Consider the following 115,343-nt stretch of genomic DNA (forward strand, 5'->3'; position numbering starts at 1 on the left):
ATTAGTGGGAGAGTAGGTCGTTGCCTTTTTTGGAGGCCCTTCATAGAAATATGAGGGGCCTTTTTGTTTGTGTTAAAATCCTTGATTTTTTTTGATAATTGTTAGAATACTTTTGATGGTACTAGGAGAGGTTCAACAAAATATAAGGCAAAAGGGTTTTATAAAGGATGGTTTTGAATCAAAAACAAAAAATCCCGTAAACATGGATGTTTCGGGATTTTTTCGTGGTACCTCCAGGAATCGAACCAGGGACACAAGGATTTTCAGTCCTTTGCTCTACCAACTGAGCTAAGGTACCTCGCTAAAGCGGTTGCAAATATAAATTCATTTTTGTTATTCGCCAAATGAAAGTTGTAAAAAATAGGATATAATGTCTTATTTATTTTAAATAGCTTGATTATAAATGGTTATTAACATAAAGTTAAATAGGAATGTAATTTAATGTTGGTTTTGTAGATTTACCTTTTCAATAATATTATGAATTTAATTATAGACATAGGGAACTCTCTTGCTAAAATAGCTCTTTTTAAAGACGGAAAACTTAAGAGAAAAGAGATAGTTGGTATTCAGGATATTTTTGATTTTGTGACTGATATAAAAAATAAATATCCTAGCATTAAAAATGCTATTATTTCATCTGTTGGTAAATTAAAAAAGAGTGATTTTGTTAAATTGAATGACTTATTTTATTTACTTGTTTTGGGTTCTGAGACACATCTGCCTTTTAATAATTTATATGATACACCAAAAACATTGGGAGTAGATAGGATGGCTTTGGTCTCAGCCTCAGTCTATAAATTTCCTAAAAACAATGTTCTTATAATTGATGCGGGTACTTGCGTTACCTATGATTTTATTACATCGAACAACGATTATATTGGTGGTGCTATTTCCCCAGGGTTACAAATGCGTTATAAATCTTTACACGCTTTTACCGCAAATTTACCGTTATTAGAAGCTGAGAAACCAAATCATATCATTGGTAAGTCAACTAAAGGTTCTATCCATTCTGGAGTTGTTTTTGGTATTTTAAATGAAATAGATGGTGTTATTGATACTTATAAACTTAAATATCCAGATTTAACAGTTATTTTAACAGGTGGAGATGCTATATTCTTGTCTAAACAATTAAAAAGTAGCATATTTGCCCTTCCTAATTTTCTTTTAGAGGGATTAAACTATATTTTACAATATAATACACACGAATGATAAAAAAACTTCTGATAGTTTTTATTGCATTAATTGCAATTTACGGTCATGCACAAGAAGGTACAGCTTCACCCTATTCATTTTATGGTTTAGGTAACTTAAAATTTAAAGGAACTGTAGAGAATAGAAGCATGGGTGGGTTGAGCATTTATACGGACAGTATTCATGTAAATTTACGAAATCCAGCTTCCTATTCGGGAGATAATTTAGAGATTTGGGGCAATGAAAGTAGACCAGTTAAATTTACAGTTGGAGGGAGTTACTCGAGTATCGATTTAAAGAGCGATTCTGGTAGTGATAATGCTTCTTCTACAACGTTTGATTATTTAGCTATAACGATTCCAGTTGGTAAATTTGGTTTCGGTTTTGGGCTTTTACCTTACACATCTGTTGGGTATAAGCTAGAATCTTTAAATAGCGATGGTGATATAGAAAATAGATTTAGAGGTGAAGGAGGCTTAAATAAAGTGTTTTTTGGCATAGGATATCAAATTGCTCAAGGATTAACTGTTGGGGCGGATATTCAGTATAATTTTGGAAACATTCAAAACAACGTTATTGAATATCAATACGACAATGGTGTGCCTATACAGTTTCAATCCAGAGAGATTAATAGATCTGATTTGAGTGGGTTAAATTTGAATTTAGGGATTTCTTATAAAACCATGCTAAACGATAAGCTTGAGGTGGTTTCAGGCGTTACTTACAGCCCTGAAAGTTTATTGGCATCGCAAAACCAGCAATCGTTTTCAATAATTACGATTAACTCAAGTACGGGTCAAGAATTCGAATTAAATACTGTTGAAGTAGATTTAGAATCGATGGGATTGCTGAAAACCGATGTGATTTTGCCGTCAAAATTTTCAGCAGGTTTTGGTATTGGTGAACCTAGAAAATGGTTTGTAGGAGCTGAATATTTTTTTCAAAATACTAGCAATTTAAGAAATGCTATACCCAATAGTAGTAATGATACAAATTATGAAGATGCTACAAGCATTTCAATAGGTGGATTTTTTATACCTCAATACAATTCCTTTACAAGTTTTATTAAAAGAACTGTTTATAGAGCGGGAGTGCGCTTTGAAAATACAGGTTTAATTATTAATAATCAATCCATAAAAGAGTTTGGCATATCTTTTGGTTTAGGATTACCAGTGGGAGACGCTAGATTGCTATCAAATGCAAACTTAGGCTTTGAAATTGGAAAAAGAGGTACAACAAACAGTAATTTAATACAAGAGAATTTTATTAATTTCCAATTAAGTTTATCTTTGAATGATAGATGGTTTCAAAAAAGAAAATATGACTAACAGCATAAAATTATTATCATGAAGAAAAAAATTACATTATTATTAGCAGTACTATTTATAGGGCTTAGTTTTGGTTTTGCACAGCAAGATGAAGAGTGTATGACAAAACTATCTATATTTCATGAGTATGTAAAAGCAAAAAACTTTGATGCAGCTTATGAACCATGGATGGATGTTAGAAAAAAATGCCCGAAATTTAATAATGCCATTTACGTTGATGGTGAGAAAATTTTAGAACATAAAATTGAAAATTCTGCTGGAGCAGAAAAAGAAGCTTTTATTAACGACCTAATAAAATTATGGGAAGAAAGAGGTGTGCATTTTGCTAGTAAAACGCCCAAAGGTGAATATGCAGCTCAATCCTGTCAACTTCTTTACGATAATAAAGATATCATGCACAAAAGCACTGAGGAGCTTTATGCGTGTTTTGATGCTGCTTACAAATTAGATAAGGAAACATTTACAAACCCAAAAAGTTTATATACTTACTTCTCTTTAATGGTTGATTTGTATGATGCCAAGAAAAAATCCGCTTCAGATTTATTTAATAAATATGATGATGTAGTAGAAAAAGTTGAGGATGAAGTGAAAAACTACTCAGAGAAATTAAATAAACTTATAGAAAAAGATTCAACGGGAGCGTCATTCACAAAAAAAGAAACACAATACCAAAAATTTTATAATAGCTATTTGAATGCCTATGAACAAATTTCTGAAGGGATTGATAAAAAATTAGGTGATAGAGCCAATTGTGAAAACTTAATTCCATTGTATCAAAAGGATTTTGAAGAAAACAAAACAAATGCTGTTTGGTTACAAAGAGCTGCTGGAAAAATGTCTGAAAAAGAATGTACTGACGATCCTTTGTTCTTCAAGTTAGTAAATGCATACCATGAGTTAAGTCCTTCTGCAAATTCAGCTTATTACTTAGGTATATTAAAAGATAAAGAAGGTAAATCAAACGAAGCTATTGAGTTTTACAAACAAGCTATTTCTTTAGAAACTGATAATTTTAAAAAGGCCAAACTTAATAAAAGAATTGGATTAAAATTGAAAGCAAAAGGAAGTTATGGTCAGGCTAGAAACTTTTTTAGACAAGCTCTAAGGTTGAATCCTTCAGATAGCAGCCCTTATTTATCTATAGCTTCTATGTATGCTTCTAGTGCCAATAGTTGTGGTGATACCCAATTTAACAAAAGAGCGGTGTATTGGTTAGCTGCCGAAGAAGCAAGAAAAGCTGGAAGTGCAGGTTCCCAGTCTGTTGAAAGATACATGGCTTTGGCTCCATCAAAAGCAGATATTTTTAGTTGCGCCTGTTCAGGAGAGGTAATTAAAATAGGTTGTTGGATTGGTGCTTCTGTTACAGTGCCGAAAATTTAATGACAAAGAAAATAACATATAATATTTTAAACATAGTCACCATAATTATGGTGACTATGTTTTTTTCATGTAAAGACAACTTCAAGGAAGTTCAAAAAATTGGTATTTCAGAAAATGAACCTGTAGGGATTGATTACAACATCAATTTAAAATATACCGATTCGGGTAGGGTAACTGCAAATTTAATTAGTACTAAAACACTGGATTATTCGAACAGGGATTTTCCATTTCGTGAATTTACGGATGGTGTAACTCTGTATATTTTCGATAAAGACAATAATAAAAGTACCATTGTAGCAGACTATGCTATTATTTATAATGACACAGATTTAATAGACATGCAAAACAACGTGGTTATCACAACCCACGACAATAAGGTTTTAAAAACAGATCAGTTGTTTTACGATCAAAAAAAAGAGTGGCTTTATACCAATAAACCTGTATCCTTTAAAACGGAATCCGATGTTATTAATGGTAATGGTTTCGACTCTAATTCAAAATTCACGAATGCCGAAGTGTTGGAAGTAACAGGAATAATTACGTTAGAAGACTAATTTAAATATCCTCATAAACTAAAAGAACTTCTTATCCAATTTTAAGTATCTTTACACTTTATAAAATTCAAAAATTTCAAATGAAATATGATAAAATTTTTCAATATGCTTACTTGGTATTTGCTGTCTTGTTTTTATATGATGGTATATCAAAATGGAATGATGGAACAAATGGTGCCTACATTTCATTAGGACTGGCAGCCTTGGCTGTATTTATGTTTTTCTTCAGAAGAAAGTTCAGTAATAAATTTGAAGATAGAAATAATTCCAAATAAATGAGCATTTATGTAATTATCATAATTGTTTCTTTAATTCTATCAGCCTTTTTCTCGGGTATGGAGATTGCTTATGTGTCTTCAAACAAAATACATATTGAAATTGAAAAGAAACAGGATGGTATATTGGCTATTATTTTGAGTAAACTTACTGCTAAACCCTCAAAATTTATTGCAACCATGCTTATTGGTAACAATATAGCCCTAGTTATATATGGTTTTTTCATGGGCGATTTATTGGTCAATTGGTTTCAATCCATGCTACCAACATCTAATGGTGTTTTAAACTACCTTTTAACAGATTTAAGTTTATTATCCCAAACGGTATTATCAACCTTATTGATTTTAATAACTGCCGAATTTTTACCAAAAGTATTTTTTCAAATATATTCCAATACCTTAATCAAGGCTTTGGCTATACCAGCTTATTTGTTTTATGTGCTATTTACATGGATATCCAATTTTGTCATATGGATTTCAGATTTTGTGCTTAAATATTTATTCAAAACAGAGGGCGATCAAATTCAATTGGCGTTCACAAAAGTAGAATTAGGAAATTATATTAGTGAGCAAATGGAATCTGTCCAAGAACATGATAATGTAGATACCGAAATACAAATTTTCCAAAATGCTTTAGAGTTTTCCGAAGTTAAGGCACGCGAAGTCATGGTACCGCGAACCGAAATTATTGCTGTTGAAGTTAATGATTCCACAAAATCTCTAAACAATCTTTTTACAGAAACAGGCTGCACAAAAATATTAGTTTACAAAGAAACCATTGATGATATTTTGGGTTATGTGCACTCTTTTGAGTTGTTTAAAAAACCCAAAAGCATAAAATCGATGATGTTACCTGTAGAGTTTGTTCCAGAAACGGTTCTTATAAAAGACGTTTTAGGCGTACTGACTAAAAAACGAAAAAGTATCGCTGTTATTTTAGATGAATATGGAGGAACATCTGGTATAATGACGGTTGAAGATATTGTTGAGGAATTATTTGGCGAAATAGAAGATGAACATGATTCCATAGATTTAATTGAAGATAAATTAGATGATGAAACATTTAAGTTTTCTGCAAGACTAGAAGTTGATTATGTAAACGAAACTTATAAAATGGATCTGCCTGAAAGTGAAAACTATGAAACCCTTGGAGGGCTTATTGTGCATCATACGGAAGAGATTCCAGATCAAAATGAAATCGTTAAAATTGATAGCTTTCAATTTACCATTTTAGAAGTCTCCAATACTAAAATTGATCTGGTAGAACTTAAAGTGTTACGCGAAGATTAAAATACTTGGTTCTTCTTTTATTATTGAACAGAAAATGGTATTTTCGCGCACGATATTTTTGTCAGCAAATAATAAAATTTACCAACTTAACAAGTAATCCCAAAAACGGATTTATTAAAAATTTAATTTACAAATGGCAGTTTTAAATAAGATAAGACAACGTTCACTATTCTTAATATTAATCATCGCATTAGCGCTATTCTCTTTTGTTTTAGCAGATTTATTTAAAAACAGTGATGCATTAACCTCAAAATCCCAAAATATTGTCGCCACCATTAATGGTAAAGACATAACACGTGAAGACTTTTTACAAAAAGTTGAAGCCTTGCAAAGGCAAATGGGACCAAATGCTACTAATACCCAAGTTATGAACCGCGTTTGGGAGCAAGAGGTAAGACAAGCTGTTATGGAAACCCAATACGAGGAATTAGGAATTTCTGTTGAGAAAGACCAAATGAGAGATTTATTAAAAACATCCTTGGCAACGAGCCCTGAGTTTTTAAATGAAGCTGGTGTTTTTGATGAAAATAAATTAAACGAATATATTGCTAATTTAAAAGAAACCTCGGCTGCAGCTTATGAAAGTTGGGTTAATTATGAAAAGCAAGTAGCTGCTAATGCATTACAGCAAAATTATTTCAATCTGGTCAAAGCAGGTTTAACAGGAACCTTAGCAGAAGGAGAATTAGAGCATAAATTAGAAGGCAATAAAGTAGATATTAAATACGTGCAGGTTGCTTTTTCATCCATTCCAGATAGTACGGTAACCGTATCAAAATCAGATATTTCAAACTATATCAAGGAGCACAAAAAACAATATGAAGTTGAAGCTTCTAGAGATATAAGATTTGTTCAGTTTAATGAAGTGGCTTCAATTGAAGATGAAAATGCCATAAAAACAGAGCTTGAAACTTACTTAAATGGAAGATTTGTTGATGAAACTGGTAGAAAAGATACTATTGTTGCGTTTTCTAAGGTAAAGAATAATGAAGATTATATAAACCACACAGCTACTTCAGATTTGAAATTTGATGAACGTTTTATTTTCAAATCAGAATTACCAACTGCTGCAGCTGATAGCATCTACAATTTAGAAGAAGGAGAAGTTTATGGTCCATATAAAGACAATGGATACTTTAAAATTTCTAAGCTAATTGCTGCAAAACAAATTCCAGATTCTGCTAAAGTCAGACACATTTTGATCCCTTTTAGAGGAGCCCAAAGTGCTGCTCCTGATGTTACCCAAACAGAAGCTGAAGCTAAAACCACAGCAGATAGTTTGTTAATCATATTAAAATCTAATCGCTCTAAATTTCCAGAATTTGTAACCCAATTTTCATCAGATCAAGGAAGTGTTGAAAATGAAGGACGTTACGATTGGCACCCATATAATACCATGGTTCCAGAATTTAATGATTTTGAGTTTAATGGAAATGTTGGTGATTTAGGAGTTGTTAAAACAATTTTTGGTTTCCACATTATCGAAATAGAAGGGCAGAAAGATAAAAGTAAAGCAGTTAAAGTTGGTACTATTGCAAGAAAAATTGAGCCTTCAGAAGCTACTAGCGACAAAGTATTTAGAGATGCTTCCAATTTTGAAATCAATGCCGGAAAAGGCGATTTTGAAGCATTGGCCCAAGAAAACAGTTATGTAGTACGCCCTGTTAATGGTATTAAAATTTTAGACGAATCCATACCAGGAGTTGGGAATCAAAGACCTATTGTGCGTTGGGCTTTTGAAGAGGAGGCAGAAGTAGGTGATATTAAGCGTTTCAGTATCCCAGGAGGTTATGTGATAGCCCAATTAGTAGCGAAACATAAGGAAGGTTTAATGTCTGTTGAAGATGCTACTGTTACGGTGTTACCAATTATAAGAAAAGAGAAAAAAGCCAAAATAATAAGAGATAGAGTTTCTGCTTCATCGTTAGATGATTTAGCTGCTGCTGAAAATACTTCGGTAAGATCTGCTACTGGAATTAATATGAAAAACCCAACCATTTCAGGAGCTGGTAGAGAACCATTAGTGGTTGGTGCGGCATTTGGATTAAATGAAGGCGAAACCTCAAGATTAATTGATGGCGCAAATGGTGTTTACATGGTTCAAGTAACCAAGGTAACTCCAGCTGTTGAGCTAGATAATTATCAAGCGGCAGCAAATAGAGTAGAACAACAAAAGGCAAGTGTAGTAAACACTAAATTATACAATGCCCTAAAAGAAGCTGCAAATATTGAAGATAATAGAGCTAAAACTCAAATTCAATAATATTTTAATAGATATTTAAAGGAGCCTCGTTTATCGAGGCTTTTTTTATCATTTTTGGCTATTATTTAATAAGAACTGTTGATAACTTAACGGTAAGTTTTCTTCCAAAAACCCTACTTTTGTAAAGATAAAAAGATAAAAGATTATGTCTGATACCATAGAAAAAGTAAAATGCTTGATAATAGGTTCTGGTCCTGCAGGGTATACAGCAGCTATTTATGCGGCAAGAGCTAATATGAAACCTGTTTTATATCAGGGAACACAACCGGGTGGACAATTAACAACGACAAACGAGGTTGAAAATTTCCCTGGTTATCCTGAAGGTATTACGGGCCCGGAAATGATGATGGAATTGCAGAGGCAGGCTGAACGTTTTGAAACGGATGTGCGTGATGGATGGATTACAAAAGTTGATTTCTCAGGTGATGTGCATAAAGTTTGGGTTAACGATACTAAAGAAATTCATTGTGATACTGTAATTATTTCAACAGGTGCTTCTGCAAAATATTTGGGTTTGGATTCCGAACAAAAGTATTTAAAATTAGGTGGTGGTGTTTCAGCATGTGCTGTGTGTGACGGCTTTTTTTATAGAAATCAAGAAGTGGTTATAGTAGGGGCAGGAGATTCTGCTTGTGAGGAAGCACACTATTTATCAAAGCTTTGTAAAAAAGTAACTATGTTAGTCAGAAGAGATGAGTTTAGAGCATCAAAAATCATGGCTGCTAGGGTTAAAAACACTGAAAATATTGAGATTTTATTCAATACAGAAACAGATGAAGTTTTAGGTGATGGTCAAGTAGTAACTGGGGTTCGTGTTTTTAACAATAAAACTAAGGAGAAAAAAGAAATTCCAGCAACAGGTTTTTTTGTAGCTATAGGGCATAAACCAAATACAGATATTTTTAAGGACTATTTAAACTTAGATGAAACAGGTTACATTAAAAATATTCCAGGAACCTCTAAAACCAACATCGAAGGTGTTTTTGTATCAGGTGATGCTGCTGACCATGTTTACAGACAAGCTGTTACAGCTGCTGGTACAGGTTGTATGGCGGCTTTAGATGCAGAACGTTATTTGGCGGCAAAAGATTCTACTTTTGAAGTTTCGACTTCAACTTATAATTAAATGAAATTAAAAAAAGGAAAAGTCAAAGTTTAAATGCTTTGGCTTTTGTATTTATATAAAAATATGTTTTCTTTGAAAACTATTTTTTAAACGGGATGTGGCGCAGTCCGGTTAGCGTACACGGCTGGGGGCCGTGTGGTCGCAGGTTCAAATCCTGTCATCCCGACAATATGTTTTATGTAAATTCAAACAGTTTTTTATTGTGCTAAAGTTGCCTTTAGCTATTATAAAATCCTGTTTTAGATAAAATGGCTTATTTAGCTTAATATCAAAATATTATTGATTAATCGTTTTTTTTGATATTTTTAATCACGTAATTGCTTCTTAGTCTATTTTTATTTCTTCAATCAAGCTTTATGAGTTTTCGAACAAAAGTCATAAAGTTATATTAGATTTTATTTTTTTTGATATTAATGGGGTGATTTTTACCTGATAGTACAGGATAGGCTTTTTTTTTAATATCCTTTAATTTATAAAGTTAGATAATTTTGTTTTTTTTAATATTCTAATTCGATATTTAATGAAAGTCTATCAATTTTCAATAAATAAACACTCACTATGATAATCTTTTTATCGAAATGATTAATGGCACTTTGAAAATAAAAAATATTGGTGGTAACGATATTCCGTTATACAAAAAAATATTTAATGCTTTTAGAGAATCTATAGAAACTAATTCTCTTAAATCAGGTGATAGTATTCCTTCTATAAATGAGTTTAGCAAAGACTACAAAATTTCAAGAGATACAGTTTTTAAGGCCTATACCCTCTTGAAAAATGAAGGTTTTATAAAATCTACGCCTAATAAAGGATATTATATAACCGATAGCAAAATTAAAGTGCTATTATTGATAAGTACCTTCAAGTCGTATAAGGAGGTGTTGTATCATTCGTTTATGCAAAATTTACCAAATAACGTTATCGTTGATTTACAATTTCATCATTATAGTGTCAAAAACTTTAAATCAATGTTGGACATTCAAAATGGTAAATATTACAAGTATATTGTAATGGGTTTTGATCATCCAGAAGTTAAGAAGGCTCTTAGCAAAATTGATGAACGAAGACTCTTATTAATAGATTGGGATTTACATTCTAAAAAAGTAAGTAATTTTATATTTCAAGATTTTGGTCAGGGGTTTTACAATTGTCTAGTGGAAGCGTTGCCTTTATTTAAAAAATATAAAGCCATTAATTTTATTTATCCAGAATTTACATATCATCCTTGGGAGAGCGTTATTTATTTCAAAAAATTCTGCCAAACACATAACCTTACGTTTGATGTTATAAAAAGCTCTAAAAACTTTATTGTTAACAAAGATACCGCATACATAACGGTAAACGATAGAATGCTGTATGAGTTACTAGATCAGTGTTTAAATTATAATTTTGAATTAGGTAAAGATGTTGGTGTTTTATCATATAATGAAACTCCAATTAAGAGATTTACTTATAAAGGTATTTCAGTTGTTTCGGTTGATTTTAAAGATTTTGGAGTAAAAGCCGCTGAGTTTGTTACTTCGGACAGTAAAATACAAACATATTTACCAACACAACTTATTTTAAGAGAGTCTTTGTAATATTTGTTTGTTAATGTCTTTACTAATACTATACTTTCAAATTTATAGTACAAACTATTAAGACAAATAAAGATAATTTAATTCATATCATAAAAAGTTTATTTATTTAATCAACTCTAAGGTAATAATCATTATTTTTAGCAAAAATAAGCAGGACAGGGCAGGACGGTTGATTTTTGGTTCTTCCCTAATTTTGTTTGTATTCTGCTTATAAATTTCAATTATCAAATTGTAAATAATAATAGGTGATGACTGAGTTTATGAATTTTTAAAACCTAACCAATAACTAAAAAATACATGAGTAAAACAATCGTTTTAACAGGTGCGGGAGGCGTACTTTGTGGAACAATAGCTAAGGCTCTTGCCAAGGAGGGGCACAATATAGCTGTTTTAGATTTGAGAAAGGAAGCGGCAGATAAAATTGCTGATGAAATAAAAGCAGCAGGAGGTAATGCTATAGGTGTTTCTGCAAATGTGCTCGAAAAGGAATCTTTGGAAAAGGCCAAACAAGAAGTGAACAACGCGTTTGGAACTTGTGATATTTTAATAAATGGCGCTGGAGGGAACCATCCTTTGGGTACAACATCTAATCCATTTTTTTTAGAAAGTGATCTTGATAATGCAACAGAAGGATTTAAAACATTTTTTGATTTAGATCCAACTGGGATTAAATTTGTATTCGATTTGAATTTTATAGGAACTTTATTGCCTACTCAAATATTTGCCAAGGACATGATTGGAAAACAGGGATGTAGTATTTTAAATATTTCATCCATGAATGCTTTTACACCATTAACAAAAATACCAGCTTATAGCGGCGCTAAAGCAGCTGTTTCTAATTTCACACAGTGGCTAGCAGTACATTTTTCAAAAGTAGGTATACGCGTTAATGCCCTTGCTCCCGGATTTTTTTTAACAGACCAAAACAGAACGTTATTAACCCAAAGTGATGGTAGTTTAACAGCTCGTGGAAACCAAATCATTGAACAAACACCTATGGGCAAATTTGGAGAACCGGAAGATTTGGTTGGTACAACTTTATGGTTGTGTGGCGAAGGATCTTCTTTTGTTACAGGGGTAGTTGTGCCAATTGATGGAGGATTTAGTGCTTACAGTGGTGTTTAAAACAATATTCATTTTAGAGGTATTTGGGTCTTTTGCTATTCCTAAATACTTAGCAGACGATTATTAGACTACATTTGTTACAAAGGGTATAAAATCAATTTAGTTTTACTAAGAAACACTTGGATTAGAAACAAAAACTAAAAAAGAAGTTTTGAGTTTTCAAAATAAATAGAATATGAATCAGACTTTGATACAGGAAACAGTTAACTATTTTTTAGGTGAAAGAAATGATTATGCCCCTTTAGAAGATGGTGCTTTGGTGGTATCAATTATTTAGGATGTTACAAAAAAATAATTAAAATATAATGGAACAAACATGGAGATGGTACGGGCCAAATGATCCCGTTTCGTTGTCAGATATAAACCAAGCAGGTGCAACAGGTGTTGTTTCTGCTTTACATCATGTGCCAAATGGCCAGATATGGAGTATTGAAGAAATAAATAAAAGAAAAAGTCAAATTGAAAAGGCCGGACTTACTTGGAGTGTAGTCGAAAGTATTCCAGTGCATGAAAATATAAAAACACGGTCCGGTAATTATCAATTGTATACAGATAATTATAAAAAAAGTATAGAAAATTTGGCTAAATGCGGTATCAACATTGTATGCTATAATTTTATGCCTGTTTTAGATTGGACAAGAACAGATTTAGAATATCAAGTAGAAGATGGTTCTAAGGCCTTACGTTTTGACATAGTTGCTTTTGCTGCATTTGAGTTGTTTTTATTGAAACGACCGGGAGCTGAAAAGAGTTATACTGAGCAGCAACAAAAAGCAGCTAAAGCATATGTTGAAAATATTTCTGAAGACCAAAAAAATAAATTAATAAATAATATTATTGCAGGTTTACCAGGAGCCGAAGAAGGTTACACTTTAGAGCAATTTCAGACCATACTGGACACATACAAACATATAAATGCTAAAGCCTTGAGAGATAATTTAGTGTTATTTTTAAAAGAAATAATACCAATAGCTTCCCAAAATAACGTGCTTATGTGCATTCATCCAGACGATCCACCGTATCCAATATTAGGGTTACCAAGAGTAGTGAGTACTGAAGAAGATTATGCTTATTTATTTAATAATGTTCCAGATAGAGCTAATGGCATCACTTTTTGCACGGGATCATTAGGTGTTAGAGCTGATAACCATTTAATTAAGATTTTTAAGCGTTTTGCTGATAGAGTACATTTTTTACATTTAAGAAGTACAAAAAGAGACGAATATGGTAATTTTTATGAAGCTAATCATTTAGAAGGCGATGTAGACATGTATGGTGTTGTTCAGGCTATATTAACGGAAGAAAAAAGAAGAAAAGAGGAAGGAAGCACTGATTTTAATATCCCCATGAGGCCAGACCATGGGCATCAAATGCTTGACGATTTAAATAAAAAAACAAACCCAGGGTACTCGGGTATTGGCCGGCTACGCGGATTAGCGGAATTAAGAGGATTGGAATTTGGTCTAAAACACACTATATAACATAAAATCATTACAAGATGAAAACCTATTACGAAACACGATATGCATCAAGTCCACAAGGCGTAAAAAGTTATGATACACAGCAATTGAGAGATGAGTTTTTAATTGAGAATTTAATGCAACAAGATCAAATTGTTTTAGTGTATTCACATTATGATAGATTTATATCTGGCAGTGCGGTACCTACAGTGAATCCTCTGAAATTAGAAGCTATAGATCCTTTAAAAGCCGACTATTTTTTAGAAAGAAGAGAATTGGGCATTATTAATATAGGAGCGGAAGGAATTGTTAAAGTTGGTGATTTGGAATATGTTTTGCAGCATAGAGAGGCATTATATGTAGGCCAAGGAAATAAGGAGATCACTTTTTCTAGTAAATTGGCTACAAATCCTGCATTATTCTATATAAATTCAACGCCAGCACATAAGACATATCCTAATAAAAAAATTGGTATTAATGATGTTGAGGTTATTGAGCTTGGTGCTCCTGAAACGGCAAATGCACGTACTTTAAGGAAGTATATAGTAAACAGCGTTGTGGATGTTTGTCAATTACAAATGGGAATGACAACTTTAAAATCGGGTAGTTCTTGGAATACAATGCCTGCACACGTACATGATAGAAGAATGGAAGTCTATTTTTATTTTGAAATTTTAGAAGACCAAGCCGTATGCCATTTTATGGGACAGCCACAAGAAACTAGGCATATTTGGGTAGCAAATAATCAAGCAGTAATATCACCGCCTTGGTCTATTCATTCAGGTTCAGGAACCAGTAATTACTCATTTATATGGGGTATGGCCGGAGAGAATCTTGATTATGGAGATATGGATCATTGTAAAATAAACGAATTAAAATAAAATATAAAGTATGTCAATAAACTTATTTGATTTAACAGGGAAAGTAGCATTAGTAACAGGTGCTGTACACGGATTAGGAATGGCTATGGCCAAAGGATTAGGTAATGCTGGAGCGACTATAGTTGTAAATAACAATTCAACTGATAAGTTAGAGGAAGCTGTTGCTGAATATAAAGCATCTGGTCTTAATGCTTTTGGATATGTTTTTGACGTAACCGATGAAAAGGCAGTTCAAGAATCAATTTCAAAAATAGAAAAGGAAGTAGGCCCTATAGATATCTTGGTCAACAATGCAGGTATTATAAAAAGAACACCCATTATTGATATGGAAGTTTCAGATTTCAATGCCGTAATTCAGGTAGATTTAGTAGCACCCTTTATTGTGTCAAAGTCTGTGGCAAAAGGAATGATTCAAAGAGGAGGTGGAAAAATTATAAATATCTGTTCTATGATGAGTGAATTAGGAAGAGATTCTGTTAGTGCCTATGCATCTGCAAAAGGAGGTTTAAAAATGTTAACGAGAAGTATGGCCACCGAGTGGGCTAAATATAATATTCAAACCAATGGTATAGGTCCTGGTTATTTCGCAACCTCGCAAACTGCACCTATCCGTGTTGACGGCCATCCATTCAACGAATTTATTATAAGCAGAACTCCGGCTGGTCGTTGGGGAGATCCAAATGATTTAGCGGGTGCCGCAATATTTTTGTCATCCAAAGCTAGTGATTTTGTAAACGGTCATGTACTTTATGTAGATGGCGGCATACTTGCGACCATAGGTAAACCCTCAAATGAGAATTAATATGAAAAATATAATATTTTGCCTGTTTTTAACTGTTTTTGCATTTATGTTTAGTTGTAAACAATCGGCCTATGTTATTACAGTTACCAATACATTAAATACTCCAAGATCTTTTGAAACCGTTGAGATTAGCAAATCTAATATAAACTTAAAAGAGAACGATAGTTTTGAAAATTTAATGGTGAGAGATTCTGAAACAAATGAAATTTTAGTGTCTCAATTTGTAGATAATAATCAAGATGGTAAAGCAGATGTGCTTTTGTTTCAACCAGAAATAGATGCCAATACTAGCAAACAGTTTCAACTTGTTATTTTAGGAGAGGAATCTAAACCTGAAACCATAGAATATTGTTATTCAAGGTTTGTTCCTGAAAGAACAGACGATTATGCTTGGGAAAACAACAAAGTGGCTTTTAGAACTTTTGGGCCAGTTGCCCAAAAAATGATTGAAGATAATATAAAAGGAGGTACTTTATCGAGTGGTATAGATGCATGGTTAAAGCGAGTTGATTATCCCATCATCAATAAATGGTACAAAAGAAATGACGAAAAGTTGGGAGCTTATCACTATGATGAAGGTGAGGGTTTAGATAATTTTCACGTAGGTATTAGTAGAGGTGTGGGAGGTATTGCCGTAAAGATTGATACCTCGTATTATATTTCTAAAAATTTTACCTCATGGAAAACCATTACCACAGGCCCTATTAGAACCAGTTTTATTCTTGAATATGCAGATTGGGATGCCAATGGACAAAAAATTTCTGAGGTTAAACATATTTCATTAGATTATGGAAGTAACTTATCAAAATTTGAAGTTGAATTATCTGGGGCCACATCCATTCATGCAGGTTTAACATTACACGAAAAAGATGGCATACCTGCACAAAATGATGATGCAGGATGGATATCTTATTGGCAACCACATGGTGATTCCGAGTTGGGAACAGCCATTGTAGTTCCTAATGGCCAATTGATCTCAAGCGAATTATTCGATACGCCAATTAAAGATTGGAGTAATTTATATGCACAAATCAGATTGAACCAAGGAAAAGCAATTTATTATGCGGGATTTACTTGGAAAGAGTCAAAACAGTTTAATTCAAAATCAGAATGGGAGAAGTATTTAACAGAATTTTCAAATAGAGTGAATAATCCCTTATTAGTGAACTACAACTAATTTTCGTTCATGAATTCAATAAATGTTATAACTGATAATTTTATTTTACAATCACAAGTTGCAGAGCTCCTCTATCATAATTTCGCTAAAGATTTACCCATTATAGATTACCACAACCACTTATCTGCTAAACAGATTGCTGAAAATAAACCAATTAAAAATATTACTGACGCATGGTTACAAGGCGACCACTATAAATGGAGAGCCATGCGAGCAAATGGTATTAATGAAATTTTCATAACAGGTTCTACAACCTCCAAGAAAGAAAAGTTTTTAAAATGGGCAGAAACGGTGCCTTATACCTTAAGGAACCCATTGTTTCATTGGACACATTTAGAACTTAAAAGATATTTCAATATAGGTGAGTTGTTACAACCTAGTTCCGCTGAGTCTATATACGAAAGAGCGAATGCTGTTTTAGAAAACAAAACCCCAGCCCAATTATTAGAAGATTTAAAAGTGGAAGTAGTTTGCACCACTGATGATCCCATAGATGATTTAAAATACCACAAGGAAATTGCACAAAAAGAGTTTTATACAAAAGTTTTACCCACATTCAGGCCAGATGCGTTATTACTTATAGAAAAAGAAAGTTTCAAAAATTATATTGATAAGCTATCAAATGTTGTTGGGTTTTCTATAAATTCTCTAAATGATTTATTAAAAGCCATAAAAAGTAGAATCGACTTTTTTGATGAAGTTGGATGTCGTTTGTCCGATTATGGTTTGGAAGAAATATTTGCTTCAGATTACAATGAAGAAGACGTAAATTCGATATTTAAGAAGCGTTTGTTGGATAGTAAATTATCAAAAGAAGAAAGTAATGTTTACGCATCTTGCATACTTGATAAGCTTTGTAGAATGTATCATTCCAAGGGTTGGACCCAACAATTTCATATTGGTGCTCTTAGAAATAATAATAGCAGATTATTAGACGAAATTGGTTTGGATGCTGGTGTAGATTCGATTGGAGAATTTCCTTCGGCTAAAGCAATGTCTAAATTATTTAACAATTTAGATAGGTCTAATCAACTCACCAAAACAATTACTTATAATTTAAACCCCTCACAAAACGAAGTATTTGCTACCATGATGGGGAATTATAGTGAAGCAGGCATTCCTGGAAAAATGCAATGGGGCTCTGGTTGGTGGTTCTTAGACCAAAAGGATGGTATGGAAAAGCAATTAAATTGTTTGTCTAATATGGGGCTTTTGAGTCGTTTTGTTGGTATGCTTACTGATAGCCGAAGCTTTTTGTCTTTTCCACGACATGAATACTTCAGACGTATCTTATGCAATCTGTTGGCTGAAGATGTCAAAAAAGGACTAATACCAAACGATATCGAATTTTTAGGAAAAATGGTACAGGATATATCTTATTACAATGCTAAAAATTATTTTGGCTTTAACACATAAAAAAATGAAACAGATCGTTTTAGTTTGTTTTTTGGCTTTCGCGCTTAGCTCTTGTAAAAAACAAGGCAGTGTACAAACACTTTATTTGGCGCACACGCTACCTCAAACACATCCAGTACATAAAGGTATTTTGGAGTTTAAAAAAGCTTTAAATGAAAAATCTAATGGTAAAATGGATGTAAGAATATTTCCTGATGGGCAGTTAGGTTCAGAGCGTGAAGTACTTGAGCTATTACAAATTGGGAGTGTAGCAGTCACTAAGGTTAGCGCTGCGACCTTATCTAATTTTGTGCCAGAATATCATGTTTTAGGGGTCCCTTATTTATTTCGCGATAAGCAACATCAATTTGAGGTATTAGAGGGTGAAGTCGGTAAGTCTATTTTGGAAAAAGGAAGTAAATTTTGGTTAAGAGGACTTTGTTATTACGATGCGGGCAGCCGGAGTTTTTATACGGCCAATAAAGCCATAAGAACCCCTGAGGATTTAAAGGGATTAAAAATTAGGGTTATGAACAATCAAATGGCTATAAATATGGTTAATGCTCTGGGAGGCTCACCAACACCAATGGCTTATGGTGAGTTGTATACAGCCATTCAGCAAGGAGTAGTGGATGGTGCAGAGAACAATCCACCGTCATTTGTATCGTCAAATCATCATGAAATCAGTAAATATTTTACCATAGATGAACACTCGTCTGTGCCGGATGTACTATTAATAGGAACCAAATTTTGGGATAAATTATCTAATCAAGAAAGACAATGGGTTCAAGAGGCTGCAGACGAATCTGCTAAGGCACAAAAAATATTTTGGCAAGAGTCTGTTGAAGAATCTATGGAAATTGCTAAGAAATTTGGTGTTGAGATTATTATACCAGAAAAATCGTTATTTCAAGATAAATCTAAATCGGTATTGGAAGATTTTTTAAAAGATTTTCCAGAAATGACCGATATTGTAACTAAGATAAATAAACAATAATTATGAAAATTGCTAATATTTTTTTTAATAAAGCCTGCAAAATCATGGAGATTTTCTTGGTTGTTATTTTCGGGTTATTAGTTGTCGATGTTCTAAGTCAGGTATTTTCAAGGTATCTTCTAAATACATCATTTGCTTTTACTGAAGAGGTAGCCAGATTTTCACTTATTTGGCTATCAATTCTTGGGGCTGCCTATTTGAATGCCAAACGGTTGCATTTAACAATGGATTTTTTGTACCAAAAATTCTCAGAAAAGAATAAAAAAAGAGCATTACTATTTACAGAGGTATGCATTTTTACTTTTGCTTTAATAGTTATGGTGATAGGGGGTTTTAATTTAGTTTACATTTGTTTAAATCTAAATCAGCTTTCTGGAACTTTAGAAATACCCCTTGGCTATATTTATGCCATTCTTCCCATTAGTGGTTTACTAATTATGTGGTTTTCTGTTTACCATTTTTTTAAAATTAAAGCTAACCAAATAAACGAATAATCATGAGTATAGAAGTAATAAGTATTATTGTTTTATTTGCTAGCTTTTTTATTTTATTGTTGCTTAAAGTACCTGTTGCATATAGTATTGGTATTTCCACAACGCTTAGTTTATTATTAAACATTGACAGATTACCAGGGTTAACTACTATTGCCCAACGCATGACAACGGGAATAGATAGTTTTGCGCTTTTAGCCATACCCTTTTTTGTATTAGCCGGAGAGATAATGAAACGAGGCGGAATCGCCAATAGACTCATTAATTTTGCTAAATCATTAGTTGCTAGTTTGCCAGGAGGTTTGGCTTATGTAAATGTTCTAGCTTCTATGTTGTTTGGAGCTATTTCTGGTTCAGCTATCGCTGCAACCTCTGCCATAGGTAGTATCATGACAGATAGAATGGAGGAAGAAGGTTATCCAAGAGAATTTAGTGCTTCTGTAAATATTACATCCTCGACAACCGGTTTGTTGATACCACCTAGCAATATACTTATAGTTTACGCTTTAGCCAGTGGTGGAACGGCATCAGTTGCTGCTTTATTTGTAGCAGGTTATTTACCCGGTATTTTATTAGGTTTTGCCATTATGGGGTATATTGCCTTTGTAGCGATTACTAGGGGATTTGTTAAGGGCGAACGTGCACCTTTATCACTTATTTGGAAATATTTTAGGAAAGCCTTTTTTAGTCTTTTAATGTTAGTAATAGTCGTAGGTGGTATTGTTGCTGGAATTTTCACAGCTACTGAGGCATCTGCGATTGCCGTTTTATATGCGGCAATTTTAGCACTTATTTATGGCGATATTTCTACAAAAGATTTTCCTGAAATATTATTGACGAGTGCAAAAACAACAGCAGTAGTTATGTTCTTAATTTGTACATCTATGGCCATGTCTTGGTTGTTTTCTTTTGAGGGTATACCAGAGCTAATTAGTAGTTTTTTATTAGAGCAATTCAGTAATAAAATCGTAATATTTCTAGTGATTAATTTAGTGTTACTAATTATTGGCACGTTTATGGATATGACGCCAGCGGTACTCATTTTCACACCCATATTTTTACCAGTTGTGGTTGCTTTGGGCATGGATCCTGTACATTTTGGGATTGTGTTAGTACTTAATTTGTGTATTGGCTTATGTACACCTCCTGTGGGTACCATCCTTTTTGTTGGTAGTGGTGTAGCGAACGTTTCTGTATCTCAAGTTGTAAAACCATTAATACCGTTTTTGTTAATAATGGTATTAGTCCTTTTAATAATAACTTACATTCCCCAAATATCTATGTGGTTGCCTGGGTTATTTGATTTGTAGTAAACCCTTATTTTATCTATTTTAACCAAGGTGGCCATGTTTATATGAATATGGCATGATATTTAATTTGGGAATATTTTGTTTTCCCCCTAGTTTTATACATACTATTGTATCATTATATAGCGCAAAAAATAAATATGAATAAAAATGGGCGCAATCTACAAAACAACTCAATATCTTAGGAAGATACTTTAAATCATAGTACCTGGCAAAAAATTAAAATTGCAAACTTTCTTTACATTTTTCATGTTAAATTTAATAGTTGCGTATTTGTTAAGTTATTCTTAAATTTTTTTTATCAAATTACAACAAAATTTAAGTTTAACAGGATAGCACAGGATACAGTTGCTTCACCTTATTTGTAAAATTGTTAAAATATTGTGAAGATTTTTATGTTTTCTGCTTATCCTAGCAATATTTAATGTTACTAAATAAAACGTTAAAACTTAGAATCAATTATGAAACAAAAATTTAACAGAAAATTTTCTGTCTTTGGCTGGTTACTGTTATTTGTACTAGTATGCTCCAGCTTTACTAGTGGTGGTTTGCATGCACAAGAAAAGATTTCAGGTACTGTTACTGGGCCTGGTGGTATTCCAATACCGGGGGTAAACGTTGTACAAAAAGCTACTAACAATGGTGCGGTAACCGATTTTGATGGAAACTATACCATAACTTTAAGGGCAGGGGATAAAACCCTATCCTTTTCTTACATTGGTTATGTAACTAAAGAAATTGATGTGAGCGGCAAGAGCCAAGTAAATGTTGAACTGGTAGAAGATGTTCAAAGTTTAAGCGAAGTAGTCGTAATAGGTTATGGAGCTCAGAAGAAAGAAAGTGTTGTAGGCGCCATAGGTCAAATAAAGGGCGAGGACTTGCAAGAATTAACCATGGGTATTACTAATGTACAGGAAGCGCTTCAAGGGCAATTGCCAGGTGTTACGACCATTCAAGCTAGTGGTGTTCCAGGACGTGACGATGTACAGATTTTTATTCGTGGTCAGGCCTCTTGGAATGGTTCTGGACAACCGTTAATACTTGTAGATGGTGTGGAAAGAAGTATTACTAATATTGATTTTAATGATATTGAGAATCTTTCGGTTCTTAAAGATGCCTCTGCTACAGCAGTTTTTGGTGTGCAAGGTGCAAATGGAGTTATTTTAATTACCACAAAACGAGGGCAAAAAGGTAAAGCTCAATTGTCATTACAGGCCAATACAACTTTTAAGTTTGTTTCCAAATTGCCTGAAAAGCTAGATACCTATGATGCTATACTAGAAGCAAACTCATCCATTATGCGCGAACTAGCTCAATTTGAAGATTCTTGGAACAGGATTCGTCCTTTAGCTATTGCCGATAGATATCGCAACCCAGCAAACGAGCAGGAAAGATTAATATATCCTAATGTGAACTGGAGGGATGTGCTGTTAAAAGATTTTGCTCAAGACTATCGTGTTAACTTAAGCGTAAGAGGGGGAAATAATAAATCTAAATATTTTGCCAGTTTAGCATACCAAAAAGAAACGGATATTTTTGATGGTAAAAGTTTCGATAATGGAAAAGGATATGAAAGTGAGTTTAGCTACGACAGATTTAACTTCCGTAGTAATATCGATTTTGATCTTACAAACACAACAGAACTTTCTGTAAATCTAGGTGGTTTTTATGCTATTCAGGTAACGCCAGGTAACTTAAATTTGGTTACAAACGCCATTTATGAGCTAGCTCCAAATGCCTACAACCCCATTTTTCCAGATGGTTTCTATGGTAGAGATAATGGTGATGTTTTCGCAAATACCAACCCTTTAGTAACTTTAACTAATACAGGTTACACAACTGATAGAAATTTCACAATTAATAGCGATTTTATTTTAAAACAAAATTTAGATTTTATAACTAAAGGTCTAAAATTACAAGCACGATTTTCATTGGATAATTACTCTTCAAGTCGCCAGCAGTTAAGTGATCCAGGGGGTGGAGGTCAAGAAAATGTTTTTTACCGGGTGTATAACGAATTTTTCGAAGAGCGTATTGAGTCCCCGGATGGTGTCAATGATTTTGCTTTTAGACCAACTCCATGGACCCTTGGTGCAGAAAGTATTCAAAACGGTTCAATTCGTTCTAATTTATTATATGATTTTTCGCTTAATTACGCTAATACCTTTGCAGAGAAACATTCGGTTACAGGATTGGCATTGGTTAGACGTCAAGAACGTGGTGTGGCTAATGATTTTTCTATCTTCCGTGAAGATTGGGTAGGTAGGGTAACTTACGACTACGATAAAAGGTATTTCTTGGATATCAGTGGTGCTTACAATGGTTCTGAGAAGTATGGTCCTGGGTACCGTTTTGATCTTTTCCCTGCCGCAGCAGCGGGTTGGACGGTCTCTAACGAGTCATTTATGAGTAACGTGGATTGGGTGAATCTACTTAAATTTAGAGGTTCCTACGGAAAAATTGGTGACGATCAAGGAGGAAATAGATTTGAATATCAACCCATCTGGAACATTGGTGGTGGGGCATTTATAAACCCTAATAACTCTGGTGAGCGCTCAGGATATGTGTTTTATAGTGAGGGGAATGTAGGTAATGCCGATTTGCGCTGGGAAACGGCCATAAAATATAATATTGGTGCAGAAATTGGCTTGTTTAAGAATGCCATTTCTGCAGAACTAGACTTTTTTGGAGAAGATCGTAGCGATATTTTAATACCGAGTACTCAAAGAGCGGTACCAGATTGGTTTGGTGCTAGCCCTCCTGCATTTAATAGAGGTAAAGTTGAGGTACGAGGCTTTGAGATAGTTTTAAGTGCTAATCATACCTTTGGTAATGGGTTGAATATTTTTGGTAATTTTAATTATACACAAGCTAAAGATCTTGTCATAGACAGAGAGGATCCAGAACTTCGTCCGTTTTACCAAAAAGCGGCTGGTTATCCTATTGGTCAACCAAGATCAGCTATTCCTGCAGGTATTAATGGTAGTTTGGATGATTTGTATAGTTCAACACCATTGGTTAATGGGCAAGATTTTATACGAACTGGATATTATAATTTGGTAGATTTTGACGGAGACGGTGTTTATAATGGTGCTTTTGATAATGTGCCCTTTGGTTATCCAGTGCGTCCTCAAAGAACTTGGGGGGCTACCGTAGGTGCCAGATATAAAGGATGGAATTTATCTGTACAGTTCTATGGTACCCAAAATGTAAATAGAAGTTATGCTAGTAGAACTTTTAGTAATCAAATTGATACGTTTTTTACGCATGAGTTAGGCTACTGGACTGTAGACAACCCTTCTGGTACAAGAACACAGCCAACTTACTCTTTTACACAAGGTGCTACGGATCCTAGATCAAACTTTTGGGATGGGTCATTAACAAGATTGAGAACGGTAGCTTTGAGTTATAAAGTGCCGAAAGAAACCTGTGAAAAATTAGGTCTTAAAGCGTTAACTTTTTTAGCTAATGGTAACAACTTGTTCTTATGGACAGATTTGCCAGATGATAGGGAATTTAATGGTAGTCTAACTGCAGATTCTAGTTTTAGAGGAGATTATCCTAATTTGGCAAGATTTAACTTCGGTTTCAATATAGATTTTTAAAAAAAATGAGAATTATGAAAAATTTAAGAATAAAAATGGTTTTACTTCTAGGTATGCTATTGGCATTTGCCTGCGAAGATTATCTGGATATAGCCCCAGAAGCTGAAATTGATATAAACGATGTGTTTGCCACTTTTGAAACTTCCCAGGGCTTTGTGGAGGAAATGTATAATTTGGTGGTAGATTATGGTACAAATGGTTGGAGTTTTCAGGACTATATATACGGTGATGACGGTTACAATACGCAAGCCTTTAAATTTAGCACTCAGTTAGATCGTGGTGAATTAAATCGTTGGATTGGTAATAGCTTAAGTTACTTGCATCAAAATAATAGGTTTCAAACCGGTTCAAATAATGGAACTCTAGGGAGCACTAATGAAGAACAAGGTCGAGGTAGACCAAAAGTATGGAATGCTAGTATGCGTGGTATTCGTAAAGCAAATGTAGTGATTGCCAACGAAGATTTAATGGTAGGATTAACTCAACAAGAAAAGAATGTTATTTTAGGGCAGGCTTACTTTTTTAGAGCGTTCTTTCATAATGAGGTTATGAAATTTTGGGGACGTTTCCCCCACATTACTGAAGTTTTCACGGGTGCAATTACTACGCCCCGTCCAGAAACCTATAAAGAAGTGGCGTTGGCTGTAAACGAGGATTACAAAAAAGCTATTGAATTATTACCGGTAGATTGGGATGATGAACCTTATGGACAAAGAACACTAGGCGATAATGCTGGTAGAGTCACAAAAGGTGCTGCTTATGCATTTCAAGGCAAAAACTTACTGTTAGCAGCAAGTCCGTTAATGTTTTTTAACAATGCGCCCGGCATTGATACCTATACTTATGATACAGAACTGGCTGCCATGGCCGTTGATGCTTTTGCAGAAGTATTAAAACTTGATGAAGCTGGTGAATATGAATTGGCAGCAAACATGGAAGATTATAAGAAGGTATTATGGAATACTCCTAGAAATACTTGGCCAGCTTTAGTTCCAGAAGCTAAAGAATTAATTTTTGCTGGTTCAGCAGGCTCCCATGTAGGCTCTACCTCTAGCTTTATGGCTACAGGTATGCCAAGGCCTATTGCTGCTACAGGTACACAATGTACTAGTGCCACCCATAATTTCATACATCAAAATTTTGGAATGGCCAATGGGTTATCTATTGAAGATGACTTAAGTGGAGTTTATGGTACACCATTGTACGACCCGAATAGACCGTTCGACAATAGAGACCCTCGCTTTTATGCATGGATTTTTGCAGATCGTGATGTTCTTGGAACTAGAGCAGGTATACCTGCAGTTAATAGAATAATGCAGTTATATTCTGATGATGGCACTGGATCGAGTGGTGCACATCGCGACAGGAATAATTATTCATTTACTGGATATATGTTCAAGAAGTTTTATCCAGAAATTAATGGTGAATATCATTCCCAAAGAGGTAATAATATTATTGGAAGGTTTACAGGAATACGTTTACACATGAGGTTAACAGATGTATATTTGATGTATGCAGAGGCACTACATGTTTCTAGAGGAGCAACTACAGCTCCAAGTTCTTATCCTTTAACCGCAGAACAAGCTATCAATAAATTTAGAGATAGAGCTGGGATACCTGGGGTACATCCTGCCATTGTTGCAGACAATAAAAAATTTATGGACGAGCTAAGACGAGAAAGATCTGTAGAATTATCTTATGAAGCACACAGATGGGTTGATATACGCCGTTGGGGAGTGGCCCACGAGGATAAATACAGAATTAAGACAGCATTAAATTTTGATAAGGATTGGACCTTTTTTCAGGAAGCAGTACTTGTAGATAGGGTGTGTGAATACCCTAAGCACTATTGGTTACCTTTTGAACAAAACCAAACACAGTTTTATGAAGGTTTCCCTCAAAATCCAGGATGGTAAATTTTGTGCAAATTTGTTTTAACTAATACTAAAAATTAAATAATTAAAAATGAAGATATTTAAAATATATAGGTTGTATGCCCTCCTGTGCTTCACTATGCTGTGCTTTTGTGTTATGGCTACAGCACAATCTAAAGTTACAGAGATATCAGCAACCGTGGTTGATGAACAAGGCAACCCTTTAAGTGGGGTTAAAATTTACGGTCCAAGTGGGTCTCGAGCATCTACCAATGTGAATGGGGTATTTAATATTAGCCTACCTAACGATGAAACGGTAATTATTGAGAAAAAAGGATACGAGTCACAATTTTTTAGTTTGTCTACTTTGGCAGGTAATATTACTATTTCTCTTGTGAAGTCTAATTTTCTTGCTTCAGAAGATGATGAAATAAAAATGGGCATATTAACTAGGGATCGACGTGATATCGTAGGTTCTGCTTCATCGGTTAACACTAAAGATCGTTTAACTTACGATAATACACAATTTGTTCGAGATTATATTACTGGTTTAATACCAGGAGTAAGAGGTTCATCCAGTATAAGAGGTATTGGCAATGCGCTTTTTGTGATTGATGGTGTTTTTGGGCGTGATCCAAACGTATTAAATATGGAAGAGGTCGAGCAAATAACCGTTCTTAAAGATGCCAATGCAGTGGCACTGTATGGCAGTCAAGGACAAAATGGGGTTATTATTATAAACACGAAACGTGGTAAAATAAATAAGAAAGAAGTAAACGTGAATGTGCGTTCTGGTATTAGAACACCTTTAGCTTTGCCTAATTATTTAGATGGTGCTACTTACATGGAATTATTTAATGAAGCTCAACTTAACGACGGTACTGATCCATCATTATTGCGTTTTTCTTCAGATCAAATTCAAAATACAAGAAGTGGATTAGATCCGATTTCTTTTCCAGATACTGACCTGCTTGATTTTATGCAGCCTTTTATTAGTACCCATAATGTTATTGCAGAATTTTCTGGAGGTAATGATAAATCTCAATATTATGTAAATACGGGATGGCTTTATAACGAGGATTGGATAAACATAAACGAAGATATTAATGCCGGGACCAATCGCTTTAATGTACGAGGTAACATAGATTTTAAGGTTAACGACTGGATTACTAGTAGTATTGATGCTGTGGTGATTATAAGCACCGACAAAAGTGCTAGATCTAATTTATTAAGTGCAAATACTACATTTCTACCTTTTGAATATTCGCCATTAATACCTGTAAGTGCTTTAGACATAGAAAATAATCCAGATCTTGCAACCTTGTTTGCTGGTGCTACTGTTTTTGATGGTAATTTATTAGGTACAGCACAACAAGTTGGAGTGAATGCTCCTGTGGCACGTGCTATAGCAGGGGGGTATCAAGATCAAGTCTTTCGTATAACACAGTTTAACAACGCCATAAATTTCGATCTTTCTGGAATTACCAAAGGCTTATCAGCTAAAACTTACATAAGTTTCGATTTTGCGGAATCCTACACGACATCCATACAAAATCAGTATAGAACTTATGCTATTACAGGTATTCAAGATGGTAAAATAACAGGCTTGCAAGATTTTGGACAAGACAGAAGAGATTTACGTGAGAGTAATTCGTCTAATGGATTTGTATCACGCATTGGTACCTATGCATTGGTTAATTATCAAAAAAGCTTTGGAAACCATTCTATAAATACCACTGCTTTAGGATATTACAATTCAGAAAGAAGAGCTGGTTCTATTCAAACAGATAGAGATACCCACTTAGGTTTTCAGATGACCTATGATTTTAAGAAAAAATTATTTGTTGATTTTTCTAGTGCATATGCACACTCTATTAAATTACCAGAAGGTAATAGAGGAGGGTTTTCACCAACAGTTGGATTGGGATATATCATAAGTGAAGAACCCTTTTTAAAAGATAACGATTTTATAAATTACCTGAAACTTAAAGCTTCTGGAGGCGTAATTAAAACGGATAGAGGCATTGATGGTTACTATTTATATCAAGAAAACTATAATGACGGAGCTTCCTTTACTTGGGCAGATGGGTTATTCTCTAATAGAAGACAAAACATTACCCAAAGTGAAAATCTCGATTTAGGATTTGAAGAACGAATAGATTTAAATATTGGATTTGAAAGTTATTTAATGAATTCATTATGGTTGGAAGCCAATTATTTTAGAACTGAATTGGATAAGCAAGTAGGCTTTTTATTTGATATATATCCTTCATACTTCAATACGTTTAGACCGCGTAATAATTTTAGTGCCAATTTATATACTGGTTTTGAATTGGGTTTAAATTTTAACAAAACCTTTAATGACCTTTCAATTGGTATAGGAGCCAACGTATTGTATAGCCAAACAGAGGCTTCAAAACGCTCAGAAATTAATGAGTTTGCTTACCAAAATAGACAGGGACTTGAGTTATCCACAATATTTGGATATGAAGATTTAGGGTTCTACTCTCAATCAGATTTTGTGGTTGATGGTAACGGTGATTTAGTTAGAGATTTCGAGGGGAATTTTATTTTAAATAATTTACCTATACCTAATTTTGGTGGCGTACAACCTGGAGATCTTAAATATGCTGATCAAAATGGGGATAATGTTATTGATCAAGATGACCAGATAGCTCTAGGTCAAGGTTCAAGCCCCTGGACGTATGGTATTAACTTAAATTTAAAATATAAAAGATTCAATTTGTTTGTGTTAGGTACTGGTCAAACAGGAGCGCTTGGTAATAAACTAACGGGTTTTAGTAATTACTTCAGCCCTAATGGAAATGATAAATACTCAGAAGTGGTATTAGGACGTTGGACACCGCAAACAGCTAGTTCAGCAACTTTCCCAAGATTATCAGCAGGAGAAAATCAAAACAACTTCAGAACGTCTACGTTTTGGTTGTATGATAATAGCTTCTTTGAAATCAGCCGTGCGCAGTTAACGTATGAGTTCACGGATGCCCTATGTGACAAAATAGGCGTTAAAGATTTTAGTTTAAATCTTCAAGGCACTAATCTTTTTGAGGTTGCAAAAAATAAAGATATCCGTCAGTTAAATGTTGGAACCAATCCTCAGGCTAGGACTTATACTTTAGGTATAAGAGCGTCATTTTAATTAAATAAAAATTAGATATATAAAATGAAAAATTTAATAAAATATATTGTAATCATGTCCGTATTTACGGGTATGGTTAGCTGTGATACCATGTTAGAGCCTGTCGATGAAAACAGGTTGGACTTTGAGTTTGTAAGTACCGATCCTGCTTCTGCAGAAGGGATATTATTAAATGGTTATTCACGGTTAATTGATCAGTTTACATTTATTGAAGCTGCCACAGATGATGCTGTTAATAATCAATTAAACAACGGTTTTAAGCTTATGGCACTGGGCGGGTTAAATGCACAAAATAATCCTACTTCACGTTGGAATAACTTTGAAAGTGTGCTATGGCTAAACAAATTTTTGGAGATTATTGATGCTGGAGAAATTGTATGGTCTTTAGATGAGGATATAAACGAAATGTTTTACCTTCGAATGGAAGGAGAAGCTCTGGCTTTGAGAGGGTTGCATCATTTTTACGTGTTACAGGCACATGCCGGTATTGGTACTTCTGGACAGTTATTGGGAGTGCCTTACATAACAGAGTTTATACAGCCTGATGGCAATTTTAATTTACCGCGTTTATCTTTCGAGGCTACCGTACAAGCTATAATGGCAGATTTTGATGCTGCACTCGCTTTACTACCAACGGATTATTCCGATAGTCAGGCGGATTTAGACCCATTATATCAACAATATGATTTTAATAAATATAAAGTTGTCAATGGTTCTCCTTACAATTTACGAATGTCTGGTAGAATAGTAAAAGCTCTAAAGGCACGTTTGGCCCTTTTTGCTGCTAGCCCATCGTTTTTAAATGATCAGGCTTACTACACTATGGCTGCGGAATTTGCAAGTGAAGTATTAAATACTATTGGTGGCGTTTCTGGTTTATCTCCAAACGGAGTTGATTATTTCACAACTTACAATGTATCTACTACCGATGAAATGATATGGAGAGGTACCATACCTACAGGTGTAAGTTCTGGAATTGAAAGACGAATGTTTCCTCCTTCTGTAAATGGTAGAGGAGAAATTAATCCTACTCAAAATTTTGTAAATGCTTTTCCTATGCAAAATGGATTTCCTGCAACTGCAGCTAATGGTTATGACCCACAAAATCCTTATGCTAATAGAGACCCTAGATTGGCTCAGTTTGTTGTTAGCAATGGAGATAATTTTGGAGGAGGAACTATTAATACTGGAGTTGGAGGAGGAATTGATAGATTGGATTCTATTCCTCAATTTTCAACAAAAACAGGTTATTATCTTAAAAAGCTTTTACATCCGGGTGTAAGACTCAATGATGATGGTTCAGCCGTTGGTCAAAGAACCTATGATGTTTATTTTAGATACACAGAATTATTCTTAATTTTTGCTGAAGCCGCCAATGAGATTGGAGGTCCAGACCAACAAATTAATGGCATGACTCCCCGCGAAGTTATCGGAGCTATCCGTCAGAGAGCGGGTCTTGCTCAACCTGATAATTATTTGGCTTCTATAACGACAACCGAAGCTATGCGACAACTAATCAGAAATGAGCGCCGTTTAGAGCTTAGTTTTGAAGGTCACAGATTTTGGGATTTAAGACGTTGGGGCTTACCCTTAAACGAAGCAGCACAGGGTATTTTCTTTAATGGAACGGATTACATTGAAATACCATCTGTAGAGATTAGAAATTTCCCATCATTTGCTACTTATATGCCAATACCCAATGATGAAACTTTAAAGTTTCCGGAACTTGAACAAAATGCAGGATGGTAATTGCTTAATTTTAAAAAAAATTAAAAATATTTAACATGAAAATAAAATTAGTTTTAATAATCGCTTTAGTCTTTAGCTTATTGGCCTGCGAAAATGAAGAGTTTGCAGTATCTGATTTCGGCACCACTTCAGTATATTTTCCATTTCAAACTCCTGCTCGAACTTTAGTTTTGGGTAAATACGATTTGGGTTTTAATGATAATGACAATAATGGTCGATTCGAAATAGGGGTAGTTATGTCGGGAGTATTTGAAAATCGAATAGATAGAAGAGTGTTTTTTGAATTAGCTCCAGAATTAATAGACCCGAATGTATTGGGGGTAGATTCTGTAAATGTACAGATTTTACCTTCTTCCTATTACACTATAGAACAAGAGAGTCCTGTTACAATTCCTGCTGGTTCTATTAATGGTCGTATTCCTATTCAACTTGAGGATGCCTTTTTTGATGATCCACTTTCTTTCGCTGGGGAAAACGAAACGCATTATGTAATTCCTTTACGAATTACCGATTTTGAACAACTAGATTCTCTTTTAACTGGAATACCTATAGTTGATAATCCTATCAAGATACTGAGTGAACACTGGAACCCTGCACCTAAGGATTATACGCTTTTTGGTATTAAATTTATGAATAAATATCAGGGGGTTTATTTACGTCGTGGAACAGATAAAATTGTTGGGACCTCTGAAAAAGTTACTATTGCAACAGGTGCAACAGAAACAACCAACATTGATACTACGTCTGTTTACAAAGCAGAATTTATTGAGCAGGATGAAGTTGTTCCAGTATTAACATCTGGGAGGAATAGTAATACAGTTACTAATCGAGTTAGAAGAGGACTTATTCCTAGTTCAGATAATGTTTCTCTGAATATTACGTTCGATGACAATGGAAATATTGCCATAACAAATGTCGAGGGGGATCAATATACGGTAACAGGAACAGGAACTTTTGTAGAAGAAGGAGATGAATGGGGTGGAAAAAAACGTGATGTAATTTATTTAGAGTATCAATACAGTGACACCCAAGTTGTACAGGAAGTTCGTTTTGGTCAAGTGATTTCTGAAACAACAGTTGATTTATTGCATACAGTTAATGACACTTTAGTAATGAGGAATAGAGATGTTAAATTTGAGCAATTTACGGTGCAATTAATAACAAACTAGAATTAAAACTCACACTTAGTTTAAAACTTTTTGTAAATACAATATTAAGGCGGGGTTTTATTCCCCGCTTTTTTTATATTCTAAGTTAGAACTAACAGAATTATTGTTTAAAGCCAGTTCCTTAATATAAAAATAGTTAATTCAGGACAGAACAGGATACTTAGGATTTTATAATGACTTATATTTCAGACATTAATTATAATGAGTTTAGTTTAATTATAAGTGTTTTGAGTTAGTCAATACTTCCCATCATTTGTTTATATTTATGATGGGAAGTTTTTTAATCTTAAGAGATATATTATGAAAATAGGTAAGACAGATTTAATAGGTTTAATAATAATTATAATTACCACAAGTTTTTTTTCTTGTGCGCAAAAAGAACCCGAAATACCCTGGGTTAATTTAATAAAAGGCGAAACACTTGAAGGTTGGAATATTAAAGGAGGGAATGCAACCTATCAAAATGTTGATGGCGTTATTATAGGAACAACCGCTGCTGATACGCCAAATACTTTTTTAACCACAGATTCTATTTATGGAGATTTTATTTTTGAAATTGATTTCAAGGTAGATTCAACCATGAATTCTGGTATTCAAATACGAAGCAACAGTTTACCATATTACAGGGATGGCATGGTGCATGGGTATCAGGTAGAAATAGACCCTTCTAAAAGAGCTTGGAGTGGCGGAATCTATGATGAAAAAAGACGCCGATGGTTAAATCCATTAGAAAATAATACAGAGGCACAAAAAGCATTTAAACAGAATGAATGGAATCATTATCGTGTTGAAGCTATTGCAGATACTATAAAAACTTGGGTTAATGGTGTACCTGCAGCTTATCTGATTGATGATAAAACGGCATCAGGGTTTATTGGTTTACAGGTGCATTCTATTGGAAAGGATAAGGAAAAATTGGGTAAACAAATCATGTGGAAAAATGCTAAAATTTTAACCGAAAATTTAGAAAAGTACACGGCCTCATCATCTTTAGAGCCAATTATTACCAAAAACAACCTCACTTTTGATGAGAAACGAGCTGGTTGGGAAATGCTTTGGGATGGTAAAACAACGAATGGATGGCGTGGAGCAAAACTTGATAAATTTCCTGAAAATGGTTGGGTTATTGAAGATGGAGAACTTATCGTTTTGTCCTCTGGAGGTGGAGAATCTGAAGCCGGTGGCGATATCGTTACAACTGAAGATTACAGCAATTTTGAATTGTTGGTAGATTTTAAATTAACTCCAGGAGCCAATAGTGGTATTAAATATTATGTGGATACTGAAATTAATAAAGGCCCGGGGTCTTCAATTGGTTTAGAATACCAAATTCTTGATGATGCAATACATCCAGATGCAAAGTTGGGTTCTCATGAAGGTAGTAGAACGGTTTGTTCGTTATACGATTTAATTAAAGCAGATCCAATCAAACCTGTAAAGCCAATTGGTGAATGGAATACGGCTTACATTAAGTCTGTTAATAACCATGTTGAACATTGGATTAATGATGTTAAGGTTTTGGAATACGAACGAGGAAGTGATGAGTTTTTAAAATTGGTTTCAGAAAGTAAGTATGCAAAATGGCCTAATTTTGGTCTTCTAGATAAAGGACAAATTTTGCTCCAAGATCATGGAGATAGAGTCGCATTCAGAAACATTAAAATTAAAGTGCATAAGCCTAAAAATGACAATAATGGATAATAAACGAAGAACCTTCATAAAAAAGACGGCATTGGCAGGAGTTGGTGTAAGTTTAGCAGGCAGCGTAAATGCTATGACCGCCAAAAGCTATAATAATATTATTGGATCAAACGACCGAATTAATCTGGCAATACAAGGTTTAGGTAGACGATATGGCGCATTCATTCCTGCCATAGCCCTAAAAGATAGCAATGTACGGTTAAAATATTTGTGTGATGTGCTTCCTAGTCAGATGAGTAAGGCAGCAAATAAGATTGCTGAAAAAATTGACTATAAAGTCGCATTAGAAGCTGACATCAGAATAATACTGGATGATAAAGATGTTGATGCTATTTTTATGGCTACACCAGATCATTGGCATACACCAGGCGCCATAATGGCTATGAAGGCTGGGAAACACGTATATTTAGAAAAACCTTGTAGTCATAATCCAAGAGAAAACGAATTAGTTGTTGAGGCACAAAAAAAATTCAATAAAGTGGTACAAATGGGGAATCAACAACGCTCTTCACCTCAAAGTATTGAAATAATTAATGATATTCATAACGGTATTATTGGAGATGCCTATAAAGCTATAGCCTTTTATACGAATAGGCGAGGCGAAGTTCCACATCCCGTAAAATCAGACCCTCCAAAAGGCTTAAACTGGGAATTGTTTCAAGGGCCAGCTCCTAGAAAGGAATACATGCACGACACTTGGGACTATAATTGGCATTGGTATGGTTGGGATTATGGTACTGCTGAAATGGGAAATAATGCCACCCATGAGTTGGATATTGCTCGATGGGCTTTAAATGTGAATTATCCGCAGTATGTTGATGTTATTGCAGGAAAACATCAATTTGTAGATGATGGCTGGGAAATGTATGATACCATGGAGGCCATTTACAAGTTTTCTGATAATCGTGTTATTCAATGGGATGGCAGTAGTAGAAATGGTTATTCTAAATATGGTCGAGGTCGAGGTACCATCATCTATGGATCTAAAGGATCTGTAATGGTTGACAGACAAGGTTATGAACTTTACGATTTAAAAGGAGCGCTTATCAAAGAAAATAAATCTGGAGATAGTGAAGGTGGTGTGGCTCTTGGAGGAGGCGGAGATTTATCTACAAGACATGCTGTTAATTTTTTCAACACTATAAGAGGTAAGGAACAACTCACTTCTCCCATTGATATAGGAGCCATGTCACAAATGTTAACACACTATGCTAATATATCTTACAGAATCAATAAAGGTTTTGATGTTGATGAGGAATCTGGAAGGATTTTTGATAGAGAAGCTATGAAACTTTGGTCTCGAACATACGAACCAGGTTGGGAACCAAAACTTTAATTTTTGGAAAGACGTTCGTTCATAAAAAAAACAAGCATGGCAACATTGGGTGTTGCAAGTATGGGGCACTTATACGGCACCTCATCATCCTATCTTGGAGCTAATAACACTATAAATATTGGGGTTATTGGAGCAGGAGATAGAGGTGGTGGCCTAACATCAATAATTAATTCTATTGAAGGCATAAATGTTATTGGTCTATGCGACGTATTACCTTTTAGGTTAGAAAAAGCTATGGCCAAATCAAATTCAAAACCAAAGGGATATGATAATTATTACAGGCTTCTAGAGAATAAAGATATTGATGCTGTAATTATATCGACTCCCTTTCATTCCCACTCTAAAATAGCTATTGATGCGCTTGATGCAGGAAAACATGTGTATTGTGAAAAAACTTTGGCTAAAGGTTATGATGGTATCAAAGCTCTAACAATAAAAGCAGAAAATTCTAACCGCATTTTTCAAACAGGACATCAATATCATAGTTCCAGGTTGTACACTCATGTAGTTGATTTAATTAAGAATGGAAAAGTTGGTAAAATAAGTGCTTTTGAATGTCAGTGGAATAGACATGGGAACTGGAGAAGAAGTGTACCAGACCCAAAGTTTGAAAAAGCCATCAATTGGAGAATGTATAGAGAATTCTCTGGTGGGCTTCTTGCGGAATTATGTTCACATCAAATAGATTTTGCCAATTGGGTGCTTGACGAAACACCGGAAAAAGTCATGGGAGTTGGTGGTATAGATTATTGGAAAGATGGACGAGAGACTTATGACAACATTCATCTGATTTACAGTTATGAAAGTGGCGTTAAGGCAACTTTTACCTGCCTAACTAGTAATGCAAAAGATGGCTATCAAATAAAAGTGATTGGAGATAAAGGAACCATTATTATTGATACTAAACACGCATGGTTTTACCCAGAGGGTAAGAGGGAAAATAGAATAATTGAAGATGTAGATGGTGTTAGTGGAGCTACCTCACAATGGGATGCCGAAAAAGGTATGCGTATTAATGTGGAGCATCTAGATCCTAGTAAACAAGCACTTTTAGATTTTAGAACGGCCATTTATAATAACAGAAAACCAGCATCTAACATTATTACTGGTGCCAAATCGGCAATTTGTGTACAGATGGGCTTGGATGCTATGTATAATGATGAAATTGTTGTTTGGAATAATAAGATTCTAAAGTAATCATGCCGTTTAAAATAGAATCAGGCTTACCTGTTTATGTCTTTGTTACTGATAATTGATAGCTGTTAAAACACTACTTTTTTTAATTTCAGGACACAACAGGACAGAATTATTTGAATCATATTTTATTTTTAATTCCATTGTTTTAATAGCAATAAATCTAATCCAAAAAATCAGATTTTAACACACACACATATATATTCATTCTTATGCAAAGACAAAACTTTTTAATCTTCATCATTAGTATTTTATACAATTTTACACCTATACATGCCCAGCAAAACAATACTTCTGAAAAACCAAACATCATTTTTATTCTCACAGACGATCAACGTTTTGACGCTATTGGTTATGCAGGGAATCAATTTGTTGAGACTCCAGAGATGGATAATCTAGCCAAATCTGGAACTTATTTTCATTCGGCAATTGTTACAACACCCATTTGTGCTGCTAGTAGAGCTAGTATATTAACTGGTTTGCATGAGCGTACCCATAATTATAATTTTCAAACAGGTAATATTAGGGAGGAATATATGACAAATTCCTATCCAAAACTCCTAAAAGACAATGGATACTATACTGGTTTTTTTGGTAAGTATGGTGTGAATTACGGCGGTTTGGATAAACAATTTGATGAATATGATGAGTATGATCGAAACAATCGATTTAAAGATAGAAGAGGTTATTTTTATAAAACCATAGATAATGACACGGTACACTTAACAAGATATACAGGGCAACAAGCACTCGATTTTATTGAAAAGAATGCAACAAATGACAAACCCTTCTGTTTATCTTTAAGTTTCAGTGCTCCACATGCCCATGATGGGGCTCCAGAACAATATTTTTGGCAAACCGAAACCGACGGTTTACTGCAAAACACTACCATTCCAGAGCCCGCCCTTAGTGATGACAAATACTTTTTAGCACAACCAAAAATGGTTAGAGAAGGGTTTAATAGATTACGTTGGACTTGGCGTTATGATACTCCTGAAAAGTACCAGCATAGTTTAAAAGGCTATTACAGAATGATATCTGGAATAGATTTTGAGATAAAAAAAATTCGAGAAAAACTCAAGGAAAAGGGTGTAGATAAAAATACCGTAATTATCCTAATGGGAGATAATGGTTATTTCTTGGGAGAGCGCCAATTTGCTGGGAAATGGTTAATGTACGACAATTCCATACGTGTGCCTCTCATTGTTTTTGATCCAAGAGTAGATAAACATCAAGATATCAATGATATGGCACTTAATATTGATGTGCCACAAACCATTGCAGATTTAGCCGGTGTTAAAGCGCCTGATACTTGGCAAGGAAAAAGTTTAATGCCTATAGTTAAGCAAGAAACTAAAAGTATTGGTAGAGACACTATTCTTATTGAACATCTTTGGGATTTTGAGCCCATTCCACCTAGTGAAGGGGTGCGTACTAAAAAATGGAAGTATTTCAGATATGTAAATGATAAATCTTTAGAAGAGTTATACGATTTAGAGAAAGATCCACAAGAGGTTAAAAATTTAATAGGAAAGAAAAAATATAAGGAAGTAGCCGATAAGTTGAGAGCCAAACTTGAAGAATTAATCAAGAAGAATAGCGATGAGTACCGAACTGCACCAACAGATTTAACAGTCGAGTTAATTAGAGAACCACAGTCTGATGTAGAAATTTTCGATTTAAAGCCAGAGTTTGGATGGACGGTTCCTTTAGGGGCTAAGTTCCAAGGAGCTTACCAGATTTTGGTAGCATCAAGCTTAAAGAATATTGATAACAATAATGGCGACGTTTGGGATAGTGGTAGAGTAGCCTCTAGTAAATCTACAGATGTAGAGTATGCCGGAAATCCTTTAGAACTTGGAAAAACCTATTACTGGAAGGTTAGAATCTGGGAGCAAGAGAATAGATTGGTTGATTATTCTGAAGCTCAAAAATTCACCACAGGTAAGAGTGATAGTTACATTATTTCAACAGAAAATAAATATAATATTGAAAAGATTAAACCAGCCAAGTTTGAGAAACGTGGAGAAGTCTATTTTATGGATTTTGGCAAAGCCGCTTTTGCAACCGTAAATTTCAGTTACAATGCCCAAACACCACATACACTAAAAGTAAGAATTGGAGAAATGATGGATGATAATGGCCATGTAAACAGAACACCGCCAGCTAAAAGTAATATTCGTTATCAAGAAGTGGCTGTTAATGTGGTACCTGGTAAAACTGAATATCAAATTGAGATAGTACCGGATAAACGAAATACATTACCTAACAAGGCAATTGCACTACCAAAAGGATTTCCTGTTTTAATGCCTTTTAGATATGCCGAAATTGAAGGTGCTCAAGAAGCAATAAATGCTGAGGATGTTATACAATTGGCACATTTTAGTTACTGGGATGAAGCTGCCAGTAGCTTTGAAAGTGATAACGACATTTTAAATCAAGTTTGGGATTTATGTAAATATTCTATTAAAGCTACTACTTTTAATGGCTTGTACGTTGATGGAGAAAGAGAACGTATTCCTTACGAAGCTGATGCCTATTTAAATCAATTAAGTCATTATACAACCGATAGGGAATATGCCATGGCCAGACGAACTATTGAGTATTTTATGGAGCATCCAACATGGCCTACCGAGTGGCAACAGCATGTAGCTTTACTAATTTATGCAGATTACATGTATACAGGTAATACCGAACTTATAGAGCGTTATTACGAACCTTTAAAACATAAAACACTTTTTGAATTATCTAATGAGGATGGGTTAATAACGTCCACAAAGGTAACTGAGGAGTTTATGTATAAACTTGGTTTTAAACCAGGTTACAATAAACCTTTGACCGATATTGTAGATTGGCCAAATGCCAATTTCATGCAAAGTGGAAATGAAGGAGAACGTGATGGATTTGTGTTTATGCCATACAGTACGGTAATTAACTCGTTCTTCTACGAAAACATGAAAATTATGGCAGAATTCGCTAAACTTTTAGGAAAAACTCAAGAAGCACTAGATTTTGAATATAGGGCAGCCAAAGCTAAAAAAGCAGTCAATGAGCAAATGTTTGATAAAGAACGTGGTGTTTATGTAGATGGTATAGGAACAGACCATGCCTCTTTGCATGCCAACATGATGCCTTTGGCTTTTGGATTGGTACCAGAGGAGCATTTTAATTCGGTTGTAGATTATGTGAAATCTCGAGAAATGGCTTGTAGCGTATACGGTGCACAGTTTTTAATGGACGGTTTATATAATGCAGGAGAATCAGACTATGCCTTAGACTTATTAGCGAGTAAGGCAAAAAGAAGTTGGTATAACATGATTAGAGTAGGCTCAACCATTACTTTAGAGGCTTGGGATTACGATTATAAGGTAAATTTAGATTGGAATCACGCCTGGGGTGCTGTACCTGCTAACGTCATCCCAAGAGGATTATGGGGCATCAAACCAAAAACACCTGGTTTTGGAGTAGCAAGCATTAAGCCTCAGATGAGTAAGTTAAAGTCAAGTGAAATAGAAGTGCCAACGGTAAGAGGTGCCATAAATGCAAAATATACTTATAACGGTGCAAGACTTCAAACCTATGAAATTGAAATACCAGGAAATATGGTAGCGGAGTTTTCTCTGAACGATTTAGACGGAAAGGATTTAATTCATAATGGTGAAAAAGTACCCTCTGCTTTTGATTATTTAAGATTATCACCAGGGAAGCATATTATTCAGCTTAAAATTAATTCCTTTTAATAGGCGATGATAAAACGTTTTTTTTCAATACTATGTGCCGTTTTTGCATTAGTTTCTTGTAAAGACTACAAAGAAGTAAACATTGATGGCGAATTAAAAAAATGGCACAGGATTACGTTAAATTTTGATGGTCCTCTAACCAGTGAAATGGACGAAAACAATCCATTTTTAAACTACCGTTTAGATGTTACTTTTAAAAATGGTGAAGAAACTTTTGTAATTCCCGGATTTTATGCTGCCGATGGCAATGCAGTCCATACGAGTAGTGATGCAGGTAATATTTGGCAAGTGCGTTTTACACCAAACACTATTGGGGAATGGACGTATACAGTTTCTTTCAAAGAAGGTGAAAATGTTGCCATAGCTGAAGATATTACCAATGCCTCTAGCGCTGGTTTTATGGATGGTCAAGTAGGTAGTTTTACTATTGAAGAATCAGATAAAACAGGTATTGATAATAGGGCTAAAGGCAAATTACAGTATGTTGGAGAATCTTATTTAAAATTTACCGATAGTCAAAAATATTTTATAAAATTAGGAGTGGATGCGCCTGAGAATTTATTGGCTTATACAGATTTTGATGTATCTACAAATGCACTTGGATTTCAAAAGGCTTGGGAACCACATGCCAAAGATTTTGAAGAAAGTGCAACACCTTATATATGGCAAGAAACTAAAGGTAAAAACCTACTAGGCGCTATTAATTATTTAGCAAGCGAGAATTTAAACGTGTTTTCATTTTTAACCTTCAATGTGGATGGTGATGATAGAAATATCTTTCCGCACCTTTTAAAAGTGCCTATTGAAGACTATGAAAGCTATGCCAGTGTAAAGAAAAATAAAGAAGCATGGGAAACCATGTTTCATAAAACCCGTTTCGATGTGTCGAAATTGGATCAATGGGAACATATTTTCGAATATGCCGAAACTAAAGGCATGTTTTTACACTTTAAAACCCATGAAACCGAAACAGATCATTTAATGGATAAGGGTGTTTTTGGAATAGAGGGAAAATTATATTACCGAGAGCTTATTGCACGTTTTGGACATCATTTATCCATGAACTGGAATTTGGGTGAGGAGAACGATCAACCCACAGAAGAGGTGCTAAAAGCAGCTAATTACATTTCTAAACTAGATGCCTATAAGAGTCATTTAGTGATTCATACCTTCCCAAATAAAGACGATAGGTACCACGATTTTATTGGTGATAAATCCCCTTTAACAGGAGCATCTTTACAGTTAAGTCATCCAGATTTTAACGACGTTCATAGAAGGGTTTTAAAATGGAGAGAAAAATCAAACGCTACTGGAAAAAAATGGGCTTTGGCCGTTGATGAACCAGGGAAAGCAAATATTGCACTGTTACCAGACGATGAAGACCCAGAGCACAATTATGCGAGAGGCAGAGCCATGTACGGAACACTCATGGCCGGTGGATATGGTGTTGAGTGGTATTTTGGCTATGCCAGTCCAAATTCTGATTTAACGTGTCAAGATTTTAGAAGCCGTGATTTATTTTGGGATCAAAATAAACATGCTTTGGATTTTTTCAACAACTATATCCCATTTTGGGATATGGAACCTAAAGATGATTTGATTACTAGTGAAGCCATAGCTTATTGTTTTGCAAAAATGGATGAAGTTTACGCAATTTATGTTGAAGCTAAGGCAGATAAGGTAACATTGGATTTAGGGAATTCAGGAAAAACTTTCGATATAAAATGGTTTGACCCCAGAAATGGTGGTACTCTTCAAGAAGGTTCAATGACTTCAGTAAAGGCTAAAGGAATTATAGAACTGGGGGTTCCGCCTTCTTCATACGAAAGGGATTGGGTGATTTTGACTCAAAAGATTTAGGTAAGAAGTATCTACTTCATTTTTAATGAACCAATATCGATGTTTGAAGTTTAGAAAAAAACTCTTTATTAGTATTGCTCTATTTAGTTAATTTTCCTCGGTAATAACATAACAGTACAGGACAGGTTTTGATTCTTCCTATTTTATCTTTAACCTTCAAATTTTATGGCATAATGTACATGAATTCTAGCATTATTAATTGGGGAATTATAGGATGTGGTGATGTTACCGAAGTAAAAAGTGGCCCTGCTTTTCAAAAGGTGAAAAACTCAGCTTTAATTAGCGTCATGCGCAGAAATGAGGATAAAGTAAAAGATTTTGCTAAACGTCATCAAGTGTCAAGTTATACTACCAGTGCTTCTAAATTAATAAATGATGAAAATATAAACGCTATCTATATTGCAACACCGCCTGCTTCTCATTTGAACTATACATTACAAGCCATCCAAGCTGGTAAAAATGTATATTTAGAAAAACCAATGGTATTAAATAGTAATGAAGCTAATTTACTTTTAAGCGCACTAAAAGGAAGTGATGTAAAAGTTACTGTGGCTCATTATCGCAGACATTTACCTTTGTTTGTCAAGGTGAAGGAATTATTAGATGCCAAAATAATTGGTAAAGTAGTTTCGGTAGAAATTGATATTGCGCAATCAAAAAACGCCAATTTAATAGCCATAACCGATGAAAATTGGCGTTTAAACCCTGAAATTTCGGGTGGTGGATATTTTCATGATATAGCGCCACACCAAATAGATCTCATGTATTATTATTTTGGTGAAATTTCCAATATAAAAAAAGGGTTTGTTACAGATAGTGCGAATGTTATGGATTTAGTAAAGGGTGAAATAGAATTTAAAAACGGTGTTCAATTTAAAGGAAGTTGGGATTTTATAGCTTCCGAAGATAGTGATAGATGTACTATAGCAGGAGAAAAAGGTTCCATTGCGTTTTCTTTTTATAGCGATGAAATACGAGTTGAAACCAACAACAAAACGGAAACTTTCAAGTTTGAAAACCCCAAACATGTTCAACAACCTATGATAGAGCAAGTAGTTGGGTATTTTTTAGGAGAAAATGAAAATCCGTGCTCGGCAGAAGAAGCGGCAGTCGTAACTAAAATTATGGATACCTTTTGCGGAATTTAATAAGATCATGAAAACAAATTTTAAAATAACAAATGGAATTGTAAGTGCAATGTTATTAGTTATAACATCTGTATGCTCCCAAAATCCTATAGTCCCAAACGTCGGGTTAAACGATCCGCATATTCATATTTTCAACGATACTGCTTACGTTTATGCTTCGCATGATAAATCCATTAAAAACGATAAGTTTATCATGGAAGATTGGTGGGTTTGGTCTTCTCCCGATTTGGTGAATTGGACCAGACGAAGTGTTTTAAAACCTGAAGACACCTATATTGGAAAAGAATTTTCAAGATGTTGGGCTACAGATGCTGCCTATAGAAATGGGAACTATTATTTTTATTTTTCCGAAGGAAACGAACAAACAGGTGTGGTAGTTGGAGAAACACCAGTAGGTCCTTGGAAGGATATTTTAGGCAAACCTCTATTGTCCTCAGATTTAACACCTACGCATGAATATGATATGGCCATTTTTGAAGACAATGGTGAACACTATATCATTTTTGGTGTATGGGATTATTATATAGCTAAGCTCAACGAAGACATGATAAGTTTAGCAGAATCACCAAAGAAAATAATCGTTAAAAATCCAAGAGGTCCATATAATCCTGATGGAAGTAATACAAAAATGCCAACAGATGACAAGCCTTTTGTGCATAAATATAATGGAAAGTATTATTTGTCTTGGGGCTGTTTTTATGCCATGGCAGATAATGTATACGGGCCTTATGATTACAAAGACACCGTTATAAAAGAGGAGAGTTTTGCTGAAGGCTTAGATGCTCCAACATGGCCAAATGGTTTTTTACAAGGGCGTCATGGTTCATTCTTTGAGTGGCACAACCAATGGTATTATATTTATTGTGATATTAGTCAAACCGGAAATCGTTATTTTAGAGACAGCTTTATAAGTTATGTGCATTACAAAGATAATGGTGAAATGGCAACTATTAGAGTTGACGGTATTGGAGTAGGTAATTATGATGCCAATGCTAGTATCGAAGCCGAAGACTATTTTAAAGCAGCAGGTATAAAAAAAGTTGAAAACACTTTAGGAGGATTTTCAATACAAACAACAAAAAATACCAGTTATGTTGTTTATCCTAATGTGAAAGGCTTAAAGGCTAAAACCATTATAGAATTAGAGGTGCTGGCAAGTGAAGCTAGTACTATTGAGCTAAGAGATACTCATGCAGAAGGTAAACTATTGTCAACTTTGGAAATACCAAAAAATAATATTTACACATTTCAAAAACAACAATTTACTGTAAGTGGTTTGGAGGATAAAACATCATTATGTTTTGTGTTTAAAACAGATGCCTCCTTATCACTAAACCGATTCAAATTCAAAAATTAAAACTAAGTAAACATAACAAACTAATGAGAAAATTATTTTATGTTGCATTGCTATCAATTTTTGCTTCTTGTGGTGAAGGGGATTCAAATGCTAAAGATTACAAAGATACCTCGCTTTCAATAGATGAAAGAGTGGAAGCACTTTTGCCCAAATTATCCCTTGAAGAAAAAGTAGCACAAATGCGTATTTTTCATGCGAACATCGGTGCTAAACATGATAAAAATGGTAACCTTAAACTTTCTGATAAGGTAATTGAAAAATTAAAATTAGGTATTGCAGGTATTAAAAACCCTGGCGAACATATTGATGCAGTTTCCGCCGCTGAATTTAATAATAAACTTCAAAAATATATTATAGAAAACAACCGTTGGGGAATTCCTGCATTATTTGTAACCGAGTCCTATAATGGTGTAGATGCCGAAGGTTGTACTAAGTTTGGTCGCCCTATTGCTTCTGCAGCGTCATTCAATCCTGAGCTTGTACAAAGACAGTGGGATGTGGTAGGAAGAGAAGCGCGTTTACGTGGTATGCACATGTGTCATTCTCCAGAAGCCGATTTAGTTCGTGACCCACGTTTTGGACGTATGAGTGAGGCTTTTGGTGAAGATACGTATTTAACCACCCAAATGGTTACAAGTGCCATTAAAGGTGTGCAAGGTGATTACGAAGGTTTAGGTAATGGTACGCATATTGGTGCTGTTGCAAAACACTTTGCTGCTTACGGACAAGTGCTTGGAGGTTCAAATTTTGCTGCCATTGAAATTTCTCCAAGAACGTTAATTGATGAAATATATCCACCGTTTGAAGCTGCTGTAAAAGAGGCTAAAACCTTGGGTATTATGGCATCACATGGCGATATCAATGGTGTGGCCTCTCACGGTAACCCAGAATTGCTTACCGGTGTTTTAAGAGACCAATGGGGTTTTGAAGGGTATGTGGTCTCAGATTCTAATGATATTGCACGTTTACATTATTTTATGAACGTAGCAGAAACACCTGAAGATGCTGCGAGAATGGGATTAGAAGCGGGTATTGATATCGATTTATATGCTGAAGACTCTTATGCGTATTTACCAGAAATGGTAAAGAAAAATCCTGAATTAGAAAAGTTAATTGACAGATCTGTAAGACGTGTTTTAAGAACAAAATTTATTCTAGGCTTATTCGATAATCCTTACATTGATATAGAATCCGTTAAGGTAGGAAACAGAGCTGAGGCTTCTTTAGAATTGGCAAAAGAATCAGATTTAGAGTCGATTATTCTACTTAAAAATGAAAATAACACGTTGCCAGTAGATGCAAAAAAACCTGCAAAAATAGCACTTTTAGGCCCTCTTTTAAAGGAAAATACCAAAGCTATGTTTGAATCTGTAGTTGCTGATAATATTAAGTTTGTTGCCGAGAAAGGATTTCACCTTACCGATGAAACGGGAGGCGCTCCAAAATTATTAGAGCGCGATGGTAAAGCTTTAGATAATTTGGTTAACATCGCTAAAAGTTCAGATGTTATCGTGTTATTTTTAGGAGGCGATGAGTTTACTTCTAAAGAAGCTTTTTTTAATAATGCTTTAGGGGATAGAGCAACAATCGACCCTGTTGGTCCACAAGATGAACTAGTAGAAAGGGTAAAAGCACTGGGTAAACCCCTTATTGTGGTTTTAAAACATAGAAGAACGCTGTCTATTAATACTATTGCAGACCAAGCTGATGCTATTTTAGATACTTGGGATTTAAGCGAATTTGGTGATGAGTCTACAGCCAGAATTATTTTCGGTGAAGTATCTCCATCAGGTAAATTGCCAGTTACGGTGCCTCGTTCTATTGGTCAAATTCCTTTTCATTACAGTATGAAAGAGATAAACTATAAAAAAGGTTACTTGTTTTTAAAGGATGGTCCATTATTTCCTTTTGGTCATGGTTTAAGTTATGCTAACTTTGAATATTCGGATATTAAAATTTCAAATCCTGAAATGACAGCAGATACTGAATTAGAAGTAAGTGTAACCGTTACCAATAAAAGTAATGTAAAAGCCAAGGAAGTCGTACAAATGTATATTAAGGATGAAATAGGTTCGGTTACAAGACCCGATAAAGAATTAAAAGGTTTTGAAAAAATAGAATTAAATAGGGGAGAAAGTAAAACGGTTTCTTTTAAAATAACATCTAAAATGTTAGAATTTACAGGTGTTACAATGGAAAAAGTATTGGAAGCCGGTGATTATACGGTTATGTTAGGAACCTCTTCAAACGATTATTTAAAAACCACTTTTAAACTAAAAAAATAAAAACACCATGAATAAATCCATTTTAATTATGATAGCAGTTGTGTTACTGTTCAACTGCTCTACGGCTCAAAAAGTAGCCACAGTAGAAGCTCCAAAAGTAGTTTCAACTATTGATAAGTCCGATATAAAAGCATCAATGATTAAAGCTTTAGAGTGGCAAGAAGCACATCCCATTTTTGCAAGTGCACCAACAGATTGGACTGTAGGAGCTTATTACACTGGTGTTGCTAGAGCCCATAAAGCTACTAAGGACATGATATACTTGGCAGCCTTAAAAAATCAAGGCTATTGGAATAACTGGCAAACTTTTAATAGGTTACATCATGCCGATGACGTAGCCATTTCTTACAGTTACCTATATATTGATATGGCTGGTGGTAGAAGAAATTTGGTGGATTTAGAACCAACCAAAAAATTCTTAGATGCGCACTTGTATAACGACGACGAGTGGAAAGCCGGCACCGACAAAAGTGAAATGGGTAAAACTATTTTATGGTGGTGGTGCGACGCCTTATTTATGGCGCCTCCAGTTTTAAATCTGTATGCTAAACACACAAAGCAACCTAAGTATTTAGAAGAAATGCATAAGTTTTATATGCAAACCTTTAACCAATTGTATGATGAGGAAGAACAATTGTTTGCAAGAGATATGCGTTTTGTTTGGAAGGGTAACAATAAGGACGCTAAAGAACCCAATGGTAAAAAAGTATTTTGGTCCCGAGGTAACGGTTGGGTATTTGCTGGTTTGGCTTTAATTTTAGATGATATGCCAACAGATTATGAACACCGTCCGTTTTATGAGAATCTGTATAAAGAAATGGCTGATAAAATACTCGAAATACAACCCGAAGATGGTTTATGGAGAACTAGTTTATTATGTCCAGAGTCTTACGATCATGGAGAGGTAAGTGGTAGTGGCTTCCATACCTTTGCTTTAGCTTGGGGAATAAATAATGGTATATTGGATAAAAAGCATACGCCTGCGGTTAAAAAAGCGTGGAAAGCACTAAAGGCCTGCCAACATGAAGATGGTCGTGTAGGTTGGGTACAAGATATTGGAGCATTTCCAGAGCCAGCCTCGGCCGATTCTTGGCAAAACTTTGGTACTGGTGCCTTTTTAATGGCAGGTAGTGAGATATTAAATTTAGAGTAAGCGTTTATCAGATATAGAATATTAAAAACTCCCTATTTTTAAAAGGAGGGTTTTTTACCATTCAAGAATTATGCAACAATTTTTGTAAAAGTTTTTGCAATAGCTCTTATTTAACATATTAACCCAATTTTCATGTAATTTATCTGTTGTTAAGGATAGTGCAGGATGGTGTGTTTCTGCTTTATGGCTTATTTTTATTGGTTATTTAAAATAAGCTCATTATAGCTTATTTTAAAATTAAAAAAAAAACAGTTTGGCTAGGAAATATGAAAACAATTACGTCACTTAAAAAATACTACCTTAAATATATTTTATTATTGGGATTTATTACAATCTTCCATTTAAAACCAGAGGCACAGAGTTATCCCTTTAGTTTACCTGAGACTATCACAGCTTCGTTAGATGTACAGACTTCAAATAAAGAGCCTTTTAATAACAAGTTAATTGGGTATAATATTCAGGGGTTTAAAACGCAAACACAAAAAGATTTTTTGAAGTTGGTGAATCCGGTAACTATACGTTTTCCTCATGGTGTGTGGGCTAATTTTTATAAATGGCAAACAGATGGGTATCAAGATGATGCTTATGATAATAGAGATCACGAAGCAGCATTGCAAACTTTTGTATGTTGTATTAAAGGTGATATAGATGGCATTGCCGAACTAAATGAAGACAGAAAAGCGATGTATAACGGTAAGGGTTATGACATGATGTGGACTTATTCCATCAATTTTGATGATGGGGCAAGTAGTGTAGCCAGAGCACAAAAAGACATTGGTCTGGGTTTAGAGGTTAACGCCATAGAATTAGGAAATGAACATTTTTGGTTAGGGCAACGGTCTTTAAGAACGGCAACGCCAGAAATGTATTTGTCGGCAGCATCAGAAGTGTCTAGTTCCCTAAAAGCCGCTTTTCCAGATATTAAATTATCAATACCATTAAGTTGGCGAAAAACTCATGAAGCCTATAACAATATCATTAAAGGCAATGGCAATTATTTCGATGCCATTTCGCTTCATAAATACATGGGAGCAGATCCTGATGTGCCAGGAGAGAGTGATAGTGCTTACAGCTCCTTGTTAACTGCAAAATTACAATTAGAGGAAGATGCCAATTGGGTGCGGAGTTTTGCTCCAGGGAAACCTATTTGGTTAACCGAATGGGGCGTTTCGGCAGGAAGCAACGATAATGTGCATGCTGCAGCTTGTTTAGGAATGGCAGATGTGTATCTGTTTATGGCCGAAAATCAAGACATATACGAAAGAGCTAACTGGTTTATTTTTAATAGGGTGCTTAATGCCATGGTAGTGCTAGATACTAATAAAGAACCCTTGTATCCATTGCAAAAAAGAGGGTATTTATCTACCTACGAAATTATTCAAGATGTTTTTAGAGATGCCACCATGCTTGATGGCACAGTGACGTCTTCTTCACAATTATCAGTTTCGAGAGGTTCTGTGAATGCCATAAATGCCAGAGCCACAACAAATGAATTTGGCGAAACCAAGGTAATTGCTGTTAACCTAACAGATAAACCTGTAACCTTCGAATTGAAATTTGATAATGTGGTTTATACAAAAAGCTTTAAACACGAGGCTTTAGTATTCGATAATTTGGGGGTTGTAGCCAATATCGATTATTTTTCAAACCCATTACAGCTAATAAAAGAAGGTACGGGTACCATAACATTGCCTCCTTTGTCGGTGAGTAAAATTTCTGGAATTTATTACGATGAATCTATAAAACTAATTCCTGGCATTATAGAAGCCGAAGAGTACAAAGGAGGAGGTGACGGTGTTGGATATTCAGACACAACACCCGATAACACCCTAAGTCCAGGTATAGATACAGATGGTGTTGATGTGGGTGTTGATAATGGAATCACCTACGTTGGTGATACCCAAAATGGCGAATGGCTAAAATACGATGTAAACGTATTGAATACAGGTGATCATAATTTTGAATTTCAATATGCAGCCCAAAATGCGGGTGCATTAGTGAGTATAGAAATAGATGACGTGTTGCTATTTGATAATTTTTCTTTACCTCAAACAGGAAGTGGGACAGATTTTCAAACCACGACTAAATTCCTTGTTTACCTAACTAAAGGGCTTCACGTACTAAAAATTAACGTGCAAAATGCTGGTTTTAATCTAGATAAATTACACATAACTTATTTACCACCATTAGAAGTGCCTACGTTTGTAACACCTATGAACGTAGATAATATAGAACCAGGAAATAATATTCAAGTACAAGCTACAACCACCTTAGCTCCTGAAAATTTGGCTAGTTTGGCACTTTATATTAATAATAATTTAGTTCGAAGTATGATTACGGCACCATTTACATGGGGTTATAGTGGGCAGAACGATGTCTTATTAGAAAACATTGCTAGCGGAAATTATACCTTGAAATTAGTTTTAACCGATATTTGGAATAGAACCATCGAAAATTCTATAACAATAACAAGTAATAATTACCCAACCCGACCATATACAGGGTCACCGCATACCGTTCCTGGAACGATTCAACTTGAAGATTATGATTTTGGCGGACAAGGCTTCGCGTTTTCCGATGCCGATATTGGCAACTCTGGTGGTGTTTATAGAACGCAACCAGGTGAAAATGTAGATATTTCGGTTGGTGGAAGCAATTTTATTTTAAATGATTTAAAACCCAACGAATTTACCAGATATACCATTTACGTCACAGAATCAGGTCGATACGAAATGATTGTAAATTTCAGAACGTTTTCAACAACGTCTAAATCATTGGCGGCGTATTTGCTTCCCACAGATTTGTCGTCATCAACAGAATTATTTTACGATCGCGGTGGCTCCACAACTTCAGGAATTATAAGATCAGAAGACGCAAGTGGGTCAGTCGTGTTTCTTAATTATAAGTCTATAGAATTTAATTTAAATGCTGGTGTTTGGGTGTTAGAATTTAGGATACCACAAGGTGGAAACGGACCTTCTTACGATTATATAACCTTAAACAAAGTAGCTACCTTAGGTATTAATGATGTTTCAACTGCAAGTAACGATTTAATAGTCTACCCAGTGCCTAGTAAAGACGGAAGAATTAACCTAAGCATACCAAGTAAATGGAAAGTGTATTCTTTATTAGGGGCAAAAATAGCCGAAGGTAATGGGGATTTGGTCGATATTTCTAATGCTTCAAAAGGAATTTATTTGTTAAAAACTGAGGATAATATTATAAAAAAGATATTATACAAATAAGCAGTGCTATACTATATTTTTCATTCAACTTGGTAGGTGATTTTTTTTAGGAATTTTATTTGCCCTAATATTTGTGTTTTTGATTTTAAAAAAAAACTATGTGACAACAAGATTTATAGTTATTTTAATTTTGTAAAGAGTGAAACAACTGCTAAATCAAAGAAAAATTTAAATATTTATGAAAACACTATTAGTCCTTTTATTCTGTTTGCCTTTAGGTGTATATGCTCAAATTTGGCATGCAGATGCCAATATAGGTGGACCTCTAACACATTTCCAAAGCATTAATTTTCAAGATTGTGAAACAACTTCCAATAATCCCCAAATTTTTCAAGAGAATATAAATGGAGTGATTGGTAAAGTATGGAGGCAGACATGTCCTGCACAGGTAAAACGTAATGAGTTTTCAAGACCCATAGAAGAACACTTTTCAGGACAAACCATCTACTATGCTTGGAGAGTAATGCTTAGCCATAGTGATAATTTCAACGATAGATTTGCTATATTTCAATTTAAGACTTCTGAACCCGATGGTGGTAGCCAAAACCACCCTATTACTATAGCTTATGAAAATGGAAAAATCTTATTCCAATACTTCAAACCTTGTAAAAATATCAATACGGGGAATATAAGAAATTGGAAGCTAGGACCTGGTTGTTCCTCAGAGAATAGAAAATTTATATTAAAAGAAATACCGACTACAAAAGATACATGGATAGATATTGTGTTAGGTATTAAAAAAGGTATTGAAGAGATAGGTAATAACGCAGGGACTGTTGAAGTTTGGATTAATGGAATAAAACAAACACTTAATAATCCTAACGGCGCTCCGAGTGAAATAGTAGAGTGTAAAACAGATGATGACCCAGATTATAATGATAACATAGGTATTGATGAAAGATCTGTGTATGCAAAATTTGGTATTTATGGCGGGGGTAAGTGTCCGTGGGATATAACTTCACGTATTCATAATTTAAAAGCTTTTAATGATGGGGCAAGTGCGGTGCAGTCTCTAAATAGTACCATACCCCAATCACGCACCTTAAGCACAAGTGATGTTGTAGATTTTGGTAATGAAATAGTAATGGATAAATTTATTAAGGTGTTTCCAAACCCTGTCAACGATAGCTTTACGATTAACTTAGAAAATATACAAAGGGCTAAAGTAACCATCACAGACTTATTGGGTAAAACGGTTTACAGAACCACCACAGAAAATCCTATACTAGAACTAGATAAGGATGATAGGTTTAAATCTGGTATGTATATTATTTCAGTAAAGGATGAGTTTGATAAGATTTACACCTCCAAGCTCATAATAAAATAATATAATTTTAACTTAGTTTAGTTAAAGCCCTATTGGTAATTTCTCAGATAACATTGGGTTTTTTTATTGAAATTTGAAAATTTGCTATAACAACATAAGTAGTCTTGTTAATGAAATTTTAAAACTTATTTTTTCAAATTTGGTGGGTAGGACGAGTTTTTTGTTTGAAACCTAAAAAAAATCATGACAACACAGGACGGTTTTTAAGGTTAATACCTATAGTTTTATCAATTAAAACATAGTTTTACCATCAATTCTAGTTATAAAACATTAATCCTTCAAAATAAATGACATTATTAAGATTGCTCATTGTTCTTTTTTTCGCTCTTACAAGCTGCCAACAAAAAAATAAACCCGAAAACGACAAAATAGTTTTGGAGCTCCCCGAACGCCCAAATATTTTATGGTTAGTAACAGAAGATATGGGAGCTTACATTCCACCGTTTGGAGACTCAACGGTATTAACGCCAAACTTAAGTAAGTTAGCAAATGAAGGTGTTATCTATCCAAATGTATATTCAACCTCAGGTGTTTGCGCACCAAGTAGAGCAGCCATAGCCACAGGCATGTATCCCTCCAGTATTGGTGCTAACCACATGCGTACCAATTCGTATACCGAAGTAACAGGTTTGCCCAAATATGAAGCGGTTCCGCCTTCAAATGTTAAAATGATAAGTGAGTGGATGCGCACACAAGGGTACTATTGTACCAATAACTATAAAACCGATTACCAATTTAAGGAACCGGTAACCGCTTGGGACGAAAGTAGTCCCTACGCGCATTGGAGAAACCGTGATAAAGATCAACCATTTTTTGCAGTGTTTAATTTTACCGACACCCACGAATCGGGTCTTTTTGAGCCCTATGGACAAAGGCATATAGAAACACGACATTATAAAGCTGGCGATAGAAGCTATCAATGGGGTAAAGGCAATAAAACGGAAGAAGAAACAACTGTACATCTTCCTAAAGATACCGAATTTAATATCCCACCATACCTTCCAGATACCGATGTTGTAAAGCGCGATATGTGGAAACTTTATAACAATATTGCAGAAATGGATAGCCAAGTAGGTACAATATTAAAACAGTTAGAAGCTGATGGTTTGCTTGAAAACACCATTATTTTTTTCTATGGAGACCATGGTGGCCCATTACCAAGAGAAAAGCGATTGATTTACGATTCAGGTTTAAATACCCCCATGATTATTCGTTTTCCTAATAAATTAAAAGCGGGAACAAAAGATGAGCAACTCATCAGTTTTGTAGATTTTGCACCGACATTATTGTCACTCATAAATGAAGAACCAAAACCATACATGCAAGGGCAAGCCTTTTTAGGAAAGTATAAGACAGAAGAACGAACATATATTCATGCCGCTGCCGACAGATTTGATGGCTTTACCGATGCCATAAGGGCAGTTAGAGATAGTAGATTCAAATATATCCGTAATTACAGACCAGAACAAGGCTATTATTTGCCAGTGGAATACCGAGAGAGAATTCCAACAATGCAAGAGTTATTAAGACTGAAAGCAGAAGGAAAATTAAATGATATTCAAATGCAATGGTTCAGAGAACAAAAACCAAAGGAAGAATTGTTTGATTGTGAAGCCGACCCATACGAACTTCATAATCTTGCAGCAAACCCAGAAAATCAAGAAAAACTTAAAGAATTAAATGCTGAAATGGATAAATGGTTGGCAGATATTGGAGACCATCCAAACCTTGATGAAGCAAAACTCATTGAACTATTATGGTCTGGTAAAGACACCCAACCAGTAACATCACAACCCATTATTACCTCTGAAAACAGATTTGTAAAAGTGACTTGCAAAACGGAAGGGGCTTCCATTGGGTACAAAATTGTAGGTACAGATGGTAAAGCTCCAAATTCATGGGAAGTGTATCAAAATCTTATTCAATTACCTGAAGGTTCTAAACTCATAGCTCAAGCACATCGCATTGGTTTTATGCCAAGCGAAGTTGTGGAATTTAACTAGCATATTTTTTTAAAACAATTCAAAATAAATGAAAAAACTTCTATCACTACTTGCACTAATCCTTACAGCATCCAGCTATGCGGAACAAGTAAGACATATAGAAACCGTTAATGAAGCGTGGTATTTTCATAAAGGAAGTGTAGAGAAGCCTTTTAATACAGATGACACTGTTGTTTGGGAAAAGTTTACCATTCCACATTCCAGGAATACCGAAGATATTTTAGATGATGAAGATGGTTATTGCCGTGGTGCGGGAGGGTTTCAGTATCAATAGAGAAAAAGGATGCCTGTTATTTATACTAGACCTTATTGAATTAAACCCTTTTTCAGCCATAGCCTCTATGGGTTGGAATAACCGCCTTGGTATCAAGGATTCATAAGATGTCAATTTTGCTGCATGTTCCTTAACTGTATTTGGGAATGCTGCTGAAGTACAATTGTTGAAAATGGCACAATCTCTTAATGAAATTTCAATATTTTGATTACTACTACTGTAAATAAGCGGTTATTTTAATGACTTCATCTTTTTTTTATGTTAAATATCTGTTTTAGCAGTACATAGCAGGATAGTTGTTTGTAGCAACAGGACTAATTTTAGTTATAAAGATTGCTATAAAAATTCAAATAAAGGTTAGCAAAAACAAAATTTTGTTAAGATTTACGAAGTTGTTTACTGAATTTTATAAGGCAATATAAAGGCTAAACTATAATTTTTATAAACACTTTTATGAAAAAAATTACCTTTCTTTTAATTTTTATATCTGTTTGCTACCTGTCAAACGGACAATCACTTACCCACCCCCATATTTGGGTTAAAGACGCTGAAAAGCAGATTATTTTAGATAAAATATCCCAAAATACCTGGGCAACAAATTTGTTGAATCAATATAAAGGTAGAGTTGATTCTAAAAGAGATTCTCATAAAATTAACCCGTCAACTATAATTAATACCATACCATCATTACCAGGTAATAGAACTACACATAGAGATATCTTGACCTTAGGGTTTGATGCCAGTTTATTGTATTGGTTAACTAATAATGAAGATTATGGGCAACTTGCAGCTGATATTCTGTATAACTACACTAAAAAAATAGCCCAAATTTCTGGTAATGTTGATTTTCATTCGGGCGATTATTTAATTGATTCTAGAGAGGCGTATACAAAACCTCCTATGATTTATGACTTTGTTCATGGGTTTTTGGTAAAGTCTGGCACAACGGTTTATGATATCGATACAGGAACTAGAGTACCTTTTAATTTTACCAATTCTGAAACTGCATTTAAAAAATTAGCTGATAATGTATTTAATCGTGGTGGACTTAATTCTAACCATCCTGTTTTGGAAGGGCCTGGAGCCCTTTTTAATGTCCTTTCGATTGAAGATGATGCGACAAGACAAACTTATTTTAATAAGTTTATGAATGGTGCTACCAGACAAAATGGATTGACTTGGATGATGAATAGATGTAAAGATTCTGGCGCTTGGCCAGAAGCTACAGGCTACAGTATCGGGCCTCAAAGGATTGTCTTGGAGCTTATGGAAGTGGTTGATAGATACAACCCTTCTCTTAATATTTTTAATAATTACAAGGCTATTTTAGAAGATTCCTTCTTCTTTGAAAACTATAGGTTTCCTAACAGTAGTGAGGTGATGCGTTTTGGTGATGCGCACAGAACAAGATTGAATACTGAGGATTTAATGGAGCGTGTTTTCGTCATATCTAAACGTAAGGGTTATACAAATTTGGAATTAAAAGCCGAAGAAATGCTTAAGGCATTTTATTCTGCTAAAGGAGGTTTTAGCCCTACAGTTTCAACACAAACCTTAGAATGGAACAACCCGCTGAATTTATTGTGGATTTCTAACATAGCATTAATAAATGTAACACCTATTAATTATAGTTCATCTATTACAATTGACTATGCAGGTATTGCCATGCAAAGAAATTTAAATACCAATAATAGAGTTGAGTCTGGATTAATGGGATATACTGGTGGCGCGCATTATGTGCATTCTCATTTGTCGGGTATCGATATGGAAATATATGGCTTAGGAGCTGTAATGGGTACTGGTGGGGGTGATGTTGGCGCTGGCAATAATGCGAGGGATGGTGATGAATTTAGGAATTATCATAGAATCTATGCAGGCCATAATACAGTTATTATCAATGGTACTTCTAAAGGAACAGGTTTAGGTGCATGGAAGGCCGATAATCAGATAAAAATGGATAAAACGGTTACCCTTGCTGCAGAACCAGTATCGCTAGCAGATCCCATAGCATCAAACTTTACCTTTTCAGCACAAGTATTGGACGACGGAATCAATAATGCAAAGCAACAACGTGTTTTTAGTGTGATTAGAACCAGTGACAATACAGGATATTATTTCGATTTGTTTCGTTCAAAATCATTAGGGACTAATAACTTTCATGATTATGTATATCACAATGTAGGAGATAATGTGAGTATGGTAGATGCCAGTAATAATCCAATCTCTCTAACACCTCAAGTTAACAGATATCCTTCCATAGAAAGTGTTTATGCAGGTAAATCCATTTTCTTCCCTGGATGGCATTATTTTGAGCAAGTTAATACATCTGCAGCCACAACTACTTCAGTAAAGGCTACCATCCCTATGACCAAACAAGGCGTGAGATATATGCATATGTTAATGCCGGGAGGTGAAAGTAGAGAGTATACTGCCTGTAAAGGACCCGCAACTATTGAAGCGCAGATGGGATATGATGGTATTAAAACGCCTATTGTTACTGTAAGACAACCAGGGGAAGCTTGGGACAGGCCGTTTATTTCTATTTTCGAACCTTCTAGAAATGCTTCAGGTACGGTTCAATCGGTAGAAAATTTATATACCGGTGCCAAAATTGTTGGAGCGAAAGTTACCTCATTGGTAAATGGCGTTATAATGACCGATTACATCATTTCAAACGAGAATGATGGAGAAACTTATACGTCCACAAATCCTAATATTTCATTCACAGGTAGGTTTGCCATCATCAGAATTACGCCTACAACCATTTCACAATATATAGGTCAAGGGCAACAATTAACTTACCTAGGGGAAACACTTTATGGTGATAATGATGGAAAAGCTTATTTAGAGTATGCGAATGGTCCACAACCATTTGCTGTAACATTATTGTCTCCTTTTAACAATCAAGAATTTCTATTAAATCAAGAAGTGCAATTGTATGCCAATGCAACCACTGATACTGGTAACATTACCAAAGTGGAATTTTACATTAATGGGACATTGTACCAAGAAGCTACAACATTTCCTTATCTTTTAAATTGGACACCAACCTTGGTAGGCAACTATACCATTAAGGCTAAAGCGTATAATAGTGGTGGAAATAGTATAGAATCTTCAGAGGTTACAATTGTTGTTAATGATGTGGATAAAACCGATTTAACAGGAGATACCTATCGATTAAGAAATGTGGCAACGGGGAAATTTTTAGGAACCAATAGTAGTGGTGGGCAACCCGTGATTATGAGAGATACTGCAGAAGACAATGATAGACACTGGGAGTTTGTAAAAGTTAATGTAAGTGGCACAGAATATTTCAATATAGATAGTAAGCTAAATGGTGTATTACGTGGTACAGGTGGCGCTTTTGGAGGAGGAGCTTATCTTATTGTAAGTACAGGAAATCAACCTACAAATTCAGATGTAGATAAAGTCTGGACCGTACATTATAATCAAGCAGATGATACCTATCGCTTTGAAGTTAAAGATGGAGGTAGATTTATGTACGAAGATCCTAATGGTAATGTTTACAACTATCCTGTTGACGAAACAGATACCAGAAGTAAATGGCAAGCTATCCCTACAAGTGTTACATTAAGTGACCAAGAAAATGAACTTCAAGAATTATTAATAAAAGTATATCCAAACCCAACAAGCGGTGTATTTGAAATGATAGTTCCAAAACACATGAGCGGTATTAAACTTGAAGTATCTAACATACATGGACAATTAATAAGTTCAAAAATGTATGACATTAATGGAGGTAAAGTTAGTTTAGATATTAGTGACAGGCTTCCAGGTTTGTATTTTGTAAAATTGGATTTAGAAAAACCTGTTTACGTTAAAGTGATGAAAAATTAAAAAGATAAGTTTTGTTTGATAATTTAGAAGTTGGGCCTTAAGAAAATACTACAGGATATTACAGGATAATTTTGATGACCAAATAGTATACTTTAACCACTTTAATTTTAATTTTTTTAAGGTGAACATCCAAAAAGTCTATTTATATTTTTTAGCAATAATTCAACTACTTATCTTTAGTTGTAATACTTCAAATGAGGAATCATCAAAAAATAACGATTCCCCAAGTTTTAAAGAGCTATCAGAAAATTTTAAATCACCATCTTTAAAATATAGGCCCGAAACCTGGTTTCATTTAATGGGCAATAATATTTCAAAAGAAGGCTTAACGCTAGATTTAGAGGCGATAAAGGCTGCAGGATTACAAGGTATCCATTTATTTAACAAGGCCGGAGGGCCTTATCCCAATGTAGAACCCATTAAAATTTTATCACCCGAGTGGGAAGATATGATTCGTCATGCGGCCGATGAATGTAAACGCTTAGGGTTAAAATTCACCATGCAAAATTGCCCAGGGTGGTCCATGACAGGTGGACCATGGGTACCCGTGGAAGAGGCACAACGTGAAGTTGTAGAAACGGTTTATCATGTGATAGGAAACAAAACCTTTAATGAGGTTTTGGAAATAGATTCCCTGTACCATACACCAGATTATGATTATAAAGACATTCAACTTTTGGCATTTCCAACTGTGGATGGTGATGATTTAGAGCTCTTAAATCCTTTAAACATTGAAACGAATAATACAATTGTTCCTTGGGCAGACATTTTTAATCCCAACTCTAAACTTACTGTCACACGAACTACAACGCAATTAAATAAGCCATTAGAGGTCTACAGGGCTAATGGTATTTCCAAAGTAAATAACAATGATGCTTGGGTTAAAGTGGCGTTTGATGCCCCTGTTACTTTGCGCTCGCTTACATTTCCACAAACAAGGCATATGGTAATGGGAACAGAGTACCCACAAATAAAGGTAAATATTAAAATTGAAGCCTTAATTAATGGCGTGTTAAAAACCATAACTACGGTTAAAATACCTGATGCAAATTGGAATGATAGGCGTAAACATCTTACCCTGAGTATTCCTGAAACTACCTCAAACCAATTCGTATTGACTTTTGAAGGAGATCATGTCATAGCTCCGGAGTTTATCAGGTTGAGTTCTAAACCAAAATTCCATAACCATGAAGCCAAGGCAGCAAAAGTACTGCGCCGATTAGAAAAGGATGTGGATATTAATTATTCAGAAAGTGTGATAATTAAATCAAATGCAATTGTAAATCTCACAGATAAACTGACAGCTGAAGGGCAGTTAACCTGGGAGGTTCCAGAAGGGAATTGGACCATCGTACGTTTTGGACATATTAATATGCGTTTAACCAACAAGCCGGCAGTTCCAGAAGCAACAGGTTGGGAATCGAGTAAACTTGATAAAATTACTATTGAAAATCATTTACGAAAGGGGATGATAGGCAACTTAATAAAAGATGGCGGCCCAATAGGCAATGGAAAATTGCATGGTCTATTAATAGATAGTTGGGAAAGTCATGTGCCTACATGGACCATGAATTCAGAAGATTTATTTACAGAATTTGAAACACGGCGTGGCTACAGCATGAAAACCTATTTGCCAGCTACTATGGGGTATGTGGTGGATAGTAAAGAAACCACTACAAAATTTTTAAGAGATTTACGTCATACCATGGATGAAGTGTTTATTGATAATTTCTTTAAACATTTTGCAACGATAGCACACGAAATGGGAGCCGAGGTATATACCGAAGGTGCAGGAGGAGAAGTGCTGCCTATAGACCCCATGCGTTATTATGGTGTAAGTGATATCCCGATGACGGAGTTTTGGTATCCAAAAGCGCCTTCTGATCAAAATGAATATGCAAAACCTATTTTTAATGCGGCTTCTGCTACCCATTTGTATAATAAACCTGTTTTGGCTGCTGAGGCTTGCACGCAGATTGGGGTAAAATGGAATGAACATCCGTTTTCTGTTAAGTATTTAATCGATTATAATTTTGCCAAAGGTGTTAATCATTTGGTTTTTCATACGTTTTCGCATACCCCGCAAACCAATGTATATCCTGGTTCTAGTTTTGGAGGGCATATTGGTTTTCCATTAGTTAGAGAGCAAACATGGTGGCAATATATGCCCGATTGGGTGGATTATTTAAGCAGAAATCAATACATGTTGCAACAAGGTGAATATGTAGCCGATGTACTTTGGTATTATGGCGACCATTATGAGCGTCCGCCGTTTGATTTAGACCATTTTCCGAAAGGTTACCGTTTTGATTACTTGAATGCCGAGATTCTTCAAGAAAAACTAAGTATGTATAACGGGAAAATTCATGTTGAAAATGGTGGTGATTACAAAGTTATCCAATTACGAGATTCTAAGAATATGTTGCTTTCAACCGCTCAAAAACTAAAGGAGTTGGTTGAAAATGGCGCAGTAATTTTAGGAGATAAACCCAAAGATTCGCCAAGTTTAATGGATGATGAAAATGATGTAAAAGAATTACTTACTATTTCTGATTTGCTTTGGGATGACACAAAAAGTGGTGTCAAGCAAGTAGGTAAAGGCCGTGTGTATTGGGGTAAAACTTTAGAAGCCGTTTTACACGAAGAAGAAATAACAAAAGATGTGATTGTACCTGAGGACGTAAATATCAATTGGATACATCGTGAAACTAAAGATACCGACATGTATTTTGTGGCTTCAAAAGATGATAATCCTGTTAGTGTATCTTTAAGCTTTAGAGTATCAAACAGAACGCCTCAAATATGGGATGCGTTCACAGGGTATCAACAAGATGCTAAAATCTGGAAAGAGCTTAATGGCAGAACTAATGTAGCTTTATCTTTACCTTCAAATGGAAGTGCTATCATTGTTTTTTCAAAAGAAAATAATCAACCACTAGCTTCAAAAATAATTAAAGATGGCGCTGTAATTTTAGATACAGAAACAGGTTGGCTCAAAGAGTTTTTAGAAGAAGACGATGTTCAAATAACGTTTCAAAATGATGAATTTTTGGCATTAACTTCAGGAGACTATGAGTTTCATCAAAATGGAAAAGTGATTAAAAAGACCATAAAAATTCATGAAGAATCACTTCAAAATAATTGGAACTTAGCTTTTGAAGAAGGATGGGATACACCACAAACTGTAGATGTTTCGGAGTTAAAATCTTTAACAGATTTTGAAAACGATGCCATAAGGCATTATTCTGGAACAACTAGATATTTGAAAACTATTAATATTGAAGAAGTTGGTAAGCAAACTTTTTTAGATTTGGGCGAGGTTGCCAATATCGCAGAGTTGTGGTGTAATGGGGAAAAAGTTGGGGTGAAATGGGCACCACCTTTCAGGTTTGATATAAGTAATCACATTAATAAAGGGGAAAATACCCTTGAAATTAAAGTAACTAATACTTGGCGTAATCAATTAATTTTTGATAACTCCCGACCAAAAGGTGCAAAAAAGACCTGGACTACAGCAGGACCAAAATCTGATGAAACAGAATTAGAGCCTTCAGGTTTAATTGGCCCAGTTGTATTAAGAATGGTTGCTTGATTTTTACGTTTTGGTTAAATAATATTTTCTTAGTTGTTTATTATTTTAAGTTATCTTGTTTTTTAATCGAAAAATTGTGCTTTTTATCAAGATGTCAGGATAGTTCATGATGCCGATATAACAAGGTTCATTTATGTTTATCTTTTTTTAAAACATTTTAAGAACTATATAAGACCAATATGAAAGGACCTATTAAGATAATACTGTTTTCCCTAATGCTGTTGTCTTCAATTTTTGTAAAAGCACAAGTCAATTTTCTAGAAAATACTATGGTTACTAATGAAGCATTTTATTTTTGGAAAGCCGATGACCCAAAACCATATCATTATGGCGCAAGTATCAATCCACATGGCAATTGCTTGAAAGTATCCAATGGGTATGTGTTTTATACCTGGTATCGTGGTGGGTGGGCAGACCGCACCTTAATGGTCTCAAGAAAAAAAATAGGTGAAGGTAATTGGGTGCACGTTGAGTTACCAGCTAAGTTAAGTTTGGTAGGTGGAAAAGGCGATACACATTTAACGACCAATATTGGTATTTGCCCTATTGACGGTACGATTCACTTAATGTTCGATCATCATAATGAGGATTTAAATTATATAAGGTCGAAAAAGAATATAGCTTTTGGTCCAGATGAAGATTTTATTGCAGCTAATTTTTTGCCACAACAAGATTATTTAATCCCAGGAAACAAAATAACAAGTGTAACCTATCCAGATTTATTTAATAACGATTTGGGGGAAATGTATTTTGAAAGACGTCTGGGTTCCGCAGTAGGAGGAGATATAATCATGACGTATTATGATGGCAATACATGGTCTCAAGAGGTTACTATTATTAAAGGCAGAGGTAATGAGGTGACTCAAGGCGAGAGAGGTTTTAGTTACGGTAGTGCGTACTACCTTAACGGCAAGTTTTATTATGCCTATTCACCACGTTGGGCAGAATCACCAACAAAGTTAAATGAAGGTGTTTATGTAATGGAACTAGGGGATAGAATGAACGATAAGGCAACTACGGTAGATGGAAGAAGTTACGATTTACCAGTAATTGATCATCGTCCATTTTTAATAGCTGATCCCAGAAGCGTTCCTGATGATGCCGGTTGGGCAGGAGGTCCGCAATTAGCAATTTCTCCTAAAAACGATATTTATATGTATATAAACCCGAAAGGAACAAATCCCTATAATTACCTAAGAACACAAAACGATGAGGAGTTTACGGAGGATAGAAATAAGGGTTCTTTAGGGATATTTTATGGAAACCGTATGTATAAATTCAATTTATCCGGAGGTAATTTTGTGGTAACAAGTGCATTGGCAGGTACTTATTCCTGGCGAGAGGATTATAGAATTAATGTAGGGTTTAATGATAGAAAAAGTATAACCGTAATGGATGATGGTACTATTGTCGTGGTATTTAGTGAGGCTGTAAATAGTGATAAAGTACCAATTCATTGTTTTGTGTTTCAAATTCAAAAAGAAGAATATGTACCCCAAACCATTGCTTTTGGGGCTCTTTCTCAAAAAACAGAGGGCGACCCTAATTTTGTTTTAAATGCAACTGCAAGTTCAGGATTACCTGTGGATTATACGTCTTCAAACACCAATATTGCGAGAATAGTTAACGGAAATGAAGTGCAAATTATGGGCGTAGGCTCTTGTTATATTATTGCAAGCCAGAACGGTAACGGTACATTTGATGCGGCACCAGAAGTATCGCAAACCTTAGTTGTAAATGCTAATGCAACCAAATCCAATCAAAGTATTACCTTCAATTTATCTCCCAATACCTATACTTGGGGTAACCCAGATCAAACTTTAAATGCTACTGCGAGCTCAGGTTTACCTGTTCAATATGAAAGTACAAATACCGAGGTAGCTATTATGGTAGATGGAAAAATACAAGTAAAACGTGCAGGTACAACAACAATAAATGCTTTACAGCAAGGTGATGACACTTATAATGCAGCACCAATAGTTAGTCATCAATATACAGTGCCCATACGTCAGCAAGTTATTAATTTTCAAGCTATACCAACAGTGACCTCAGGTGATGCTGCGTTCAATTTAGTGGCAACAAGTAATAATCCTGACGCGAATTTTAGATTCCTGTGCCCCAATAATCAAGTAGCTGTGGTTTGGGATGATCAGGTGCGTCAAATTTTAGGTGCGGGTACAGCTACCATTACGGTTTCAGATGCCGGTAACGATTATTTTACATCAGCGGAAGCTTCAAGAACTATAACAGTAAATCCTAAAATTCATCAAGTGCCTTCAACAATAGAGGCAGAACATTATACCTCAAAAAGTGGAGTAAGTGTTACAAGATGGAGCAATACGGTGTTTTACCTAAATGCTTGGGAGGCGAACGATTTTGCAGAGTACACTGTCAATGTGCCTACAAATGGCACTTACGAAATAGAAGTGTTTGCAGCCTCACCGGGTTCTACTAAAAAATTAAAGATTATGAATGGAACTTCTGTTTTGTCTTCGGTTGCGCTTACTACAACATCAAGTTTAACGGTTTTTAAAGGTACTAAAACCAATGTTATACTTCAGGCAGGGGTACAGAATATTAAAATTGTTGGAGAGGTTGGTGGTTTCAATTTTGATAAAATGAAAATTTCTTCCACTGGTAGCGGCGGTGGAACTGGTGATGCTGAAGGGGTGTATCAATTGGTAAATGTTGCCACTGGAAAATATCTTGGAGCTAACAGTTCAAGTGGTCAGCCTATTATTATGCATGACTCAGGAAATACGCAAGATAGAAAATGGACTTTTGTGCAAGTAAATTATGAGGGAACTGATTATTATAATATAGATAGCCAACTCAATGGTATATTACGTGCTACTGGCGGTGGTTTTGCACAAGGGGCTTATTTGGTAGTGAGTACAGGTGTAGCACCTCCTGCTACAACGGGGCATCCAGATAAAATATGGACCATTCATTATGATGAATTTGAGGATACATACAGATTTGAGGCCAAAAGCACTGGGAGGTTTTTATATCATGAAACAGATGGAAATTGTTATAATTTTATTGTTGATGAAACAGACGATAGAAGTAAATGGCAAATAATTGGGAGTGGAGGCCCCTTACTAAATGTGAAGAAAACTGATGCGATTCTTTCAGCAGTAAAAGTATATCCTAATCCAGCAAAAGACAGTTTTACGATAGCCCTAAACAAGGTGTCTGTTGCCAAAGTAAAAATATATAATGTTCTAGGTAAACTAATTTACCAAAAGGAGACTAACGATAATAATGTAGAAATTAAAACAGATCAAATGTTTAATTCAGGACTTTATCTTATAAAGATTGAAGACAAGGAAACCAACAGGGTATTTCATACTAAATTGATGATAAAATAATATCATCCTATGCTTGCAATTATTTTTGCAGTAGAGTATTTTATGAAACACTCGATTCTTTATCTTAGCTCAGTCTTCCAAGGCTAATGGGATATCTTTATGAGTTATTTGCTTGAAAACTAAGAATAACAACAACAAAAAAAACAGCTATGAGAAAAATTATTTTTAAATCCATTCTATTTTACGGTTTTACGCTCTTTTCACTTTTTTTAACGGCGCAAACCGCCCCTGATGAAGATACTGGTGCTTACACAACTTGTAACCCAGATGGCGAAAATGCAACTAGAACATCAAATGATTTACCAAACCCTGTAAATGTAGGCACTATTGATGATCGCAGTTGTTATGCAAACTACAAAGAAAGTATTGTATATGGAAAAACTTGGGGTGTATATAATATTACGGACGGTTCTAATAAATTTGATACCACCTTACAACCAAGGATAGAACGCTCTTTGAGTAGATCTAGAGAAACAGGTGTGGGAAGTTTTGCAAGATTCACAGGAACTTTTAGGATTCTTGAAGTAGGTGATACAGCAGGTACAGGTAGTGATGGTACTTACATAGCTCAGGCCAAAGGAAAGCACACGGGCGGGGGTGGATCGCCAGATCCAGCTATCTGTTTGTATTTAGCGAAGCCTGTTTACGGTTCAGGAGCAAATGCAAGTAATCAGGTGTCTTTTGATATTTATGCAGAACGTATTTTAGTTAGAGGTGGCGAAGGCAGCGGACGGGAAATTGTGTTTCTCAAAAATGTAGCTAAAGATGCCGAGATAGATTTCGAATTAGAAGTAGGTTTTAGAGAAGATCCTAACGATGTCACCAAAAAAATTCATTATTGTGATGCCGTTATAGGCGGAGACGTTTTTAATTGGAATATTCCAGAACCAGAAAGAGGTACCGAGTCTGGAATTAGATACGGTGCGTACCGTGTTAAAGGAGGTAGAGCACAGATTAGATGGACTAATACCATTTACCAAAAGGCACAAGTCATAGATGGTGGTGGGTCGAATCCTGCGGATGAAATATATAGATTAAGAAATGTGGCTACAGGGAAATTCTTAACAGCTGTGGGATCAAGTGGAACACCAGTTACTATGACAGATTCAGGTGAGCCTCAAAACACGCATTGGACTTTTGTTGAAAGTGGCTCTTTTATAAATATTAATAATGAAGCTAATGGAATTGGCATTCTACGCGCCCCTGGTTCAGGAGGGCCAGGAGGTCCTTATGTAGTTTTGAGCACGGGTTTTGAGTCTTCAACAGATGCTGATAAGTCTTGGACTATTCATTATGACGAATTAGAGGATACCTATAGATTTGAGTCTAATTCTAGTCGATTCCTGTACCATGAAACAAATGGAAGTGTAACCCATGCTTCAGTCCCTGAAACTGATACTAGAAGTGTTTGGCAAGCTATTCCTACGAGTGTAACGCTAAGTACTCTTGAAAATGAATTCCTTACTTCATCATTAAGGGTATATCCTAACCCTGCAAAAGAGAATTTTACAATAGCATTAAATGATAAGACAAATTCTAATATTAAAATTTATAATTTACTAGGTAAAGAAGTGTATCAAACTACCTCTACGAATGGTTTTGTTGAAGTAGAGAACCAAGGGAGATTAATGAATGGTGTATACTTGATTAAGGTTGTAACAGAAGAAAACAAAGTTCATTATTCTAAATTAGTCATAAAATAATAGGTTAATAGCTAACTATAGCCAAGAATTTAGCCAGAATATACGTTCTGGCTTTTTTTTTGATAGGTTCAGGACAAAACAGGATAGATTTAAAATCAATTTTGGTTACTTTCCAAAACATATAATCAATAGGATTTTTAAAATGCAAAGACGCAACTTTATACAATTATCAACCTTAGCTGGAGTAGGACTTACACTTCCCATATCGGGAATTTTAAATTCATGCGAAAATCATCCAAAACATTCTCTGGAATTTAAAAATTTAATTTCAGGTCTTTTAAAAGATTGGTGCGATGGGATGTTAAAGGTCCAAATTAACAATCCTTCGAATTTAAATGAACATGGCGCGTTAGGTTGTCCTTCATGCAGTCATATTCATGGCAGATGTATGGATGCTGTGTATCCTTTTTTATTTATGGCAGACACTACTGGAGATAAAAAATATTTAGAAGGCGCAAAATTAGTGATGCTTTGGGCGGAAAATAATGTGTCTCAAGAGGATGGAAGTTGGACCGTAATTCAAAATCCAAAGTCTTGGAAAGGCATTACGGTTTTTGGAGCTATTGCATTGGCTGAAGCTTTACATTATCATGGGCATATTTTAGATAAAGAAATAAGGGTTGCTTGGACGAATCGCCTTGAAAAAGCAGGACAATACATTCACGACACCTTTACCATCGATTTTACGAACATCAATTACCCTGGAACAGCAGTTTACGGATTAAATTTTATAGGCGATGTTGTAAAAAGAGAGGATTTTAAGTTAAAGAGTAAAACATTAGCATCAGAGGTAAAGGCTTATTTTACAACTAATGAAGGGTTGCTTTTTGGCGAATGTAAGCCGGATTCAAAGAAGCTTAGTGAAAAAGGATTGCATGGGGTAGATTTAGGGTATAACGTAGAAGAAACTTTGAACAGTTTGGTCATGTATGCCCTGAAAGAAAAAGATGAAGATTTATTGCGAATTCTAACCAAATCTTTGAATAGCCATTTAGAGTTTATGATGCCCGATGGTGGATGGGACAATAGTTGGGGTAACCGCATGTACAAATGGACGTATTGGGGTAGTAGAACGTGTGATGGCAGTCAACCCGCATTCGGAATGATGGCGCATATTAATCCCGCTTTTGGTACGGCAGCCGTAAAAAACACTGAATTGTTACAACGTTGTACGGCAGATGGTTTGATTCATGGAGGGCCGCATTATGTGTCTGCTGGAATTCCTCCTTGCGTGCATCATACGTTTACACATGCTAAACCATTAACAGCATTATTAGATCATTGGGATCACTTACCAGAAATTAATACAAACGCTAGTTTACCAAGAGCTACCGCAGATGGGGTAAAACACTTTAAAGATTTAGATGTCTTTTTATTTGCCAGAGGCGATTGGAGAGGAACAGTAAGTGCTTATGATGCAGAGTACCATTACAAAGAAGATTTTCGCCAGGCGTCTGGTGGAGCCTTAGGTGTATTGTATCACAATAAAGTGGGCTTGCTTTGTGCTGCCAGTATGGCAAAATATGAAATGGTTGAAAAAAACAATCAACAACCACAGCCAGGAAAAGATGTTTGCTTAACACCTCGCATAGAAACATTTAGAGATGATGTTTGGTACACCAATTTATACGATTTACCGGCAACAGTTACCTCTCAAGATGCCAACGGAGAAATAAATTTGATGGCAAATGTGCAGCTTAAAAATAGTGATAGAGCATTAGTAAATAATACGGCTTCAAATTTTGATATTGCTTATAAATGTAGTGTTGATGAAACGAAAATTATTATAAAATCCGATAAAGTGATAACAGTGCCAACGGCTTTTGTATTGCCAATTATCTCGCCTAATCATGAGGTTGTTTCAAATATAAGTGACACCGAAATCACCATTCAAAAACCAGAGGGGTTAGTTACCATCAAGGCAAATTCACCAATCAATATGAAAGCACTTGAAGGTAAAAGAACATTTAATATGGTGCCAGGTGTAGAGGCTCTACCATTTGAAATCTTTTTTGGTGAGAACGAGGTGTTAGAAATAACCATTGCAATAAGTTAATTAATTTGACGATTTTCTAAATTTTCCTGCAGCTAGCCCAGTTTTATTTTTAAGCAAACGATTAAAATAAACATCGGATTCGAATCCCAGTTCAATGGGATTTTCCTTCTGAGATTTATCGGTTTAAAAGTAATTCTCTAGAATTTTCTATTATATTGGCAATATAAATATGTGTTACCGTTTTTCTATTGATGCTAAAGCCTTTATCAACGAGTGGTCTAAACAAGGATTTTCACACCATTGTGCAATAGGCGTTGGGCATATTGGCAGTAACATTAAAAAATTGGGTAGTTTATTAAAATTTCTGGTAGGTGTAATTTGTTAGAATGTCATTTTCGTCCATGACATTACAGGATAACTATCATGTAAACTTTGGTTAATTTTCCGTTTTAAATCAAATAAAAGAATTATACACAAGGAATCTGTAATGTCAATAAAACTTAAATCAATTCAATTTATACAAAACACAACTATATTTCTTTTATTAGCAATAAGTGCTTCGGCATTTGCTAGTAATCCAAATTGGGAAAATGCCCAGTGGATTTGGCAACAAGAAGATGGGCCATCTAACACTTGGATGAGTTTTAGAAAAACAATTTTTATAAATGAAATTCCAGAAACTGTTGAAGCAAATATTTCAGTAGACAGTAAATTCTGGTTATGGATTAATGGCGACATGGTGCTTTTTGAAGGGGGATTATCTCGCGGTCCAAGTCAAGCCGGAGCATGGAATCGTAAAGAAAAAATAACACCAGCCAATTCCTGGTATGAAACTGTAAATATTCAGCCTTATTTAAAAAAAGGAGAAAATACCATTGCCATTTTAGTGTGGTATTGGGGACGTGAAACTCACAAAGGTACACATATTGACAGTGGCCAAGGTGGATTGTTATTTTCTTCGGAAATTGGGAATCAACACATTATTTCCGATAGCACTTGGAAAGCTATTCAACATCCTGGGTATGATAATACCATGGAACCGGCAAGCAAAATGTTGGTGCAGTACAGTGTGAAATTCAATGCTCAAAACCCAATGAACGATTGGACTAATAAAGCTTGGTATATGCCAAATTACAATGATTCCCAATGGCCTCTTGCAGTTAGCAAAGGAAAACTGGGAGATGCCCCTTGGTATAATTTGGAGAAAAATTTTGTGCCAAAATTAGTAAATCATGGTTTACAGAATTATGCAAATCATGAGGAATTGAAATTGCCTTTTGTTAGTGATGGTACAACTATAAAAGCGAAACTGCCTTTTAATAAACAAGTAACGCCCTATTTAGAAATTGAAGCCAAAGCAGGCGATACCATTTTTATAACAACTGATAACAATCGAAACAGCATAAATGCCACCTATATTACTAAAGACGGTCAACAAGCTTTCGAGAGTTTTTCATGGTTTAATGGGCATGAAGTACTCTACACCATTCCTGCAGGAGTAAAAGTAAACGCTTTAAAATACCGATGGATGAGTGTAGGTGAAATGGCTGGTAGTTTTAAAATAGACGACCCATTTTACAATCGTTTGTGGGACATGGGAAATAATACGCTTTTTGTATGTGCTCGCGATAATTTTATGGATTGTCCAGATAGAGAGCGTGCCTTATGGATTGGCGATGTAGCCGACCAAACAGGGTATTTGTTTTACGCAATGGATGATGCTGGTCGTAAACTTTTAAAAAAGGCCATTTTACAAACCGTTTATTTTAGTGAAAACGATGTGATTGGAGCTTTAGGGCCATTACGTGTGCGTGAGTTGGTATGTCAAAGCTTACAGTTTATAGCTCAAGTAGTTTGGCCCTATTATTTGAATACCGGCGATAAAGAAACACTAGAAATTGCTTATCCATTTCTATACAGGTATTTGGATTTATTTCCAATGAAAGAAAATGGATTGCCAGAATACAGAAAAAGTAAAAGTCCAGATTCTTGGAACTGGTTGGATTGGGGCGTCAATGGTACCATAGACGAGCAACCCATACAAATGGCATTTTATTATTTGGCTTTAAAAGAAGCTAAAAAAATGGCAAAAGTTTTGGGTAAAGAAGATCATTTAGAATGGTATGATGAACGCATGACTTCTATGAAATCGGCTTATGAAAATGAATTTTGGAAAAATGGATTTTATAGCTCGAATCCAGAGAAATTTAAAGATGATAGAGCGAATGCTATAGCCATTATTTCAGGAATTGCAAACCCTGAATATCACAATCAAATTGTAGATAATGTGTTAATTCCAAATCGGTTTTCAAGTCCGCATTTTGAATGGATGGCAGAAGAAGCCATGTTTATAACAGGACGTCCAGAAGCCTCTTTACAGCGCATGAAAGAGCAATATCAAAGTCAAGTAGATAAAGAGGGTATGACTACACTTTATGAAAAATTTCCAAATGGGGGAAGTTACAATCATGCTTGGAACGGTTCAAACACCATATTATCAAAATATGTAGCAGGAGTTGCTCCTACTAAAGTGGGGTGGAGTGAGTATCAAATTATGCCAACTTTAGTGCATTTTAATCATTTAGAAAAAACTATTCCAACAGTAATGGGTGAAATAAAAATTGAAATGGAAAAGAAGGATAGCACATATACTTTAAATTTGAAATCTCCTGATGTTTGGGAAACTACGGTGATTGTTGGTATACCAAAGGCAGGAAAAGAAATTAGTAAAGTAGAGTTTAATGATGTTGTGTTGTGGGAAAGAGGGAAAGCAAACAAGACAATGGATACAGGGGTGTCTGAGGATGATAAATTTTTAAAGTTTAGATTAAAATCGCAAAATTGGCTTATAAAAGCAACATATAAATAGTTTTTTGAAAACGAATAAGTTTAGAATATGACTTTAAAATTTAAAAAACAAACATTTTTATTTATCTTAAAGTTGAAGTCAGAAATTGGAATTTTGATGCTTTACAATAGATAATAATTAAATAAAAAGAAACATTAAATTAAATGGTAAAGAAATCTTCTATTTTTTTCCTTTGTATTAGTCTTGCATTTCAGTTTTCGGCATTTGCACAGCGAGAGTTTTTGACCAAGTCTTGCACAGCCGAAGAGCTAAAGGATTTGCTGGTAATCAATCAGGAATGGGTAATTTATCCAGACTACAGCAATCGCGAAGCGTGGGACAAGTTATTGGGAAGTCATAAAGTAAGCTTGATTGAAAACGGAGAAGCCTATTTAGATTATGAGTGGAAGGTAGTACGCGCCACCAATTATCTCGATTATTCGCGAACGGGTAATCGTCAAACCATGCAAGATCCTTATTTTGATAATCAAGATGCTTTAAGTGCGTTACTTTTGGCGGAATTGGCTGAAGGTAAAGGACGATTTTTAGACCAGATCATTGATGGGGTGTTTATGAATTGCGAAATGACGTCTTGGGTACTATCGGCTCACTTTAAAATTTCGGCCAAAGAAGTTAAAAACCATTTCCCCGATGTAAACGAAAACTTGATTGGCTTATATTCTTCGCAAACAGGAGCCATGTTGTCATGGGCGTATTACTTTTTTAAAAGTGAGTTTGATAAGGTTAATCTACTTATTTCAGAACGCATAAAGTTTGAAGTAGAAAAACGTATTCTAGAACCCTACATGAATATGAATTATTGGTGGACTGCACTTCCGCCCTATGCCGATAAAAAGCCGAAAGTTAACAACTGGAATCCGTGGTGTAATGCCAATGTATTGCAATGTTATATGTTGCTCGAAAACGATAAAGAGAAGTTGGCTAAAGCAGTATACCGTTCTATGCAATCGGTAGATATGTTTATTAACGAGGACAAGGATGGTGCTTGCGATGAAGGTCCTGGGTATTGGGGTGTAGCCGCAGGAAAAATGTTTGATTACTTGTCTTTGTTAGAAAAACTAACTGGTGGTAAAATTTCCATTTTTAATAAACCTGAAATAAAAGCCATGGCAGAATATATTTATCGTGCCAATGTTGGTAATGGTTGGGTTGTTAATTTTGCAGATGCCTCGGCAAAGTCAAAAGGAAATCCTTATTTTATCTATGGTTTTGGAAAAGCGGTAGGAAGTACAGATATGATGCAATTTGCTGCTTATTTGAAAAGCCAAAACCCAGAAACCACTATAGCTTACAATAGAGATATTGATAGAGCCTTAAGAAATGCAACCATATCTGAAGCACTAGAAAATACAACACCTGTTTTTAAAACTCCTGTATATTCTTGGTATCCTAAAACAGAATACTGTTTTATGAGTAATGAGGAAGGTCTTTTTCTGGCTGCAAAAGGAGGGTATAATCAAGAAAATCATAACCATAATGATGTTGGGTCATTTATGTTTTATGTAAATGCCACACCCATATTTATTGATACAGGAGTAGGTTCTTATACCGCCAAAACCTTTGGGCCAGATCGTTATACTATTTGGACCATGCAAAGTAACTATCACAATGTGCCATTGATTAATGGAATTGCACAACTTCCGGGAGCGCAATTTAAAGCTACCAATACTCGTTTTAATAAAAACAAAAAGACCTTTACTACAGATATTTCTAAAGCTTATCCGGAGGATGCAGGTGTAAAATCATGGGTGCGCAGTTGCCAATTAAAAGAAGATGAACTAATTATAAAAGATCTATTTTCCTTATCAAAAACAATAGCACCAAATCAAATTAATTTTATGACTTGGGGTGAAGTTAATATTGAAGCATCAGGTAAAGTTATTTTTAAAGTTCAGGACGAAACAGTGCAACTTAATTACAATTCAAATCTTCTAAAACCTTCTATAGAAACCATTTATCTTGATGAAAAAAAGTTAAACAACGTTTGGGGTGATTATATATATAGATTGTCATTTGATGCAATAACACTTCAAACGGAAGGTGAATACACGTTTCAAATTAAAAAGATAAAATGAAAAAAATAGTAACGTTAATGTCCATAGTATCATTAATCTTATGGTCATGCCATACCTCACAAAATTTCAATAACATTAAATCAAATTTCATCAATCCAACCGACGATAATACCATTTGGTGCTATTGGTACTGGATTAACGATGACATATCTAGGGAGGGTATTACCAAAGATTTAGAAGCCATGAAAAAAGCGGGTATTGGTGGTGCGTTAATTGGGAATATCAATCCGGCACAAAAAGACGGAAAAGTACCGATGCTTAGTGAAGATTGGTGGAGCCATATGGTGCATGCGGTGGTTGAAGGCAAACGTATAGGTGTGGATATAGGTGTGTTTAATTGCCCAGGATGGAGCCAAAGTGGTGGGCCATGGGTAGATTCTGCAAAGGCTATGCGCTATTTAACCTTTAGCGAAACCATGGTTGAAGGTGGTAAATTGGTGAATATTAGGTTAAAACAACCAAATGAGGAGTTTCAAGATACGCATACTTTAGCCTTTAAATCTCCCGAGATTGAAAAAAGAAATACCCAATACATTCCTACCACAGTAAAAGCAAACTGGAAGGATGTAGATGTAAAAGAATTAACTAACGGTATATTGGAATCTGAAACATCATTTGTACCAAAAGGAAACCAACCCTTAGAGATCTCTTTTGAATTAGAGGAAGCTATTGAGGCAAAATCTATTTCAATTGTGCCAAGTCAGGCCTTTAAATGTGATGTAGAATTATCAGCTATTTTAAACGGCAAAGAAGAAGTTATAAAGACCTTTCATTTTGATCGTTTTAGAATGGCTGCCAATATTGGTCCAATAAAAAAAGGGGCTTATGCCACGGTTTTTCCAAAGGTGAAAGCCAATAAATTTTTATTGAAATGTTCCAATTTTCGCATGTTTAGAAGTGGTGGTGGATATGGTTTTGCCGAAATCACCATTTCAGAAGCTCCTGTTTTAGAGAAATACATTGAAAAGCAATTAGGTAAAATGCACCCTACTCCCAAGCCAGATTGGGATACCTATATTTTTAATCAGCAAGCAGAATTAACCGCCAATGAATCAAGATTAATTCCTGATGAGGTAATTGATATTAGTGATAAAATTGATGTTAATGGAAACTTAAATTGGGAAGCTCCTGAAGGTAAATGGACCATTATGCGTTTTGGTATGTCTCCTACAGGTACTAAAAATGCCCCAGCAGCACCACAAGGTGTAGGTTATGAAATTGATAAAATGAATGGCGAACTGGTACAATACCATTTTGATAATTTTGTAGGTGAGTTGCTAAAACGCGTTCCGGAAGAAAGCAAATCGGCTTTTAAATATGTGGTGGCCGATAGTTATGAAATGGGTTCTCAAAACTGGACAGACAATTACGAAGTCAAGTTTCAAGAAAAATTTGGTTACGACCCCATTAAATATTTACCAGTGCTTTCGGGCAGAATTGTAGGGAGTGTAGAAGAATCTGAACGTTTTCTATGGGATTTACGTCGTTCCATTGCAGACGATATTGCCTATGAATATGTAGGTGCTTTACGAAAAGCAAGTAATGAACACAATCTTCAAACATGGTTGGAGAATTACGGTCATTGGGGCTTTCCGGGAGAGTTCATGATGTATGGCGGACAGTCTGATTTAATATCGGGAGAGTTTTGGAATGAAGGGACTTTAGGAAATATCGAATGTAAAGCATCCTCTTCAACGGCGCATACCTATGGTAAACCAATCACATCAGCAGAAGCGTTTACTTCCTCAAGAAAGATGTATTTAAGGCATCCTGAAATGCTAAAAAAACGAGGCGATTGGGCATTAACTGAAGGCATCAATCATTTTGTATTGCATTTATATATTCAGCAACCAGATGATACTAGAAGACCAGGGATGAATGCTTGGTTTGGTACAGAGTTTAACCGCCACAATACCTGGTTTAGTCAGGCAGATACGTATTTTGATTATTTGCGAAGATGTCAGCATTTATTACAACAAGGAAAATATGTGGCCGATGTATGTTATTTTATTGGTGAAGATGCGCCAATTATGACAGGAGGTCGCGTACCAGAAATTCCAAAAGGCTATTCTTATGACTATATTAATGCAGAAGTTATACTTAATAGATTGACCGTAAAAGATGGTCGTTTTGTATTGCCAGATGGGATGTCTTATAAAGTGATGGTATTACCTCCTTTTAAAACCATGCGTCCTGAACTATTAGCAAAGTTGGAACAATTAGTTGCACAAGGAGGAACAATTTTAGGGCAGAAACCTGAAAAATCACCAAGTCTAGCAAATTATCCAATTTGTGATACCCAAGTGAATGACTTAGCCAACAAAATGTGGAGTGGTAGTTATGTTGATGGCAAAATGAAAGCAACTTACGGAAAAGGAAAAATTTGGGATGGCTACGAATTATCAGAAGTTTTTGAAAATTTAAATTTAGCTAAAGATGTGGATTTACCTGAAGAAGCACCTGTTTTATGGACACACCGTAAATCATCAGAGATGGATATTTATTTCATATCCAATCAAAGTGATGATAAACTAAACATAGAACCAGTATTTAGAACTGATAAAAATTTAAAACCACAATTGTGGAATGCTGTAAGTGGAGAAATTAGAGATTTACCCGAATATGAAATCACTAAAACGGGGATAAAAGTACCGTTAGTGTTGGAAGGTTCTCAAAGCTGGTTTGTCATATTCACAGAATCATCAAAAAGAGATGAGATAGGAATTCAAACTTCAAACTTCCCAGAATACAAAACCTTGTTAACTTTAGAAGAGGATTTTAAAGTAGATTTCCTGAACAAAGATATTGGTCCTAAAGATCCTATTAATTTTAATCAATTAACAGACTGGTCAGTGTCAGAGAACGAACAAACAAAATATTACTCAGGAACTGCAGTGTACACAAAAACGTTTAATATTGATGTGCTGCCTGAGAATAAAAGTATTTACATCAATTTAAATAATATTGGGGTAATGGCAAAGGTTACGTTGAATGGAAAAAATATTGGTGGTGTTTGGATGGCCCCCTATCGATTAAACATCTCAGAAGCCATTACAACAGGAGAAAATATTTTGAAAATAGAAGTGGTTAACCTATGGAGAAATCAATTGATTAAAGATAAACAACGACCAGAAACTGAAAAATATACCTGGTTGGAAACCGATGATATTACGCCAGAATCAAAACTACAAAAGTCAGGGTTATTAGGGCCTTTAAATATAGAGGTAAATAAGTTATAAATTTAGCATAACAGAAAATGAGAAAAAGAAAGTTGTTTTTTCAATTAATATTATTCTTTTTAGGAACTAATTTACAAGCTCAAAACAACGATTGGGAAAACCAATACGTCACGCAAATAAACAAAGAGAAGCCAACGGCTACTCTGTTTTACGACGATAGTTCGGATGATGTTATTTCGCTCAACGGCATTTGGGATTTTGCGTATTTTGATGACGTAAGCAAAGTTCCTGCCGATGCTAAACCTGAAAAGTGGAATAAAATCCAGGTGCCAGCAGCATGGGAAATGCAAGGTTATGGGACACCAATTTATACGAATCAAATTTATCCTTTCGATAAAAATCCGCCTTTTATTGCAGGTATCAATGGTAACCCTGTGGGGGTTTACCAAACTCAATTTGATATTTCAGAAATAAAGGATAAGCAAATTTATGTGCATTTTGGTAGTGTCGCTTCTGCATTCTATTTGTGGATAAACGATCAAAAAGTGGGATATAGTCAGGATTCATGGTCACCGGCAACATTCAATATTTCAAAATATCTAAAAAAAGGAAAAAACGCACTTCGCATGCAAGTATTTCGCTGGAGTGATGGTAGCTATCTTGAAGATCAGGATGGCTGGCGCATGAGTGGTATTTTTAGAGATGTATTTTTGGTAGAAAAAGAAGCAGTTCATATTAAAGATTATTTTGCAAAGACAGATTTGATTGCTGCTGGGGCTAAACTTGACTTAAAAATAGATTTAAGTAATAATCTAGGTCAAAAATTGAAAAAGTATAACATTCATATGTCTTTAAAGGATAGTGATGGAAAGGTGATAGCCCAACAAGAAATCCACGCTGATGCGCAAGTGAATTTATCAAGTGAATTTTCCAGTATAAAACCCTGGTCAAATGAATCACCTCATCTTTATACTTTAGATATTCAACTTAAAAAAGGAAAAGAACTCATTGATGAGGTACAATCTAAAATTGGTTTTAAAGAAGTAGCCCTTTCAGACAAAAATGAATTATTACTTAACGGAAAACCATTCATCATTAAAGGTGTAAATATTGTTGAGCACGACCCAATACATGGAAAATACATCACCAATGACCGTATGGAAAAGCAGATAAAACTGTTAAAACAATACAATATCAATACCATAAGAACAGCACACTACCCAGCTGATCCTTACCTCTACAAATTATGTGATGAATATGGCATGTTAGTGATTGATGAAGCAAATGTAGAATCTCAAGGGATGAAGTACGAAGAAGCCTCCTTAGCCAAAGACGCTAGTTGGGAAAAAGCTCATTTAGAACGTTTAGAAGCGATGATGCAACGCGATAAAAACCATCCTTCTATTATTTTATGGTCTTTCGGCAATGAAGCTGGAAATGGTGTAAATATAGAGGCCATGCAACGCAGAGCCAAAGAAATAGATACGAGCAGGCCTACGCATTATCATATCATAGATGGAGGTGTGGCATACGATACCTATGGAGGAGGTATTATAAAATTTGGAAAACCCAATACGTTTGGACGCTATCAATCTGTAGATGATATGGAATACCTTGGTAAAACGGGTACAGACCGCCCATATTTGCTCAATGAATTTGCGCATTCCATGGGAAATAGTACGGGCAATTTACAAGAATATGTAGATGTGTTTGAAAAATACCCTAATCTTATTGGTGGTTGTATTTGGGATTGGGTAGACCAAGGTTTAACTAAAAGCACCAGTGGTCTTTATGGAAATAAAATTGAAGATGAGAATGCGTCTCATGAGCAAAGTAAATTGCCAGGAACAGATTTTTATTGGGCTTATGGAGGTAGTTTTGGAGATACCCCAAATTCGGGAAGATTTTGTATTAATGGTTTAGTTTTTCCAGATTTAACGCCAAGTAGCAAAACCCAAGAGGTTAAAAAAGCCTATCAAGACATTGCTTTCAAGTTAATAGATTTTAAACAAGGCAAGATTCAAATCAGCAATAAGTACCATGTAACAAATCTTAAAAGTTTTGATTTTGAATGGCTATTACTTAAGAATGGTGAAGACATTAAGCGGGTTCCATTTGAGGTTGACTTGTTGGGTTTGTCAAAAATAGATATCAATCTTCCAGATTGGAAACCTGAAACAGATTCTGGAGGCGAATACGTGCTTCAAATTTCAGCAATGCTGAAAAATGAAGAGAAATGGGCTTCAAAAGGATTTGAAATAGCTTTTGAAGAATGGGTAATGGCACTTCAAAACCAACCTGAATTACCGTTGAAGTCTGATTCCAAAGTAAAGGTTGATGAAAAGAACAATCAATTAATAATTACAGCATCAGAACATCTATTTAGCTTTAATAAAGAAAAAGGGATGCTTCAAAAGGTAATTAAAAATGATGAGGAACTAATCTCTGATGGCATGGCACTTTCGTTTTATCGGGCTCCTGTTGATAACGACCTCTCTTTCAAAAAGGATTGGGGAAATTTTCGACCTGATAGTTTAGCGTGTAAAGTACATTCGTTTGATGTAGAAGTTCTTGAAGGTAATGTAAAACTCTCGATTGCTAAAACTTATAATTCAAAGAATAGTCGGTCGGGGATTTCAACCCATGAAATGTTTACTATTTCTGGTGATGGAGCAGTTTTAGTTGCTTTAAAAGTGCAATATTTTGGAGATGATGTGCCACCATCATTACCTCGGATAGGGTATACAGCAAAACTACCAAAATCATACAATGAAGTGAATTGGTATGGAAAAGGACCAGGAAGTTCTTACAATGATAGGAAAACGGGTATGCGAATGGGTATTTATCAAGCCTCAATAGACGATTTGTTTACTAATTATATCAAACCACAAGCTAATGGTAATCGCTCAGAAGTAAGATGGCTAAAGGTTGGTAACCAAAATCCAATTGAAATAAAAGGGGCAAACCCAATCAATTTTTCTTTGCAAAAATACGATGCTTATCAGTTGGCAAAAGCTCGGTTTTCATACCAGCTAAAAGAAAATGAATATCATTTTTTAAATATAGACTTGGAGCATGGTCCTGTTGGTAATGGCAGTTGTGGGCCGAGTCCTTTACAAAAATACATGGTAAGGCCAGAGGCTAAAATATATCAACTAAAAATAGAGTTTTAGAAATTAATTTATGAGAAAACCCATATAAATTTTAGAGTACATTGCGTGAAATTAACATGAGATAAAAAAATTATTTCATGTGTTTAAATGTCCAAATACCTAATAACACAATAAACGTAAATAACGATAATGAAACTAATAAAATTATCACAATTAGTTATACCAATTTTCTTTTTAACGGGATTTGTAAGTTGTAAAACGAAACAAGTAGACGAAAATAACAAGCAAACACAAGAGCAAAAAGTAGCCACAAAACCCAATATTATTTTTATTCTAGCCGACGATTTGGGGTATGGCGATGTGGGTTTCAATGGCCAAGACAAAATAAAAACTCCAAATATTGATAAACTGGCAACAAACGGTATGGTCTTTACCAACCATTACACTGGTTCCACGGTATGTGGCCCCTCTCGAGCCGTTTTGATGACCGGGAAACATACAGGGCATGCTACCGTTCGTGGAAATCCTAGATGGACCGCCAGTGGTACTCCAGTAGATATTAGTGCTGAAGATGTTACAGTAGCCGAAGAACTAAAACGAGCCGGCTATACCACAGGTATGATTGGTAAGTGGGGGTTGGCAGAAAACTTAAACGAAGGTTTACCTTTTAAGCAAGGGTTTGATTATTTCTATGGATTTAATCAGCATTCGCCAGCACATCATTACTACCCAAAAACGATTTTTGAGAATGAAAATGAGTTAATTATAGAAGGTAACGACCCTCAAACAAAAGAAGGGCAACACATTCATTATTTAATGACTGAAAAGGCAACCAACTTTATTGATGAAAATCATAAAAAACCGTTCTTTTTGTATTTAGCCTATACCATTCCGCATTTTGAGTTAACCATATTAGAAGAAGAAAAAGAACAATACAAAAATTTGGGTTGGCCAAAACGACAAATGACACCAGGGCATTACCGTCATGATGAAGATGGTCATACAACTTATGCGGCCATGGTATCAACCATGGATAGAGATATTGGTAATTTGATGAAACAATTAAAGGATCTCGGTATTGCTGATAACACTTTGGTGATCTTTACAAGTGACAATGGGCACGAGTACGACGATTTAAAAAATGAATTTTTTAATAGTAATGGCGATTTTCAAGGGCATAAACGCGACTTGTACGAAGGTGGTATTCATGCTCCATTTGTAGCTTATTGGCCAAATAAAATCAAGGCAGGTACAAAAACCGAGCATATTTCTGCATTTTGGGATTTTCTGCCAACAGCATGTGAATTGGCGGGTGTAAAGCCAAGCGATACAGTTGATGGCATTTCTTATTTACCAACATTATTAGGAAATGATGACAGCCAGAAAAAACACAACTATTTGTATTGGGAATTTAATGAAAACCAAGGACCTATTCAAGCAGTTAGAAAAGATCATTGGAAAGGCATTAAATTCAAGGAAAAGCCTATAGAGATTTACGACTTAAGTAAAGATATAAGTGAGCAAAATAATTTAGCCGAACAACGCCCAGATAAAGCAAAAGAATTACTTTTCCTCATCAATAATTCACGAACGGAGCATTCAGAGTTTCCGTTGGTAAAAAAGATATTAAAGAGACAATAATTAAAAACCAATTTTATAATTCAATAATATAAATGCGATTCTTACTAACTATTTTTGCTGTCATACTAACATCATTAAGTTCATGTAACAGCCAATCGAAGCAAATTGAAAATACAAAGCCTAATATTCTCATTATAAATATTGATGATATGGGTTGGAAAGATGTTGGTTTTATGGGGAGTGAATATTACGAAACACCTCATATTGACGCTTTATCCAAACAAGGCATGGTATTTACTAATGGCTATGCGGCCTCAGCTAATTGTGCACCCAGTAGAGCTTGTTTAATGACTGGACTTTGGACACCACGTCATGGAATTTATACTGTGAATTCTTCCGAAAGAGGAGAGTCTAAAGACCGTAAACTCATCCCAACACCTAATACCACTATATTAGCACCAGAGCACGACATTATACCAAAACTTTTAAAGCGTAATGGTTATAAAACCTGTCATGCAGGGAAATGGCATTTAAGTAAAAACCCTTTAGAATATGGCTTTGATATCAATATAGGTGGAGGCCATAATGGTCTCCCTTCAAGTTATTATCCGCCCTATAAAAATGTAAAGATTGCAAAGGGTAACAGTCAATACTTAACCGATTTGGTCATGGAAAACGCCTTGAAGTTTGTAGACACTATAGCCTCACCATTCTTTCTATATTATTCGCCTTATGCAGTACATACGCCCATAATGCCGGTGGATAGTCTCTTGCCTAAATATAAAAAGAAAGCACCATGGAATGGTCAGGGAAATCCGGAATATGCAACCATGGTTGATAATCTTGATAGAAATATTGGGTTGCTAATCAATAAATTAAAAGAAAGAAACCTTTTTGATAATACACTTATTGTTTTTACTTCAGATAATGGGGGTTTATATGGTATTACCAAACAAAAACCACTAAGGGCAGGGAAAGGAAGTTACTATGAAGGTGGCATTCGGGAACCCTTTTTCTTTGTTTATAACGGAAAAATTGAACCAAATTCAAAAAGCGAAGTACCAATTACCAATCTTGATATTTTTCCAACCATGCTGAAATATGCAGGGATTGAAAACACCAAACTTGAACTAGATGGTGCTAATCTGTCTTCGGTATTAGAAGGGAAAACAGAAACGTTTGAGCGTCCCCTATATTGGCATTTCCCTATTTATTTGCAAGCCTATAATAAAAAAGATAATGAAAATCGAGACCCTTTGTTTAGAACACGTCCAGGTTCAGTAATACGAAAAGGAGACTGGAAACTGCATTTCTATTTTGAAGATGGTGGAGTTGAATTGTATAATTTATCTGAAGATATAGGTGAACAAAATAATTTGGCATTAACATATCCAGAGAAAAAAGATGAATTATTAACGCTGTTAAAAAAATGGTGGAAACAAACCAATGCGCCTATTCCAAAAGATTTAAATCCTGAATATACAGATTGAAAAAACGTTTATAATAGAATAAATCTTAAATGTGTTTTTTTAAACTAAATAAATAAGTAGTTTTAATTTCATTATAAAAAATACAATTTGCAAACCTAAAATCATAAAATCATGAAAAAAATAATTGTTTTAATATGTACGGTTCTATTAGTTGCATGTCAGAGAAACGAGCCCATAACAAATCCTGATCCTGTTGATGACGAGTTTTTATTTTATGCAGGAATACTTAATGAGTATGTGTTGACTAATGAAATTTTTCAAGATTTAGTTAATAATACTGGGAATGCTATTTTAATTGCTGAAGGTGCTTTGACTGGTAAAACAAATAATTCAAAAAGTACCCCTACAATTACCGTAGAACCTTTTGATTTTGAAACTTTTCCCAAAACAATAACAGTAAATTACGGGTCTGGAACATTATGTGAAGATGGTATTATTAGGAGTGGTGTTATTGTTATAGAATCAACAGGATGGTTCTGGGAACAGGGAAGTAAACAAACTATTTCCTTTAATAATTACTTTCATGATATTTTTAAAGTAGAAGGAAAACAAGTTATTGAAAACTTTGGACAAAATCAAAATGGATTTATAGAGTTTCGGGTGATAGTTGAAGATGGTCTTGTAGAGTTTGATAATGGTATAAGTATAACTTTTAACGAAGACTCCATTCGAACATGGATTGCTGGTTATGGAACCTCTTCAAATATTTGGGATGATGAATATCTGCTAGATACGTATCAATTTGGTGTTAGTTCTAATGGCACTAATTATTTGTTAGTTTTTGATGAACCACTTCATTATGTATTAGCGCCCAGAGCGATTAAATCTGGCATTGTTAATCTTCAAATAGGAAGTGTTTCTAATATTGAGATTAATTATAGCAATGGTACTTATACCATATTAGGAATAACGAAGTCTTGGAATTAAATGCAAAGCCTTAAGAGCAAGAGAGGGAAGTTGGTATTATGGTGGTATACAAGTGCCTTTTTTCTTTGTTTTAAATAATTAAAATTAAATCCAATTACAATATAGAGAGAACAACCAATTTTTTATTATCGTTTATAACACAAAACAATAAAACTTTAATAACATTGGGATACTTAAATTACCATCCAAAAAAAGAAAGTTTGTTAACAATTAACGCTTCTCATAAGATATATAAGAAAAGGAATCTCGGTTTGTAGAATTTTTAATAGGAAATCTAGTATTGAATTATGTGCCTATGGAAGTGTTTTTTGAGGGACGGCAAAAACGAAATGGAGCATTACAATTAACTCTTCCTGCTATTGTTTCTAAACTTCCCGGGAGCCAAACCCGTTTTACGTTTAAATAAACGATTAAAATATACATCCGATTCAAATCCTAGTTCAAAAGCAATTTCTTTTTGTGATTTGTTTGAGTTTAAAAGTAACTCTTTAGATTTTTCAATTTTTATAAGAAGATGGTATTGTAAAGGCGAAAGACCTGTTTGTTTTTTAAAATCTATTCTAAATTTAGAATAACTTACTCCTAAGCTTTGAGCAATTTCCTTTAAATTTAGGGTTGAATGGATATTGTTGTACATGATACTTTTCGTTTTTGATATCATGGAATTTAAGGTTTCAATATAACTTCCACCACTTTTGATGTTATATAAGTCGGCCATGAGTTGAATGCAAATGCCTGAAGCAATACGCTGATAGCCATAAGGCTCTTCATCAAATAGTTTAAAAAGCGAATTAAAATGATTTAAAATATAAGGCTTGTTACATTTAGAAATAATAGGTTCGTGAGTGTTAAAAAAACCATTCGACAAAAATTGTGATGCAATCTTTCCTGAAAAACCTACCCAACGCTCGGTCCACCCTATACTTTTTTTAGGCTTATATCGATGCCATACCCCTGGGAATAATAAAAACACATCGCCATCACTTACATTGATCTTTCCAGTAGCTTTGCTTTCAAAAACACCTTGTCCTTTAGTGATGAATACTAAATGAAATTCATCTAAAATACGACCCTTTTCCCATGTGAAAATGTATTGATCTGGATGGTCTTTTGAAGGGTAATCAGTGTTTTTATCAATAACATTTCGTCCTAAATTATTAACATAAAATCCCCAAGAAGCATCTTTTTCACTAGTAATTAAATATTTTCTGTATTTATTTTGCATATCATTTTGTGCAACTAATATATCAATTTGTTAATTGCTAACCCAAAAAAAAATATCGAAATTTAAATATTTAAGACCTGTATGGTTTTATTAAAAGTATAAGCGTATAGGCACCACTATTATATGTTGATTTACGGGGTTAAAACTTTAGAAAGGTTATACTCACAGATATAAAATAAAACTTTAATTCATTATATTAAAAATGAAATATTAACTAAACCATCACCACTTTATGCATGAATTTTGTAAACAACTTTTCATTTTAGTATTAATTGTATTTATATCAAGTTGCAAGCATCCATCTACAGTTTCACCAATGGATTTAAAATGCGAATACAAAACGAATCCCCTTGGAATTGACAATATAACACCTCGTTTTAGCTGGAAAATAGTAGATGCCAATAATAATAGGGGGCAAAAACAAACAGCGTATCAATTACTAGTATCAAGTAGCTTAGAATTTTTAGATAGAAACAAAGGAGATGTTTGGGACTCTGGAAAGGTAATTACAGATTCATCAGTAAATAATGCTTTCAAAGGCAGTTTATTAAAATCTTCGAATAAATATTATTGGAAAGTACGTGTTTGGGATGTTTCAGAAAAAGTGTCTAATTGGAGCGAACCCGCTACATTTTCCATGGGGCTTTTAAATGCTTCCGACTGGAAAGGTGATTGGATTCATAAACTCGACCAAAAGAAAACTGACCATAATTGGTATCGGAAAACCTTTAAACTCAATGAAAAAGCTACTTCAGCTTTTGTTTATGTAGGCTCTTTTGGTTATCACGAATTGTATGTAAACGGACAAAAACTAACAGAAAACGTGATGAATCCGGTTTCATCATACATGAAAAAACGCATTCCTTATTTAACCTATGATATTACGGAATTCTTAAACAAAGGCGATAATGTCATCGCTATTTGGCATGCCGCAGGTTGGGCACGATGGGACCGTATTATTGAGTATCGTAATCCACCATTTGTCTTTAAAGCGCAAGCCAATATCACAACAAATAAGGAACAAATAATTTTAGCAACCGATGAAACTTGGAAATGCAAAAAAAGCTATAGTTCTTATTACGGCGATTGGGATATTTTGGATTTTGGAGGTGAAACCATAGACGACAGATTTAAAGAAGACGATTGGAATACCGTTAATTACAATGATACCAATTGGGGAAATGCCAGTATTTACAATGCTGAAAAATTAAATGCATCACTGGAATCAATCAATGATTCGGTTGAGGTAAAAGAAGATAAACTAATAGGTAAAGGTAAATTTCAAAATAGAAAGTTCAGTCCTATTACCGCTCAACTCAGTGCGCAAATGGTGGAGCCTCAAGTTAAGTTTAGAGAAATTAAACCCATGGCCATCTCTAAAAATGAAGACGGTACGTATCGGGTAGATATGGGCGAGAATTATACTGGTTTTTTTGAAATGAAATTATTTCAAGGTAAAGAAGGCGATTCTATTTTATTTGAAATTAGCGATGTAGCAGATGTGCGTTCTAATTGGAAGCAAAAAAGCAAATACATTTTTGGGAAATCGGGCAAAGGCACCTTTACAAACCGATTTAATGTAGCCGGTGGGCGCTGGATTACCGTTTACGGTTTAAATTACGAACCGAGTTTGACCGATGTTAAAGGTTTTGTAGTTACTAACGACCGTAAAATTATAAGTAAGTTCCATTCTTCAAGTGAACTACTCAATAAAATTTATAAGATTAATTTAGATACCTACATCGCAAATACCATGGATGGTATTTTGGTCGATTGCCCGCATCGAGAACGACGCGGTTGGGGAGAAGTCACTGTGGCCGCAATGTATGGTGATGCGCTACCCAATTTTGAAAGTGGGGCCTACATGGATCAGTACTTACAATATACCCGCGATGCGCAGTTGCCTGACGGACAGATTCGTGGTATTGTAAATGAAAATGACCGTCCTTTTTTAATGTGGAAGGCCAATAGCCCGTTAACAGTTTGGGAGACCTACAGAATGTTGGGCGACAAAAAAATACTGGAAGACAATTATGAGTCTATGCAAAAATGGATGACTTGGATGTATCAAAATTCTAATTTCGAAACAGACGGTGCATTAATAACGGGCGAGCAAGGCGCCAGAGAATTTCCAGGTTTAGGCGATTGGTGTACGCCACGAGGTAATTTCTGGACCAGCAGTAACTCACCCGAAGCCATTCATTTTAACAATTGCATTTATGCGGTAATGCTCGATAATGCAGAGAAAATAGCTTTAGAATTAGGTAAAACCAATGATGCCAAAACCTATGCCAATCGTTTAAAAGTACAGCGGGAAGCAACGCATAAAATGACTTACAATGCTGAAACCGGACAATATGGTAATGGCCAGCAAGTTAATCAAGCCTTTGCTTTATTGGCAGGGGTAACTCCTGAGTCTGAAAAACAAAAAGTCTATGATAATTTAGTAGATAACGTTCTTTATAAATTTCCGTATTACGATACAGGTAGCTCAGGACAAGCACTTTACACACGCTATTTTATCGAGTCGGGAGAACGCATGGATTTAATTTATGAGTTGCTTCAAGATAAGCACCACCCAAGTTATGGCTATTTTATAGAGCAAGGGAAAACGGTATGGCCAGAACGTTGGTCTGCCGTGGGTAATAGTCAAATTCATACGTGTTATACCGGAATTGGAGGCTATTTTATTAAAGGATTTGGCGGAATAAGACCAAATCCAGAAAGCTTGGGTATGCAAAACATGGTAATAAAACCAGCTTTAGTTGGTGATTTAACCTTTACAAATACCGAATACCAATCGATGTATGGTAATGTGGTGGTTAATTGGAAAAAACAAGATAAAGGCGCAACATTCCATATTGAAGTTCCAGTAAATACAAATGCAATTATTTATTTACCAGCAACTTCAAAAGAGGTGGTTTTTGAAAGCGATAATTTAATAGAAAAAGTTAAAGACATCACCTATGTAGGTACAGAAAAGAATGATGCCGTTGGCAATTACGTAATGTTTAAAATTGCCTCTGGAATTTACAATTTTAAGGTGCATGAGCTTCCAAAAGTAACCTATCCAGAACCGCTAGGAACTTCAAAAAATTTAGCAACTCTAGGCAGAATGAATGCATCATCTATGTTTATTGAAACTGAAAAATTACCTGGTTTTGAAGCATTTAAAGCAAACGATGAAAACAACGAAACACGGTGGTTGGCTAACAATCTAAATAATCAATATTTAGAGGTGGAATGGGTAAAACCACAGACCTTTAATAAAGTGATTATTGATGAATTTGACAATCATATTGCAGCATACAAAATTCAATATTGGTATAAAGATGGATGGAATGACCTTGTAAGCGACACAACTTGTGGAGCTAATAAATCGCATAGATTTGAGTCTGTTACTGCTTCAAAATGTAGAATTTTTATTGTTGAAGCTAAAAAAGCACCATCAATTTCAGAGTTGAAAATATATCAATCAAATTAAAGATAAAAAACAAAATGAAAGTAGGATTATACGGCATTGGATTGGATACCTATTGGCCACAATTTAAGGGCCTATTCGAGCGGTTAGAAGGGTATCAAAATCAGATAGCCAATAAAATGAACGAATTTGGCGCGGAGGTTGTAAATGTAGGTTTGATTGATTCACCTATAAAAGCACGAGAAGCAGCTGATGTTCTCAAGAAAAACGATGTGGACATGGTGTTTTTGTATATTTCAACATACGCGTTATCATCCACAGTTTTGCCAGTTGTACAAAAATTAAAATGCCCCATTGTGATCCTGAATATCCAACCAGTGGCTGCTATTGATTACGAAAAATTTAATGCAATGGGCGATCGCGGATTGATGACGGGCGAATGGTTAGCCCATTGTCAAGCTTGTTCTGTTCCTGAAATTGCAAATGTTTTTAATCGTACAGGTTTGGATTACGAATTTGTAACAGGCTATTTAGGTGAACAAGCTGTTTGGGATGATATTCAAGATTGGATTGATGCAGCTCATGTAGCCTCAGTAATAAATAATAATAGATTGGGAGTTTTAGGGCATTATTACTGCGGTATGCTCGATGTGTATTCCGATTTAACAAAACAATCGGCCGCATTTGGCACACACATAGAGATTGTTGAAATGTGCGAAGTAAAAAAATATAGAGACGAGGTATCTGAAACAGAGATTAAAACAAAAATTCAAGAATTTCACAACACCTTTGAGGTTGTTGCAGAATGTGCAGAATCAGAATTAATTCGCGCAGCAAAAACATCCGTCGCGCTCGATAAATTGGTAGAAGCTCATAATCTTGGGTCTTTAGCTTACTATTACGAAGGTGAATCGGGTAATGAATATGAAAACATTGTAACTTCAGTAATTGCAGGAAATACGTTGCTTACTGGAAAAAATGTGCCTGTGGCTGGCGAGTATGAAGTGAAGAATGCCCAAGCTATGAAAATTATGGATGCCTTTGGTGTTGGTGGTTCTTTCTCTGAGTTTTATGCCATGGATTTTAACGATGATATTGTGATGCTAGGGCACGATGGTCCTGCTCATTTCGCTATTGCCGAGGGAAAAGTTCAGTTAGTACCCCTTCCAGTATATCATGGAAAACCAGGTAAAGGCTTGTCTATTCAAATGACGGTTAAGCACGGTCCAGTTACCTTACTTTCAGTGGTTGAAGGTAAAGATGAGGTATTTTTATTAGTTGCTGAAGGCGAATCGGTTGAAGGTCCAGTGCTTCATATAGGTAATACCAACAGCCGTTACCGTTTTTCAATAGGCGCACGTGCTTTTATCAACGAATGGTCTAAACAAGGGCCTTCGCATCATTGTGCTATTGGGGTTGGGTCTATTGCTAAGAAAATTGAAAAATTGGGGAATTTATTGAAATTAAGAGTTGTTAGAATTTGCTAAAAACTAAACTAAACTAATACATAATGCAAGCAATTTTAGGCGTGTTATTTCATTCATTAGGTGGTGTTGCCGCGGGTAGTTTTTACATGCCCTATAATAAAATAAAAGGTTGGGCTTGGGAAAGTTATTGGATGGTTGGTGGCGTTATGTCTTGGTTAATAGTTCCACCATTAGCGGCTTATTTAACAGTTCCCGGGTTTGCAGACATTATAGCTGCTGGTTCTAGTATGATTATTGGATTTACATTTTTAATGGGACTCTTGTGGGGTGTTGGTGGCTTGTCTTACGGTTTAGGGGTGCGTTATTTAGGTATGTCACTTGGAAACTCTGTAGTTTTAGGGTTTTGTGCTGCTTTTGGAGCTATTGTACCCTCTATATATTACAACTTTAGTCCTATGGAAGGGAAAGTGTCTTTTACAGATATGCTTGGTACTTCAGGCGGACAGATAGTATTATTAGGTGTTTTGGTTTGTCTTCTAGGTATTGGATTATGTGGAAGAGCAGGTATTTTGAAAGAAAAAGAGTTGTCTGATGAAGAAAAAAAGAAATCTGTTTCAGAGTTTAATTTAGTTAAAGGGTTAGTGGTAGCCATTCTCTCGGGTATTTTAAGTTCCTTTTTTAGTTTTGGTATTGAATCAGGAAAGCCACTTGCAGATGCTGCAGTAGAAGCCGGTTATGATCATCTATTTGCTAACAATGTAACGTTTGTAGTTATTTTATGGGGAGGTTTAATAACCAACTTAGTTTGGACAACCATTTTGAGTATTAAAAATAAATCTTATAAAGATTTTACAAATAGGAGTACTCCAATTCGCAATAACATACTATTTTCAGCACTCGCAGGAACCATTTGGTTTTTGCAATTCTTCTTTTATGGTATGGGTGAGAGTAAATTAGGCAATGGTGCCAGTTCTTGGATTTTGCACATGTCTACCATTATTTTAACGGCTAATTTCTGGGGTATTTACCGTAAGGAGTGGAAAGGTGTTGCTAAAAAGACTAAGATAACCATAACAGCAGGTATTGTGGTGATTTTATTGTCTGTGGTTTTAGTTGGATTAGGTAATTCTATTTAGTGTTCTACTATTGTTCCCTGCATAATTCAACGTTCTTAAATTCAACATGCGCCGTTACATCACCAGTATCACTAGTGCCATAAGCGCCATATCTCGTGTAAACTCGTTCTGTGGTGTGATTATGCTCAATATAGGTTTCAGTATCGCCAACTGTTATTTTTGAAAATGCCGTACCATCAGCATCGTATCCTGTTTCATAAACAAAAGTGTATTCTTGATTGTAATTTAGGATTTTAAAGTTTTTTATATCTCTTCCACCACCTGTATCTGTGGTATACGGATTAATGGTTACATGAGTTTCTAATTGTATTTTATCACTAGATTTCTTCGCGTAAAGTAAAAATTGAGCACTTCTGTTTGTGCTTCCAGCTTCTTCCCCTTTTAAAATATTACCACCTGCATGAGACTGGATAATACAGGTATTCCCATCACTCAAATCTACAATTTTAAGTGTTCCAGTTAGAATAGTATTTTTATTATTTCCTTGCGAAATAGTTTTAAAAAATCGTTCCACTCTAGTTTTAGTACCATCATATCGTATTTCACCACCAGTAATTTTGTAGCTTCCCCAATCATTAGCTAAATTTTCATAACCTCCAACAGAATTATCTGTTCTACAATCTAATGTGCCTTGATTGTTAGGGTTTGAAACATCATTACAAGATTGTGATTGTGATGCTGAAGGGCCTAAGATTGGAAAATCGGATACGTCATCACAAATTTGGTTAGGAGTAGGATTCGAGCTTTCGTCCTTTGGTTCTTCTATCATGGTTTCTTCTTTTTCTGGTTCGTTGTCCGAATTACTAGAACATGACACAAAAAGCACTAAAAAAAAAATGAGTCCACTTTTTTCTATAAATTGAAGCTTATTTTTCATTTTAATATATAATGATAGATTGATGAAATAAAATAATCAAGTAAATATATAAATCCAACCTTTTGAATGTATCCTGTTCTGTCTTGTTCTATATGCGCGTTAAGCATGAGAGTACAGGATAATGTTTATTAAACCTATAGATACTTTTAAGGAATAAATATTTATTTAAATCAATATCTATCTGAAGATTATTAAAATGATAAAAAAACAGCACCTCTTTTCAATTGCATTATCAGTTATTTTTTGTTTTTCTTGCAATGAAGTATCAACGTCTCGAACACCAATAGCTTTTGATAAGTTGTTAACCAATTCAAAAGAAAACCCATCAACCATAGAAAGTGAACAACCACTTTTTTCTTGGATAATAGATATTGATGGCTTTAATAAATCGCAATCGGCGTATCATATTTTAGTAGCTTCTTCAGAAGAAAAGTTAAACGAGAATGAAGCCGATGTTTGGAATTCTGGTGAAGTTAAAAGCAACCAATCTACCTTTGTTAAGTTTGAAGGCAATTCTCTAGAAGCATTTAAAAGATATTTTTGGAAGGTTAAGATTTGGGATGAATTGGGGTCGTCTTCTGATTGGTCAAGTGCCCAAAAGTTTCAAATGGGGTTGATGAACGAAAGGCATTGGGGAGCAGCCAAATGGATAACCTTAAACGAGGATACTAGAACTTCAGAATATCGTTTTAGAGATTATAAAGCGGGAAAAATGGACAAACCTATTCCTGTTTCTGGATTCCCTGCAAGTTATTTCAGGAAAGAATTGAATCTTGAAAAAGATATTGAGAATGCTCAGGTATATATTTGTGGATTAGGGTATTACGAATTATTTTTAAATGGTGAAAAGGTAGGCGACCATGTGTTAGACCCAGCACCATCAAACTACGATAAACAAGCCTATTACGTAAATTATGACATTACAGCCGATTTAAAAATTGGTAAAAATGCTTTCGGAATTAATCTGGGAAATGGATTTTACGGACAAAATATTTCTTGGAAAAACGATCCGGAATCCGATAGAGATTTGGCTTATGGTCCTCCCACGGTGCGTTGTTTGGTGAAGTTAAAATTTGCAGACGGTTCAGAATCTGATTTTTATACCGATGCGTCTTGGAAAGAATCGACAGGACCTATTGTTTTTAATAATATTTATGGTGGTGACACTTATGATGCACGTTTTGAAATTGGCGATTGGTCAACTGTTGGGTATAAGGATTCTAAATGGGGATATGCAAAAGAAGTTTCGCCAGAAATTAAAAAGATTAGTTCACAACAAATTCCGCCTATCAAGAAGCTACAAGAGTTTGAACCTCAAAGGGTTTTTAAAGGTGCCGATGGCGAATGGATTGTAGATTTTGGACAAAACATTGCAGGTTGGGTAAAGTTAAACGTTAAAGAGAAAGAAGGCCAATTTATTGAGGTAATCACTACAGAAGCCTTATTAACCGATGGAAGCGATATCTTTTTGGGATCTACAGGTGGGGGTGCTAACGGAATGCCTCAAATTTATGAATACATCTGTAAAGGAAGTGAGCTAGAATCTTGGGAACCAAAATTTAGTTATCATGGGTTCAGATTCGCAAAAGTGAAAGGCGTTTCAACAAAGCCAGACGCCAATATGATCAAGGCAGTATTGGTAGCTACAGATATTCAAGTAACGGGAAGCTTTGTATCTTCTGATGAATTACTAAACAAAATGCACAGTATTAGTAAATGGACTATTGTCGACAACGTTCACGGCATACCAGAAGATTGTCCCCACCGTGAAAAATGTGGTTGGTTGGGTGATGCCCACGCATTTTGTGAGTATGCTTTATACAATTACGATATGTACGATTTCTACAAGAAATATATGGAAGACATCCGTACACAAATGCGACCAACAAAAGGGTATAATAATCCAGAAATAAAGTTTCAAGTACCCACCATGATTGCCCCAGGGAAAAGAACGTCAACCTATGCAAAAATAGATTGGGGTGTAGCCACCATGTATTTACCTTGGTACAACTACAAATTTTATGGAGATGATGAAATTGTGTTAGAGTATTACGATGCCATGAAAGGCTTAACAGATTTCTACCTAAATTATAAAGGAGAAAATGGAATTATGCAAGATGGTATGGGCGATTGGTGTCCACCACTATGGGATAGAAGACTAAACCCTTCTGCTATGGAGTGCGATCCAATCATTTCGGCCAATGCCTATTTCTTCGATGTTCTTGGAATTATGGAGCAATTTGCAAAAATGAATAATGATGCAGATTATGAGTTGAAAATGAAACAAGAAAAAGAAGCTTTAAAAACAGCTTTTAATAAAGAATTTTTGGTTGAAATTCCGGGTACAAATCACAAATGGTATCAAAGTCAAACCGCAACGGTACAAGCCTTACAATTTGGAATCGTACCAGAAAATGAGGTCGACAATGTGGTAAACGGATTGGTGCACGATATTGTTGCCGTTAAAGGTGGCCATCACTCCACGGGAATCCATGGCAACAGATATATTTATACCGTTTTGTCAAACTACGGAAAAGCCGATTTAGCTTATGATATCTTAACCACCCCGGAGTTTCCTAGTCAAACGTATGTCATGAATTCTGGTTTTACAACATGGCCAGAACGTCAGTTCGTTTGGGAAGAGATGGAGGGGCCAACAAATTCTCTTAATCATCCGATGCACTCTGGTTTTGCGGCTTATTTTTATGAGAGTTTAGGAGGTATCAAATCTTCTGATTTGAAAACAGGTTACAAAGAGTTTATAGTTAATCCAAAATTTCCATCACAAATAACTAGTACAAAAGTTGAGGTGCCAACGCCTTATGGTAAAATAGAAAATTCATGGACTTTTAACGAGCCTATTTTATCAATGAATCTAAAAGTACCATTTAACACTAAAGCAAGACTTGTATTAACGTTAAAAGAAATGGAATCATTAAAAATAAATGGCCAAATATTTAATGAGTTCCAGAAAGAAAATCAAACTGAAACTAGCGATGGGAATACCATTATTTTAGGTTCAGGCAAATATCAAATAGAATATTAAAAGACCACAAAAAAGTAAGGTTTTTAAATGAAATTAAACAATACAAATTAACATTTTAGACAAGTAAAAATGAATCAAAAAAAATCAATTTTTTTCTTAATGCTTTCAATGTTATCATATCAACTATTTTCTCAAACAGCAACCTGTAACGGAATCCTTCCTTTTGAAGAACAAAACGGTTTGTTAACCATAGAAATGGAGTCTGCTGTTTTACCCTCTAATTCAAATTGGCAAACTGGTAGTGAAGCAGACCCTAATTTACCCGGATCAACTATTAATTATATATTTTGGAATGGTGCAGAGTCTTTCAATGCACTTTCTGGAGCACCATTAACATACAACATAAAAATTAATAATCCAGGCACCTATAGATTTGCGTGGCGCGGACGAATAGGTACAGGTACCTCGGGTGGCGAGCATAACGATGCATGGTTAAAAATTACCGCGGATGATTTTTATGCAACAAAGTCGGGTAGTGCTACTGATGCCGTTGCATTAGAACCAAAACCAAATTGTAATAGCAACCCAGATAGAAATTGTCCCGCAGGTTCTAGTGTTAATGGGTATTTTAAAGCCTTTATGAATAGACATCCCATAAATTCGACTCCGGAGCAACGTTGTGGTTTTGTAACGAATACGAATGATGGTGATTCATATAGGTTTATATGGGCAACTTTTAATACAGCGGGTAACTATTCGGTTATTGTTGATGCAAGGTCTAGTTTCTTTTTTATGGATAAAATGGTATTAAGAAGAGTTAATGTTTCTGATACGACAGCTTTTAATTTATCAAATATGGAGTCTTCTTGTTTTGATGAATCACTGTCTGTCGATGAAAATAAATTTGATAGCATAAAATTATATCCCAATCCAACAAATGGTTTAATTAATTTAGATAATCTACCTATCATGTCAGAGCTAATCATTTCTAATATGCAAGGCGCCATTATAAAAACCCTGAAAAGTAGTTCAAGAGAGCAATCCATTGATGTTACTGATTTACACTCCGGATTATATTTTTTAACTATTAAAAATAATACAACGCGTTTAACCAAAAAAATCACTATTAAATAGCCATATGAAAATATCTTATTTAAGTGCTTATAAATCACTTGTTTTGGTATCTGTGATCCTCTTTTCAAATTGTAAATCGAATTCAGATAATAAGGCTAATGAATCAAAAAAAACCGAAAACATACTGCAAGCCCAAACAGGAAGTTTTGGTGACCAAGGCGATGGTACTTATGTAAACCCCATTTTAAATGCCGATTACCCAGATTCTGATATCGAGCAATTGGGAGATACTTATTACATGATTACTTCCAAACAGCACATGTCTCCAGGGATGCCAATTTTAGAATCTAAAGATATGGTTAACTGGACGAATGTTGGGCACGTGTTTGATAGTTTGTCTTGGGCACCAGAATACAATTGGGATCGCATGAATGGCTATTCTTTTGGCACTTGGGCAGGCGATTTAGCTTATCATGAAGGCACTTGGTATTGCTATCAAATCGATTACCAACATGGTTTAATGGTTGCAACAGCAAAAGATATTAAAGGCCCCTGGAGCAAGCCTATTATGATGCTTCCAAAATCCGAAGTATTAGACGACCCAGGGGTGTTTTGGGATGAAGAAACACATAAAGCTTACGTAATAATTAATACCGCAGGAAAACAAAAAAGTCCAGATAACAAAATTGAAGGCAACGAAAATAGAATTTACGAAATGAGTTGGGATGGTACAAAAATCCTAGACGAAGGTAAATTAGTATATACGGGTATGGGTGCCGAAGCTGCCAAAATTTATAAAATTGATGGTACTTGGTATATCTTTTTAGCCCAATGGACCATGGGCGACAGATCCACCAAACCAGGTGTTAAAAATCCTAAAAACGATAGAAAACAAATCGTACTGCGTTCCAAAGAAAGTATTTATGGTCCTTACGAAGTGAAAACCGTTTTAGAAAAGGGCACAGCTTTTAACGATCGTAGTGCAAGCCAGGGTGCCTTAATGCAAGCACCCGATAAATCGTGGTGGTACATGCATCAATTGATTCAAAATGATACCATTCCATTTCAGGGGCGCCCACAATGTTTAGAACCAGTAAACTGGGAAGACGGATGGCCAATTATAGGGGTCGATGAAGATAACGATGGTATTGGCGAACCTGTAAAACAACACAAAAAACCAATCAATGGTTTTCCAATTACGGCTCCAAGCTCAGATGATGATTTTTCAACACATAAATTAGGTTTTCAATGGGAGTGGAACCACAATCCACGAAACACACATTGGTCTTTAACCGAGCGCCCAGGTTGGTTACGCCTGAAGGCAAGCAAAGTATTACCAAATGAAAAAGGCTACGGTCCAAACATAAACGAGTGGACCAACAATGATGGTTCAGATTCAGATTTTTGGCGTGCTTGTAATACCTTAAGTCAGCGTATCATGGGAATTACCACAGGTACAGCTGTTGCTAAGTTAGATATTTCAGGCATGCAACCACATCAATTGGCAGGATTTGTAAGATACGGTGGGGTCTTTAATTTACTGGGTATTGAAGTAGATGACAATGGAAAAAAGCATTTATTTTATATGAATCCAATGGCTGAAAAAACTATGGGTCCAGAAATTACTAGCAATGATTTATATGTAAGAACATCAAATAATATAGACCAAGCTACTTACGAATATAGTGTAGATGGCGAAACCTATCAACGGTTTGGACCTGTATTTACCATAGCCTTTGGAAAGTGGACAGGTGACCGTTTAGGTTTCTTTTCATGGAATGAAAAAGAAGATGCTGGATATATGGATGTCGATTGGTTTACTTACGATTACGATGGACCAAAAGCTGTTAAAAAATAACAGTTCAAATTAAAAATATTTATGAAGAGCACAAAGTTATTACAAGTTGTAATGCTTCTAACCCTTTTAGGCTGTAAAACAAACCAACCTAATGTGGTTAAAAATGAAAAAAAACCTAACGTTTTGTTCATCTTGGTGGATGATTTAGGCTATCACGATTTAGGTGTTACAGGCAGCACATTTTATGAAACGCCTAACATAGATAAATTGGCGAATGAAGGTGTAGTATTTACTAACGGCTATGCGGCAAGTAGGGTTTGTAGTCCATCCAGAGCAAGTATCATGACTGGTAAATTTACAGGGCGCCATGGCATTACTGATTGGATTGGTGCTTTGTCAGGTGAAGAATGGCGTTCAAAAAGCAATTACAATAAATTACTGCCAGCCAATTACGTACATGCTTTACCACATGAGGACATTACCATTGCCGAAGCTTTTAAAGAGCAAGGTTACAAGACTTTTTTTGCAGGGAAATGGCATTTAGGTGATGAAGGTTCGTATCCCGAAGATCATGGTTTCGATATAAATATTGCAGGTATTGATGCAGGCTCCCCAAAAGGTGGATTCTTTTCACCTTGGAATAATCCAAAACTTCAAAATAACCAAAAAGGAGAAAATTTAACATTACGCTTAGCAAACGAAACCGCAGATTTTATAGCTGAACATAAAGACTCAACCTTTTTTGCATTCTTGTCGTTTTATGCGGTACATGCACCCATCCAAACCACACAAGAGAAATGGGCTAAGTACAGAAATAAAGCGGATAGTATAGGGATTGCTGAAAATGGTTTTGAAATGGAGCGCGTGTTACCTATTAGAAGATTACAAGATAATCCTATTTATGGTGGCTTGGTTGAAACTATGGATGATGCAGTCGGATTGGTTTTAAAAGCTTTAAAAGATAATGGCTTAGATGATAATACCATTGTGGTATTTACATCCGATAACGGTGGTGTAGCTTCCGGTGATAATTATGCAACCAGTAATTTACCCCTAAGAGGGGGTAAAGGCTATCAATGGGAAGGCGGTATTAAAGAACCATTTTTTATTAAAGTACCATGGTTAAATAGTATAAAATCTTCGGTGGTTCCTGTGGTAAGTACCGATTTATATCCAACGCTTTTAGATTTAGCAAATTTATCATTAAAAAATGAACAACATTTAGATGGCGTAAGCTTAAAGCCTTTGCTAGAAGGATCTCAAAAAGACATAAATAGGCCTTTATTTTGGCACTATCCGCACTACGGAAACCAAGGAGGTGAACCATCATCCATAATTCAAAAAGACGGTTGGAAACTCATTCATTACTGGGAAGACGGTCGAGAAGAGTTGTTTAAACTTCCTTCCGAAGAAAACGATCATCAGAATGTGATTTCTGAGTATTCTAAAATAGCAAACGCTTTAAGCAATGAGTTAATGCAATGGTTAAAACAAGTAAACGCAAGATATCCAATTAAGGATGATGAATTTAACTCCGAGAAGCGCCTACAGCATTTGCAAAATATAGTTGAAAAGAAATTACCAAATCTCGAAAAGCAACGACTTGAAGTTTTATCTTCTGACTTCAAACCTAATAAAGATTGGTGGGGTAGTAAACCAACCCAAGATTAGTGCCTCATAGGTAATTATATTAGTTTAGGAATTGTTAGTATTTAGCTTTTATTTCAATCAGCACAGTTCAGCACGGCAAGTACAGGATACTTAACAGAACTTTAAGAAATATTTTAGCCTTAAACAAACAAATAAACTATAAATTTTTATTTATGAAACTAACAACTAAATTGAATGAGACATCTTCCTTTCAAAAAGTGAAGGTGTTTTTTATTTTGTGTCTGTCATGTTCGGCAATGTCATTTGCCCAGACAGTGACAGGAACAGTAACAGCAGATGGTCAACCTCTGCCTGGGGCTACTGTATTGATTAAGAACACCAGTAAAGGAACAAGTACAGATTTTGATGGGAATTATGCCATAGAAGCTAGCCCGGATAATACACTTATTTTTTCCTATGTTGGTTATGCTACAAAAGAAGTAACTGTAGGCAATCAATCTGTTATTAACGTAACTCTAGAGGCGGATAATAAACTAGACGAGGTTGTTGTTATCGGTTATGGTACACAACGTAAATCTGATTTAACAGGTTCTGTCTCTTCAGTAAGTGCAGAGGACATTGCTACGCTCCCCGTGGCCAGGGTAGATCAAGCTTTACAGGGTAGAGCGGCTGGTGTTCAAGTGACTCAAACGAGTGGTGCTCCGGGTGCGGGAACTTCTATTAGGGTTCGTGGAGGAAACTCAATAACTGGAAATAATCAACCGCTTTGGGTTGTTGACGGTATTATTGTAGGGACCAATTTCGATTTGAATAATCTTAACGCTAACGATATAAAATCAGTTGAGATTTTAAAAGATGCCTCCTCAATAGCAATTTATGGGTCCAGAGGTGCTAATGGGGTTATTTTAGTAACAACCAAAAGTGGAACTAGTATTGGTGGAAAACCTCAGGTTAGTGTTGGAGTTTATACTAGTACACAGTTGGTGCCCGAAAGACCTGCTTACTTGAGTCAGGCAGAACAAATTGATTATACCAATGAAGATGCTAGATTTAGAGGAGTAGCAGAACCATTTCCGGGAAATCCGTCGGACTATCCAGACAATGACTATTTTGATTTATTGTTGGACCCATCTCCCATTTACAATGTAGACGTGTCTATTTCTGGATCTTCAGAAAATGGTAGTGTAAATTACTATAACTCTTTAAACTTTTTCAATCAAGATGGTTTGATAAAAAATTCTGGAATTGAAAAATATATTTTCAGATCTAATGTCGATTTTAAGTTAAGCGACAAATTGAAAGCTGGATTTAGAATAAATTACTCTAGAATTAAAAGAGACAATGGTGTTGTTGGTTATGGCGGATTATTAAATATTCTACCAACGCAACCAATCTATAATGATGATGGTTCTTTCAATGGATTTAATGATGTAATCGGGGCGCCTTTCAATAACCCATTGGCAACCGCTCAATTGGATACCGATGAAACAACTAGTACAAATTTCTTAGGAACCATGTATTTGGAATATAGCCCTATTAAAAATTTAATTATTCGCTCTACGTTTAATCCAGAGATTGATAATAGCAAGAGGAATGAGTTCACGTCCAGCCAAAGACCAGATTTAACAGTGGTGGGTGAAACTGGAAATGCAAGAATCTCCTCGGTGGCAGCTTTTAATTGGAACAATGAAAACACCATTCAATACAACACGAATTTTGGTGAAAACCATAATTTAACAGTACTCGGTGGAGCATCTTTTCAAAAGATAAGTGCCGAATCTTTTGAGGCTCAATCATTTGGTTTTACTACCGATGCAACACAATTTAATAATCTCAACCTAGGAACTGATCCAACAAGAAATGTTGTGAGAAGTAATTTTACCAGCGAACAAATCGTATCCTTTTTTGGGAGGTTAAACTATAGTTTTAAAGATAAATATTTATTGACTTTGGTAGGAAGATCTGATGGTAGCTCGAAATTTGCACCAGGAAACAAATATGCGTTTTTCCCCTCCATAGCAGGAGCATGGAAAATTTCTGAAGAGCCCTTTATGCAAAACCAAAACGTTTTTAACGATTTAAAATTAAGAGCTAGTTATGGTAAATCTGGAAATCAGGCTATTGTGCCTTACAGTACCTTGCCCATTTATGAGGAGGCTAACACCTCTTTAAATGGGGTAGAGTTGCCAGGTTTAACCTTGGGTAGACCTGCAAACCCAGATTTGCAATGGGAAACTACCTCATCATATGATATTGCTTTGGAAGCTTCGCTTTTTAATGGTAGAATATTTACGGAGTTTAACTACTACTATAAAAAAACTGAGGATTTATTATTAGATGTGACCATTCCTAGGCAAACAGGTTTTCAAAGTCAATTACAGAACGTTGGTTCCTTAGAAAACAAGGGTTGGGAGTTGTTAATCAATTCTACCAACATTAGAAATGATAACTTTACATGGGGTTCTACTTTAACACTTTCTTCCAATAAAAATAAAATTCTAGATCTTGGAGGTAAAGATTTCATAGATTTGGTAGTAGATCAAATTGTAGGTGCCGGTAATCTCCGTCTTATAGTTGGTGAAACAGTCCCCGTATTTACTGGAGCCAATTATTTAGGTACTTGGAAAAGTCAAGCAGAAATTGATGCTTCTGGTTTGTTACCAGGCTCTCAAGTAGTTGGTGGACCAAGATTCGAAAATAGAAATGGAGACAACATCATATCTAACGAAGATTTTGTTGTGTTAGGTAATCCATTCCCAGATTTAATTTATGGTTTTGAGAATAGCTTTAGTTACAAAAATTTTGATCTAAATATATACATACAAGGTACCGTGGGTAATGAAGTGTATAATTTAAGAACGAGAGGTAATTTTTGGACGCGAGGTGAAAATCCTAAATACGCTGATATTGCTAACCGTTGGACGCCAGATAATCCAACATCCAATATACCTAGAGCAGGTTCTGATGGTGTAACAGGCATTCCTCCAACTTCTGAAGATGTAGAAGATGGTTCACACTTACGTTTAAAAAACGTCAGATTAGCCTATAATCTGCCTATAGATAAATTAGGGTGGGAAGGTGTTAAAAGTATGTCTATTTATGCTACAGGAACTAACCTGCTATTATTATCAGATTTTAGATTAATTGATCCAGAAACGAGCCGTTATGGAAGTACGGGATTAGGTAATATAGCCCAAGGGTTCTCTAACGGAGAATATCCAAATGCACAAGTTATAAGCCTTGGAGTTAACGTAACCTTTTAAAAAATTAAACTATGAAAACATATAAAAATTATTTAATTCTTTTTATTCTATTAGGCTTATGCTTTGGTTGTGAGTCGTTTTTAGAAGAAGACCCAAGAGATATAATCGCACCTGAAAATTTCTTTGCTAACGAATCAGATGCAAGACAAGCCATTACAGGTGTTTATGCTATTTATAAAAACAATTCCATTTATGGACAGGTAGGTTTAGATCATTTCTATGATAATGGTGCCGATATTATCGAACCTAATCGTGTTGCTAATTTTGTAGAGCCTATCGGTAATTACACCATGAATGAAGCAGTTGCAGATGAATCTGTGCAGAGAATGAGTGTCGGTGATACTTGGAAAGATTTTTACAAGATTATTTTAAACTGTAATATCATTCTGGATAGAGTAGAAGGTAATCCTGCTATTTCACAAAGTGCCCAAACCGATATTATTGCAGAGGCTAGATTTTTACGTGGTTTTGCATACTGGCATATTACTAATTTATGGGGTGATGCACCATATTACACTGAAAATTTAAATATCAACGAAATAAGGCAATTAGGTAGAACACCTATGGCTACAATTTTAGAAGGTGTTTTAGATGATTTGCAATTTGCCGAGAATAATTTACAATCGTCTTATCCTGAGGCAGAAAGAGGTAGAGCTTCAAAATGGGTAGCTTCCATGGTGATTGCCAAAATGCATATGAAAGCAAGAAACTGGCAAGCTGGATTGGCAAAATGTATAGAAATAATTAATCAATCTCCACATCAGTTATTGACAACATATGCAGAAGTGTTTGATCCCTCAAACGAGTACAACGCTGAGATTATGTGGTCTCTTGATTTTGCTAAGGATATTCGAAGCCAGTACGAAGAAGGATTAGTTGGTCAGGCAGGAGGGCCATTGTCAGCTTCTTGGGGTAATGGTAACTGGAGACCGAGTATGTTTAACCCTAGATTACGCGATGAACCTAAAAATACAGCGGAAAGGTCTGCTTTGTCAGCAGCCTTAACGGCTAGAGGAGAAGCATTTAATGGTACGGGATTACAAATTGCATCAAAAGATTTTGCTGAAAAATTTCCAACGAACGATTTAAGAAGACCTTTAAATGTTTTGGATAGTTACTTAGGGTTTGAGTTAGCATTCCCCTATATGCCAAAATTTATGAATTTAGATTTGGAAACATCACCTCGTTTTAACCACTCAGATAATAGAATGGTGTACCGGTTGGCGGATGTTTACTTAATGGCTGCAGAGTGTGAAAATGAGTTAAATGGTCCAGCGAATGCCTATCAGTATATCCACCCTATTCGTCAGCGTGCTTATGCAACTCAGGCTGAATGGGAGTTAGTAGGTTTGAGTCAACAACAATTTAGAGAAGCAATTTATGATGAGCGTAAATGGGAATTAGCTGGTGAAGCTCACCGTAGATTTGATTTGATTAGATGGGGTATATTATTAGATGTGGTTCAAAATCTTGAATATCGTTTTTGGAAACCAAATGAAAATATTAGACCTTATCATACATTATTGCCAATACCTTTATCTGAATTGCAATTAAATCCTGCTTTGTTGGAGTCAGACCCAACAAATAACGGGTATAGACAGTAATTAGTTTGAGTTAGTTTAGTTTAAAAAAACCGAAAGACAAAAATGGCTTTCGGTTTTTTTTATTAAGTGAATTAAAACTTTTTTCAGCACTGTGCAGGACAGAGAAATTGTATATGAGTTGTACTTTTATTATTTATGAATCTGAAAGGAACGAATATAATCGATCTAAAAAGTAAAGACTAATCTTGAAATATAAAAACAACATGTTAAAAGCCAAAGAGTGTTTTGTGATACTGCTACTTTGTTCATTATGTTCATATTCTCAAATCAAGCATGGACTGCGCGATGAAATGGGTAGACATGTTATACCCAGAGGGTTTGTAGTTAATACGAACGATCATAAGGGTGAGGTTTTTTTCAATAGTGATGATTATACCCGTATGGTAAGAATGGGTGCTAATACACAAGTAATACGATTAGAACTTGGTAAGTTAAGTGATTTTCCTGGTGGACAATTAGAACCTAATTATTTGTTGAAATTAGATTCTTTGGTAACCTTAGGTAAAAATGCAGATATAAAGACCGTTTTTAAAATGACAGTTTATGGCGTTGACAAGTTTGTTTGGGAGGAATTTTGGCAAAATAAAAAGAAAGAATACGATACTTATATTAATGCTTGGAAAGTAATTTGGAACCGTTATTCTAATAACCCTTATGTGATGGGCTATGATGTGGTTAATGAACCTAGAAAGTTAACCATGAATATTTCCTACAATGATTTAACGAATAAATATTTAATACCACTTTATCAAAAAATAATTGATGAAAGTCAAAAAATAAACCCCGATAAAAAAATTCTGATCCAATCTATTTTCATGAATAAAGGTGAAGGGATAGATAATAATCAGTATGCAGAAATTACGGCACCCATCAAACGCCAAAATGTAGTATTTGCACCTCATATTTATCAAAATAAAATCGATTTTATAAAACCAGTTATGGACCGTTTTGATAGAGAATCAGATTTACTGAAAGCTCCAATTTTAATTGGAGAATGGGGGTTTCCCACCTTTGCAAAAACCGATACTGTAATAAGTGGTAAATTAGGACAATTAGAGTATAGGGAACTTTACATCAAAACCGCCGAGGTTTTCGATCAAATGGGGGTGGGTTCCATAAAAGCTTGGTTTCTAGGAAATAGGAGTATGCAGAACTTTCTTCCTGGTGGCCCATCAACTTGGTCTATTTTTAGTGATAGTACAGATGCAGGTACTGTAGAACGTAAATACATTACTGATGTAATATCAAGACCCTTCCCGCAAGCCATCGCAGGGGATATTCAAAATTTTTTATTTAACCATGCCACCAGAACCTTAGATTTAAATCTTATTTCAGACAATAGTAAAGGGGCTTCTAAGATATTTATTGGAGCCAATAGGCATTATCCTGATGGGTTTTCAATCATAATAAATGATGATTTCGTTATGTATTATAATCCTATAAAAAATGTAGGTTTAGAAACTTATAAAGTGCCTAAAGGTTCAAATCCATCCGATTTTATATGGGATATACATGCTCAAAAACTTGTTATTTTAAAGTGGCCCTTCGATAAGGAGACGTATAACATAAAAATTGTTCCAGGAATTAGAAATTATAAATAAGAGTAACACATAAACATAATAATTAATGAAGAAAGCATCCGTATTAATTTTACTGGTATTATCCCTTTTTAGTTGTAATTCAAACTCAAAAACCACCAGTTCTAGTAATTCAAAAGATCAAGAAATTGCTCAAAAAGTTGAAGCGCTTCTAGCTCAAATGACATTAGATGAAAAAATTGCAGAAATGACACAGGACGCTCCAGCCAATGAGCGATTGGGCATTCCTGTTATGAAATACGGAGAAGCATTACATGGCTTATGGTTGGTGCTTGATTATTATGGTAATACAACCGTTTATCCGCAAGCAGTAGCTTGTGCTTCAACTTGGGAACCTGAACTCATTAAAAAAATGGCATCCCAGACAGCGTTGGAGGCACGCGCTTTGGGTATTACACATTGTTACTCTCCTAACTTAGATGTTTACGCAGGTGATGCGCGTTACGGGCGTGTTGAAGAATCTTATGGTGAAGATCCCTATTTGGTGTCGAGAATGGGCGTGGCATTTATTCAAGGGTTACAAGGTATGGGCAATGAGCAATTTGATGAAAATCATGTGATTGCAACGGCTAAACATTTTGTGGGATATCCAGAAAACCGCCGTGGTATCAATGGGGGGTTTAGCGACATGTCCGAACGTCGTTTGCGTGAGGTGTATCTTCCGTCGTTCGAGGCCGCAATAAAGGAAGCTCAGGTAGGTTCTGTTATGCCAGGACATCAAGATTTTAATGGAATACCTTGTCATATGAACACGTGGTTGTTAAAGGATATTTTAAGAGATGAGCTAGGTTTTGATGGTTTTATCGTGTCAGATAATAATGATGTTGGAAGATTAGAAACCATGCATTTTATTGCTGAAACCAGGACTAAAGCAGCTATCCTGGGCTTAAAAGCGGGTGTAGATATGGATTTGGTTATAGGGAAAAACGAAAAGTTAGCAACCTATCACGCTAATGTTTTGAAGGATACCGTGATGCAGGATCCTTCATTAATGAAATATATAGACAAAGCCGTATCACGTAACTTGACCGCAAAATATAAATTAGGTTTGTTTGATTCCGAACCAAAAGACATTGATCCAGAAACCGCAAACGCTGGTCGTGATGAACATCGTGAGTTTGCACTAGAGATGGCTGAAAAATCGATAATCATGTTAAAAAATGATAACAATCTTTTACCTCTGGATGTATCAAAAATAAAATCACTAGCAGTTATTGGTCCCAATGCGCATGAAGAAAGACCTAAAAAGAAAACCTATGAGCTATTAGGAGGATATTCTGGATTACCACCCTATTACGTGTCTGTTTTAGATGGTCTAAAAAAGAAAGTGGGCGAAAATGTTCAAATAAATTACGCCAAAGGGTGTGATATAGATAGTTTTTCAAAAGACGGATTTCCAGCGGCTGTTGCAGCAGCAAAACAATCGGATGCTGTTGTTTTAGTGGTGGGGAGTTCTCATAAAACCTGTGGTGAGGGTGGCGATCGTTCTGATTTAGATTTGTATGGCGTTCAAAATGAATTAGTAGAAGCCATTCATAAAACAGGAAAACCTGTGATAGTGGTTTTGATTAATGGTCGCCCGTTGAGTATAAACTACATCGCCGAAAATATACCATCTGTACTTGAAACATGGTATGGTGGTATGCATGCTGGTGATGCTGTTGCAAATGTTCTTTTTGGCGATGTTAACCCCGGTGGTAAACTAACCATGTCATTTCCACGCTCTGTTGGGCAGGTACCCGTTACGTATTTGGAGCGTCCAGACTTTATAGGTTCTGGAAAAGGAAAGTATCGTTTTAGTGATAAATCCCCATTATTCCCCTTTGGCTATGGATTAAGTTACACCACTTTTGAAATATCTGAACCAAAGCTTCAAGATAATAGTATTGTTCCAGATGGAATTACAACGGTTTCTGTTGAGGTCACAAATACGGGAGACAGAGAAGGTGATGAGGTTGTACAATTGTATGTTAGAGATGATTTTGCCTCGGTAGGCCGATACTTAAAACTATTGAAAGGTTTTGAACGCATTAGCCTAAAGCCTGGAGAAACCAAAACCGTTCGTTTTAATCTTGGATTTGATGAGTTGAATGTATTAAATCAGGACATGGTGAAAGTAGTAGAACCTGGAACCTTTACCATTTCCGTAGGTTCTTCATCTCGTAGTCAAGATTTAAAAACTATAACTTTGACTGTCAAATAGTTTCGTGGAAATGTTACACTCATGCCGCATATTTATTATTCTGTCTTTATCGGTTCTTGTAATAAGTTCAGTGCAAGGACAAGATTATAATTTGGATGAAATAATTTTTAAGAAGGAGATTATCATTGTTGACTATACAGGAATTTCCTTAGATGATCAACATCCTGTGGCTTTTGGTAAAAGGTTATTTTTTAATGCCTTAGAAGAAAAAGGTGGCAAAGTAGAATGTGTTACGCAATGGAGGCAAAGCAATCAAAAAGTAAATATTGTATTAGGTACTTTGCATAATATTGAAATTATGGGATTGGTCTCAAACGAAGTTTCTGGGATACCTGTTAGACCCGAAGGCGTTTTTTACCAATGGCAGAAAACCGAAAGCGGAACGGTGCTAGTAGTTGGGGGTACCGATGCCAAAGGACTCATGTATGCACTCAATGAACTAGCAGAACGTATTAAGTCACATGGTCTTGTCGCCCTCTCAGAAGTTGAAAATACCGTTGAGTATCCTGAAAATAATGTAAGGGGGCTGGATAAATTTGTAACAGACCAGAATGATGATAATTGGTTTTTTTCAGATGATTATTGGCAATACTATTTAACAAGTTTAGCCACTAATAGGTTTAACAGACTTACATTGATAACGGGTTATAATGATGGCAAACAACAGGATTTTATGATACCTGTTTATCCATATCTTTTTGATATCCCAGGATTTGAAAATGTGTCATTACGAGAAAATCTAGAAAGAACGCCTCAAGAATATTTAAATCAACTCAAACACATAGGGCAACTATGCCATAGCTTCGGTCTGGATTTTGTATTTGGTATTTGGGGGCATGGCAGAAGTGATGAACTAATTTTAGGACTGCCAGAAGATGCCATGGAATATACCAATTATTGCGCTAGGGGCATGTATGAATTATTAAGAAAAATCCCCGAAATAGATGGTATTCAACTCAGGGTAAATTACGAATCTGGTGTTGGAGGTTTTGGAAATACGGCCGATAATTTTTGGAAAGAGATTATCAAAGCAATTGTAAAAAGTAATGTAGAAGGTGGAGATGTTTTTTTAGATATCAGGGCAAAAGGTTTAACTGACACTATAAGAGAATTCATAGAGAGTACGAATTTAGACTTTAGTGTAACCAGCAAATATAGTTGGGAGGGAGTAGGCTTGCCTTATCACCCTACTGAAATGAGATTTGGAGAATTATCCATGTTAAACAATGTAGATAAGCGGCAACGCTATGGATATGCCGATTTTTTGAAATATTCTCGAAAGTATGATTTTATTTATAGACTTTGGGGTATAGGTACCATGCGTATGTTTACTTGGGCAGATCCAGACTATGCCCGCCGTTTTTCTTTTTCATCCAGTTTTGGAAATGCCAAAGGGTTTCAGGTAACACCGCCTATGTCAAGAAAACAAAATACATGGCCTTTATTTCAAGACCAAAAAAGGGTGTATTATCAATGGGAAGACGAACGCTATTGGGCATGGTATTTAATGTTTGGAAGGTTGGGGTACTCAACATCAACAAATCCAAATGTTTGGGAACGGGAATTCAAAGTGCATTATGGTAGTGCCTACAGAGATGTTTTAAAGGCTTATGAAGCTGCTAGCAAGATACTGCCATTAATTACATCATCACACCTTACATTTCATCCTGCCAATTATAATTGGGCAGAAATAGAGAGTGGTGGTGCACTTTTTGTGGAGCATAATGCAAATCCGTATTACATAGAAAAAAAGCGAACCTATCAATCTACCGAACCCGGAGACCCTGGAATTTTTTATGGCATTGAAGTCTATGTAGAAGATATTTTAGATAAGCAAGTTAAGCCTAAAATTAATCCAAGGCAATTATCGCAACGGTATGCCGATTTATCCAAAAAAGCCCTAGAGGCACTAAGTAAAGTTAATAAGGAAGAGGTGCCTGAAAATCATATGAATGAATATGTAACCAACGAAATGGACATTAAAATCCTATCAAACCTTGGTTTTTATCATTCTTATAAAATTAAGGCGGCAACAGATTTTGTTTTCTTTAAGAAAACAAACAATAAAGCTTATTTGAAGTCTTGTCTCAGCAATATTAAAATGGCAAAGGAGTATTGGGTTAAAATGCTAAGTTTATTAGATAAGCTATATTTTGAAAAACCACGTTTTTTACATGATAATGGCACATGGAAAGATCGACTGGTAGAAATTGAAAAAGATATAGAGAAAGTTGAAAACCTTATAGGAGAATCAAACGTTAAGCTTATCAGCCATTGGGATAATTCAGATTGGGTAGATATTGAAAGACCGAGTTTTGAAGCTTTGGTTCCAGAGCATTTCAATATTGAGAAGAAATTAGAAGTGGTACTTAAGACAGATAAGCCTTTTGAAAGTTCAAAGGAGAATCCAAAAATACATTATAGATCTGCGAATATGGCTTATGGTAAATTTAAGGAATTAGCCATGGATAGAGATGGGAAAAATTATAAAGCTATTATACCGTTTGATGATATTGATCCTGATTATGATTTATTAGTGTATTTTTCATTCATGTCAAAAAACAAAAACGTTGTAATGTTCCCAGGCTTGCTTGATGGTAATAACGAGCTTCCATACTTCATAATAAAAAATAGTAACCATTAAATTAAAATGGTCATTTAAGCGATATTCAATACATGAATTTTAAAAAATAAGCATCTTAAAAAAAGCATATGAAATTAAATAATCATCGAGCTACAACGCTTAGATTTTTTTCAATATTAATAATTGCTGCCATCACTTTGTTTGGATTATGTTCATTTAAATTTTTTGGGCAAAAAGACATTATAAACACTAAGGAAAAAGGTTTTAAGGCTATTTTTAATGGAAAAAACTTAGAAGGTTGGGAAGGTGATTTAACTTATTGGCGAGTTGAAAATGGTTCTTTGGTTGGTGAGGTTACACCAGAAACACTTTTAAAACAGAATTCCTTTATTATTTACATGAAAGAACAACCTGAAGATTTCGAATTAAAGCTAGAGTATCGTATTAGCGAATTGGGTAATAGTGGTATTAATTATAGGAGTGAGATGATGGAAGGAAAGCCCTTTGCCCTTAGAGGTTATCAATGTGATATTGATGGTAAAAACAGATTTACAGGGCAGAACTACGAAGAAAAAAAGCGTACTACTTTGGCTTATATGGGCGAAAAAGTAACCATTCCACAAATGCCAGACTCCATTTCCAAAACAAACTTACGAAAAAACGTAACCAAGAATTGTTGGCAAACAAGGCAAGTAACAGATACAATAAAAACCAAATCCCAATTAAAATCTCACATTAAATCAAATGACTGGAATAAGGTGTATTTAAGGGTAAAAGAAAATAGAATGCAGCATTATGTAAATGGTGTGTTAATGAGTGAGGTTACAGATTCAGATGTTGTAAACCGAACCAGTAAAGGTTACATTGGCGTTCAAGTGCATGTCGGACCACCGATGAAAGTTGAATATAGAAATATGATGTTAAAAATATTAAGATGATTATTTTAAATATACCCTATGAGACGGTTCAAACAACTAATGATAACCCTTTCTAGATTTGACTTTAACAGCAAAAAAAGAGTATATTTAAAATTCCATGTAAACAGATTTAGTTCGGATAAATCTTAATTTTTTAAATAACTTTTTACGTATTTGCTATATTTACTAGGAATCTTATCAATCGATTTAATCTTAATATCTTTATAAAAAGCCTCTGCTGCTTCCGATTGAATTTGGATGCGTCCTTTAACCAAAGGCACGATCTTATCATCTAAATTTTTATGGCGCGAATTAAATAAAGCATTTACCACTTTGCCATTTACAATGTGTAAGCTTGTACCTTCAAAGCAAATTAATTCTAAAGTATTCCATTCCCCATGCGGATTCTCGTTATCAAGACCTTTGTTACAATGCGCAGGGAACTTTTTATCTGCGCTAGAGAAGGTATGAAGTTTGCCATTAATCTCATAATCAAATTCTTTTTGGCCTTCTTTTTTTACGGATGGAATATCCATTAGCGTGCCTGCTAGCGCATAGTAATCTCCCATATCGCCTTCTTGAACTTGAAATTCCTGCGACTGCATCCAAACATTCCAAAAGGCTCCATGTGGCCCTGTACAGTGGTATAAAATGCCATTATCTTTTTCACGCAATAATCTTGGTTCCCAAATCTTTTCTCCCCATTTAAATTGTAATTTTAAATGATAGTTTCCATATTCTTTTTTAGAGGTTAATGCACCATATATTTCACCAGAAATATGGAGTACTTGTTCATTTTCAATAGTTTCAAAATTAAAAACTTTTTTAGGGTCGTTATTCAATCCTAATGGTTTGGCATTTTTACCGTCACTTTGTGGGTCAACACCCTCCAGATTTTTCACAGAGGCATGTGGAGCGCCTATAAATACATCCCAATTTTCATAGGGCTTGTCATCAATTAAATTTTTCCATTTTTTAGAAAGTATTGGTTCTTCTTTCAAGCCAGAAGCCCATTGTATGGCCCCTTCAATGTGTTTATAATATCTGGAATCTTCATAAATTTCAGGAGTATGCCCCAAGCCCGTATAAAAAACACGACCACCGTCAAAAATATGGTACCAACTTATGGGGTGATTATCGGTGTTCATTTTCTTCCCTTCATACGAAGTTTCGTCTAAGGTGGCTAGCACGGATACATGGCGTCCCACAGGTTTTATAAAATTATACCATTCATCCTTGAAAACTTCAGTAGTATTCAGGTGATTTGTAGCGGGGTGATGGCATTCAGTATGAATATTAAGGGTAGCTTTTTGCACTTTAGGGTGGTCTTTAAAAGTGGCTCCTATCATTTCTGTAAACCAATCCCATTCTTTCTCAGTATCAGAAGCAGCATGAATACCTACAAAACCATTACCTCTTGCAAAATAATTTTGTAAAGCAACTTTTTGGTCATTGGAAAAAATATTTCCCGAAGTGTTGAGGAATACTAGTACATGATATTTGGAAAGGTTGCTAATGTTGAAGTCATTAGCATCTTCAGAGAATACCACATTCCATTTGTTTTTTGAGGCCATGTTATTCAAAAACTCAATACCTGTTGGAATCGATTTGTGCCTGAATGCTTGTGTTTTTGAAAATACTAGTATATTTAAATTTGTTTCTTGTGTAAATACTATACTTGTATATAAAAATATGATTATTAAAGTAAGGGAAAGTTTGTTGTTCATGTTTATGATTATTCTTTGCGTTTATTTTCTGGGTTTTCAATTAAGTAGTTTAAAAGTATTTTTTTTACTTCTTCCATACTACTTTGTTTTAATCCATTGTTTACATTTGCCCCTGTTATCCAATAAAGCACCATGCCCGCATCGGAGCAATCCCATTTTCCTTTTTGGAATGTAACAACATCATCAATTTCTGCTATGTTACCAATGGTCCAAATAAGTCTCATGCGAGGATCTTTGTGGTCTTTTGCCCAATCCCACTCTCCATGATTTAATTTTAAGTTAATGTTTTGATCGGGTATCCGAACCTCCTCAATCCCGAAATCCAATATGTGTTGCCATGAATAAAAATCGCCAGCATTATCGTTGGCAGGGTGATGGGTAACTACTTTTACAAACTTGTGTTTTTCCTTAGGTGTTTTTTGTAAGGCCATTCCAATAATATCGGGTTCTCCGGCTTCAATGATCCAAAGTGGGTCTTCCTTAGTTGAAGCATTGATAGCCCAACATAAATCATTAATAGTTTCTTCTTTCTGCCATAGTGCGTCATAAAATGTTAGGTGTTCAAAACCGCCCCAACGGCGCGCTGTCATATCGCATGCTATTTGCATTAAATGGTGGCGTTCCTTTTCAGCTTGTTCAGAAATGCGATCGTCTCTAACTAAATCACAACTATGCGAATAATGTACCAGTCTATCCTCTAAACCACTAGCTCTTAAAAGCGCGATGCTTACTGCAGTTCCCCCTAAATCATCAGGATCCGGCGAATTTCCATCGGCAACTACGGCGATTCGGCCCTTAGGAGGATTAATATTTTGAGAATATGTAATATAATTTATGGTAAGTAAAACTATTAGAAACAAAGAACTCTTAATCATTTTTTTGGTTTTAATTTTTTAAAATTATTTAATTTAGTTAGCGGTATAAGTAGAGGGAGCATCTTGAATGTCATTACCTTTTCCAACTGGTGCAAATATAATACCTGCCCATCTGGCGCGAGTCCACTCATGGCCATCGGTACCAACGTTCGCATGAACCGTAATTTTATCCCCTTTTTTTACTGTTATTTCAGGCCAAAGGGCACTAAACCTTTTGCCCTCCTCGAAAAGTTTATCGGTTTTTGGGGTGGCATAACTTCCTATTTCTTTATCGTTTATAAATACTTTAAACGTTGAGTTTCCATCATTTTCGCCAACCCCAACAAAAACAATATCATATTTACCACTGTTAAAATTAAAGACGGTAGAGGTGCTAGCTTCTTTAAATTCTTTGGGGTTTATAGCCAACCAATTCTTTCCGTTTTTATAAAAGTTAGTCCCGTCAACTGCAAACTCTTGGG

At 35.2% G+C, this 115,343-nt stretch carries 66 protein-coding genes and 2 tRNA genes (1 of these 68 running past the window's edge); 62 read left to right on the forward strand and 6 right to left on the reverse strand.

Features of this window, described 5'->3' with window-relative positions:
• Positions 1–225: 225 nt before the first annotated feature.
• Positions 226–298: transfer RNA gene (locus ABD963_RS11450), tRNA-Phe, on the reverse strand.
• Positions 299–477: 179 nt separating this feature from the next.
• Between ABD963_RS11450 and ABD963_RS11455 the strand changes: the two genes are divergently transcribed.
• From ABD963_RS11455 to ABD963_RS11695, 49 genes are all read left to right on the forward strand, one after another.
• Positions 478–1,209: a type III pantothenate kinase gene (locus tag ABD963_RS11455; protein WP_345277115.1), complete on the forward strand. Its 732-nt coding sequence runs from the start codon at positions 478–480 to the stop codon at positions 1,207–1,209.
• Positions 1,206–2,519, forward strand: a complete 1,314-nt coding sequence (bamG, locus tag ABD963_RS11460) for a BamG family beta-barrel-assembly machinery protein (protein WP_345277116.1) — start codon at positions 1,206–1,208, stop codon at positions 2,517–2,519. The genes ABD963_RS11455 and bamG overlap by 4 nt, the downstream gene beginning before the upstream one ends.
• Positions 2,520–2,537: 18 nt before the next feature.
• Positions 2,538–3,899: a hypothetical protein gene (locus tag ABD963_RS11465; protein ID WP_345277117.1), complete on the forward strand. Its 1,362-nt coding sequence runs from the start codon at positions 2,538–2,540 to the stop codon at positions 3,897–3,899.
• A complete protein-coding gene (gene lptC, locus ABD963_RS11470; protein WP_345277118.1) occupies positions 3,899–4,453 on the forward strand; it encodes an LPS export ABC transporter periplasmic protein LptC in 555 nt (184 codons plus the stop codon). Before ABD963_RS11465 ends, lptC begins: the two co-directional genes overlap by 1 nt.
• 80 nt (positions 4,454–4,533) lie before the next feature.
• Positions 4,534–4,728: a hypothetical protein gene (locus ABD963_RS11475; RefSeq protein ID WP_345277119.1), complete on the forward strand. Its 195-nt coding sequence runs from the start codon at positions 4,534–4,536 to the stop codon at positions 4,726–4,728.
• Positions 4,729–6,018: a hemolysin family protein gene (locus ABD963_RS11480; protein ID WP_345277120.1), complete on the forward strand. Its 1,290-nt coding sequence runs from the start codon at positions 4,729–4,731 to the stop codon at positions 6,016–6,018. It abuts the gene before it with no gap.
• Positions 6,019–6,151: 133 nt separating this feature from the next.
• Entirely contained in the window at positions 6,152–8,281 is a 2,130-nt protein-coding gene (locus ABD963_RS11485; RefSeq protein WP_345277121.1) for a SurA N-terminal domain-containing protein, read from the forward strand.
• Positions 8,282–8,426: 145 nt separating this feature from the next.
• Positions 8,427–9,407 (forward strand): thioredoxin-disulfide reductase, encoded by a 981-nt coding sequence (gene trxB / locus ABD963_RS11490; RefSeq protein WP_345277122.1) that lies wholly within the window; start codon positions 8,427–8,429, stop codon positions 9,405–9,407.
• Between the two features lie 91 nt (positions 9,408–9,498).
• Positions 9,499–9,573 (forward strand) — tRNA-Pro (locus tag ABD963_RS11495).
• Between the two features lie 427 nt (positions 9,574–10,000).
• Positions 10,001–10,987, forward strand: coding sequence for a GntR family transcriptional regulator (locus tag ABD963_RS11500; protein WP_345277123.1), 987 nt, complete (start codon positions 10,001–10,003; stop codon positions 10,985–10,987).
• Positions 10,988–11,284: 297 nt separating this feature from the next.
• Positions 11,285–12,112: an SDR family oxidoreductase gene (locus ABD963_RS11505; RefSeq protein WP_345277124.1), complete on the forward strand. Its 828-nt coding sequence runs from the start codon at positions 11,285–11,287 to the stop codon at positions 12,110–12,112.
• 305 nt (positions 12,113–12,417) lie between these two features.
• On the forward strand, positions 12,418–13,593 hold the full coding sequence (gene uxuA, locus ABD963_RS11510; RefSeq protein WP_345277125.1) for a mannonate dehydratase: 1,176 nt from the start codon (positions 12,418–12,420) through the stop codon (positions 13,591–13,593).
• A gap of 17 nt (positions 13,594–13,610) precedes the next feature.
• A complete protein-coding gene (kduI, locus tag ABD963_RS11515; protein ID WP_345277126.1) occupies positions 13,611–14,453 on the forward strand; it encodes a 5-dehydro-4-deoxy-D-glucuronate isomerase in 843 nt (280 codons plus the stop codon).
• A gap of 10 nt (positions 14,454–14,463) precedes the next feature.
• Positions 14,464–15,255: a gluconate 5-dehydrogenase gene (locus ABD963_RS11520; protein WP_345277127.1), complete on the forward strand. Its 792-nt coding sequence runs from the start codon at positions 14,464–14,466 to the stop codon at positions 15,253–15,255.
• Position 15,256: 1 nt separating this feature from the next.
• A complete protein-coding gene (locus ABD963_RS11525) occupies positions 15,257–16,432 on the forward strand; it encodes a DUF4861 family protein (RefSeq protein WP_345277128.1) in 1,176 nt (391 codons plus the stop codon).
• A 9-nt stretch (positions 16,433–16,441) separates the two neighbouring features.
• Positions 16,442–17,848: a glucuronate isomerase gene (gene uxaC, locus ABD963_RS11530; protein WP_345277129.1), complete on the forward strand. Its 1,407-nt coding sequence runs from the start codon at positions 16,442–16,444 to the stop codon at positions 17,846–17,848.
• A gap of 4 nt (positions 17,849–17,852) precedes the next feature.
• Positions 17,853–18,824 (forward strand): TRAP transporter substrate-binding protein, encoded by a 972-nt coding sequence (locus ABD963_RS11535; protein WP_345277130.1) that lies wholly within the window; start codon positions 17,853–17,855, stop codon positions 18,822–18,824.
• Positions 18,825–18,868: 44 nt separating this feature from the next.
• The gene (locus ABD963_RS11540; protein ID WP_345277131.1) at positions 18,869–19,318 is read left to right on the forward strand and encodes a TRAP transporter small permease; all 450 of its coding nucleotides are present in this window, start codon (positions 18,869–18,871) and stop codon (positions 19,316–19,318) included.
• A 2-nt stretch (positions 19,319–19,320) separates the two neighbouring features.
• Positions 19,321–20,625: a TRAP transporter large permease gene (locus ABD963_RS11545; RefSeq protein ID WP_345277132.1), complete on the forward strand. Its 1,305-nt coding sequence runs from the start codon at positions 19,321–19,323 to the stop codon at positions 20,623–20,625.
• 458 nt (positions 20,626–21,083) lie between these two features.
• Complete coding sequence (locus ABD963_RS11550) at positions 21,084–24,227, forward strand: SusC/RagA family TonB-linked outer membrane protein (RefSeq protein ID WP_345277133.1); 3,144 nt, start codon at positions 21,084–21,086, stop codon at positions 24,225–24,227.
• A 14-nt stretch (positions 24,228–24,241) separates the two neighbouring features.
• Positions 24,242–26,143, forward strand: coding sequence for a RagB/SusD family nutrient uptake outer membrane protein (locus ABD963_RS11555; protein ID WP_345277134.1), 1,902 nt, complete (start codon positions 24,242–24,244; stop codon positions 26,141–26,143).
• A gap of 49 nt (positions 26,144–26,192) precedes the next feature.
• On the forward strand, positions 26,193–29,261 hold the full coding sequence (locus tag ABD963_RS11560; RefSeq protein WP_345277135.1) for a SusC/RagA family TonB-linked outer membrane protein: 3,069 nt from the start codon (positions 26,193–26,195) through the stop codon (positions 29,259–29,261).
• A gap of 24 nt (positions 29,262–29,285) precedes the next feature.
• Entirely contained in the window at positions 29,286–31,010 is a 1,725-nt protein-coding gene (locus ABD963_RS11565) for a RagB/SusD family nutrient uptake outer membrane protein (protein WP_345277136.1), read from the forward strand.
• A gap of 35 nt (positions 31,011–31,045) precedes the next feature.
• Positions 31,046–32,179, forward strand: coding sequence for a DUF5627 domain-containing protein (locus tag ABD963_RS11570; RefSeq protein ID WP_345277137.1), 1,134 nt, complete (start codon positions 31,046–31,048; stop codon positions 32,177–32,179).
• 300 nt (positions 32,180–32,479) lie between these two features.
• Positions 32,480–33,880: a 3-keto-disaccharide hydrolase gene (locus ABD963_RS11575; RefSeq protein ID WP_345277138.1), complete on the forward strand. Its 1,401-nt coding sequence runs from the start codon at positions 32,480–32,482 to the stop codon at positions 33,878–33,880.
• On the forward strand, positions 33,873–35,216 hold the full coding sequence (locus ABD963_RS11580) for a Gfo/Idh/MocA family protein (RefSeq protein WP_345277139.1): 1,344 nt from the start codon (positions 33,873–33,875) through the stop codon (positions 35,214–35,216). The genes ABD963_RS11575 and ABD963_RS11580 overlap by 8 nt, the downstream gene beginning before the upstream one ends.
• Positions 35,217–35,219: 3 nt before the next feature.
• The gene (locus ABD963_RS11585; protein ID WP_345277140.1) at positions 35,220–36,413 is read left to right on the forward strand and encodes a Gfo/Idh/MocA family protein; all 1,194 of its coding nucleotides are present in this window, start codon (positions 35,220–35,222) and stop codon (positions 36,411–36,413) included.
• Positions 36,414–36,622: 209 nt separating this feature from the next.
• Complete coding sequence (locus tag ABD963_RS11590; RefSeq protein ID WP_345277141.1) at positions 36,623–40,150, forward strand: family 78 glycoside hydrolase catalytic domain; 3,528 nt, start codon at positions 36,623–36,625, stop codon at positions 40,148–40,150.
• Between the two features lie 6 nt (positions 40,151–40,156).
• Positions 40,157–42,010: a DUF5060 domain-containing protein gene (locus tag ABD963_RS11595; protein WP_345277142.1), complete on the forward strand. Its 1,854-nt coding sequence runs from the start codon at positions 40,157–40,159 to the stop codon at positions 42,008–42,010.
• 173 nt (positions 42,011–42,183) lie between these two features.
• Positions 42,184–43,158 (forward strand): Gfo/Idh/MocA family protein, encoded by a 975-nt coding sequence (locus tag ABD963_RS11600; protein WP_345277143.1) that lies wholly within the window; start codon positions 42,184–42,186, stop codon positions 43,156–43,158.
• A 7-nt stretch (positions 43,159–43,165) separates the two neighbouring features.
• Positions 43,166–44,515 (forward strand): family 43 glycosylhydrolase, encoded by a 1,350-nt coding sequence (locus tag ABD963_RS11605; protein ID WP_345277144.1) that lies wholly within the window; start codon positions 43,166–43,168, stop codon positions 44,513–44,515.
• Positions 44,516–44,538: 23 nt separating this feature from the next.
• Positions 44,539–46,800, forward strand: a complete 2,262-nt coding sequence (locus tag ABD963_RS11610) for a glycoside hydrolase family 3 N-terminal domain-containing protein (protein WP_345277145.1) — start codon at positions 44,539–44,541, stop codon at positions 46,798–46,800.
• Between the two features lie 7 nt (positions 46,801–46,807).
• Positions 46,808–47,953: a glycoside hydrolase family 88/105 protein gene (locus ABD963_RS11615; RefSeq protein ID WP_345277146.1), complete on the forward strand. Its 1,146-nt coding sequence runs from the start codon at positions 46,808–46,810 to the stop codon at positions 47,951–47,953.
• 266 nt (positions 47,954–48,219) lie between these two features.
• Positions 48,220–51,198, forward strand: a complete 2,979-nt coding sequence (locus ABD963_RS11620) for a carbohydrate-binding protein (protein WP_345277147.1) — start codon at positions 48,220–48,222, stop codon at positions 51,196–51,198.
• 178 nt (positions 51,199–51,376) lie between these two features.
• Positions 51,377–52,525: a T9SS type A sorting domain-containing protein gene (locus ABD963_RS11625; RefSeq protein ID WP_345277148.1), complete on the forward strand. Its 1,149-nt coding sequence runs from the start codon at positions 51,377–51,379 to the stop codon at positions 52,523–52,525.
• 287 nt (positions 52,526–52,812) lie between these two features.
• Positions 52,813–54,528 carry a sulfatase family protein gene (locus ABD963_RS11630; protein ID WP_345277149.1) on the forward strand — a complete coding sequence of 572 codons (1,716 nt, stop codon included), beginning with the start codon at positions 52,813–52,815 and terminating at the stop codon, positions 54,526–54,528.
• Between the two features lie 28 nt (positions 54,529–54,556).
• The gene (locus tag ABD963_RS11635; protein WP_345277150.1) at positions 54,557–54,802 is read left to right on the forward strand and encodes a hypothetical protein; all 246 of its coding nucleotides are present in this window, start codon (positions 54,557–54,559) and stop codon (positions 54,800–54,802) included.
• Between the two features lie 453 nt (positions 54,803–55,255).
• Positions 55,256–58,660, forward strand: coding sequence for an endo-acting ulvan lysase-like protein (locus ABD963_RS11640; protein WP_345277151.1), 3,405 nt, complete (start codon positions 55,256–55,258; stop codon positions 58,658–58,660).
• Between the two features lie 121 nt (positions 58,661–58,781).
• On the forward strand, positions 58,782–62,252 hold the full coding sequence (locus tag ABD963_RS11645; protein WP_345277152.1) for a glycosyl hydrolase: 3,471 nt from the start codon (positions 58,782–58,784) through the stop codon (positions 62,250–62,252).
• Between the two features lie 179 nt (positions 62,253–62,431).
• Positions 62,432–65,623, forward strand: coding sequence for a BNR-4 repeat-containing protein (locus ABD963_RS11650; protein ID WP_345277153.1), 3,192 nt, complete (start codon positions 62,432–62,434; stop codon positions 65,621–65,623).
• Positions 65,624–65,772: 149 nt separating this feature from the next.
• Complete coding sequence (locus tag ABD963_RS11655) at positions 65,773–67,326, forward strand: T9SS type A sorting domain-containing protein (protein ID WP_345277154.1); 1,554 nt, start codon at positions 65,773–65,775, stop codon at positions 67,324–67,326.
• A gap of 142 nt (positions 67,327–67,468) precedes the next feature.
• Positions 67,469–69,382, forward strand: coding sequence for an ulvan lysase-like protein (locus ABD963_RS11660; RefSeq protein WP_345277155.1), 1,914 nt, complete (start codon positions 67,469–67,471; stop codon positions 69,380–69,382).
• A gap of 427 nt (positions 69,383–69,809) precedes the next feature.
• Positions 69,810–72,191 carry an alpha-L-rhamnosidase-related protein gene (locus ABD963_RS11665; RefSeq protein WP_345277156.1) on the forward strand — a complete coding sequence of 794 codons (2,382 nt, stop codon included), beginning with the start codon at positions 69,810–69,812 and terminating at the stop codon, positions 72,189–72,191.
• A gap of 143 nt (positions 72,192–72,334) precedes the next feature.
• Entirely contained in the window at positions 72,335–74,266 is a 1,932-nt protein-coding gene (locus ABD963_RS11670; RefSeq protein WP_345277157.1) for a heparinase II/III domain-containing protein, read from the forward strand.
• Positions 74,263–77,505: a glycosyl hydrolase gene (locus ABD963_RS11675; protein WP_345277158.1), complete on the forward strand. Its 3,243-nt coding sequence runs from the start codon at positions 74,263–74,265 to the stop codon at positions 77,503–77,505. The genes ABD963_RS11670 and ABD963_RS11675 overlap by 4 nt, the downstream gene beginning before the upstream one ends.
• 17 nt (positions 77,506–77,522) lie before the next feature.
• Positions 77,523–80,618: a glycoside hydrolase family 2 TIM barrel-domain containing protein gene (locus ABD963_RS11680; RefSeq protein ID WP_345277159.1), complete on the forward strand. Its 3,096-nt coding sequence runs from the start codon at positions 77,523–77,525 to the stop codon at positions 80,616–80,618.
• A gap of 129 nt (positions 80,619–80,747) precedes the next feature.
• The gene (locus ABD963_RS11685; protein ID WP_345277160.1) at positions 80,748–82,199 is read left to right on the forward strand and encodes an arylsulfatase; all 1,452 of its coding nucleotides are present in this window, start codon (positions 80,748–80,750) and stop codon (positions 82,197–82,199) included.
• 32 nt (positions 82,200–82,231) lie between these two features.
• Complete coding sequence (locus ABD963_RS11690) at positions 82,232–83,629, forward strand: sulfatase (protein ID WP_345277161.1); 1,398 nt, start codon at positions 82,232–82,234, stop codon at positions 83,627–83,629.
• Positions 83,630–83,740: 111 nt separating this feature from the next.
• On the forward strand, positions 83,741–84,556 hold the full coding sequence (locus ABD963_RS11695; protein ID WP_345277162.1) for a hypothetical protein: 816 nt from the start codon (positions 83,741–83,743) through the stop codon (positions 84,554–84,556).
• Positions 84,557–84,899: 343 nt separating this feature from the next.
• Here the strand turns inward: ABD963_RS11695 and ABD963_RS11700 are convergent, their stop codons facing one another.
• The gene (locus tag ABD963_RS11700) at positions 84,900–85,781 is read right to left on the reverse strand and encodes an AraC family transcriptional regulator (RefSeq protein ID WP_345277163.1); all 882 of its coding nucleotides are present in this window, start codon (positions 85,779–85,781) and stop codon (positions 84,900–84,902) included.
• A 316-nt stretch (positions 85,782–86,097) separates the two neighbouring features.
• On the opposite strand from ABD963_RS11700, the gene ABD963_RS11705 reads away from it, so the two are divergent.
• From ABD963_RS11705 to rhaT, 3 genes are read left to right on the forward strand one after another with little or no spacing between them, the layout of a single operon-like run.
• A complete protein-coding gene (locus ABD963_RS11705; protein ID WP_345277164.1) occupies positions 86,098–89,265 on the forward strand; it encodes a family 78 glycoside hydrolase catalytic domain in 3,168 nt (1,055 codons plus the stop codon).
• Between the two features lie 14 nt (positions 89,266–89,279).
• The gene (locus tag ABD963_RS11710) at positions 89,280–90,689 is read left to right on the forward strand and encodes an L-fucose/L-arabinose isomerase family protein (protein ID WP_345277165.1); all 1,410 of its coding nucleotides are present in this window, start codon (positions 89,280–89,282) and stop codon (positions 90,687–90,689) included.
• A gap of 23 nt (positions 90,690–90,712) precedes the next feature.
• On the forward strand, positions 90,713–91,765 hold the full coding sequence (rhaT, locus tag ABD963_RS11715) for an L-rhamnose/proton symporter RhaT (RefSeq protein ID WP_345277166.1): 1,053 nt from the start codon (positions 90,713–90,715) through the stop codon (positions 91,763–91,765).
• A gap of 7 nt (positions 91,766–91,772) precedes the next feature.
• On the opposite strand, the gene ABD963_RS11720 is transcribed toward rhaT, so the two are convergent.
• A complete protein-coding gene (locus ABD963_RS11720; protein WP_345277167.1) occupies positions 91,773–92,642 on the reverse strand; it encodes a hypothetical protein in 870 nt (289 codons plus the stop codon).
• 196 nt (positions 92,643–92,838) lie between these two features.
• Here ABD963_RS11720 and ABD963_RS11725 point away from each other — a divergent pair, with 196 nt between their 5' ends.
• The 10 genes from ABD963_RS11725 to ABD963_RS11770 all read left to right on the forward strand — a co-directional run bounded on the left by ABD963_RS11725 (position 92,839) and on the right by ABD963_RS11770 (position 112,301).
• Positions 92,839–95,688: an alpha-L-rhamnosidase gene (locus tag ABD963_RS11725; RefSeq protein ID WP_345277168.1), complete on the forward strand. Its 2,850-nt coding sequence runs from the start codon at positions 92,839–92,841 to the stop codon at positions 95,686–95,688.
• A 69-nt stretch (positions 95,689–95,757) separates the two neighbouring features.
• Positions 95,758–96,762, forward strand: coding sequence for a T9SS type A sorting domain-containing protein (locus ABD963_RS11730; RefSeq protein WP_345277169.1), 1,005 nt, complete (start codon positions 95,758–95,760; stop codon positions 96,760–96,762).
• 4 nt (positions 96,763–96,766) lie between these two features.
• The gene (locus ABD963_RS11735) at positions 96,767–98,560 is read left to right on the forward strand and encodes a glycoside hydrolase family 43 protein (protein WP_345277170.1); all 1,794 of its coding nucleotides are present in this window, start codon (positions 96,767–96,769) and stop codon (positions 98,558–98,560) included.
• Between the two features lie 21 nt (positions 98,561–98,581).
• Complete coding sequence (locus tag ABD963_RS11740) at positions 98,582–100,171, forward strand: sulfatase (protein WP_345277171.1); 1,590 nt, start codon at positions 98,582–98,584, stop codon at positions 100,169–100,171.
• A gap of 152 nt (positions 100,172–100,323) precedes the next feature.
• A complete protein-coding gene (locus ABD963_RS11745; protein WP_345277172.1) occupies positions 100,324–103,374 on the forward strand; it encodes a SusC/RagA family TonB-linked outer membrane protein in 3,051 nt (1,016 codons plus the stop codon).
• A gap of 11 nt (positions 103,375–103,385) precedes the next feature.
• The gene (locus tag ABD963_RS11750) at positions 103,386–104,978 is read left to right on the forward strand and encodes a RagB/SusD family nutrient uptake outer membrane protein (protein ID WP_345277173.1); all 1,593 of its coding nucleotides are present in this window, start codon (positions 103,386–103,388) and stop codon (positions 104,976–104,978) included.
• Between the two features lie 203 nt (positions 104,979–105,181).
• Complete coding sequence (locus ABD963_RS11755; RefSeq protein WP_345277174.1) at positions 105,182–106,579, forward strand: cellulase family glycosylhydrolase; 1,398 nt, start codon at positions 105,182–105,184, stop codon at positions 106,577–106,579.
• A gap of 25 nt (positions 106,580–106,604) precedes the next feature.
• Positions 106,605–108,779 carry a beta-xylosidase gene (locus tag ABD963_RS11760; RefSeq protein ID WP_345277175.1) on the forward strand — a complete coding sequence of 725 codons (2,175 nt, stop codon included), beginning with the start codon at positions 106,605–106,607 and terminating at the stop codon, positions 108,777–108,779.
• A gap of 4 nt (positions 108,780–108,783) precedes the next feature.
• Positions 108,784–111,423 (forward strand): hypothetical protein, encoded by a 2,640-nt coding sequence (locus tag ABD963_RS11765; RefSeq protein WP_345277176.1) that lies wholly within the window; start codon positions 108,784–108,786, stop codon positions 111,421–111,423.
• A gap of 68 nt (positions 111,424–111,491) precedes the next feature.
• On the forward strand, positions 111,492–112,301 hold the full coding sequence (locus tag ABD963_RS11770; RefSeq protein WP_345277177.1) for a 3-keto-disaccharide hydrolase: 810 nt from the start codon (positions 111,492–111,494) through the stop codon (positions 112,299–112,301).
• Between the two features lie 125 nt (positions 112,302–112,426).
• Here the strand turns inward: ABD963_RS11770 and ABD963_RS11775 are convergent, their stop codons facing one another.
• The 3 genes in view from ABD963_RS11775 to ABD963_RS11785 are tightly spaced (at most 33 nt apart) and all read right to left on the reverse strand, a layout consistent with a single transcriptional unit that may run on beyond the window.
• Entirely contained in the window at positions 112,427–114,007 is a 1,581-nt protein-coding gene (locus ABD963_RS11775) for a ThuA domain-containing protein (protein WP_345277178.1), read from the reverse strand.
• An 8-nt stretch (positions 114,008–114,015) separates the two neighbouring features.
• On the reverse strand, positions 114,016–114,882 hold the full coding sequence (locus ABD963_RS11780) for a hypothetical protein (RefSeq protein ID WP_345277179.1): 867 nt from the start codon (positions 114,880–114,882) through the stop codon (positions 114,016–114,018).
• A gap of 33 nt (positions 114,883–114,915) precedes the next feature.
• A protein-coding gene (locus tag ABD963_RS11785; protein ID WP_345277180.1) for a hypothetical protein crosses the window boundary here: on the reverse strand, positions 114,916–115,343 show its final stretch. 829 nt of this gene lie beyond the right edge of the window; the window shows 428 of its 1,257 coding nt (coding positions 830–1,257); its start codon lies beyond the right edge, outside the window; it ends in the stop codon at positions 114,916–114,918.

It is taken from the genome of Litoribaculum gwangyangense, assembly GCF_039543505.1.
In the GTDB taxonomy this organism is placed as follows: Bacteria; Bacteroidota; Bacteroidia; order Flavobacteriales; family Flavobacteriaceae; genus Litoribaculum; species Litoribaculum gwangyangense.

What these genes read in the sequence shown, in the direction of transcription:
- ABD963_RS11455 (WP_345277115.1), top strand. Translation starts at nt 478, where the DNA reads ATGAATTTAATTATAGACATAGGGAACTCTCTTGCTAAAATAGCTCTT.
- bamG (WP_345277116.1), top strand. Translation starts at nt 1,206, where the DNA reads ATGATAAAAAAACTTCTGATAGTTTTTATTGCATTAATTGCAATTTAC.
- ABD963_RS11465 (WP_345277117.1), top strand. Translation starts at nt 2,538, where the DNA reads ATGAAGAAAAAAATTACATTATTATTAGCAGTACTATTTATAGGGCTT.
- lptC (WP_345277118.1), top strand. Translation starts at nt 3,899, where the DNA reads ATGACAAAGAAAATAACATATAATATTTTAAACATAGTCACCATAATT.
- ABD963_RS11475 (WP_345277119.1), top strand. Translation starts at nt 4,534, where the DNA reads ATGAAATATGATAAAATTTTTCAATATGCTTACTTGGTATTTGCTGTC.
- ABD963_RS11480 (WP_345277120.1), top strand. Translation starts at nt 4,729, where the DNA reads ATGAGCATTTATGTAATTATCATAATTGTTTCTTTAATTCTATCAGCC.
- ABD963_RS11485 (WP_345277121.1), top strand. Translation starts at nt 6,152, where the DNA reads ATGGCAGTTTTAAATAAGATAAGACAACGTTCACTATTCTTAATATTA.
- trxB (WP_345277122.1), top strand. Translation starts at nt 8,427, where the DNA reads ATGTCTGATACCATAGAAAAAGTAAAATGCTTGATAATAGGTTCTGGT.
- ABD963_RS11505 (WP_345277124.1), top strand. Translation starts at nt 11,285, where the DNA reads ATGAGTAAAACAATCGTTTTAACAGGTGCGGGAGGCGTACTTTGTGGA.
- uxuA (WP_345277125.1), top strand. Translation starts at nt 12,418, where the DNA reads ATGGAACAAACATGGAGATGGTACGGGCCAAATGATCCCGTTTCGTTG.
- kduI (WP_345277126.1), top strand. Translation starts at nt 13,611, where the DNA reads ATGAAAACCTATTACGAAACACGATATGCATCAAGTCCACAAGGCGTA.
- ABD963_RS11520 (WP_345277127.1), top strand. Translation starts at nt 14,464, where the DNA reads ATGTCAATAAACTTATTTGATTTAACAGGGAAAGTAGCATTAGTAACA.
- ABD963_RS11525 (WP_345277128.1), top strand. Translation starts at nt 15,257, where the DNA reads ATGAAAAATATAATATTTTGCCTGTTTTTAACTGTTTTTGCATTTATG.
- uxaC (WP_345277129.1), top strand. Translation starts at nt 16,442, where the DNA reads ATGAATTCAATAAATGTTATAACTGATAATTTTATTTTACAATCACAA.
- ABD963_RS11535 (WP_345277130.1), top strand. Translation starts at nt 17,853, where the DNA reads ATGAAACAGATCGTTTTAGTTTGTTTTTTGGCTTTCGCGCTTAGCTCT.
- ABD963_RS11540 (WP_345277131.1), top strand. Translation starts at nt 18,869, where the DNA reads ATGGAGATTTTCTTGGTTGTTATTTTCGGGTTATTAGTTGTCGATGTT.
- ABD963_RS11545 (WP_345277132.1), top strand. Translation starts at nt 19,321, where the DNA reads ATGAGTATAGAAGTAATAAGTATTATTGTTTTATTTGCTAGCTTTTTT.
- ABD963_RS11550 (WP_345277133.1), top strand. Translation starts at nt 21,084, where the DNA reads ATGAAACAAAAATTTAACAGAAAATTTTCTGTCTTTGGCTGGTTACTG.
- ABD963_RS11555 (WP_345277134.1), top strand. Translation starts at nt 24,242, where the DNA reads ATGAAAAATTTAAGAATAAAAATGGTTTTACTTCTAGGTATGCTATTG.
- ABD963_RS11560 (WP_345277135.1), top strand. Translation starts at nt 26,193, where the DNA reads ATGAAGATATTTAAAATATATAGGTTGTATGCCCTCCTGTGCTTCACT.
- ABD963_RS11565 (WP_345277136.1), top strand. Translation starts at nt 29,286, where the DNA reads ATGAAAAATTTAATAAAATATATTGTAATCATGTCCGTATTTACGGGT.
- ABD963_RS11570 (WP_345277137.1), top strand. Translation starts at nt 31,046, where the DNA reads ATGAAAATAAAATTAGTTTTAATAATCGCTTTAGTCTTTAGCTTATTG.
- ABD963_RS11575 (WP_345277138.1), top strand. Translation starts at nt 32,480, where the DNA reads ATGAAAATAGGTAAGACAGATTTAATAGGTTTAATAATAATTATAATT.
- ABD963_RS11580 (WP_345277139.1), top strand. Translation starts at nt 33,873, where the DNA reads ATGGATAATAAACGAAGAACCTTCATAAAAAAGACGGCATTGGCAGGA.
- ABD963_RS11590 (WP_345277141.1), top strand. Translation starts at nt 36,623, where the DNA reads ATGCAAAGACAAAACTTTTTAATCTTCATCATTAGTATTTTATACAAT.
- ABD963_RS11595 (WP_345277142.1), top strand. Translation starts at nt 40,157, where the DNA reads ATGATAAAACGTTTTTTTTCAATACTATGTGCCGTTTTTGCATTAGTT.
- ABD963_RS11600 (WP_345277143.1), top strand. Translation starts at nt 42,184, where the DNA reads ATGTACATGAATTCTAGCATTATTAATTGGGGAATTATAGGATGTGGT.
- ABD963_RS11605 (WP_345277144.1), top strand. Translation starts at nt 43,166, where the DNA reads ATGAAAACAAATTTTAAAATAACAAATGGAATTGTAAGTGCAATGTTA.
- ABD963_RS11610 (WP_345277145.1), top strand. Translation starts at nt 44,539, where the DNA reads ATGAGAAAATTATTTTATGTTGCATTGCTATCAATTTTTGCTTCTTGT.
- ABD963_RS11615 (WP_345277146.1), top strand. Translation starts at nt 46,808, where the DNA reads ATGAATAAATCCATTTTAATTATGATAGCAGTTGTGTTACTGTTCAAC.
- ABD963_RS11620 (WP_345277147.1), top strand. Translation starts at nt 48,220, where the DNA reads ATGAAAACAATTACGTCACTTAAAAAATACTACCTTAAATATATTTTA.
- ABD963_RS11625 (WP_345277148.1), top strand. Translation starts at nt 51,377, where the DNA reads ATGAAAACACTATTAGTCCTTTTATTCTGTTTGCCTTTAGGTGTATAT.
- ABD963_RS11630 (WP_345277149.1), top strand. Translation starts at nt 52,813, where the DNA reads ATGACATTATTAAGATTGCTCATTGTTCTTTTTTTCGCTCTTACAAGC.
- ABD963_RS11635 (WP_345277150.1), top strand. Translation starts at nt 54,557, where the DNA reads ATGAAAAAACTTCTATCACTACTTGCACTAATCCTTACAGCATCCAGC.
- ABD963_RS11640 (WP_345277151.1), top strand. Translation starts at nt 55,256, where the DNA reads ATGAAAAAAATTACCTTTCTTTTAATTTTTATATCTGTTTGCTACCTG.
- ABD963_RS11650 (WP_345277153.1), top strand. Translation starts at nt 62,432, where the DNA reads ATGAAAGGACCTATTAAGATAATACTGTTTTCCCTAATGCTGTTGTCT.
- ABD963_RS11655 (WP_345277154.1), top strand. Translation starts at nt 65,773, where the DNA reads ATGAGAAAAATTATTTTTAAATCCATTCTATTTTACGGTTTTACGCTC.
- ABD963_RS11660 (WP_345277155.1), top strand. Translation starts at nt 67,469, where the DNA reads ATGCAAAGACGCAACTTTATACAATTATCAACCTTAGCTGGAGTAGGA.
- ABD963_RS11665 (WP_345277156.1), top strand. Translation starts at nt 69,810, where the DNA reads ATGTCAATAAAACTTAAATCAATTCAATTTATACAAAACACAACTATA.
- ABD963_RS11670 (WP_345277157.1), top strand. Translation starts at nt 72,335, where the DNA reads ATGGTAAAGAAATCTTCTATTTTTTTCCTTTGTATTAGTCTTGCATTT.
- ABD963_RS11675 (WP_345277158.1), top strand. Translation starts at nt 74,263, where the DNA reads ATGAAAAAAATAGTAACGTTAATGTCCATAGTATCATTAATCTTATGG.
- ABD963_RS11680 (WP_345277159.1), top strand. Translation starts at nt 77,523, where the DNA reads ATGAGAAAAAGAAAGTTGTTTTTTCAATTAATATTATTCTTTTTAGGA.
- ABD963_RS11685 (WP_345277160.1), top strand. Translation starts at nt 80,748, where the DNA reads ATGAAACTAATAAAATTATCACAATTAGTTATACCAATTTTCTTTTTA.
- ABD963_RS11690 (WP_345277161.1), top strand. Translation starts at nt 82,232, where the DNA reads ATGCGATTCTTACTAACTATTTTTGCTGTCATACTAACATCATTAAGT.
- ABD963_RS11695 (WP_345277162.1), top strand. Translation starts at nt 83,741, where the DNA reads ATGAAAAAAATAATTGTTTTAATATGTACGGTTCTATTAGTTGCATGT.
- ABD963_RS11700 (WP_345277163.1), bottom strand. Translation starts at nt 85,781, where the DNA reads ATGCAAAATAAATACAGAAAATATTTAATTACTAGTGAAAAAGATGCT.
- ABD963_RS11705 (WP_345277164.1), top strand. Translation starts at nt 86,098, where the DNA reads ATGGATTTAAAATGCGAATACAAAACGAATCCCCTTGGAATTGACAAT.
- ABD963_RS11710 (WP_345277165.1), top strand. Translation starts at nt 89,280, where the DNA reads ATGAAAGTAGGATTATACGGCATTGGATTGGATACCTATTGGCCACAA.
- rhaT (WP_345277166.1), top strand. Translation starts at nt 90,713, where the DNA reads ATGCAAGCAATTTTAGGCGTGTTATTTCATTCATTAGGTGGTGTTGCC.
- ABD963_RS11720 (WP_345277167.1), bottom strand. Translation starts at nt 92,642, where the DNA reads ATGAAAAATAAGCTTCAATTTATAGAAAAAAGTGGACTCATTTTTTTT.
- ABD963_RS11725 (WP_345277168.1), top strand. Translation starts at nt 92,839, where the DNA reads ATGATAAAAAAACAGCACCTCTTTTCAATTGCATTATCAGTTATTTTT.
- ABD963_RS11730 (WP_345277169.1), top strand. Translation starts at nt 95,758, where the DNA reads ATGAATCAAAAAAAATCAATTTTTTTCTTAATGCTTTCAATGTTATCA.
- ABD963_RS11735 (WP_345277170.1), top strand. Translation starts at nt 96,767, where the DNA reads ATGAAAATATCTTATTTAAGTGCTTATAAATCACTTGTTTTGGTATCT.
- ABD963_RS11740 (WP_345277171.1), top strand. Translation starts at nt 98,582, where the DNA reads ATGAAGAGCACAAAGTTATTACAAGTTGTAATGCTTCTAACCCTTTTA.
- ABD963_RS11745 (WP_345277172.1), top strand. Translation starts at nt 100,324, where the DNA reads ATGAAACTAACAACTAAATTGAATGAGACATCTTCCTTTCAAAAAGTG.
- ABD963_RS11750 (WP_345277173.1), top strand. Translation starts at nt 103,386, where the DNA reads ATGAAAACATATAAAAATTATTTAATTCTTTTTATTCTATTAGGCTTA.
- ABD963_RS11755 (WP_345277174.1), top strand. Translation starts at nt 105,182, where the DNA reads ATGTTAAAAGCCAAAGAGTGTTTTGTGATACTGCTACTTTGTTCATTA.
- ABD963_RS11760 (WP_345277175.1), top strand. Translation starts at nt 106,605, where the DNA reads ATGAAGAAAGCATCCGTATTAATTTTACTGGTATTATCCCTTTTTAGT.
- ABD963_RS11770 (WP_345277177.1), top strand. Translation starts at nt 111,492, where the DNA reads ATGAAATTAAATAATCATCGAGCTACAACGCTTAGATTTTTTTCAATA.
- ABD963_RS11775 (WP_345277178.1), bottom strand. Translation starts at nt 114,007, where the DNA reads ATGAACAACAAACTTTCCCTTACTTTAATAATCATATTTTTATATACA.
- ABD963_RS11780 (WP_345277179.1), bottom strand. Translation starts at nt 114,882, where the DNA reads ATGATTAAGAGTTCTTTGTTTCTAATAGTTTTACTTACCATAAATTAT.